This is a genomic window from Shouchella shacheensis, from assembly GCF_001484965.1.
GTDB classification, from domain to species: domain Bacteria; phylum Bacillota; class Bacilli; order Bacillales; family Bacillaceae_D; genus Shouchella; species Shouchella shacheensis.
Window position 1 is genome coordinate 228991 of sequence record NZ_KQ947393.1, and the last position, 115343, is coordinate 344333.

The 115343-nt window shown below is 47.2% G+C and carries 107 protein-coding genes, 1 other RNA gene, 3 pseudogenes, 2 riboswitches and 2 other annotated features (2 of these 115 only partly in view); of the genes and pseudogenes, 26 read left to right on the forward strand and 85 right to left on the reverse strand.

Annotated features, from left to right (window positions below):
• Both AVZ68_RS01050 and AVZ68_RS01055 read right to left on the reverse strand, forming a co-directional pair.
• Nucleotides 1-389 carry the 5' portion of a ComE operon protein 2 gene (locus AVZ68_RS01050; RefSeq protein WP_059102682.1) on the reverse strand. 190 nt of this gene lie to the left of the window's left edge, so only the first 389 of its 579 coding nucleotides appear in the window; the start codon lies at nt 387-389; its stop codon lies off the left edge, out of view.
• 66 nt (nt 390-455) lie between these two features.
• Complete coding sequence (locus AVZ68_RS01055) at nt 456-1073, reverse strand: helix-hairpin-helix domain-containing protein (protein ID WP_059102683.1); 618 nt, start codon at nt 1071-1073, stop codon at nt 456-458.
• A 174-nt stretch (nt 1074-1247) separates the two neighbouring features.
• Between AVZ68_RS01055 and comER the strand changes: the two genes are divergently transcribed.
• Nucleotides 1248-2072 carry a late competence protein ComER gene (gene comER / locus AVZ68_RS01060; RefSeq protein ID WP_059102684.1) on the forward strand — a complete coding sequence of 275 codons (825 nt, stop codon included), beginning with the start codon at nt 1248-1250 and terminating at the stop codon, nt 2070-2072.
• Nucleotides 2073-2147: 75 nt separating this feature from the next.
• On the opposite strand, the gene AVZ68_RS01065 is transcribed toward comER, so the two are convergent.
• From AVZ68_RS01065 to AVZ68_RS01105, 9 genes are read right to left on the reverse strand one after another with little or no spacing between them, the layout of a single operon-like run.
• A complete protein-coding gene (locus AVZ68_RS01065; protein ID WP_059102685.1) occupies nt 2148-2891 on the reverse strand; it encodes a class I SAM-dependent DNA methyltransferase in 744 nt (247 codons plus the stop codon).
• Nucleotides 2888-3745, reverse strand: coding sequence for a CvfB family protein (locus AVZ68_RS01070; RefSeq protein ID WP_059102686.1), 858 nt, complete (start codon nt 3743-3745; stop codon nt 2888-2890). Before AVZ68_RS01070 ends, AVZ68_RS01065 begins: the two co-directional genes overlap by 4 nt.
• The gene (gene rsfS / locus AVZ68_RS01075; RefSeq protein WP_157404544.1) at nt 3745-4095 is read right to left on the reverse strand and encodes a ribosome silencing factor; all 351 of its coding nucleotides are present in this window, start codon (nt 4093-4095) and stop codon (nt 3745-3747) included. The genes AVZ68_RS01070 and rsfS overlap by 1 nt, the downstream gene beginning before the upstream one ends.
• Complete coding sequence (gene yqeK / locus AVZ68_RS01080) at nt 4085-4663, reverse strand: bis(5'-nucleosyl)-tetraphosphatase (symmetrical) YqeK (protein ID WP_059102687.1); 579 nt, start codon at nt 4661-4663, stop codon at nt 4085-4087. Before yqeK ends, rsfS begins: the two co-directional genes overlap by 11 nt.
• Complete coding sequence (locus AVZ68_RS01085; protein WP_245628032.1) at nt 4660-5268, reverse strand: nicotinate-nucleotide adenylyltransferase; 609 nt, start codon at nt 5266-5268, stop codon at nt 4660-4662. The genes yqeK and AVZ68_RS01085 overlap by 4 nt, the downstream gene beginning before the upstream one ends.
• Entirely contained in the window at nt 5249-5545 is a 297-nt protein-coding gene (gene yhbY, locus AVZ68_RS01090) for a ribosome assembly RNA-binding protein YhbY (RefSeq protein WP_059102688.1), read from the reverse strand. Before yhbY ends, AVZ68_RS01085 begins: the two co-directional genes overlap by 20 nt.
• A 15-nt stretch (nt 5546-5560) precedes the next feature.
• Nucleotides 5561-6391, reverse strand: a complete 831-nt coding sequence (aroE, locus tag AVZ68_RS01095; RefSeq protein ID WP_059102689.1) for a shikimate dehydrogenase — start codon at nt 6389-6391, stop codon at nt 5561-5563.
• A gap of 16 nt (nt 6392-6407) precedes the next feature.
• Complete coding sequence (gene yqeH, locus AVZ68_RS01100) at nt 6408-7520, reverse strand: ribosome biogenesis GTPase YqeH (RefSeq protein WP_059102690.1); 1113 nt, start codon at nt 7518-7520, stop codon at nt 6408-6410.
• Nucleotides 7521-7522: 2 nt separating this feature from the next.
• Nucleotides 7523-8038, reverse strand: a complete 516-nt coding sequence (locus AVZ68_RS01105; protein ID WP_059102691.1) for a YqeG family HAD IIIA-type phosphatase — start codon at nt 8036-8038, stop codon at nt 7523-7525.
• Nucleotides 8039-8434: 396 nt separating this feature from the next.
• On the opposite strand from AVZ68_RS01105, the gene AVZ68_RS01110 reads away from it, so the two are divergent.
• Nucleotides 8435-8575 (forward strand): sporulation histidine kinase inhibitor Sda, encoded by a 141-nt coding sequence (locus AVZ68_RS01110; RefSeq protein ID WP_059102692.1) that lies wholly within the window; start codon nt 8435-8437, stop codon nt 8573-8575.
• Between the two features lie 51 nt (nt 8576-8626).
• Here AVZ68_RS01110 and AVZ68_RS01115 read toward each other — a convergent pair whose 3' ends face one another.
• Nucleotides 8627-8773, reverse strand: a complete 147-nt coding sequence (locus tag AVZ68_RS01115; RefSeq protein WP_157404545.1) for a hypothetical protein — start codon at nt 8771-8773, stop codon at nt 8627-8629.
• A gap of 326 nt (nt 8774-9099) precedes the next feature.
• Between AVZ68_RS01115 and AVZ68_RS01120 the strand changes: the two genes are divergently transcribed.
• Genes AVZ68_RS01120 through mnhG form a run of 7 tightly spaced genes read left to right on the forward strand, consistent with a single transcriptional unit; the run spans nt 9100 to nt 14876 of the window.
• Complete coding sequence (locus tag AVZ68_RS01120; RefSeq protein ID WP_059102694.1) at nt 9100-11514, forward strand: Na+/H+ antiporter subunit A; 2415 nt, start codon at nt 9100-9102, stop codon at nt 11512-11514.
• Nucleotides 11511-11945 carry an MnhB domain-containing protein gene (locus AVZ68_RS01125; RefSeq protein ID WP_059102695.1) on the forward strand — a complete coding sequence of 145 codons (435 nt, stop codon included), beginning with the start codon at nt 11511-11513 and terminating at the stop codon, nt 11943-11945. The genes AVZ68_RS01120 and AVZ68_RS01125 overlap by 4 nt, the downstream gene beginning before the upstream one ends.
• Nucleotides 11945-12283 (forward strand): Na(+)/H(+) antiporter subunit C, encoded by a 339-nt coding sequence (locus AVZ68_RS01130; protein WP_059102696.1) that lies wholly within the window; start codon nt 11945-11947, stop codon nt 12281-12283. The genes AVZ68_RS01125 and AVZ68_RS01130 overlap by 1 nt, the downstream gene beginning before the upstream one ends.
• The gene (locus AVZ68_RS01135) at nt 12276-13757 is read left to right on the forward strand and encodes a Na+/H+ antiporter subunit D (protein ID WP_059102697.1); all 1482 of its coding nucleotides are present in this window, start codon (nt 12276-12278) and stop codon (nt 13755-13757) included. The genes AVZ68_RS01130 and AVZ68_RS01135 overlap by 8 nt, the downstream gene beginning before the upstream one ends.
• Nucleotides 13758-13761: 4 nt before the next feature.
• The gene (locus AVZ68_RS01140; RefSeq protein ID WP_059102698.1) at nt 13762-14247 is read left to right on the forward strand and encodes a Na+/H+ antiporter subunit E; all 486 of its coding nucleotides are present in this window, start codon (nt 13762-13764) and stop codon (nt 14245-14247) included.
• Entirely contained in the window at nt 14240-14515 is a 276-nt protein-coding gene (locus tag AVZ68_RS01145) for a Na(+)/H(+) antiporter subunit F1 (protein WP_059102699.1), read from the forward strand. Before AVZ68_RS01140 ends, AVZ68_RS01145 begins: the two co-directional genes overlap by 8 nt.
• Nucleotides 14502-14876, forward strand: coding sequence for a monovalent cation/H(+) antiporter subunit G (gene mnhG, locus AVZ68_RS01150; protein WP_059102700.1), 375 nt, complete (start codon nt 14502-14504; stop codon nt 14874-14876). Before AVZ68_RS01145 ends, mnhG begins: the two co-directional genes overlap by 14 nt.
• Before the next feature lie 173 nt (nt 14877-15049).
• Here the strand turns inward: mnhG and AVZ68_RS01155 are convergent, their stop codons facing one another.
• Nucleotides 15050-15841 (reverse strand): phosphatidylserine decarboxylase, encoded by a 792-nt coding sequence (locus tag AVZ68_RS01155; RefSeq protein ID WP_180316652.1) that lies wholly within the window; start codon nt 15839-15841, stop codon nt 15050-15052.
• A 115-nt stretch (nt 15842-15956) separates the two neighbouring features.
• Here AVZ68_RS01155 and pssA point away from each other — a divergent pair, with 115 nt between their 5' ends.
• From pssA to tenA, 5 genes are all read left to right on the forward strand, one after another.
• On the forward strand, nt 15957-16493 hold the full coding sequence (gene pssA / locus AVZ68_RS01160; RefSeq protein WP_059102702.1) for a CDP-diacylglycerol--serine O-phosphatidyltransferase: 537 nt from the start codon (nt 15957-15959) through the stop codon (nt 16491-16493).
• Between the two features lie 276 nt (nt 16494-16769).
• Nucleotides 16770-17045: an HU family DNA-binding protein gene (locus AVZ68_RS01165; protein WP_059102703.1), complete on the forward strand. Its 276-nt coding sequence runs from the start codon at nt 16770-16772 to the stop codon at nt 17043-17045.
• 24 nt (nt 17046-17069) lie between these two features.
• Nucleotides 17070-17175: riboswitch (TPP riboswitch) on the forward strand.
• An 87-nt stretch (nt 17176-17262) separates the two neighbouring features.
• Nucleotides 17263-18537: an acetylornithine deacetylase gene (locus AVZ68_RS01170; protein ID WP_059102914.1), complete on the forward strand. Its 1275-nt coding sequence runs from the start codon at nt 17263-17265 to the stop codon at nt 18535-18537.
• Between the two features lie 33 nt (nt 18538-18570).
• The gene (gene thiD / locus AVZ68_RS01175) at nt 18571-19401 is read left to right on the forward strand and encodes a bifunctional hydroxymethylpyrimidine kinase/phosphomethylpyrimidine kinase (RefSeq protein WP_059102704.1); all 831 of its coding nucleotides are present in this window, start codon (nt 18571-18573) and stop codon (nt 19399-19401) included.
• Nucleotides 19402-19405: 4 nt separating this feature from the next.
• Complete coding sequence (tenA, locus tag AVZ68_RS01180) at nt 19406-20089, forward strand: thiaminase II (protein ID WP_059102705.1); 684 nt, start codon at nt 19406-19408, stop codon at nt 20087-20089.
• A 632-nt stretch (nt 20090-20721) separates the two neighbouring features.
• Here the strand turns inward: tenA and sigK are convergent.
• Nucleotides 20722-21432, reverse strand: a complete 711-nt coding sequence (sigK, locus tag AVZ68_RS01185; RefSeq protein WP_059102706.1) for an RNA polymerase sporulation sigma factor SigK — start codon at nt 21430-21432, stop codon at nt 20722-20724.
• A gap of 367 nt (nt 21433-21799) precedes the next feature.
• Between sigK and AVZ68_RS01190 the strand changes: the two genes are divergently transcribed.
• Nucleotides 21800-22108: a PadR family transcriptional regulator gene (locus AVZ68_RS01190; protein WP_059102707.1), complete on the forward strand. Its 309-nt coding sequence runs from the start codon at nt 21800-21802 to the stop codon at nt 22106-22108.
• Between the two features lie 17 nt (nt 22109-22125).
• Nucleotides 22126-23301, forward strand: a complete 1176-nt coding sequence (locus AVZ68_RS01195; protein ID WP_059102708.1) for a chromate transporter — start codon at nt 22126-22128, stop codon at nt 23299-23301.
• Between the two features lie 161 nt (nt 23302-23462).
• On the opposite strand, the gene AVZ68_RS01200 is transcribed toward AVZ68_RS01195, so the two are convergent.
• Nucleotides 23463-24119, reverse strand: a complete 657-nt coding sequence (locus AVZ68_RS01200; protein ID WP_059102709.1) for a potassium channel family protein — start codon at nt 24117-24119, stop codon at nt 23463-23465.
• A gap of 529 nt (nt 24120-24648) precedes the next feature.
• Here AVZ68_RS01200 and AVZ68_RS01205 point away from each other — a divergent pair.
• Nucleotides 24649-25995, forward strand: a complete 1347-nt coding sequence (locus AVZ68_RS01205; protein ID WP_059102710.1) for a TrkH family potassium uptake protein — start codon at nt 24649-24651, stop codon at nt 25993-25995.
• A gap of 295 nt (nt 25996-26290) precedes the next feature.
• Here AVZ68_RS01205 and ytvI read toward each other — a convergent pair whose 3' ends face one another.
• Nucleotides 26291-27346: a sporulation integral membrane protein YtvI gene (ytvI, locus tag AVZ68_RS01210; protein WP_059102711.1), complete on the reverse strand. Its 1056-nt coding sequence runs from the start codon at nt 27344-27346 to the stop codon at nt 26291-26293.
• A gap of 273 nt (nt 27347-27619) precedes the next feature.
• Between ytvI and lplA the strand changes: the two genes are divergently transcribed.
• Entirely contained in the window at nt 27620-28615 is a 996-nt protein-coding gene (gene lplA, locus AVZ68_RS01215) for a lipoate--protein ligase (RefSeq protein WP_059102712.1), read from the forward strand.
• Between the two features lie 434 nt (nt 28616-29049).
• Here the strand turns inward: lplA and AVZ68_RS20085 are convergent.
• The 3 genes and pseudogenes from AVZ68_RS20085 to AVZ68_RS01225 all read right to left on the reverse strand — a co-directional run.
• A pseudogene (locus AVZ68_RS20085) lies at nt 29050-29170 on the reverse strand (transposase); the annotation flags it as partial.
• Nucleotides 29171-29828: 658 nt separating this feature from the next.
• The gene (gene araD / locus AVZ68_RS01220; RefSeq protein WP_059102713.1) at nt 29829-30527 is read right to left on the reverse strand and encodes an L-ribulose-5-phosphate 4-epimerase; all 699 of its coding nucleotides are present in this window, start codon (nt 30525-30527) and stop codon (nt 29829-29831) included.
• A gap of 27 nt (nt 30528-30554) precedes the next feature.
• Entirely contained in the window at nt 30555-32252 is a 1698-nt protein-coding gene (locus AVZ68_RS01225; RefSeq protein WP_059102714.1) for a ribulokinase, read from the reverse strand.
• 329 nt (nt 32253-32581) lie between these two features.
• Here AVZ68_RS01225 and AVZ68_RS01230 point away from each other — a divergent pair.
• Nucleotides 32582-32944 (forward strand): annotated as a pseudogene (locus tag AVZ68_RS01230) (IS110 family transposase); the annotation flags it as partial.
• A gap of 43 nt (nt 32945-32987) precedes the next feature.
• Here the strand turns inward: AVZ68_RS01230 and AVZ68_RS01235 are convergent.
• The 6 genes from AVZ68_RS01235 to AVZ68_RS01260 form a co-directional block, all read right to left on the reverse strand.
• Nucleotides 32988-33854, reverse strand: a complete 867-nt coding sequence (locus AVZ68_RS01235) for a phosphogluconate dehydrogenase C-terminal domain-containing protein (protein WP_059102716.1) — start codon at nt 33852-33854, stop codon at nt 32988-32990.
• Nucleotides 33851-34666 carry a sugar phosphate isomerase/epimerase family protein gene (locus AVZ68_RS01240; protein ID WP_059102717.1) on the reverse strand — a complete coding sequence of 272 codons (816 nt, stop codon included), beginning with the start codon at nt 34664-34666 and terminating at the stop codon, nt 33851-33853. The genes AVZ68_RS01235 and AVZ68_RS01240 overlap by 4 nt, the downstream gene beginning before the upstream one ends.
• Nucleotides 34667-34703: 37 nt before the next feature.
• A complete protein-coding gene (locus AVZ68_RS01245) occupies nt 34704-35978 on the reverse strand; it encodes a TRAP transporter large permease (protein WP_059102718.1) in 1275 nt (424 codons plus the stop codon).
• Nucleotides 35975-36475 carry a TRAP transporter small permease gene (locus AVZ68_RS01250; protein WP_059102719.1) on the reverse strand — a complete coding sequence of 167 codons (501 nt, stop codon included), beginning with the start codon at nt 36473-36475 and terminating at the stop codon, nt 35975-35977. Before AVZ68_RS01250 ends, AVZ68_RS01245 begins: the two co-directional genes overlap by 4 nt.
• Nucleotides 36476-36551: 76 nt before the next feature.
• Nucleotides 36552-37607: a DctP family TRAP transporter solute-binding subunit gene (locus tag AVZ68_RS01255; RefSeq protein WP_059102720.1), complete on the reverse strand. Its 1056-nt coding sequence runs from the start codon at nt 37605-37607 to the stop codon at nt 36552-36554.
• Between the two features lie 64 nt (nt 37608-37671).
• On the reverse strand, nt 37672-38715 hold the full coding sequence (locus AVZ68_RS01260) for a LacI family DNA-binding transcriptional regulator (protein ID WP_059102721.1): 1044 nt from the start codon (nt 38713-38715) through the stop codon (nt 37672-37674).
• A gap of 667 nt (nt 38716-39382) precedes the next feature.
• Here AVZ68_RS01260 and AVZ68_RS01265 point away from each other — a divergent pair.
• Nucleotides 39383-40012: an NUDIX hydrolase gene (locus AVZ68_RS01265; protein WP_059102722.1), complete on the forward strand. Its 630-nt coding sequence runs from the start codon at nt 39383-39385 to the stop codon at nt 40010-40012.
• On the opposite strand, the gene AVZ68_RS01270 is transcribed toward AVZ68_RS01265, so the two are convergent.
• The 4 genes from AVZ68_RS01270 to ku all read right to left on the reverse strand — a co-directional run bounded on the left by AVZ68_RS01270 (nt 39993) and on the right by ku (nt 43712).
• Nucleotides 39993-41480 (reverse strand): MDR family MFS transporter, encoded by a 1488-nt coding sequence (locus AVZ68_RS01270; RefSeq protein WP_059102723.1) that lies wholly within the window; start codon nt 41478-41480, stop codon nt 39993-39995. The two genes, AVZ68_RS01265 and AVZ68_RS01270, sit on opposite strands and share 20 nt — an antisense overlap.
• Before the next feature lie 134 nt (nt 41481-41614).
• Nucleotides 41615-41860, reverse strand: coding sequence for a YrhC family protein (locus AVZ68_RS01275; protein WP_059102724.1), 246 nt, complete (start codon nt 41858-41860; stop codon nt 41615-41617).
• A 121-nt stretch (nt 41861-41981) separates the two neighbouring features.
• Nucleotides 41982-42677 (reverse strand): 5'-methylthioadenosine/S-adenosylhomocysteine nucleosidase, encoded by a 696-nt coding sequence (gene mtnN, locus AVZ68_RS01280; RefSeq protein ID WP_059102725.1) that lies wholly within the window; start codon nt 42675-42677, stop codon nt 41982-41984.
• A 195-nt stretch (nt 42678-42872) separates the two neighbouring features.
• The gene (gene ku / locus AVZ68_RS01285) at nt 42873-43712 is read right to left on the reverse strand and encodes a non-homologous end joining protein Ku (RefSeq protein ID WP_059102726.1); all 840 of its coding nucleotides are present in this window, start codon (nt 43710-43712) and stop codon (nt 42873-42875) included.
• Between the two features lie 89 nt (nt 43713-43801).
• Between ku and ligD the strand changes: the two genes are divergently transcribed.
• On the forward strand, nt 43802-45592 hold the full coding sequence (gene ligD, locus AVZ68_RS01290) for a DNA ligase D (RefSeq protein ID WP_180316653.1): 1791 nt from the start codon (nt 43802-43804) through the stop codon (nt 45590-45592).
• A gap of 28 nt (nt 45593-45620) precedes the next feature.
• Here ligD and AVZ68_RS01295 read toward each other — a convergent pair whose 3' ends face one another.
• The 19 genes from AVZ68_RS01295 to AVZ68_RS01385 all read right to left on the reverse strand — a co-directional run bounded on the left by AVZ68_RS01295 (nt 45621) and on the right by AVZ68_RS01385 (nt 62481).
• On the reverse strand, nt 45621-46289 hold the full coding sequence (locus AVZ68_RS01295) for a YrrS family protein (protein WP_059102728.1): 669 nt from the start codon (nt 46287-46289) through the stop codon (nt 45621-45623).
• A 213-nt stretch (nt 46290-46502) separates the two neighbouring features.
• Nucleotides 46503-46979 (reverse strand): transcription elongation factor GreA, encoded by a 477-nt coding sequence (gene greA, locus AVZ68_RS01300; RefSeq protein ID WP_059102729.1) that lies wholly within the window; start codon nt 46977-46979, stop codon nt 46503-46505.
• Between the two features lie 44 nt (nt 46980-47023).
• Complete coding sequence (gene udk, locus AVZ68_RS01305) at nt 47024-47671, reverse strand: uridine kinase (RefSeq protein WP_059102730.1); 648 nt, start codon at nt 47669-47671, stop codon at nt 47024-47026.
• A gap of 21 nt (nt 47672-47692) precedes the next feature.
• Entirely contained in the window at nt 47693-48343 is a 651-nt protein-coding gene (locus AVZ68_RS01310; RefSeq protein ID WP_059102731.1) for an O-methyltransferase, read from the reverse strand.
• 24 nt (nt 48344-48367) lie between these two features.
• Complete coding sequence (mltG, locus tag AVZ68_RS01315) at nt 48368-49501, reverse strand: endolytic transglycosylase MltG (protein WP_059102732.1); 1134 nt, start codon at nt 49499-49501, stop codon at nt 48368-48370.
• A gap of 233 nt (nt 49502-49734) precedes the next feature.
• The gene (locus AVZ68_RS01320) at nt 49735-50019 is read right to left on the reverse strand and encodes a DUF1292 domain-containing protein (RefSeq protein ID WP_059102733.1); all 285 of its coding nucleotides are present in this window, start codon (nt 50017-50019) and stop codon (nt 49735-49737) included.
• A 23-nt stretch (nt 50020-50042) separates the two neighbouring features.
• A complete protein-coding gene (gene ruvX, locus AVZ68_RS01325) occupies nt 50043-50471 on the reverse strand; it encodes a Holliday junction resolvase RuvX (protein WP_059102734.1) in 429 nt (142 codons plus the stop codon).
• A complete protein-coding gene (locus tag AVZ68_RS01330) occupies nt 50468-50740 on the reverse strand; it encodes an IreB family regulatory phosphoprotein (RefSeq protein ID WP_059102915.1) in 273 nt (90 codons plus the stop codon). Before AVZ68_RS01330 ends, ruvX begins: the two co-directional genes overlap by 4 nt.
• A 76-nt stretch (nt 50741-50816) precedes the next feature.
• Nucleotides 50817-53456 (reverse strand): alanine--tRNA ligase, encoded by a 2640-nt coding sequence (gene alaS, locus AVZ68_RS01335; RefSeq protein ID WP_059102735.1) that lies wholly within the window; start codon nt 53454-53456, stop codon nt 50817-50819.
• Nucleotides 53457-53510: 54 nt separating this feature from the next.
• Nucleotides 53511-53716, reverse strand: a binding site (T-box leader).
• Between the two features lie 45 nt (nt 53717-53761).
• Nucleotides 53762-54826: an AI-2E family transporter gene (locus AVZ68_RS01340; protein ID WP_059102736.1), complete on the reverse strand. Its 1065-nt coding sequence runs from the start codon at nt 54824-54826 to the stop codon at nt 53762-53764.
• Nucleotides 54827-55041: 215 nt separating this feature from the next.
• A complete protein-coding gene (locus tag AVZ68_RS01345) occupies nt 55042-55230 on the reverse strand; it encodes a DUF3918 family protein (protein ID WP_059102737.1) in 189 nt (62 codons plus the stop codon).
• Nucleotides 55231-55256: 26 nt separating this feature from the next.
• Complete coding sequence (locus AVZ68_RS01350; RefSeq protein WP_059102738.1) at nt 55257-55445, reverse strand: YrzR-like zinc ribbon domain; 189 nt, start codon at nt 55443-55445, stop codon at nt 55257-55259.
• A 19-nt stretch (nt 55446-55464) separates the two neighbouring features.
• On the reverse strand, nt 55465-55935 hold the full coding sequence (locus AVZ68_RS01355; protein ID WP_059102739.1) for a PRC-barrel domain-containing protein: 471 nt from the start codon (nt 55933-55935) through the stop codon (nt 55465-55467).
• A gap of 56 nt (nt 55936-55991) precedes the next feature.
• The gene (gene recD2 / locus AVZ68_RS01360) at nt 55992-58280 is read right to left on the reverse strand and encodes an SF1B family DNA helicase RecD2 (protein WP_245628033.1); all 2289 of its coding nucleotides are present in this window, start codon (nt 58278-58280) and stop codon (nt 55992-55994) included.
• A gap of 20 nt (nt 58281-58300) precedes the next feature.
• On the reverse strand, nt 58301-58966 hold the full coding sequence (locus AVZ68_RS01365) for a tetratricopeptide repeat protein (protein WP_059102741.1): 666 nt from the start codon (nt 58964-58966) through the stop codon (nt 58301-58303).
• A 120-nt stretch (nt 58967-59086) separates the two neighbouring features.
• Complete coding sequence (mnmA, locus tag AVZ68_RS01370) at nt 59087-60190, reverse strand: tRNA 2-thiouridine(34) synthase MnmA (RefSeq protein ID WP_059102742.1); 1104 nt, start codon at nt 60188-60190, stop codon at nt 59087-59089.
• A 29-nt stretch (nt 60191-60219) separates the two neighbouring features.
• Complete coding sequence (locus AVZ68_RS01375; protein WP_059102743.1) at nt 60220-61377, reverse strand: cysteine desulfurase family protein; 1158 nt, start codon at nt 61375-61377, stop codon at nt 60220-60222.
• 20 nt (nt 61378-61397) lie between these two features.
• Nucleotides 61398-61817, reverse strand: coding sequence for a cysteine metabolism transcriptional regulator CymR (cymR, locus tag AVZ68_RS01380; protein WP_059102744.1), 420 nt, complete (start codon nt 61815-61817; stop codon nt 61398-61400).
• Nucleotides 61762-62481: a YczE/YyaS/YitT family protein gene (locus AVZ68_RS01385; protein ID WP_059102745.1), complete on the reverse strand. Its 720-nt coding sequence runs from the start codon at nt 62479-62481 to the stop codon at nt 61762-61764. Before AVZ68_RS01385 ends, cymR begins: the two co-directional genes overlap by 56 nt.
• A gap of 465 nt (nt 62482-62946) precedes the next feature.
• Here AVZ68_RS01385 and AVZ68_RS01390 point away from each other — a divergent pair, with 465 nt between their 5' ends.
• Both AVZ68_RS01390 and AVZ68_RS01395 read left to right on the forward strand, forming a co-directional pair.
• Nucleotides 62947-64185 (forward strand): replication-associated recombination protein A, encoded by a 1239-nt coding sequence (locus tag AVZ68_RS01390; RefSeq protein WP_059102916.1) that lies wholly within the window; start codon nt 62947-62949, stop codon nt 64183-64185.
• Nucleotides 64186-64347: 162 nt separating this feature from the next.
• Nucleotides 64348-64974 carry an RsfA family transcriptional regulator gene (locus tag AVZ68_RS01395; protein WP_059102746.1) on the forward strand — a complete coding sequence of 209 codons (627 nt, stop codon included), beginning with the start codon at nt 64348-64350 and terminating at the stop codon, nt 64972-64974.
• 266 nt (nt 64975-65240) lie between these two features.
• Here AVZ68_RS01395 and ssrS read toward each other — a convergent pair.
• A non-coding RNA gene (gene ssrS / locus AVZ68_RS19550) (6S RNA) lies at nt 65241-65419 on the reverse strand.
• 169 nt (nt 65420-65588) lie between these two features.
• Between ssrS and AVZ68_RS01400 the strand changes: the two genes are divergently transcribed.
• Nucleotides 65589-65894: a hypothetical protein gene (locus AVZ68_RS01400; RefSeq protein WP_059102747.1), complete on the forward strand. Its 306-nt coding sequence runs from the start codon at nt 65589-65591 to the stop codon at nt 65892-65894.
• A gap of 4 nt (nt 65895-65898) precedes the next feature.
• Here the strand turns inward: AVZ68_RS01400 and AVZ68_RS01405 are convergent, their stop codons facing one another.
• The 15 genes from AVZ68_RS01405 to AVZ68_RS01465 all read right to left on the reverse strand — a co-directional run bounded on the left by AVZ68_RS01405 (nt 65899) and on the right by AVZ68_RS01465 (nt 82846).
• The gene (locus AVZ68_RS01405; RefSeq protein ID WP_059102748.1) at nt 65899-67107 is read right to left on the reverse strand and encodes a homoserine dehydrogenase; all 1209 of its coding nucleotides are present in this window, start codon (nt 67105-67107) and stop codon (nt 65899-65901) included.
• 102 nt (nt 67108-67209) lie between these two features.
• Nucleotides 67210-67321, reverse strand: a riboswitch (SAM riboswitch).
• A gap of 42 nt (nt 67322-67363) precedes the next feature.
• The gene (gene aspS, locus AVZ68_RS01410; RefSeq protein ID WP_059102749.1) at nt 67364-69136 is read right to left on the reverse strand and encodes an aspartate--tRNA ligase; all 1773 of its coding nucleotides are present in this window, start codon (nt 69134-69136) and stop codon (nt 67364-67366) included.
• Nucleotides 69133-70419 carry a histidine--tRNA ligase gene (gene hisS / locus AVZ68_RS01415; RefSeq protein ID WP_059102917.1) on the reverse strand — a complete coding sequence of 429 codons (1287 nt, stop codon included), beginning with the start codon at nt 70417-70419 and terminating at the stop codon, nt 69133-69135. The genes aspS and hisS overlap by 4 nt, the downstream gene beginning before the upstream one ends.
• 89 nt (nt 70420-70508) lie before the next feature.
• Nucleotides 70509-70735, reverse strand: a binding site (T-box leader).
• A gap of 72 nt (nt 70736-70807) precedes the next feature.
• The gene (locus AVZ68_RS20090) at nt 70808-70969 is read right to left on the reverse strand and encodes a hypothetical protein (protein ID WP_157404546.1); all 162 of its coding nucleotides are present in this window, start codon (nt 70967-70969) and stop codon (nt 70808-70810) included.
• A 148-nt stretch (nt 70970-71117) separates the two neighbouring features.
• Nucleotides 71118-72137 carry a Gfo/Idh/MocA family protein gene (locus AVZ68_RS01420; protein ID WP_059102750.1) on the reverse strand — a complete coding sequence of 340 codons (1020 nt, stop codon included), beginning with the start codon at nt 72135-72137 and terminating at the stop codon, nt 71118-71120.
• Nucleotides 72138-72149: 12 nt separating this feature from the next.
• Nucleotides 72150-72869: a ThuA domain-containing protein gene (locus AVZ68_RS01425; RefSeq protein WP_059102751.1), complete on the reverse strand. Its 720-nt coding sequence runs from the start codon at nt 72867-72869 to the stop codon at nt 72150-72152.
• A 92-nt stretch (nt 72870-72961) separates the two neighbouring features.
• Nucleotides 72962-73954 carry a LacI family DNA-binding transcriptional regulator gene (locus AVZ68_RS01430; RefSeq protein WP_059102752.1) on the reverse strand — a complete coding sequence of 331 codons (993 nt, stop codon included), beginning with the start codon at nt 73952-73954 and terminating at the stop codon, nt 72962-72964.
• Between the two features lie 178 nt (nt 73955-74132).
• Complete coding sequence (gene dtd, locus AVZ68_RS01435; RefSeq protein WP_059102753.1) at nt 74133-74573, reverse strand: D-aminoacyl-tRNA deacylase; 441 nt, start codon at nt 74571-74573, stop codon at nt 74133-74135.
• Nucleotides 74574-74593: 20 nt separating this feature from the next.
• The gene (locus AVZ68_RS01440; protein WP_059102754.1) at nt 74594-76783 is read right to left on the reverse strand and encodes a RelA/SpoT family protein; all 2190 of its coding nucleotides are present in this window, start codon (nt 76781-76783) and stop codon (nt 74594-74596) included.
• 129 nt (nt 76784-76912) lie between these two features.
• Nucleotides 76913-77428, reverse strand: coding sequence for an adenine phosphoribosyltransferase (locus AVZ68_RS01445; RefSeq protein WP_059102755.1), 516 nt, complete (start codon nt 77426-77428; stop codon nt 76913-76915).
• Between the two features lie 19 nt (nt 77429-77447).
• On the reverse strand, nt 77448-79790 hold the full coding sequence (recJ, locus tag AVZ68_RS01450; protein ID WP_059102756.1) for a single-stranded-DNA-specific exonuclease RecJ: 2343 nt from the start codon (nt 79788-79790) through the stop codon (nt 77448-77450).
• 63 nt (nt 79791-79853) lie between these two features.
• Nucleotides 79854-80177 (reverse strand): LapA family protein, encoded by a 324-nt coding sequence (locus AVZ68_RS01455; RefSeq protein WP_059102757.1) that lies wholly within the window; start codon nt 80175-80177, stop codon nt 79854-79856.
• Between the two features lie 109 nt (nt 80178-80286).
• Entirely contained in the window at nt 80287-81225 is a 939-nt protein-coding gene (gene secF / locus AVZ68_RS19555) for a protein translocase subunit SecF (RefSeq protein WP_082676234.1), read from the reverse strand.
• A complete protein-coding gene (secD, locus tag AVZ68_RS19560; RefSeq protein WP_082676235.1) occupies nt 81215-82528 on the reverse strand; it encodes a protein translocase subunit SecD in 1314 nt (437 codons plus the stop codon). Before secD ends, secF begins: the two co-directional genes overlap by 11 nt.
• A 27-nt stretch (nt 82529-82555) precedes the next feature.
• Nucleotides 82556-82846, reverse strand: a complete 291-nt coding sequence (locus AVZ68_RS01465) for a post-transcriptional regulator (RefSeq protein WP_059102758.1) — start codon at nt 82844-82846, stop codon at nt 82556-82558.
• Between the two features lie 166 nt (nt 82847-83012).
• Here AVZ68_RS01465 and spoVB point away from each other — a divergent pair, with 166 nt between their 5' ends.
• Nucleotides 83013-84581 carry a stage V sporulation protein B gene (gene spoVB, locus AVZ68_RS01470; protein WP_059102759.1) on the forward strand — a complete coding sequence of 523 codons (1569 nt, stop codon included), beginning with the start codon at nt 83013-83015 and terminating at the stop codon, nt 84579-84581.
• 260 nt (nt 84582-84841) lie between these two features.
• Here the strand turns inward: spoVB and AVZ68_RS01475 are convergent, their stop codons facing one another.
• The 17 genes from AVZ68_RS01475 to galU form a co-directional block, all read right to left on the reverse strand.
• A complete protein-coding gene (locus AVZ68_RS01475) occupies nt 84842-86128 on the reverse strand; it encodes a YheC/YheD family protein (RefSeq protein ID WP_245628034.1) in 1287 nt (428 codons plus the stop codon).
• Nucleotides 86129-86360: 232 nt separating this feature from the next.
• Nucleotides 86361-88064, reverse strand: coding sequence for a beta-L-arabinofuranosidase domain-containing protein (locus AVZ68_RS01480; RefSeq protein WP_059102761.1), 1704 nt, complete (start codon nt 88062-88064; stop codon nt 86361-86363).
• A gap of 120 nt (nt 88065-88184) precedes the next feature.
• Nucleotides 88185-90362 (reverse strand): CapA family protein, encoded by a 2178-nt coding sequence (locus AVZ68_RS01485; protein ID WP_059102762.1) that lies wholly within the window; start codon nt 90360-90362, stop codon nt 88185-88187.
• Nucleotides 90363-90428: 66 nt separating this feature from the next.
• The gene (locus AVZ68_RS01490) at nt 90429-92054 is read right to left on the reverse strand and encodes an acylphosphatase (protein ID WP_157404547.1); all 1626 of its coding nucleotides are present in this window, start codon (nt 92052-92054) and stop codon (nt 90429-90431) included.
• Between the two features lie 95 nt (nt 92055-92149).
• Entirely contained in the window at nt 92150-93715 is a 1566-nt protein-coding gene (locus AVZ68_RS01495; protein WP_059102764.1) for an acylphosphatase, read from the reverse strand.
• A 343-nt stretch (nt 93716-94058) separates the two neighbouring features.
• Nucleotides 94059-95675 carry an ATP-binding protein gene (locus AVZ68_RS01500; RefSeq protein ID WP_059102765.1) on the reverse strand — a complete coding sequence of 539 codons (1617 nt, stop codon included), beginning with the start codon at nt 95673-95675 and terminating at the stop codon, nt 94059-94061.
• A gap of 153 nt (nt 95676-95828) precedes the next feature.
• Nucleotides 95829-97454: an ATP-grasp domain-containing protein gene (locus AVZ68_RS01505; protein ID WP_059102766.1), complete on the reverse strand. Its 1626-nt coding sequence runs from the start codon at nt 97452-97454 to the stop codon at nt 95829-95831.
• A gap of 100 nt (nt 97455-97554) precedes the next feature.
• Nucleotides 97555-98988, reverse strand: a complete 1434-nt coding sequence (locus AVZ68_RS01510) for an ATP-grasp fold amidoligase family protein (protein WP_245628035.1) — start codon at nt 98986-98988, stop codon at nt 97555-97557.
• Between the two features lie 82 nt (nt 98989-99070).
• Entirely contained in the window at nt 99071-101131 is a 2061-nt protein-coding gene (locus AVZ68_RS01515; RefSeq protein ID WP_059102768.1) for a glycosyltransferase family 2 protein, read from the reverse strand.
• Nucleotides 101128-103035, reverse strand: a complete 1908-nt coding sequence (locus AVZ68_RS01520; RefSeq protein WP_059102769.1) for a glycosyltransferase family 2 protein — start codon at nt 103033-103035, stop codon at nt 101128-101130. The genes AVZ68_RS01515 and AVZ68_RS01520 overlap by 4 nt, the downstream gene beginning before the upstream one ends.
• A 27-nt stretch (nt 103036-103062) precedes the next feature.
• A complete protein-coding gene (locus tag AVZ68_RS01525) occupies nt 103063-104634 on the reverse strand; it encodes an ABC transporter ATP-binding protein (protein WP_059102918.1) in 1572 nt (523 codons plus the stop codon).
• A 50-nt stretch (nt 104635-104684) separates the two neighbouring features.
• Nucleotides 104685-105461: an ABC transporter permease gene (locus tag AVZ68_RS01530; RefSeq protein ID WP_059102919.1), complete on the reverse strand. Its 777-nt coding sequence runs from the start codon at nt 105459-105461 to the stop codon at nt 104685-104687.
• 77 nt (nt 105462-105538) lie between these two features.
• Entirely contained in the window at nt 105539-106312 is a 774-nt protein-coding gene (locus AVZ68_RS01535) for a glycosyltransferase family 2 protein (protein WP_059102770.1), read from the reverse strand.
• Between the two features lie 9 nt (nt 106313-106321).
• Entirely contained in the window at nt 106322-107470 is a 1149-nt protein-coding gene (locus AVZ68_RS01540) for a glycosyltransferase (RefSeq protein WP_059102771.1), read from the reverse strand.
• 6 nt (nt 107471-107476) lie between these two features.
• Nucleotides 107477-108628 carry a glycosyltransferase gene (locus AVZ68_RS01545; RefSeq protein ID WP_367576319.1) on the reverse strand — a complete coding sequence of 384 codons (1152 nt, stop codon included), beginning with the start codon at nt 108626-108628 and terminating at the stop codon, nt 107477-107479.
• 309 nt (nt 108629-108937) lie between these two features.
• On the reverse strand, nt 108938-110245 hold the full coding sequence (locus AVZ68_RS01550) for a UDP-glucose dehydrogenase family protein (protein ID WP_059102772.1): 1308 nt from the start codon (nt 110243-110245) through the stop codon (nt 108938-108940).
• Between the two features lie 14 nt (nt 110246-110259).
• Nucleotides 110260-111147 (reverse strand): UTP--glucose-1-phosphate uridylyltransferase GalU, encoded by an 888-nt coding sequence (galU, locus tag AVZ68_RS01555; protein ID WP_059102921.1) that lies wholly within the window; start codon nt 111145-111147, stop codon nt 110260-110262.
• A gap of 234 nt (nt 111148-111381) precedes the next feature.
• Between galU and AVZ68_RS01560 the strand changes: the two genes are divergently transcribed.
• Nucleotides 111382-112695: a nucleotide sugar dehydrogenase gene (locus AVZ68_RS01560; protein WP_059102773.1), complete on the forward strand. Its 1314-nt coding sequence runs from the start codon at nt 111382-111384 to the stop codon at nt 112693-112695.
• A 182-nt stretch (nt 112696-112877) separates the two neighbouring features.
• On the opposite strand, the gene AVZ68_RS01565 is transcribed toward AVZ68_RS01560, so the two are convergent.
• The 4 genes and pseudogenes from AVZ68_RS01565 to AVZ68_RS01575 all read right to left on the reverse strand — a co-directional run.
• The gene (locus tag AVZ68_RS01565) at nt 112878-114338 is read right to left on the reverse strand and encodes an APC family permease (protein ID WP_059102774.1); all 1461 of its coding nucleotides are present in this window, start codon (nt 114336-114338) and stop codon (nt 112878-112880) included.
• A gap of 76 nt (nt 114339-114414) precedes the next feature.
• Nucleotides 114415-114560: pseudogene (locus tag AVZ68_RS20630) on the reverse strand (IS200/IS605 family element RNA-guided endonuclease TnpB); the annotation flags it as partial.
• Between the two features lie 267 nt (nt 114561-114827).
• Nucleotides 114828-115109 (reverse strand): hypothetical protein, encoded by a 282-nt coding sequence (locus AVZ68_RS01570; protein ID WP_059102775.1) that lies wholly within the window; start codon nt 115107-115109, stop codon nt 114828-114830.
• An 89-nt stretch (nt 115110-115198) separates the two neighbouring features.
• On the reverse strand, nt 115199-115343 hold the final stretch of the coding sequence (locus tag AVZ68_RS01575; RefSeq protein ID WP_059102776.1) for a DUF421 domain-containing protein. Its footprint extends 509 nt past the window's final position; 145 of the gene's 654 nt are visible here — the last part of the coding sequence; its start codon lies beyond the right edge, outside the window; it ends in the stop codon at nt 115199-115201.

A 115343-nucleotide genomic window follows, 5' to 3' on the forward strand; every position in this document is an offset into this window, starting at 1 on the left:
GCAAAAAGCTCCTCAGCGTACGGATGATTTTTGTACTCTTTGGCGTAGAACACTTTCTGGATGCCGGCCTGAATGAGCGACTTGCTGCAGTGTACACAGGGAAAATGCGTCACGTAGATTTCCGCTCCGTCGGTCGGTACACCAAATTTAGAGCATTGCAAGAGCGCATTGATCTCCGCGTGAACGGTGCGAATGCAGTGGTTGTCCACGATATAGCATCCTTGATCCAAGCAGTGGGGTTCACCGGACACCGAGCCGTTGTACCCGCCCGCAATAATTCGTTTATCTCTCACAATCGTTGCCCCTACTTTCAGCCTGGGACAGGTGCTCCTTAAGGAAAGCAAGTGGCTTTGCGCCATAAAATATTGATCCCATGATATGCGCTCCAAACGAAACGACCCCCTTTCTTTTCGCAACTAAAGTGTAGAAAACAAGCGGACAATCGTCAAGCTAGGTTATTTTACCGTGATTAGTTCACTTAACTGTTGAAAAGACTTTTCGCCGATTCCGTTCACCTGTACCAGATCTTCAGGAGCCTCAAAGGGACCGTGTTCCTCACGGTAAGAAAGAATCGCACTCGCTTTCGCTGGCCCAATACCAGGAAGCGTTAGCAGTTCCGCCTCCTCTGCTGTATTAATATTAACAAGCGCAGCGTCAGAACCATTTGTGTTCGTGCTGCCTGCAGCCGGAATATCCTCCTCTCCCTCCTCCGGTACATAGAGAAGCATTTCATCCGTAAGGACGACCGCAAGATTCAGCGCCCGCTCCTCTGCGTTTTCCGCCAGTCCTCCTGCCATGAGGATCGCCTCATGCACCCGGCTCCCTGCATCAAGCTCATAGACACCCGGTGCGTGGACAGCTCCTTTCACGTCAACAATGACACTTGAGGCCTTCTCCTCACTTTCTAAAGAAGCACTGCTGTCCTCTTCTTCTGCGGCCTCCATGATCCACTCATCAGAGCCCTCTTGTCCGCTGCCGCTCTCTCCCCTTGTGACGATCAGAAAAACGAACAGCACAGCCGCAATGAGACTAGCGATGTAAAAATGAATCTGTGTTGGTTTCCACTTTTTCACGAGTCGTTCGCCTCCTTTCCATGCTTTTTTAACACATATGGACATCAGACGCTGCATACGCATAAGAAAAGCGCGAGCGCCTATAACTGAATGCGCGTGTGGCGCTTGCACTAAACAATGCAGATAGGACACTTCTAGAAAGACGGAGTTAGCTGGATGAAGGAGGGATGGGTAGTGAAAGTTGGGTTTATTGGAACAGGTAGTATGGGAACGATGCTGATTGAGTCTTTGCTGGATTCGAAGGCCCTTTTGCAGGAAGACATTCGCATCATCAATCGTACGCCCTCAAAGGCAGAAGCGCTAAAGAATGAGTATCCCGCGATTGCCATAGCAAGTTCAATAGAAGAAGTAGCGCGCACGAGTGAGGTTCTGTTTTTGTGCGTCAAACCCCCGGAGATGCCAGAGGTGCTTAAAGAGTTGGCTCCGCTTCTGGAACCAACGCAAACAGTGATCTCTATTACAAGCCCGGTATCCGTGGAGGCGCTCGACTCTGAACTTCCTTGCAAAACGGCGCGCATTATCCCTAGCATCCTCAACCGAGCGAGTTCAGGTTCCACGCTGATCAGTTATGGAAGGCGGTGTAAGAAGGCCGACAAAGAAAGGTTACGTGAGCTTGTGGCATTTATCTCTGAACCGCTTGAGATTGAGGAAAATATCACGCGTGTCTCATCAGACATTGTCAGCTGCGGACCGGCATTTTTTAGCTACCTCGCTCAGCGCTTTATTGACGGGGCTGTCAACGAGACAGAGATCACAAGAGAAGATGCGACGACGCTTGCAACCTCCATGCTGATTGGGCTGGGGAAACTCTTGGAAGAAGGGCATTATACGCTGCCTGCGCTGCAACAAAGGGTGTGTGTGCCTGGTGGGATTACAGGCGTAGGCATTGCTGTGCTTGAGGAAGAACTTGGGGACGGGTTTGATGAACTTTTCAAGAAAACCCACGAAAAGTTTGCTGCTGAAAAGAAGAAGCTCACATGTGAATTTACGTACGGTTAACAACTCATTTTCACTTAAAAACACAAGGAGCGCTCCTTGTGTTTTTTTTATTCGACATCAAGCGAAGCATTCCTGCTACTTTTTTATCCCTTGGAAAAAAATTCGCTCGCTCCTCTCCGTCGGCTTCTGTTCGGTAAAGTCAGCCGTTATACGAATGTCCTTGAAACCGGTCTCCGTTAACAAACGCTCATACGTCTCAACCTCAAACGTACGCTCCTTATGGAGTTCATCAAGTCGTTGATAGCTCCCATTTGGTTGCTTCACAAAAAAACTAAGCTCATGTAAGACGCTATGCGGATGCTCACCTGCAAAAGAGTGCCAGATGTAAGAAACGTCCTCTCCTGCTTCGGCAAAGGTAGCGCCCGCAAACTGAGTCATTTTATGAACCGAATGCACATCAAACAGAAGCAGGCCGCCCTGCTTAAGCTTGCGGAAGCAGCCTTTGAAGGTTTCCCTGACACTCTCCTCATCGTCCAAATAATTAAGCGAGTCACAGAAGATCGTCATCACATCAAACGAACCGACTTGTGGCAAGTCGCTCATATCCGCTTCGAGTAATAGCGGACAAAACCCAGCTTCGGTGAGCTTTGCGTGTGCGGTGGCAAGCATATCTGCAGAGGCATCAAGCCCTTGTGCCTCCCACCCTTTTTCTAACATGCCCAGAAGCAGCTCGCCTGTGCCGCAGCCAATATCAAGAACAGAGGGAGACCCGCCTTCAAGAGGGGCCACGGCTTTTTCAGCAACTTTTAACCATTTGTCGTATGGGGCATGGCTCATTAATTCATCGTACCAGTTAGCGAAAAATGTGTAGCTGCTCATTCTTTCCCCAACTCGTAGGTCCAGCCATCTTTTTGTTCGACTTTGCCTTCCTTCATCAGCTTCCCAAGCGCTCGTTTAAAGGCGGCTTTGCTCAGCCCAAAGCGCTCTTCAATGTCATTAGGCGTTGACTTGTCGCTATATGGCATGGCTCCTTTGCGCTTTTGCAGGAATTCCAGAATGTTTTCGGCGTCTGTCTTTTGCTGCTCGGTGCGAACGAGTCGCTGCGTCATATTGACCCTTCCGTCTTCGCGCACAAACTGAACGCGCCCTTGCACCGATTCTCCGAGGCGGGGAATCGCTTTTGCTTCGTCCATATGAAGCAAGGCAATTGGCCCCTCTTCCACAAGAAGCACCGCGCCTTCGTCAAGAAAATGATAGACGGTCCCATGCACCTCCCTATTCAGCCATGACGCATCCGCTGGCTTTGCCTGCTCGGTTACTGGTGCCCCGTGAACGAGCTTGCCCATCAAGCGCCCCTTTTTATCCCACGTTAAAGAAACAAAGAGGTGATCTCCAGCAGCTGGCCAAGCCGAGCGCTCCGTCGGCAGCTCATCCATGGAAACAAAGAGATCTCGGGAAACCCCGTTGTCTAGAAAAACGCCATGTCCTCGTTTGACCGAAACCACTTTTAGCCAGCCCATCTCCTCATTTTTCACAATCGGCATTTCCATTGTTGCCGATAGGCGGTTTTGGTGATCATGATATAAGAACACGTCCATGATCTCACCGACCTCCACCTCTCGCGTGCACTCGCGATTGTGCAATAAAATGTCGTTTGTTCCATCACTCAAAAAGTAACCAAACGCTGCCTTTCGCACAACTTCTAGCTTTTTAGAAATTCCAGGCGCGAGCATTAGCTGAGCACCTCGTTTAAATCGACATGTTCAGCGTCGCCCCAAAGTTTTTCTAAATTATAGTACAAGCGCTCGTCCTTATGAAAAACGTGGACCACAACGTCTCCGATGTCGATCAAAACCCACCGTGCTCTGTCGTAGCCCTCGAGACGTTTGATCTCCAGCCCGGCCTCCTGAACCACTTTTTTCAATTCATGAGCGATCGCCTGTACTTGCTTTTCTGAGTTGCCGTGGCACATAACAAAATAATCCGCAACAGGAGATACCCCCTGCATGTCAAGAGCGACAATTTGCTGTGCACGCTTATCATCAATCGCTTCAACCGCAAGCTTTAACCGTTCATTCAGCATGTACGTCTCCTTTCTGGTTTACAAGGTATTGGTACGCTTCCTCCGTTTGTGGGTGAACCGGGAAGCCTTTTTTTCGCAAATAATCTTTCGTCTGTTCGAGCGCAAAGAGGCAAGCCTGATCCAAATCTTCCTTGGCTAGCTCCCTCGCTTTATCAACACCTAGAAAGGTGCGGGTCGGCTCAATATAATCAGCAACAAAAACGACTTTCTCAAGCAGCGACATCCCGGCTCTCCCTGTCGTATGGGAGCGAATTGCCATCAAAATGTCTTTATCCCCAATTCCTAGCTCCGTCTCGACATAATAAGCTCCACAAGGGGCGTGCAGCAGTTCAACACCGTATTCCGCCCAGTGCGGCTCGCGCAAATCACGGACGACAGTTTGCTTCATTTTCGTGATGTCATGGTATTTGCAAATGTCATGCAAAATCGCCGCCGTCTCTGCCTTTTGCACGTCAGCACCATATGCCTTCGCCAATGCAGAGCTCGTTTCGTATACCCCAATCGTGTGCCGGTAGCGAGTCTCTGTTAAATGCGGCCGGACCACTTCCAGTGCTTTTTCATTGTTCACCGATACAGCCCCCTTTCTTTAATTAGCTGCTCGACTTGGGCGGGGACAAAATAGCGAATCGGTTTTCCTTCTTTGACGCGCTCTCTAATAGCGGTGGAGGAGAGGTTAAGCTCTATGAAATCCAAATACTTGAGCCGGTGTTTGTAAGGCGATGTGGCCGCATGCCCAGACCCAGGTCTATTAAAGGCGATAAACGTCACCAACTCCATCAATTCTTCAATCTTGTACCAATCCGGGAGCATATCGACCATATCTCCGCCAATGAGAAAAAAGAACTCCTCCGCCGGATAAGCGGATGTGAGCGCCTTGACTGTATCAATGGTGTAGGACGTTCCAGCACGTGCTAGTTCAATCTCACACACCGAGATACGCTCCTCTTGGTCAAGGACAGCCTCAAGCATGGCCTTGCGCTCTTCTCCCGTCGCGAGCCCTTCCCTCTTTTTGTGAGGAGGCGTCGCTACAGGGATGAACCAAATTTCATCAAGCCCTGCGCTTACAAGTGCTTCTTGCGCCATTAAGAAATGACCCATGTGCGGGGGATCAAAGGTTCCTCCAAATAAGCCAATCCGTCTCATGCCCGTTGACTCACGATCTCGGTAATTCAAATTTAGGCTTCTCGTTAGATGGTTTGTAGAGAATAATGACATTGCCAATTGACTGAACGAGTTCAGCCCCCGTGCCAGCAACCAGGCTTTCTGCCACTTCATCTTTGTCTTCAAGACAGTTTTGCAAGACGCTTACCTTTAACAGTTCTCTCGCCCCGAGCGCTTCATTCACTTGCTTGATCATATTTTCATTTACGCCGCCTTTTCCTACTTGAAAAATGGGCTGCTCCTTATGAGACTCTGCACGTAAAAAACGCTTTTGTTTGTTTGTTAACATACATCCTCCAATACACTATAAAAAATGTCGAACCGCTTCTTCCATCGCTGCTCGGTTGGGCTTTTGCTCGGTCCAGTATTCAAACGAAAGCGCTCCTTGATTAACGAACATGCCGATGCCGTTCAAAGTCCTGTTGCCGCGAGCCTTGGCTTCCTTTAACAACAAGGTCTCATCCGGATTGTAAATCAAATCACTGACAAATGCACGAGCACTAAGCAAGTCAAGGGAGAGCGGCGTCTGCCTTACGTTTGGGCTCATCCCCACAGATGTCGTATTAATGACAAGATCAAATGCGGCGAGTTCCTTCTCGGCCTGCTCTATTGACATCGCCAGAACATCGCTCTCATAGCGGGAAAAAAGTCCGGCAAGAACTTCCGCTTTTGCAAGCGTTCGGTTCGCGATGACGATGCGCATTGCCCGGTTCCGGCAAAGCGTCGAAACCACTGCTCTCGCCGCCCCCCCTGCCCCGATGACAAGAACCCTATGGTCCTCAATTCCAGCGGGCAGAACCGGCGTAAGGGACTGAAGATAACCGCTTCCGTCCGTATTCCTACCGATGAGTCTTCCGTTTTTGTTGACAATCGTATTGACAGCCCCAATCTCCTGAGCTTCCTCATCGACTTCATCCAGATAGTCCATCACTGATACTTTATGGGGAATGGTGACATTGCACCCAGCCACGTTCAGAGCTTTAAGACCGGCGATCGCTTCTTTTAACGCCGTCGGTTCGACATTAAAGGCATGGTAGGTTGCGTCCAAGCCAAGATCGTCGTAGATCGCCTGGTGCATAAGTGGACTGAGAGAATGCCCGACCGGGTAGCCAATTAATGCAAATAGCTGCTTCATCTCTTGTCTCCTCTCCTTATGACGTAATGGACGGACGCATTGATACCCCTACACCTTCTGGGGCATACGCACAAACCGTGGACCCATCGCCAGAGATTGTTATCCAGCCAAGACCGGAAAAAACAACGTCCGTTTTTTGTGCTGGAATTTTGAACGTATGTTTTTTTAAATGGAGGACTTCCTCGCCCTCTTCTGAAAACGGCGGCTGCAAGAGCGTACCTGCGTGACTTTCGTACAAATCGTCCGCTTTTTCGAGCTTCGTTCTATGAATGCCGACCTCGTTGGCGATGTGCACAATAAAAGAAGCAGGGTTTCCTTTTAAGAAATCTAGACGTGCCAGCCCTCCTAGGAAAAGGGTTTGCTCGGCTTTTAGTTGAAAGACCACAGGCTTGATCTCTTTTTTCGGGGTGATGGCTCTAAGCGATTTAGAAGAGGTCACATGCGCCATTTGATGATGGTTGATTAGGCCCGGTGTATCAATAAGGGCACGTCCGTCATCGAGAGGAACATCAATCAAGTCAAGCGTCGTGCCCGGGAAATGAGAAGTCGTAATGAGTGTATCGGCGTCCCCGAAGAAATCCTTGATAATGCGATTGAGAAACGAAGATTTCCCGACATTGGTACAGCCAACCACATAGACATCTCTGCCGTTCCTTAGCCGGTCAATCCCCTCTGCCACTTCGCCGATTCCCTCTCCCGATTTCGCGCTCATCAGCTTCACTTCCCTTGGCTTCAACCCCCACTCGCTCGCAGACTTCTTGATCCAGTTTATAAGCTTGTTGCGGTTGGTAGATTTCGGAAGCAAGTCCACTTTATTGGCTACAAGCATCACTTGGTTGTTGCCCACGAAGCGATGAACACCTGAAATCCAACTGCCGTTAAAGTCAAAAATATCGACAACTTTAACAATCAGCGCCTCTTTGTGATGAAGCGATTGAAACAACTTCAGAAAATCGTCGTCACTCATCTCTACGTCCTGCACTTCATTATAATGCTTCAGGCGGTAACATCGTTTGCACACAATAACGTCTCGGCTCAGGGCGGATTTCGGAGCAAAACCAAGCTTTTCTGGCTCCTCCGTTTGAATGGCTATCCCACATCCTGAGCAGTGAATCGTCTCTTCCGACATACTTAGTCCTCCCACTGAATATACCCCTTTTTCCTCATCCATGTTAACACAATCCGCTCCATTCTACGGTTCGCGCGCGTCATCCATCCATCCGTCGCTGCTACAGGGACGACGAGAATGGTGTGCAAACCGGCTCGGTTTCCGCCAAGCACATCGGTAAATAGTTGGTCGCCGACAACGACCGTTTCTTCCTTTTTTACATTCATTCGCTGGCAGGCTTGCCTGAACGCCCGACGCATTGGCTTACGGGCACTATGAATAAAAACAATCTGTTCCGGGTCAGAAAAGGCCTTGACCCGCTTCTCATTATTATTGGACACAATCGTCACATTCATTTCAATTTCTTGCAGCTTCTCGAACCATTCTTTCACTTCAGGTGTTGCTTCCGGTCGATCCCACTCCACCAACGTATTATCCAAGTCCGTGATGACCGCACGAATGCCACGATCGCGAAGGGCAAACAAGTCAATATCATAAATGCTCTTAACGTACTGATTTGGGAGCAAGTTCTTAATCACCAAGCACCTCTCTTTTGTCTACAACAAAGACAAGTAATCAAAAGTCAACTATACCTTTTGCAACGGTTTTAATCAATGAAATGTAGATAGTTCGTGACAACCCGGTGGCTGTTATGACTAATACTTTTCGACAATTTCAGCATTCATCCTCAGTTGTGGATAAGGTTATTCACCTCATTTAACCGCGCTACAAAAAAGATGAAGACCAATCACGCACAAGATACTCACAAGTTTTCCACGAAGTCGTGTGGATAAACGAACGATTGTTCTATCTCGTGAACCATGGTAGGATATCAGTAACTTACAAAGAATGGTCTTACAACTTGAGGTACGAAGACAAGGTTGCTCGGGCGATCTTCTATTAAGGAGGTGAACCTGCCGATACCGGCAGAAACCATGTATAATTTATCCGATGAGCTTCTTATTGAAACTTACCATAAGGCGGTAGAGCTTGAACTGGGTCAGGACTTTATTGATTTAATTGTAGCAGAATTGAGCCGTCGCTCATTAGCCGACGACATTCGCCTCACCTCCTAACTGCAGTGAAGAAAGATCAACCTTCCTATATAGACAACAAAGAGGAGATCGCTACTCGCGATCTCCTCTTTGTTGTCGTTCTTCATTTTTAGGGATAATCTTAATGTACTCACGAGGCTGGAATACCTCTGGTTGATCGTTCGATTGGATGGACGGGCCGCTTCTTGTTGCCTGAGTGGGGCCATCTTCATCATGCAAGAGCCACCCTCCTGCCATTAGTGCCATGAATATCCCTGCGCATATAACTGATTTGGACCGTGTACGCATCAATGGGCCGCTCCTTTTTTTCTACGGTTTCTTCATAGGATGGCAATCTTTGGTGTACACTATACGTATCTTTTGTGACTTTCCTTTGAAGGAAAAATTTTTTTGGAGCAATTTCTTCATATTAAATAACTTCTGAAGTAACGAACGACCAGTCTCCTCAAGGATGCACGCCTGTTTAATTTAAGATATAATGACGTAGGCTTAGCAAAAAGGTGTCCGGTCAACACAGGTTGCAAAAACGTAAAAGGAGGTCAAAAATGTCCAGTCTTCATGTAGCGATTATGGCTCCATTCTTACTGGCAATTCTCATTCCAGTTGTCTATCTCTACACAAAAAAAATACATACCGGTTGGTTTGTGCTTCTATTGCCTTCTCTCCTATTCGCTTACTTTCTATCGTACCTGCCCAACACTTCTGGTGGTGATACTATCACTAGTACCATGTCTTGGGTCCCCTCTCTTGGGATTAATTTTACAGCGTATGTGGACGGGCTAAGTTTGCTTTTTGCCCTGCTTATTACGGGGATTGGGGCACTCGTTGTCCTTTACTCCATCTTCTATTTGGATAAGGGCAAGGAGCGGTTGCATAACTTCTATGTATACCTCTTAATGTTTATGGGGGCGATGCTTGGGGTTGTTCTTTCCGACAACTTAATTGTTCTCTACATTTTTTGGGAGCTGACAAGCCTTGCTTCCTCTCTTCTAATTAGTTACTGGTTCCATCGCAAGGGGTCGATCTACGGAGCGCAGAAATCAATGCTTATCACTGTCTTTGGCGGCTTTGCGATGCTAGCAGGCTTCTGCTTAATCTACGGCGTCACCGGGACGTTCAGCATCCGTGGAATCATTGACCAAGCAGAGGTGTTGGCGGGAAGTGCAATCTTTTTGCCAGCGATGATCTTGATCCTGCTCGGGGCCTTTACAAAATCGGCGCAGTTCCCCTTTCACATCTGGCTTCCTGATGCGATGGAAGCACCAACGCCTGTTAGTGCCTATTTGCACTCGGCGACGATGGTGAAAGCAGGAATCTATTTAGTCGCACGTCTAACGCCTGTCTTTGGCGGTGCTAGCGAGTGGTTCTGGATCATCTCCATTGTCGGGCTCGTGACGCTCTTCTACGGTTCGATTACCGCGGTGCGGCAAAAGGATTTAAAAGGCATCCTTGCGTATTCGACCATTAGTCAACTCGGCTTGATTATGAGCTTGCTCGGGGTTGGTTCAGCGGCGCTTTACTTTGGAGATGCCGACCAACAGGCGCTCTACGCGGCTGCGGTTGTGACGGCGATCTTTCATTTAATTAACCACGCAACCTTTAAAGGCAGTCTATTTATGACCGCAGGGATTATTGACCATGAAACCGGCACACGTGACATTCGCCAGCTTGGCGGGTTAATGACGATTCTGCCGATTACCTTTACGGTCTCAGCCGTAGGGCTTGCCGCAATGGCTGGGCTTCCTCCGTTCAACGGCTTTATCAGTAAAGAAATGTTCTTTACAGAGATGCTGACGGCTGCGGAGATGGACATTTTTAGCGTTGGCACATGGGGGCTATTATTCCCAGTGGTTGCCTGGGTCGCGAGCATCTTCACATTTCTATACTGCTCCATCCTGTTCTTTAAAACATTCACGGGTCGGTTTAAGTCTGAGAACTTTAGCCACAAGATTCATGAAGCACCGATCGGCATGCTCATTAGCCCAGTTATCCTTGGCTCGCTTGTGGTGGTCTTTGGCTTGTTTCCGAATATCTTATCGCAATCGATCATTGTCCCTGCCGTCTCCGGTGTTCTCGAAGTAGTGCCCGTTAGCGCGGTTGAGGGGATAAACTTGACTTTGTGGCATGGGCTCAACACCGAATTGATGATGTCCCTAGGAGTTATCGCCTTTGGTAGCCTGCTCTTCCTGCGAATGAAAAAATGGGAAACACTCGAGATTTACAAGCGAGAGCGCGATCCGCTTCACTGGTTTTATGACCGTGGGCTTGATGGGCTGATTAGCAGTTCACAGGCGATCACTCGTGCGCAGATGACCGGACGCCTGAGAGATTACTTTGTCTACATGAGTGCTTTCCTTATTCTCCTTGTAGGCTTTACCTTCTGGTATTCCAATGCCTGGCTGCTCGATACAAGCAACCTTGCCGAGGTTCCGATCTTCATGTATATGTTGACACTTGTTTTTATTGCAGCAACGCTCATGATTCCATTTATTAGGAACCGAATGACGCTCATCATTGTTGCCGGAATTGTCGGCTACTTAATGGCGCTTTTCTTTGCGATTTTGCGCGCGCCAGACTTAGCCTTAACGCAGCTTCTCATTGAGACAGTCACAGTTGTATTGCTGATGCTTGCATTTAGACACCTACCGGAAATGACGAAAGAAGTCACCAAGGCAAGCACAAAAATGATAAATGTCCTCATCTCCTCACTCGTGGGGGTTGTTGTGACAGTGGTTGCTATCAGTGCCTATTCTTTAGGGACCAACGCGAACTTTACGTCCATTTCCCAGTTCTTCATTGATAATACGTACGAACTTGGCGGCGGTACAAATATGGTGAACGTCATTCTCGTCGATTTCCGTTCGCTTGATACGATTCTCGAAGTCCTCGTGCTGGCAGTTGTCTCGCTAGCCGTGATCATGCTTGTTAAACACCGCTTTAAAGGAGGAGAAGATGTATGAAGTATTCCAAGTCCCATGACGTGTTGCAGCGCAACCTAATTACGATTACGATCTATTTCCTCCTCGGATTTTCTTTCTACCTGTTCTTTGCGGGCCATAACAATCCCGGTGGAGGGTTCATTGGTGGGCTCATGACTGCCTGTTCACTGATGCTCCTCTATGTCATTTTTGATCGCCCTCGGGCCAACGACATTATTCGCTATTCATTTGTGACGATGATCGCCGTAGGCCTTCTTATTGGGATAGGCGTTGGCTTTCTAGGCGTCATTTTCGGTTCCGCTTATTTAGAGCAGTTCTTTGACTACTTCGAGTTTCCATTCTTTGGCGAACTCGAGCTGACCACTGCCCTTCCATTTGACCTCGGCATTTACCTAGTCGTTGTTGGAATGGGCCTTGTCATTACACTAACCGTTGCGGAGGACGAGAGCTAATGGAAATACTACTATTTATTGCTGTCGGGGCGCTCTTTGCAGTAGGAACCTATATGCTCTTAACTCGTAGCATACTGAAAGTCATTGTTGGCATTTTGTTTCTCTCCCATGGAGCACATCTGTTAATTTTATCAATGTCTGGTCTCAATGCCGACAGTCCCCCCCTTGAGCATATGGGGGATGGAAACTTTTCGGACCCCCTTCCGCAAGCCTTGATTTTAACTGCAATTGTGATCAGCTTCGGTCTTACGGCGTTTCTTGTCGTGATTGGCTATCGAACGTACAAAGAGCATCAAACCGATGATCTTGAAAAGTTAAGGGGTTCTGCCGATGAGTAATTTGATTGTCTTGCCGGTGATTCTACCCTTTGCCGTCGGAACCGTGCTGATTCTTTTTGCAAAATATCATACCACCCAGCGTGTCATTAGTGCGATTACGTCCATTGTCATGCTGGCGCTGGCCATCTATTTAGCGATTCATTCGTACGTAGAGGGAACGCTGACACTCGAACTTGGAAACTGGGACGCCCCCTTTGGGATTGTACTAGTTGCCGATTTGTTCGCGACCTTTATGGTCACACTCTCAGCCCTTGTTGGCGTTGTCTGTTTGTTCTTTGCGTTTGGGACGATTCATCCGAAGCGTGAGAAATTCTATTTTTACCCGTTCTATTTTTTCCTGCTAACAGGAGTGAACGGAGCCTTTTTAACGGGAGACATCTTCAACCTCTTCGTTTTCTTCGAGGTGATGCTGATCTCTTCGTACGCCCTCATTGTCATAGGAGGGACGAAGTACCAGCTACGCGAATCCTTTAAGTATGCCGTGATCAACGTCTTCGCCTCGATCCTGTTCTTAGTGGGCATCGCCTATCTCTACGGCATTACAGGGACGCTCAATATGGCTCATATAGCGGTACGTGTGGCTGAGCTTGAGCAAACAGGTGCGTTGCAAATTACGGCGATGATCTTCTTCACTGTGTTTGCCATGAAGGGTGCGCTCTTTCCACTTTACTTCTGGTTGCCACGTTCGTATTACGGTCCACCAGCAGCGATTGCTGCCTTGTTTGGCGGACTGCTAACGAAGGTGGGGATTTATGCGATTATCCGCACCTTCACACTGATCTTCACCCATGATCCAGGATTCACTCACACATTGATTCTCTGGGTGGCGGGTGCTACGATGTTCTTCGGTGTTCTTGGAGCGGTGTCTCAATTTGACTTTAAGCGCATCCTCTCCTATCACATCATTAGCCAGGTCGGGTACATGGTAATGGGACTTGGGCTCTATACGCGCGTGGCAATTGCCGGTGCGGTCTTCTATATCGCCCACCACATTATCGTCAAAACCTCACTGTTTCTCTTTGCTGGAGCCACGCAAAAAGTGACAGGGACGACCGACCTGAAGAAAATGGGAGGCCTGCTTAAAACGCATCCCGCTCTTGCTTGGCTGTTCTTAATCGCTGCCCTGTCTCTAGCCGGCATCCCGCCATTAAGTGGATTCTTCAGTAAGTTTCCGCTGATACTGGAAAGCTTAACCATTGAGAGTTACGGGATTGCTTTCGTGGCCTTGCTTGTTGGTTTGCTCACATTGTTTTCAATGATTAAGATTTTTGTTTACGCCTTCTGGGGCGAGCAAAAACACACCGCCGAACAAGCGAACATCTCAGTAAAAGGGCTTCTGTTGCCGATTGCCCCACTGATTCTTTTAACAATTGTTTTAGGGTTTGGCGCTGAGCCGGCTTTCAGCTACTCGCTTGATGTAGCCGATCAGCTACTAAACCCAGAGAGCTATATCAATTCTGTCCTAGGAGGATGAGAACATGGCGTTTCAACTGCTTGTCAACTTTATCATTGCCATTTTGTGGATGCTTTTTCAGAACAGCTTCACGTCCGTTGACTTTGTCATGGGTTACCTCATCGGGATGGCCGTCGTATTAGTTTTAATTCGCCTTAAGGGACACTATTTTTACATGCATCGCGTCTGGTCCTTCTTTAAGCTCATGGTCGTGTTCACAAAAGAGCTCACGATCGCCAACATTAATGTAGCGAAAATCGTTCTCAGCCCAAAGGTTAGGATCTCACCCGGGATCATTGCTGTGCCGACCGAGCTTGAAACAGACGCTGAAAAAACGCTGTTTGCCGTCATGATGACACTCACTCCGGGAACGCTCTCCATTGAGTTTTCTGAGGATGGCCATTATATCTTCGTGCACTGTCTCAACGCTGAAGACAAGGAAGGCATGGTCAATGACGTGAAAGGAACCTTTGAAACGGGGATTTTGGAGGTGACACGCCGCCATGTTTGACACGATTTTATCAATCGTTCTCTTGATGATGAGCATCTCCTGCCTGCTTTGCTTTATACGCGCCGTCCTCGGTCCAACGATGCACGATCGGATTGCTGCCCTCGACACGCTTGGTCTTCTTTTGATTGGCTTCGTTGGCGTCCTGATGTTAATGCAAAACACGCAAGCCTATACGGAAGTTGTCCTTGTTGTCGGTATTCTAGCTTTTATTGGCTCGATCGCTATGGCCAAGTTTCTTGAAAGGGGCGAGCTCTTTGACAGCGATTGAATGGATAGTCAGCATTTTTGTGATCGTCGGCGGGTTCTTTAGTTTGCTTGCTGGGATTGGCCTCATCCGGCTGCCAGACGTGTACGCACGGCTTCACGCAACAGGAAAAAACTCCACCTTTGGTGTAGTGACGATTATGCTCGGGACATTCCTATATTTCCTGATCGAAAACGAGATGTTCATTGGCAAGCTGCTGCTCACGATCTTGTTTGTTTTTATCACAGCGCCTGTAGCAGCACTGATGATTTCACGTTCCGCCTACCGAACCGGAGTTCCGCTCCACCCAACCTCCGTGAGAGATGAGATGAAGCCCTTTTACGAGGAGGAAAGGAAGCGAACGGGGGGGCAAAATTCCGAGTAAATTCGCAAAGCGAAAATACCGAAAAGCGCGGGCGGGTTGCACAGAAGCGAGGTTTTTGGAAGGCCTGCTCGAGAAATCCCGAGCTTCTACCCGCGCAGCTAGACAAAAAGAAGCGAACTCTGTGCTAGAGTTCGCTTCTTTTGTACAAGGAGAAACTATATGAACATAGGAAGTTACGACGTGGTTTGACTGACAAGCGTTGCAATCGTCTGCCCCATTTTTACATTCGTTCCAGGCTCAATAACAGGAGCAGCGATTCCGGCCTCCAGCACTAAAATCACCGTGGAGCCAAAGGAGAAATACGCCACTTCCTCCCCCTTTCTCCATACAGACTCATGCTTCGTCTTGACGATGCTATTAATATTGACAGCGCCGATGCTGATAAGGGCAAGCCTCTCCCCTTTCGCCCCCTTCAGGACAGAAACGAGACGCTTGTTTCGGGACAGCGGTTTCCTTCCGTACCTTAACCCCCATTCATTGACCGGATAGGAACGCCCGCCGAGCATCCATTCATCGGTACATGTAGCGTGCAACGGGCTATGAATACGGTGGTAATCTCGAGGGCTTAAATAGAGGATGAAATAGGTGCCTTTCGCGTACGTCTTCGCCATCTCTTCACTCCCGAGCATTTCTGCAAAGCTGTAGCGCTGCCCTTTCACCTCGAATTGAACATCGTTTGAGAGCGTACCGACCTCTGCACATCTTCCATCCACAGGCGAGATAAGATTCCTTGGAGACGCAGAAATCGAGCGCACGTCCTCTCGCAATTCGCGCGTAAACAGCTCGTGCAAACTCTGAAAGGAATCTACAGAGTCTTTGGCTTCAGCCATCTCTAAGCGAAACGTCTTGCAAAAAGACGGGATCAGCGGCCTTGACAGCCTTGACTTGGCAAAACGTTGCAATAGACTTGAGAATAACTTATGATTATGCAGTTCTATACAGGCTCGAAAGAATCCTTGTTTCAAGTAACTCACCTTTTCAGCGTCTATTTGGATGGTAGAAGCAGACGTTATCATTGATTTGTGCTATAATTTACCTTTAAGATCAAGGGCATTCTACAGCCCTAAAGGAGTGAAGCGAATGGACCTACTCAGTCAGCTTGACAATACGTTGAAAAAGCTGAAAGGTCAAGTAGCGAACTTGCTGACGCTGATCAATCTAAGTTTTGGAGCTCTTGCTATTATCTATATTCTTCAAGGAATGACCCGAACAGGGCTACTGCTTATCCTGATTGCCGCTATCTTTGACCGGCTTGATGGCCTTGTCGCTCGTAAGTTAAAAATTGAATCTGAGCTCGGCAAACAGCTTGATTCAATGAGTGACATGGTCTCATTCGGCATTGCCCCTGCGCTGTTGATCTATCAAGCAGAACTATCATCGCTAGGGATGACCGGAATGTTGCCTGTCGTTGTCTATATGTCTTGCGGGGCTCTTCGGCTAGCACGCTTTAACATCAGCGACACTGGTTCTGAATTTGTCGGTCTGCCGATCACCGCCGCAGGCTGTATTCTTGCCCTGCTATTATTGTTTTCCCCCCTCTCCAGTTCAGCCTTTGCGATCGTTACGCTACTTCTCTCATTGCTCATGATTAGCGTCTTTCGTATAAAAAAAATCTAGCGATTCTCTTCGTATCTTCGCAAGATTAGCAGAAAATCAATCGTCTGCTTTCTTTTCATTCGCTGTTTACCTAGAGAAATCTCAAAAAGCATGAAAAATACGGGTAGACATGCGTTAATTTCCGTCTAAAGGCTTGACACCACTGGCGTAGATGAGTAAATTAAGGGCAGGCGTTCATCCTGTCGATCTTTGCAAGATTGGATCGACATCTTCATCACGAAAGACTGATCATGGAATGATGGTTTTTACTAAAGATACGAAAGGGAGTTATCAAAAATGAACAAAACAGATCTAATCAATGCAGTAAGTGAACAAGCAGACATTTCTAAGAAAGATGCATCGAAAGCGGTTGACGCCGTATTTGACGGTATCACTGAATCTCTTGTAAAAGGGGATAAAATTCAACTTGTTGGTTTTGGGAGCTTTGAAGTTCGTGAGCGTTCTTCCCGTAAAGGCCGCAACCCACAAACAGGAGAGGAAATTGAAATTCCGGCTACAAAGAACCCGGCGTTCAAGCCAGGCAAACAGCTTAAAGACGCTGTGAATGAATAATAGACTGACCAAAAATCCATACACTGTCACCACTAGGGGGGCTGGCGAACGCTAGCTGAGAGAGGTACGGCCTTGACCCTATGGACCTGATCTAGGTAACACTAGCGGAGGGAAGTGGGGCACGAGCGCTACGGGAAATTTCGTCCCGTGCCCTCAAAACAGCCCCTTCCCAACGTCGGTGAGAAGGGGCTGTTTTTTGTTGGACAAGGAAAGAGGAATGGACACATTCCAGCTACACGAAGCAATCGACCGCCGCCAAGACGAGCTGCTTGAACTGGTGCAAACATTAATTCAGTTTGAAACGCCAAGCCCACCTGCGAGAAATACGGCAGACGCCCAGCAGTATATTGCGTCATATCTAGCTAACTACGGCTTTAGCATTGACACATGGGATGTCTACCCAGGTGACCCGAATGTCGTCGCCACCAAACACGGCTCAAAAAGTGAGAGTTACCAAAGTCTGCTGTTGAATGGCCACATTGACGTCGCCGCCGTAGAAGAGGACGAGCCTTGGACGACTCCTCCCTTCTCCGCTTCCATCCGTCACGGTTATCTGTACGGACGTGGAGCTGCCGATATGAAGGGTGGGCTTGGCACTAGCTTGTTCCTCTTGAAGCTATTCGATGAACTTAACATCAAGCTTGGCGGGGATCTCCTACTGCACTCCGTGGTAGGTGAAGAAGTAGGTGAAGCCGGGACAAAGCAGTGCCTTGAACGAGGCCATACCGCCGATTTTGCCATTGTTTGTGACACGAGCGACTGCCACATGCAAGGGCAAGGCGGAGTAATCACCGGGTGGATTACGGTAAAAAGCCCGACCACTCATCATGATGGCACGCGCCGACAAATGATTCATGCTGGCGGCGGAGTCCACGGAGCAAGCGCAATTGAAAAAATGATGACCCTTATTGAAAGTTTGCAAGTTTTGGAACGACACTGGGCCGTTACAAAATCTCACCCTGGTTTTCCAGCTGGTACAACAACGATTAATCCTGCCGTCATTGAAGGTGGACGTCATCCAGCCTTTATCGCCGATGAATGTTCGCTGTGGATCACTGTGCACTACTACCCGAATGAATCCCATGAAACGGTTACTGCTGAAATTGAAGAAGCCGTGCTCGCTCGTGCCCAAAGCGATCCGTGGTTAAAAGAACACCCACCAACCTTCCGCTGGGGCGGCACGTCGATGATCGAGGACCGCGGCGAGATTTTTCCCGCTCTGCCAATTGATCCTCATTGGGAAGCCCTCCCTCCTCTGCGAGACGCGCACAGACAAGCGTTTGGCACGGCACTCAAGGAGGGGATGTCGACAAGCGTCACCGACGGCGGTTGGCTCGCAGAAGGAGGTGTGCCTGCCGTCATTTATGGCCCAGGACAAATGAAGCATGCGCACAGTGTAGACGAACGCATTCGTATTGATGACTTACTGACGTACACGAAGTCACTGGCGACCTTTATTTTGACCTGGTGCAACACCAAGAAAGAAACCTGATCACTAGACGACTTTTGGAAAGGAATATGTACAATGGCTACCATTTATCGCGCGCTCACCATCGCTGGCACGGACCCGACAGGCGGTGCCGGCATTCAAGCCGATCTGAAGACATTCCAAGAGCGGGAAGTGTACGGCATGAGCGTCGTGACTTCGCTTGTGGCGCAGAACACCACGGGGGTTCAAGACATCCACCACCTGCCGCTTGATTTTATTGAGGCTCAGTTTCAATCGGTGATTACGGATATCTATCCGAACGCTGTTAAAACCGGGATGATTGCCACCCCCGAGATGATGTCGCTACTTAAAGAAAAAATCTCGGACCTTAGCCATACTCACTACGTCTGCGACCCGGTCATGATGGCGAAAAACGGAGATGCCCTCCTCTCTGAAGAAGTTCGTGCTCATTTACGCCACACGCTCGTCCCACTGGCTTCGATTGTCACACCCAATATCGCGGAAGCTGAAGACTTGGTGGAAATGACCATTGACACTAGAAAAGATATGCAGCAGGCAGCCACGCGCATTGTCAAAGAGCTTGGCGCTCATTCAGCCGTTGTCAAAGGGGGCAGTCTAGCTGGAGAGGCGGTCGATGTCTTTGTCGACCAGGCTGGCGCGGTTTTAGAGCTCGATGTTCCGCGGACAGAGACAAGGAACAACCACGGGACAGGGTGTACGTTTTCCGCGGCCATTTGCGCAGAACTGGCCAAGGGAAGCGAACTTTCAGACGCCGTGCAAACGGCAAAAATTTTCATATCAGATGCGATTGCCTACCAGCTCAATCTCGGACACGGCCACGGGCCGACCAATCACTGGGGCCATCGCTTACAAGGCTTACCCCACCCACAAACCAACGAGGAGTGAGACGATGACGTTTTCAAAACGATTGCGTGAGACCGCCGATGAGATTTGGGCTCAAAGCCATAAACACCCTTTTGTGCAAGGCATTGGCGACGGGTCTTTGGATATCGAATCCTTTAAGTTTTTCATGAAGCAAGACTATGTGTATTTGATCGATTACGCCCGTGTTTTTGCCGTTGGCAGTCTCAAAGCCACCCGTCTCGAGACAATGGCCGCCTTTGCTAAACATCTCGATGCAACGCTGAATGTGGAAATGGGCTTGCATCGCTCGTATGCCGCTCGCCTTGGCATCACCCGAGAAGAGCTCGAAGCGACAAAACCAGCACCAACGACGCTCGCCTACAGTAGCTACATGCTCGCTATCGGCCAGCGCGGCTCCCTTGCTGAACTGATTGCCGCGGTTCTCCCCTGCGCCTGGAGCTATTATGAAATTGGCAAAGAGCTTGCCAAGCGTCCAGGCGCAACGGAAGAGGAAACATACGGAGAGTGGATATCGATGTATGCATCCGACGAATTCGGGGAGATCGCCCAGTGGTTGATCGATTTGTTGGACGAACTGGCCACAGGGCGTTCGGAAGAGGAACTCCAAGAGCTCGAGAAGATTTTCTTAAACACGAGCCGGTTTGAATACATGTTCTGGGAGATGTCTTACCAACAAGCGACGTGGCCGCTGGCGGAAACGGCGGAGTAGCAGTACAACGCTTTTCGCTTCTTAAGAATTTACTGAAGCGAAAAGCGCTAGTTAACCTCTTCCTCGTTAAGTGCTCGAGCGTCACTCTCCGAAAATAGCGTTGTAACGGCAATATCAAAATCAAAGACTGTAACCTCGACTTCTTCAAACTAAATCTTCCTCGTTTAGATTACGAATATGGTACACTTAATAAGTACTCGAATTGTAACAATGAAACATACGAGGTGATTTTTTTGTTCACTGTTTTGCTGGGTTTGATGTCTCTTTTGCTCGTTTCTCTTCTTAAAAACTCCCTTTTATTTCAAATTATTGGTCTTGTAGTAGCTATTTTTAACCTTTTCTATATTAGCAAAAACAAAGATTTGACTTCATCTGTGAAAATTAGCGGGACAATCCTCTCCTTGTTAGTGATCATAATATTTGTAATAGTTTCAATGTGGATGGGAACATCGAATTAAACACGGCACAACAGGTTGGATAACTAACTACTTGGCTTTTTATCACTCTTCGTCAATAACCAGGAGGGGTCGCTTCGCTTTTACCTGTGTATGCATCAAGTTTCGAAAAATTTCCTCTTGACCGCGCTGCTAAGCTCACACAAAAGCCCCCCCAATGTGACTGCTTTGCCCTTTCTAACTCCTTCTTCCTTGACTATCCTTATAGAACTCATGAAACAGCTTCATCAGTGCACGTTTCTCAATTCGCGACACATAGCTTCTAGAGATGTTCAGCGCTTTGGCGATCTCACGCTGAGTACGTTCTTCTTCCAAGTTTAAGCCAAAACGCCCGACAATGACTTCTTTCTCACGCTCATCTAAGACGTGAATGTATTTGTAGATCTGTTTCTTTTCCATTTCCGTTTGAATGACGTCAACAATGTCATCGCCCTCTTCTTGAAGAATGTCGATGAGGGAAATTTCATTGCCTTCCTTATCCGTGCCGATTGGATCCTGCAGGGAAACATCTTTTTTGACTTTTTTCAAGGCGCGAAGATGCATGAGGATTTCATTTTCAATACAACGGGCCGCGTACGTAGCCAGCTTCGTTCCTTTTCCTTCCGAATAGCTTTCAATGGCCTTGATTAAGCCAATCGTTCCAATGGATATCAAGTCCTCCGTATCCTCGCGTGTGTTCTCAAATTTCTTAACAATGTGTGCCACTAGCCGCAAGTTATGTTCAATAAGCAAATTGCGTGCTTCACTGTCTCCTTCAGCCATGCGCGCTAAGTATTTTTTTTCGTCCTCCTTTGAGAGCGGTTGCGGGAATGCGTTGTTCTTGACATAGGAGACAAACACAATGACTTCCTTCACAAAGTACGTAATGGCTGCAATGATTCCGGACATACCCTCACCTCCAGGTTGCTACTTCATAGCTATGCAAAGTTGGGCTTGGGTGTGTCTGTACGAATGAATTTTGCCTTGGAGGCGTCTGTAACTGCTAAACTAAAGTAGACCGTTTCCGCTAGATAAAAATGAACACTTTTTTTCCAGGGGGTAACGGGGTGGCAGCACTCCTTTCGCTTTTTCCTCCCTCCCCCATCTGAAGAGACAATTATTCCTGCTACTGTTTAAGCCTACGCACAGAGCGGCAAGTGAAACCTTGCTGCTGATACGCTTGAAAATGAGCCGAATACGTTGTAGACTATAATTATTCTTTTCGATATCGAGGTTCTATATTGTTTTTCGATAATGTGAGGATGGAGGTGAATGCATGGAAGATAAACTGTTTCGGAGGTTATTTTTAGGATTTATTCAAATACATATCCTACACCACGCGAAAGAAGCTCCAATCTATGGGGTCTGGATGCTTGAAGAATTGAAGGAACATGGCTATACGATTAGCTCAGGTACGCTCTATCCGATCTTACACACTATGGAGGCTGATGGACTTCTTACGAAGGAAGAGCGAAATGTAGAAGGGAAAATTAGAAAGTACTATTCAACTACCAACAAAGGAAACACGGTTTTGATTGAAGCTAGAAAAAAAGCCTATGAGCTTTTTAAAGAGATTAAAGACTAGCAAAAGGGAGTTGTACGATGAACCGATTAAAACAACTAGTTGAAATTCTTATGGTCTCAACCAGGCTAGGTTTAACGTCATTTGGAGGACCTGTCGCTCACTTAGGGTATTTTCATGACGAATATGTGCGAAGAAGAAAATGGCTGGATGAACGTAGTTATGCTGATTTGGTCGCCCTTTGTCAGTTCTTACCGGGTCCAGCCAGTAGTCAAGTGGGAATAGGCATCGGGGTGATGCGAGCAGGAATACTGGGTGGTTTGATATCTTTTGTTGGATTCACACTGCCTTCCGTTCTTGTGCTCATCGTTTTTGCTTTATTTGCTCAAAATTTTGGCATTGGAGAAGCGGGATTTATACAGGGGCTGAAAATCGTCGCTGTCGCCGTTGTCGCCCATGCCATTCTAGGGATGGCCCAAAAGTTAACCCCTGATTTAAAACGAAAAGCGATCGCACTTTTCGCTTTAGTCGGTACATTGTTATGGCCGACTGCGTTTACTCAAGTGGGCGTGATTGTCATCGCCGGTTTCGTGGGGTATTGGATGTATAAACAAACCCAAAGCGATGAGGAATCAACCGCACCATTCCCTATTTCCCGTCGCTTTGCGAGTCTGTGCCTGACTGTATTCTTTGGGCTGCTCCTTGGTTTGCCCCTTTTGAGTAGTGTTACTTCCATGAGCTGGATCACCATGTTTGACAGTTTTTATCGAGCCGGTTCGTTAGTATTCGGGGGCGGGCATGTGGTATTACCCTTGTTGGAACGTGAATTCGTTCCTACTGGATGGATTAGTGAAGAAGCATTTCTCGCAGGATACGGCGCAGCTCAGGCAGTCCCAGGACCGCTATTTACATTCGCAGCCTATATCGGTGCAGTCATGAATGGATGGTCTGGCGGAATACTAGCAACAATTGCCATCTTCTTGCCAGCATTCCTTCTTATTGTCGGTGTTTTGCCGTTTTGGAACACCTTACGTCGGAATTCTACCATTAAGGGAGCGTTAATGGGGGTCAATGCGGCAGTCGTTGGGATTTTAATTTCTGCCTTTTATCATCCAATCTGGACGAGTTCGATCTTAGCTCCACTTGATTTTGCCTTTGCTGCGATCTTGTTTAGCATGCTTGTCTATTGGAAATTGCCTCCATGGATCATCGTTTTAACGGGTGCCATCGGCGGATCGCTTCTAGCCCTCTTATGAGGAGGAAAATTCCTTCTCCTCGAGCTTCGAGCTCTTATTCTTGGGTCAGCTCAAGTCTCCTTTAAAAGCACAAGAGGCGCATCAGGTAAACTTGATGCGCCTCTTAGCATTGGCCGCCCGTACGGATCGATTCGCCAAGATTTGTCTCCCACCTCCCGCTTTTAAATTCCGTCTTTTTCAAAGCGTTTTAAGTCTTTGTTCTCACCAACAACAATTAAAACATCGTTCTCGCTGATCTCGTCATCGGGCATCGGCGAAATATTCAACTTATCTCCAGTCTTAATGCCTAAGATCGTGCATCCATATTTCTTTCGGATGTTCAGCCCGGCAAGGGTTTTGCCGGAAATTTTCTTTGAAGCTTTCAATTCGACAATGCTGTGATCCATTGACAGCTCGATGTAATCAATGACTTTTTCAGAATCGAGGCTATGGGCAATTCTAATTCCCATGTCATGCTCTGGGTGAATAATGCGGTCGGCCCCAATCTTCTCAAGCACCCGGTGATGGTGATGATTGCGGGCTTTGACCCATACATTCTCAACCTCAAATTCTTTTAAAATGAGGGTGGTTAAAATACTTGCCTGTATATGATCACCGATCGCGACGATAACATAGCTGAAATTGTTGATGCCAATCGACTGCAATGCTTTTTCATCTGTAGATTCTGCAATGATGGCTCGTGTCGAGAAAGCAATGGCGTCCTCGACTTTTTTCTCATTACGGTCCACAGCCAGCACTTCATGGCCAAGTTTATAAAGCTCACTGCAGACACTCGTGCCAAATCGTCCCAGTCCAATAACGGCAAATTGTTTTCGCATGACACTGGCCTCCTTATTGTTCCCCATACTTTTTCACAGACCCACTCATTCAATTTAAGAACGGGTCCCCCTCGTTTATCCCTCACTAAGGCTGTATCTCTACGCACAAACGTGTTAAATTCAATTGAATACTACTCCTCTAAAATTTAAATGTCAAACACCATTCTCGCCTCGTCTAAAAGCCCGTTCTTATTCACTCAACTTTCGGAGTTAGAAAACACAGTGGAATCCCTATTGCTTGTTAGTAGGAGAGAACCCCGGGGTTGTTGCTTCTCCTGTCCGATTGAAGCTCGCTCCTGTCCGTATGAGCACTCCTCTTGTCCGATTGAGGCTCCTCTTGTCGGTATGAGGATCGTTCCTATCGAGAATAGCTGCACCTAATTCATTATACCAGTGGATGAGGTGCACTTTCCGTGGCCGAAAGTTGAATTATTCAACTAAAGAGGGGCAAGGAACCGCCCTTAATAAAGTGGCAAAGTTCATCTGAGACTGATATACTAAGCCCATTAAAGGGAGGCATGATGGGAAAATGAAAGGGAAAACATGGAATCCGTTCCAACTTATTTTGCTTGTCTATCTGGCAGCGATGCTGCTTTTTAGCGCACTTCTATACATTCCTGCTTTCCATGAGCCTGGCATCACTCTTTCTTATCGCGACGCCCTGTTCACGTCCGTCAGCGCCGTTAGTGTCACTGGGCTGGTGACCATTGATGTCATTGAGACGTTTAACTGGGCAGGAGTCTTCGTGCTTGCTCTCGCGATTCAGGTGGGCGGGATTGGAATCATGACACTCGGGACGTTTGCCTGGCTAGTTCTAGGTAGAAAAATTAACCTTGCTCAGCGACTTTTAATTATGGTCGATCAAAACCGAGTGCAAAATCAATTGGCTGGCCTTGTAAAACTAATGCGTAACTTACTATTTGTGGCCTTACTATTTGAAGGGATTGGCGCAATCATACTAGGAATGTACTACCTTCGCTTCTTTGATAGCACGATGGAGGCATATATTCAAGGAGCGTTTGCCGCCCTTAGCGCATTTACGAACGCAGGGTTTGATTTAACCGGTCAGTCCCTCATTCCTTTTGCAGGAGATTACTTTGTTCAACTCATCACCATATTACTCATTTTTGCCGGCTCGATCGGATTCCCTGTATTGCTGGAGTGCATCGAATACATAAAGCAGCGTGGCCACAACTTTCGGTTTAGCCTGTTTACTAAGCTTACAACATCCACATATTTCATCGTATTTGTAATTGGCGTGGCTGGCATATGGTTCCTGGAAAAAGATTTTGCGTTTGCGGGAATGAATTGGCATGAACAGCTTTCCCAATCCATTTTTAATTCCGCGACAACGAGAAGTGCGGGCCTAACTACGATGGACATCAGTCAACTTCAAATTCCTGCTCTTTTGTTTATGTCGAGTCTGATGGTGATTGGCGCCAGTCCCTCAAGTGTAGGAGGCGGCATCCGAACAACGACACTCGCGGTGATGTTCTTAACGCTACGAAGCTTTGCCTTAGGAAAACGTGATGTAAAAGTTTTTGGAAGACAAATTCATAGAGACGATCAACAAAAGTCGTTCATTGTGCTATCCATCTTTACAGCGATGTTATTTGCTGCCCTCATTTTGGTAATGGCTTTTGAACAAGGTCGCGGCATTCCTCTGATTGCGGTCTTTTTCGAAATCGCCTCTGCATTCGGAACCTGTGGGCTTTCAGTCGGCATCACACCAGATTTAACCTTTCCAAGCCAGGTGGTATTGATGGTTCTCATGTTCGTTGGTCGCGTTGGCATCGTCGCTGTCCTTTTCTCCTTTCGTGCGAAAGAGCAGCATAGTCATTACAAATACCCGACCGAGCGGATCATTATTGGGTAATTGGCGTATTCCATCGGCCTGCTCCTTTTCCTAAAGGGGCAGGCGCTATAGTTGACACCCCTCTCCCTCTCGTTAAAAAGACAGAGGTCGTACGCTTTGGCTAGTAGTGTGCCCATCCCTTCAAACACTGGCCCCTCAAGTTTCCTCGCTGTAATTTACTAGTTAGACTCAACTATGTCAAGGATCGTCCTCACCCTGCTTGCTCGTTTTATTCCTCAAAAGAAAAGGCCCAGCCCTCTATCGAGAACTGGACCTTTAACCCTAAAGGATCGGCGCCATTTTCACTGGGCCCGCCTCAAATCTTAAAATTCATCTTAATAATCCCGGCTTCTCTCGCAGAAGTAAATGCAATGAGAATTAATGGCCCTACCACAAACCCAATAACACCAAATAACATAAGCCCTAAATACATAGAGATCAGGGTCGCTAACGGGGACAATCCTATATGGGTCCCCATCACCTTTGGCTCAACCGTTCGTCTTATCACTAACAGCACCCCTGCTAATATCAACAACTGAGTGCCTGTGGAGGCATCGCCTGCAATGAATTGAAAAATCGCCCATGGGGCTAGCACCGCAATGGATCCAATGATGGGAACAAAATCAATAATCCAAATGATAAGAGACATTAATAGGGCTACTTCAGGTGCTATAAACAACAATCCAATCAGCGACACCAAAAAAATGAAAATGCTCACGATAAATTGAGCTTTTAAAAACCCGAATACCACATAGGACAAACGTGCTGTCATAAAATTAACCTGTTCCTTTGTTTTTTCCGTAAAATATGAGAACAGGATGGTTTTTAAACGTGGCATTTCCAACAGAAACAAGAACAAGGCGATTACGTAAACAAGAAATGACACTAAATAGCCTGGAATGCTTGATATGACCGATGCCGCTCGAGAGATTACATTTAAATCAGCGATGCTTGTGCCGATATTATTTAAGGTTCTTGTTACTTCTTGATTGACGGCTCGAACAAAATCTGGAGGAATACTTTCGTTGTTACTAAGGGAGTGCTGAAAACTCAGCCAAGCGCTATTCAAATCATTGATGTACCTTGGTAGATTTTCGGCAAATTGAGTGCCCTGCGTCCCAACGATGATAGCAAGACAGTATGTCACTAATCCGACAACCAACAAAAATAAGCTAAAAACAGCCATCACAGCCAACTGATATGTAAGCTTTATTCGTCTGGTTAGAAGCTTAACACCAGGTAACAACAAGAGCGAAGTCACGAAGGCTGCTATCAGGGGAATGGAGACAGGTAAAATAAAATAACCTAGCACCACAAGAACGAAAAGAAAAATCAATAATTTTACATTTTTTCTGGTGAATACGTTCGTCACATTTCAACCTCTTTCTCTACCCGACTTTTCTTATACCCATTATAATATAGGTATCGCATAAACAGACATAGAAATTTTACTATAAAACGAAGCTTATGCCCTGAAAAGTGCTGGAAAAGACGCGGGAGCAGGAGAACATCATGGTAGTCTGATTCTGTAATCGTTCGCATAACTCATTTCCACTCCTTTTTCTTATCGTACCATCCACCTAACTCGACGTCACTACTGGAAATGGCTATACTAAGGGAGACATGCTTATGAAAGGGGTTTACGATGAAATTTATAGATAATGCAAACATCACGGATCCACGGATTAATTTGGCGATTGAAGAATGGGCCTTAAAGAATCTAGACCCCGAGGAAACGTATTTGCTGTTTTATATAAACGAACCGTCAATCATTATTGGCAAAAACCAAAATACGTTTGAGGAAATCAACCTCGACTACGTGAACGAGAACCACATTCATGTTGTCCGCCGTCTTTCCGGTGGGGGTGCGGTCTACCATGATCTTGGGAACCTTAATTTCAGTTTTATTACCAAGGACGACGGGGACTCGTTCCACAACTTCCAAAAGTTCACAGAGCCGGTGGTACAAGCGCTTAAGAAACTTGGAGTGGACGCGGAGCTGAGTGGCCGAAACGATTTGCAGGTTGGCGAGCGAAAGATTTCTGGAAATGCCCAGTTCACGACTAAGGGACGGATGTTTTCCCACGGCACGCTCATGCTTGATTCAGAAGTCGAGAATGTTGTCTCTGCGCTTAAAGTCAAAGACGACAAAATTAAGTCCAAAGGCATTAAGTCGATTCGCAGCCGAGTCGCCAATATTTCGGAGTTTCTTGAGCCAACGATGTCGATGGAGGAATTTAAGCAGCTTTTGCTTCGCTACATCTTTGATATCGAGGAAAGCAGCGATGTTCCAACATATGCACTAACAGAGGAGAACTGGAAAGAGATTCATGCTTTGTCCGAAGAACGTTATCGCAACTGGGATTGGAACTTCGGCAAGTCTCCAGCGTTTGATTTCCAGCGTTCGCACCGCTTTCCAGTCGGCAATATTGATTTGCGCATGAACGTCGAAAAAGGCGTGATTGAAGAAGTGAAAATCTACGGCGATTTCTTTGGGGTCGAGGATGTTCGCACACTTGAAGAGACGCTTGTTGGTACACGCTATGAGTCAGAAGCGATTCGGCAGGTACTCGCAAATGTGGATTTAAAAAAGTACTTTGGCAATATTGAAAACCAAGATTTCCTTTCGCTCATATACTAATTGGACAGGAGACTGACAGGGCGTTGGTCTTCTTTTCTAAAACCGAAATGCGCAGGCGAATTCCAATGTGATGGTGCACCTCATCATAACTATCAGTACCGTTGTTGGTCCTCCACAAACTGATCGATTCGTTTGATTTTTAAATACGCGCGGTCTTCGACAAGAATAAAACCCGAAAATGCGGTCTATAACCAACTTTTCGCGGCTCTTATTGCCTATGTGCTGTTGAACTGGGTCTACGCGAAAACAGCGAAAGGGCGCGTGTTTAAACGCCTCTCCTTCACATCGTTTCAGCGCCAATTGATCGCTCGCACATTATCCACAGTATCCATCGACTGGTTTTCGGAACTGATGGTTTCCTGGAAAAGTTCCGACATTTACAAGGGAGAGGTCTTCCTAATTATGGATAATCAACACGCATGCTTTGGATTCTTGTTTTTAGGAGGGCGACCCAGCTTGGGACCTGTGAGACGAATGCCACGCTTCTTGCAGTCGTTTCGGTTTCTCGCGTGTGAGATAAACCTTGTCCGCCAACACCGCTTCCGGATAGGTTCCGGGTTTTGGTTCTTGTGGAACGGCTAAAATAGAGTATATATTACGATCAAATTTTGCCTCTGTTTGACGTTGATTTGTATGTAGCCGCGATCGACTAAAGGTTTACGCCATTTGAAATTGAATGGCTGCATCCATAAAAAATCCTCCTAGTTTACCCACTTTTACCAAGGGACTTTAGGAGGGCAAATCCAACTTTTAAGGTTTGGCATGCTTCCTGAAAGGTTTTGCTAATATATTGTGGCCCATTGTCTGTGCGGATGATAGGCTTTGAATCTGCTTCATGTAGAGAGCGCTTTAACAGGCTCTGTTGCAAGCAAAGCTTGTACGGCATGCTTGCCTTCACATGTAAGTCCGCTGTAGTAACCCACGACACCGCAGTCAGCGGTGAGCTACGATGGCTGCGTTACCTGTGTCCAAGGATTCTTTGATGATTTGATGGTTAAATTCAGGTGTATATTGCTTTCGTTTCAGTTTCATAGTTGTATTCCCCCTGACATCCTTAATTATTATTGTAGTAAATGAGTGTGCAGAGTTATTTCAGAAAAATAATCACATAATGGAAGACCACTTTGTTTGGCACATAGGTTCAACCACCAAACGCCTCCGTTTACCAAAACCGAGGGGATCTACATTGTGATCCCTCGGTTGCAACCGTTCCTTATTGGTTTTGTCCGTAATAGGCGTCCGTCCCATGTTTTCTTAGAAAGTGTTTTTCCAGGATCGATGGTGAAATGGCGTTAACCGAAGCATTGAGTTGCACGGTGTGATAGGCCATCTTGGCGACTTCTTCCATGACGACGGCATTGTGGAGGGCTTCTCCAGCATCTTTGCCCCAACAGAACGGGGCATGGTTGTTCACTAACACACCAGGCATCTGGTTGGGGTCCAACTCATGACTACGAAAAGTCTCATCAATCACATGGCCGGTCTGCAGCTCATAATCTCCTTCAATTTCTGCGGTTTTCATTTTTCTCGTACACGGAATGTCCCCGTAGAAATAGTCTGCGTGGGTTGTGCCTAGAGCAGGCACCGGTAATCCGGCCTGAGCCCAGGTGGTCGCCCACGGGGAATGAGTATGAACGATACCACCTATCGTGGGGAAGGCCTGGTACAGTGCCACATGGGTCGGTGTATCTGAGGAGGGCTTTAGTTTGCCTTCCACCTTGTTGCCTTGCAGATCAACAACGACGAGATCATCCTTCTGTAACACATCATAACCTACACCGCTTGGTTTGATTACGACGAGCCCCTGTTCCCGGTCAATCCCACTCACATTCCCCCATGTGAAGGTAACCAGCTCATACTCCGGAAGTTGCAGGTTCGCGTCTAGCACTTTCTGCTTTAATTCTTCTAACATCGTATCACCTTCTCTTTGCATCACTTTTCATTCATTGTATTTCTTAATGTTGAGGTCGGTGGCTTCTTCTTTGATCGTTTTTAATCGTTTCATGACATCGTTGGTGCCCCGTCCGAAATAATCGTGAAGCCTCCGATACTCTTGATATAAGTCATCGTATATACGCACGTGTTCAGGGTTAGGATGATACGTTTCCTCTTTCAGATGAGCCATCTTGGTAGCGGCTTCCACAATACTGCTATGACCTCCTTTTTTTTCACCGGCAGCAACAGCGGCAAACATGGCTGCCCCCAAGGCAGGGGTCTCCGTAGAAGCGGCGATTTTTATAGGACGGTTCGTAATATCGGCATAGAGTTGCATGAGCAAGTGGTTCTTCTGAGGCAAGCCACCACAGGCAACGAGCTCTTGAACAGAGATGTCGTGCGCCTCAAAGGCTTCAATAATGGTCCGTGTCCCAAATGCGGTCGCTTCCAGTAAGGCACGGTAGATTTCTTGGGGTTGGGTTACTAGTGTGAGGCCGAGGATCATACCCGTTACGTTTGTATCCACCAACACGGAGCGATTCCCATTCCACCAATCCAACGCGAGTAATCCGGTTTCCCCCGGCGCATATTGACTCGCTTGCTCCTCTAACCATTCATGCACACTGACGCCTTGTTTGTGCGCCTTCTCTTGCACATAGGAGGGCAGCGCTTTTTCTACATACCAGGCAAAAATGTCTCCAACTGCAGATTGCCCCGCCTCGTAGCCATAGTATCCCGGGATAATCCCGTCTTCGACGACGCCACACATGCCCTCTACGAACTTTTCCTCTTCTCCGAGCAGCGTATGGCAAATGGACGTACCCATAGCCATGACCATGGTTCCCGGGGAAACGACACCACTGGCCGGCACGGCAGCATGAGCATCGACGTTCCCAACAGCGACGGCGGTTTGTGGCGTTAAGCCCATCATGTCGGCCATGTCCCACTTAAGGTCTCCGGCTTTGGTTCCCAAGGGGACCACCTCTCCACGCAGCTTCGTGTGGGCAATGCTTTGTAGACGAGGATCCAACGCCTTGAAAAAAGAAGGCTCCGGATAACCGTCTTGTTTGTGCCAGATCGCTTTGTATCCGGCGGTGCAACTGTTACGCAGAATGTGCCCGGTCATTTGGGAGATGACCCAGTCCGTCGCTTCCAGGAAACGATCCGTGGCCTCGTATACGTCAGGCGCTTCATTCAAAATTTGCCATACTTTTGGCAGCATCCATTCTGAGGATATTTTACCGCCATATCTTTTTAAAAAGGATTCTCCTTTTTGCTCGGCCACTGCGTTCAAACGATCGGCTTCATCCTGCGCCGCGTGGTGCTTCCATTTTTTGACCCAGCTGTGAGGATGTACGGACCATTCTTCTGTTAGACAAAGGGGGACTCCTTTGTCATTGACCGGAAGCATCGTACAAGCTGTGAAGTCAATTCCGATACCGATAATGTGTTGCGGATCCACCCCGGACTCCCTGATCACTTCCGGCACAGAATGGCGTAAGACGTCGATATAATCGCCTGGATGTTGCAGGGCCCAGTCCATGCCAAGTGCTTCTCCGCCAGAAGGCAGTTGGTTGTCGATCACACCGTGTGGATATACCGTTGTATGCGTGGCTAGCTCTTCTCCACTGAACACGTCAACCAATATGGCGCGACCGGATAGCGTACCGTAATCTACACCAATGGTATAGGTCTTGTTCATGTTCGTTCCTCCTCGTATAGTATGTTTAGGCCTAGAAATCCCAGGCCCTTTATTCCTTCTTGCGGACGTATTCCAAGGGTTTCTTCTTGGGCGTCTCTAGATATTTCTAGATAATGGTCTTAGGATCATTTGGGACAATTCGTTCCCTCCTTGTAGCTCGCTACACGAAAAGACTGTTTCTCAGTTTACATGCGGCACTTCCTACTCGCAGGCTGAGCCCTCGGCCTCTCGAACTAAGAATCTAGTAGCCCCGGCGGCTTTCGATGCCGAAGGAGTTCTGATACACGAGGTTGATGATCGGAGTTCACACTAGAGATTTCTCGAGGCGTCACGCGATGATGGAACTCTTTTTAGAAAAATATAGCCTGGAAGAGCTGGCCCAGCTGCCACTTGAGGAACTGACCGCCTTTTTGCAGGAAAAAGGCAAAAACCGGTTCCCGGATCCCGAAGCCGTCGCCGCCTCGATCCAACGCGCGTTGCGCTCTTCGTACCGTTGGACAAGGTGGTTGAGAATTTCATTGAACGTCCTTCTCGGGACATCCATTGAACTGATCCGCTCCTTTCAACGCCAGATCAAAGAGATTGATAAGACGATTACACGCCTCATTGATGGGATCACGCAGACCTTGGCATCCGTTCCAGGCATTGGGCCCGTCTTTACGGCAGGCATCATCGCTGAAATCGGACAGGTGCTTGACATACTACCACAGGTCTTTCAAGTTCATCGGCGAGCGATTACTTTTCTTTCTCGGCTAGCATTTTGTGAATGACCTCATCGAGCGATTCTTTTGTAAATACATCTTTCCAATCCTCTTTGAATATCTTTTCATAGCCGTAATCAATGGCCACCTTAGCCGCATCGGAGAATGGATTCACGTTGTTGAAGGCGATGGCCAGTGGTATTTGAATGTGACCTAACATGAAGGAGCGTGCAGCTTCAGGCGGAATGCCCATCTCAATCACTTGATCTGTCGCTTCTTTCATGATGCAAGCGGCAGAGGCTGCCACGACTTCGGCCGCGGCCGGTTCTAAGAGGGCCATCTGCTCTACGGTAATGCGATAGCAGTTCACCACGGGGGCAAACATATCTATACAGATTTGCCTCGCTCTGTTAAAATTTTCTTCCTTTCCTTGTTGTAAGGCAATAACAATGTCTTGTTTGGCTGCAATGCCGCCAAACATATCTTGACGCGCTTCAGGGGTATCTTGCTCCCCAAAAAGCTGCGGGTGACACGGGTGGGTCACTACGAAAGTGCAATCATCCCTTAAGGTGACATGATCCGCATAGGCGGCTGCAGGATCCAGCAGGATGAGCGTGGCGTTCGCTTTCATTTGCGGCACGACGCTCTTTGATATGGGGCCGATTAAGGTGTCAGGTACAGCCATAATAATGACATCGGCTTGTGGTAGCGCTTCTTCTCCAACAGCAGTTGCAAGGCCACGCTCCTGCAGGCTGGCGATGCCTTCTTCTCCTTTTTCTATGAGAGACAGCTTGCTCTCGCCTTTGATTAGGTTATCTGTGATGCGACAACCCATCTTCCCCCCGGCGCCAATGATGGCGATGTTGGTTGATTTGGTTTGTTGTTGGACTATGTGGCTCATGACAATCTCTCCTTCAAAAATGTAATACTACGATTTGCCCATTCCTCTTCCACCTCTAACGTCTGCTCGATGGAATCTTCAAAGGGCGTCCATAATTCCAGAATGACATTCGGTTCGCGACCCAACAGGGAGAGCCGTTCTAAGACCTGATCAATGTCTAACATCCCTTCCCCGGCCGCACACCCGACGACCGAGAATCCCATCTGCGATTGCACCCGGTCCACGGTAAAATCCTTAATATGCACATTCAACGTGTAAGGGGCTAATTGCTGCACTACATAGTCCGGCGCTTCCAGCGCGCCAAATGAGTTTACGGTATCCAGGCATATCCCCACTCTCGAACTGCCTACAGCTTCAATGATTTCAATGAGTTCATCCACCGTATGGCGGTCATGATTCTCAATGGCAAGATCGACACCCGCTTTCTCATAAGCTGGCATGATTTTTTGCAGTAGAGTGATGGTTTCCTGGGTGGATGGCGTTCCATCCTGCATATGAATAATGGTTCTGACAAAGGGCGATCCAAGTGTCTTGGCGATGTCCAAATAAGTTAGCAAAAGATCCGCTTCAATTCCTCTTGTGCCCACCTCTAAGTGGATGCCCGCTTGATCGGCGTATTTTTTGCAATGCTGAAGCTCTCTTTCCGTAAGCTGGTGCAGGGGCAGGTTATCTGCAATTTGGACAACCTTCACCTCTTGCTCTATGGCTTTATCTATCAATCCTGGCACGGTGAGAGGGGTTTCGGGTACTGGAAATCCCGGCACTTCAACCGCCCAGGTATACGTATAGGAACTGATACCAAGCTGCATCATGTCCTTCACTCCTCTTCTACTTCATTAGATCGATGCATTAAGGCATAATTTCTCGTGGTATATACAAGGACAACTCAGGGATGAATATAACCAGCATTAACACAAAAAGAATACCTATTATAAAGGGCAGTGTGGCTTTCGCTCCCTCCCACAAACTGGCCTCTGCAATCTCTGTTGATAAGAACAAGCAGGCACCGACGGGTGGAGTAATCAATCCGACAGCGAGAGCTATGACAGTAACAATGCCAAAGTGAACAGGATCAATGCCAAAAGCAGTGGATACAGGGAACAAGACAGGAACAAACAAAATGATGGCCGCTCCCAAATCAATAAACATACCGGCAATGATATAAATCAACACACACAGCAGGAGAATGATCGCAGGACTGGTCGTTACTGTGCTCAAAGAATCAGCCAACATTTGTGGGATGCGCTGATTTGTAATAATCCATCCGTACAGATAAGCACCCGTAATCATAAACATTACAATCGCCGTCGTCACTGCAGATTCATAGAAGATTCCCGGTAACATCCTGATATTCAATTGCTTATAGACAAAGAAACCGATGATGAGCGCATAAGCAATTGCAATCACGGCTGCTTCTGTGGGTGTCACAATGCCTAATAGAATACCGCCAATAATGATAATCGGCATGAGCAGAGCAAACACACTTTGCTTGAAATTCATGAAGAAGTTGGCAACACTGAACTTCTGCATATTGCCATAACCATATTTTTTGGAGAAATAATAAGCAATTCCCATTTGAAACAGACCGATCAATATCCCCGGAATGATGCCTGCCAGAAACAGTTGCCCGACAGAAGCCCCTGTGACTACACCATAGATCACAAACGGAATGCTGGGCGGGATAATCACCCCAATCACAGAAGAACTGGCCGTGACCGCAGCAGCAAATCCGCTCGGATATTTCTCCTCTTTCATGGCCGGAATAATCACCGAACCGACCGCACTCGTATCTGCAACAGCCGCCCCGGAAATTCCTGAGAAAAGCATGCTTGTCGTAATATTGGCGTGAGCCAGTCCTCCCCGTATGAAGCCTACGGTACTATTGGCAAAGCGGATAATCATCTTGGAAATACCGCCCCCGGACATCAAATTCCCGGCCAGTATGAAAAAGGGGATGGCCAGCAACACAAAGGAATCTGCGGCACTAATCGCTCTTTGTATCACAGCGGTGAGAGGAAATCCTCCATAGATCATTGCTGCCAGTGAGGCGATGAACAAGCTAAAAGCGATGGGAATCTTCAACAATATGAGTACAAAAAACGTAATAAATAAGATCAGTGTCATGCAGCATAACCCCTCCTCCCGGATTCCCGTGCCCAATACAATAAAACCCGAAACACTTGCTCCACCAACATTAAAGCGAGCGATGCGGGAAAGGCGAGGTATACCCATCCCATGGATATAGATAATGTTGGGGAGGTTTGCCTGAATGTGATCTCCATAATCTCCGGTGTAATATACAGAACGAAACAAAGGAAAGTTAAGATCAATAACTGCCCGAAGATATAGATGATTCTGCGCAACACGTGGGGAAACAAGTCTACAAGCATATCAACCTGTAGATGTTTGTTCTCTCGGTAAGCGATACTTGCTGATAGAAATACCATCCATATGAAAATATAGCGGGATAGTTCCGCTGACCACTGGATGGGATTTCCCATAACATACCGATTAAATACAGACAAGATCACCACACCCACCAGCACAGCCAAAAGTGTGATAACGATGATATTAATACCTTTATCCAAAGGATTTTTCACCTTTAAAATGATAGATTCCATCATGTCCCTCCTTTTTCATGAAGGTTGTGAGAGAAGAGGAAGCAAGACCCTCTCCTCTTCCTCCCTTGATCAGGTCTTATTCACCCATATCGAGAATCTGCTGTATTAAGTCAGCGCCAAATTCGTCTTCATATTCTTCATATACAGACTGAGTGGCTTCCTGAAACGCATCACGATCCACGTCATACACTTCCATGCCTTCTTCTTCCAACAGTTCAAGCTGTTCTTCTTCCATCTCGGCAATCAGCTCTCTTTGATATTGGGTCACTTCCTCCGCAGCCTCCCAGATCACTTGTTTTTGTTCCTCGGTTAATTCATCCATAGAGGCTTCACTCATAGCGAACACATAAGGAGAATAAAAATGACCGGTAAGTGCGTAATAGTCTTGCACTTCCCAGAGATTATTCGTATAAACGATCGGTACCGGATTCTCTTGTCCATCAATCGTGCCCTGCTGTAACCCGGTATAGACCTCGCCCCATTCCATCGGTACAGGGGAAGCACCCATCGCTTCAAAGGCAGCCATGTGCACCTGATTTTCCATCGTTCTAATATTTAAGCCGCTTAAATCTTCGGGACCGGTAATTTGGTTATCTACACTCAGGTGTCTCCAACCGTTCTCCATGAAGGACAGTCCCACAATACCTGAATCCTCTAATTGTCCCAGAAGATCTTGCCCAATCTCTCCATCCAGGACTTCATGAGCGTGCTCAGATGATGAGAATAGAAAGGGTAAGTTCACAACACCCAACTCAGAAGCAAACCCAGTCACCGGAGCGGTATCCACAATCGTTAAGTCCACCGTACCCAGTTGCAAGCCTTCAATCATTTCTCTTTCTTCGCCCAATTGTGTATTACCATAGACATCAACCTGAACAGCACCATCGGTTTCTTCAGCAACAATGTCGGCAAACTCCTCAGAGGCATCTTGTAAAGGATGGGACTCTTGTGCTCCGTGACCCAGTTGCAGAACAATGCTGTCATCAGAATCTTCACTATCTCCAGTACCTTCCTCTTGCCCCGAGCTTTCTGAATCCCCACAAGCAGCGAGAGCCACCGTAAGAGCCAGCAACAGTGTGAGTAATACACTTGAACGTTTTTTCATATTCAATGATTGTCTCCCCTTTTTCATGAATAATCTCCCCTTTGTTATAATAATGGTGACCGACAGATGAGTATGGAACGAACCAACCTCATCAACCACCCCCTTCAAGCATAGATTTGTGGCCAAGCGTAGATGCCCGTGCCTGAAACGTCATTTGAACCGTGAGATTCACAACGTTTGCACTCATGCGAGTAGCATTCTTGTTCGTCATTCGGTTGTGCAAGATTTGAACCGCATTCTGAGCCAGTTCAGCAGTCGGGTGTATATTCGCCGTAATCTTAGGGTCAATCACGAAGTCGATATCCGAATCCTCAAAGCCATCAAATGAAGCCAGTGCCACATCCTCAGGAATGCGCAGATTCGAATCTCGAAGCGCTTTCATTACACCCAAAGCAGTCATATGATTGGCCGCAAATATGGCACTCGGTTTTTCCTCATTCCTCAACAACTCTTGAGCCTTATGAAATCCGCTCCTTATGGTAAAATCCGCTTCCTTGATATAGCTCGCGGGTAATGTAACGGAGTGCTCGGTCAAAGCGTGCTGCACCCCTTCCCAGCGCTTGATACCTGTAGAGAGAAACAGCGGCCCATTAATTACGCCTATCTTGCGATGACCTTGCTCTAACAGATGATTCATAACAGTACGGCTTCCCCCATAATTATTCACTTCCACGCTACTGACACTCAGCTTATCTGTCGTTCTGCCCGCCAAGACACAGGGTGTGCTTTGAAGCGCTTTCTTGAAATGCCCGAAAGACTTCCCGACAGGAGTGACAATAATGCCATCCACCCTACGTTCCGTTAATGTCTTCAAACTAGCCTTCTCAATATCGGCATCTTCCTTCGTGTGAGCGAGAAGCACATTGTAACCTAATTCTCGTGCAGCTTCCTCTACCCCAACCGCAAGACCCGCAAAAAAGGGACTGTCAATATGTGGAATTAGTAGACCCAGCGTATTGCTTTGCTTGGTAACCATGCTGCGCGCAATCGAACTCGGCTGATAATTGAGCTGCTTAATAGCATCAAGAACACTCTTCTTCGCCTTCTCACTCACGTAACCGCTCTCATTAATAACTCTCGATACGGTTGAGACGGATACACCTGCCTGTTTGGCAATATCTTTGATAGAAGCCATCTCACAAACTCCTCACATGAAAAATTTAGATTATGAAATATTTGTGGTAACGTTACCACAAAATATGAAAATAAAAACCCTTTTATTAAAGGGCTATTCTGTATAAAAATAGTACTGCGTGATACTAATTGTAGTATCGTTTACATTTTTCATTATAATGACTTATCTTCTTTGTGTCAATACATAATCCTCTCCAATCAGAGGCCCGCACCTATCTACCGCTCGCGCAACTCTCTGCCCTCGTTACCATCGTGATTCTGTATATTGCTACCGGCTACGGAGTCGTGTCGACTGAAGATCCCTTGGCTATCGCGCAGATTGTTTTTATGCTAGACTTGAGATTCCATACAATCGACCAGAGGCGACAAGTTCTGGAGCTCTCTCAAAAGAAATCCCGATCTTGGATTTCGTTGAGAGAGCGAAGAAACCTCGAGCCTCTACCCGCCGGAGCTAGACAATACCGAAATGCGCAGGCGGGTCGGTCAGGAACGAGACAAAAAAGAGGCGGCCACTATGGACCGCCTTTCAACCGGGAGAGAAACAAGAAAGAACAAGTTGGAAGCAAGGGTTGCATGCTTTCCTTAAATCCCACTTTACGAGATTTGGAGCATGGATGCACCCTTCTTGTTATATCTCCTGACAAACTTTTTAAAAAGGAGCGATTGTTTTGCTGTCGCTGAACGAAATTGAAGCACGGATAAAAAGCGGACCTCACAAACACACGGCCTCTAAAGAAGGTCCTCGTGATGCTGCGGTGATTTTACCACTCGTTGAAAAAAGGGATGGCTTACACGTCCTTTTTGAAGTGCGTGCGATGACGCTCACTGCCCAGCCCGGCGAGACATGCTTTCCTGGCGGGCGTATTGATGCCACCGACAGAAGTGCAGAAGCTGCGGCCGTTCGCGAGCTATGTGAGGAGCTCGGAGCTAGAACAGATGATGTGCGTGTGATGGCTGATCTTCCTGCCATCATCACTCCTCAGCGCGGGACGATTCACCCCTTCATCGCTCACTTGCAACAAACCAAGCAGCTTTCGGTGAACAAATCAGAGGTCGAAGAGTGGTTCAGCGTTCCACTCGCCCATTTGCTTGCCTCCCCTCCAAAACAAGCTTCCATGAAGTTGACATTTGAACCCGGTGACGATTTTCCGATCGAGCGCATTCCAAATAGAAAAGCTTATGAAACGCGCTCGTTCTTAGTCCCTGAGTATTTTTACGAGTACGAGGATCGAATCATCTGGGGCCTAACAGCTCGAATGCTTAAACAGTTTCTCGAACTTATTGACGCTCGCGAGTAGTGGCGTCTTCCCCTTTAGGGACGCAAGCGTTAACAATCAGGGTGATGAGGGCAAGGGCGAGAATCGCGATAAAGACAACCAAGAGCCCTTGAGAGAGGCTTTCTGAAAGCAGCTGTTGCTCTCTACCTGTCAGCTCCGCGCCCCCCTCAAGAAGTCGATTCACCGACTCAAGCGACGGCACAAAAGACAGTTCCTCTGCGTCCTCGGATAGCTGGCGCGAAAGCTGACTGTTAAGAAGTCCACCGAGAAAGGCCACACCAACAGCGCCTCCAAGCTGCCGGGAGAACATATTCATCGCCGTCGCTTCGCCCCGCATTTTCCAGGATACTTCGGACTGCAAAGAGACTATGTACGTCGTAGAGGTAAAGCCCATCCCAATTCCGGTCACTAAAGATGCAAGCGCCGCGAGCCACGGGAGACCGGTAATATACATAAGGAGATAGAGCATCGTTCCAATTGTAAGAGAGACCCCTCCAATAATTGCTGTTTTCTTAAACCCTGTCTTGAGCAGCATTTTTCCCGCCACAACCGCAGAGATCGGCCAGCCAATCGACATCGTGGTGAGCGACAAACCTGCAATGAGCGCTGTCTGATTAAGGACTCCCTGCACATAGGTAGGCAAAAAGCTTGAAACCGCGAGCGTGATCGCGCCCGTCGTAAGAGCACCGACATTGGCCGTCCACACCGCTTTCTTTTTCCAAAGCGAGAAGGTCACGAGTGGCTCGCGAGCGTTCCGTTCATGTTGGACGAAGGCAAAGAACGCACTGATGCTAAGTCCGAGCAACGCCCACGTCCAGAGAGAAGTCCATAGGAGCGTCTGTCCCCCTTGCACCAGAATTACCATGAATGGCACCATCCCTACGAGTAAGAGGACCGACCCACTATAGTCAACATGCCGGCTTTCCTCCCTTGCTGGCTCCTTCAAGAAAAGAACGACGCCGAGTACAGCAATCACACCAAGGGGGATATTCACCCAGAACACCCACGCCCAGTGAATGTACTCGACAAACAAGGAACCCAGAAAGGGGCCCGCCACAGCTGAAATGCCCCACACACTTGAGAGGTAGCCCTGAATCTGCGCCCGCTCTTCCTTCGTATACATATCCCCAACAATCGTCGTGGCCATCGGCTGCACCGCTCCTGCACCGAGCCCCTGAATGAATCGAAAAACGATGAGCCATTCCATTCCGCTGGCAAAGCCGCAGAGCAGAGAGCCGATCAGAAAGATCGTTACCCCAATCGTGAACACGAGTTTTCGTCCGTATATGTCCGCCAGCTTTCCATAAATCGGTATTGTTACGACCTGCATCAGTAAATAGGAGGAAAACACCCAGCTAAATAATGCAAACCCTCCAAGGTCGCCAACAATACGGGGCATCACCGTGGCGACAATCGTCGCTTCAACGGCAGCCATGAACATGGCCAGTAAGATGGCTGCAAGAACCACTGGACGGTTGGTTTCCTTCATCGATCGTTCCTCCAAATCTCATTGCTTCCTTACTATGAAAGCGCTTTGTTCCGAAAACAAGAGAAAGCACTTAAGATTGCGGACAATCTCCAGTGCTTACAAGCGCTCCAGTCTTTCTTTTTCTTTTCTAGAATCTATAACATTTCATGTTTTATCAAAATATGCTTGGCTTTCGCTCCTACAAAATGAAACACCACCGACAGGAGCACGCACGCAGAAACAATTGCGGCGAGCACAGGTACATTTCGCGCTCCGGATTCTGTCGTATCCGGAAGCAAACAGCCGATGTAGAGAAACGCACTCAGTGTCAGAAAAATAAAGCTAAACCGGCGGTAATCCTGCCATTTGTCACGTAGTTTCTTTGCTGTTTTCTCATCCACGCTACCGCCTCCTCTTCTTTGTTACCCCCATATTAACATGGACGCATCTCCTCGAAGCGGCTAAATTGTTTCTATTAGAGGAAACTTATGTTACCTAGGATAAGAGGGAGGCTTTTTCCCTTCACACGGCTAACGCTTCAATCATATGCAGCACTTGCTTCGCAGAACCTACCGCTGATTTTTCCAAGAACGCATCATACGACAGTTTCATGTCGCCACCAGCAACGTCGGAAAGGGCACGAATGATGACAAAGCGTCTGTTAAACTGATAACATACGTGTGCAATCGCGCCTGCTTCCATTTCTACACAAAAAGCGGCTGGAAAAAGAGAGTTGATTTCTTGAATGCGATTATCTTCACTAACGAAGGAGTCCCCGCTAACAATCAGACCCTGTTCGCTTTGAAAGCCAACTTTGGTTGCTGCTTTTTCGGCAATCTCAATTAAGGACGCGTCTGGCAAAAAGGCTGGCACCATTCCAGGAACTTGGCCCGGCTCGTAGCCAAAAACGGTGCCGTCAACGTCGTGATAGCGTACTTCCGTTGAAATAACGAGATCGCCAACGGACATCGCCGCGTTCAGTCCCCCGGCTACGCCAGTATTGATGATCGTATCCGGTTCAAACCGCTCAATAAGAAGCGTTGTGGCAACCGCCGCGTTGACTTTGCCAATGCCAGATCGTGTGAGGACCACCGGTGTAACTCCGATCACTCCCTCTGTAAATTCGCATCCGGCTATGCCCGTCACAACCGGGTTTGTGATTTTGCTACGAAGAAGCTCAACTTCTTCCTCCATGGCACCAATGATTCCGATTTTCAAAGCACTCTTCCTTTCTCTATTTACAATGACTCTGCCCTCTAGTATACACATCGCACCAGCGAATTTCACGGGAATTCTATTGAACCGAAGAATGTTCGGGTGTATAACTGGGACACGTTCTCCGGTTTCAGGTTCGTAACGAAAAGAGCAGCTCAGCAGCTGCTCTCCGTTTTGCTAAAACCTATGTTCCCGCCCCTACGCATTCTTCTTTGCTGTACTCCCTCTCTTCTTTTTCGCCGCTGCTTTTTTCCGTTTGGGCTTTGTTCTCTCAAGGGAGGCTTCAAGCGCAGACATAAGATCGGTATTGTTTGCGGCAGGTTCGTCGGTTTTCGGGCTTGTCGTGACCGTCTCTTCCCCGTTTTTCTTGTTCTCGATCAGTTCCAGTAAATCCTTGCGATACTCGTCTGTGTACTTATCCGCGTCAAATTCGGTGGTGAGCTGATCGACAAGCAAGAGCGCCGTCTTCAGCTCTTTTTCATCGACGTTAGGCTCTTCCGGCAAGCTTGGCACGTCCTGAACATTTCGCACTTCATCGGGAAAATAAATCGTTTCCATCATTAGCGCCTGTTTGTACGTGCGAACGATGGCCAGATGCTCCTTGGAGCGTATGATGATCTTGGCGACACCAATCTTGTCGGAGTCGGAGAGTGCCTTCTGCAGGAGCGCGTAAGCTTTGGCGCCTCCTTCTCCTGGAGCAAGAAAATACGAGCGATCAAAATAAATTGGGTCAATTTCCGCGAGCTGAACGAAGTCAAGAATTTGTACAGCCTTGTCCTCGTTATCTTTCTTTAACTGCTTAAGCTCTTCTTCCTCAAGAACGACAAATTGATCTTTGGCGTATTCATAGGCTTTAATAATATCGTCTTTTTCCACCGTCTCTTCGCAATGGGAACATGTTTTCTGATACGAAATGGGCGTGTGGCATTTCTTGTGTAGTTGCCTAAGCTTAATGTCTTTATTTTCTACGGCTGTGTGTAGCTTGATCGGAATGTGAACGAGCCCGAACTGAATGCTGCCTTTCCAGACTGTGTGCATGTTTTTTCACCTCTCCTTACTATCATCAGGCAAACGAAGTGGAAATATGTATGGCATCGTTCGGAAATGATAAGGGGGGAGGTGAAAGTGTGACATTCATAAAACTAACCGAAGTCGAAGCGTGGCCGAAATCGAGAGGCTGGATGTTTGAACCAAAGTTTGACGGCTACCGCGCGAGCGTTACGCTAACCAAAGAAAGCCTCTCTCTTGTGACAAGAGGAGGCCATGACGTCAGTGCAAAGTTCCCTGAAGTTGTTACTGCCTGCAAAGAATTGGCAAGAGCAGAAAGAGATCGCCTCCCCCTCGTCCTAGACGGTGAGCTGGTCTTTTTGACAAGCCCGTACGCGAGTGACTTTCCCACCGTACAAAAACGGAGTCGCATGAGTCAGCAAGCACGTATTTGCCATGAGGCGGAAAACAAGCCATGCCAATTTGTCGCCTTCGACCTCCTCCGCGAAAACGGGGAGACGCTCATGCAGCTGCCTTTCTCTACTCGCCGAACAAGACTAACACAATTGTTTGCGAAACCGTTGCCCTCATCGCTCCTGCTCGCGCCTCATTCTGGCGATGCCAAGGGTTTATTCGAGCGCATCCAGTACTACGGAGGAGAGGGCATTGTTTGTAAAAAAAAGAACAGCCTCTACGTGCCAAACATGCGCTCAAACGATTGGCTTAAGGTCAAGCACCGCCGCTTTGTGCGGGTGATCGTGAACTTGTTCGATGAAAAGAACGGCTATTTTCATGGTTCTGTTTACGACGAGGAGGGTTCACTCATCGTTGTCGCCATCTTCCGTCACGGGGTAGAAGAGGAGGCCTACCGCACCTTAAAAACATTTTTTCAAACGAACGGCAGCCAAACAAACGAAGGCTTATCGTTGCCCCCTTCGGTGTGTGTAGAGCTTTCCTGTATTGGAATGACAGGGGGTCAACTGCGGGAAGTGGCTTTTTCTCGCTTTCAACTTGAGCAGGCCCCTACTGAAGTCACCCTTTCTCGGCTGAGGGAAGATTTACACCCCCTACCGCCGGACGTAAAGGTGACAAGCCTTGATAAGCCGCTCTGGGAAGGGATTGACAAACAGACGTATTTGCATTACCTTCAGGCCGTGGCGCCCTATATGCTTCCCTTTCTTAAAGAGCGGGCGCTGACGGTCATTCGCTATCCCCACGGGGCCGTTGGTGGGGAGCGCTTTTATCAGAAGAACTGTCCGGACTATGCGCCGTCGTATGTGGAGACCGTTCGTCTGGAGGGGATTGACTACATTGTGTGCAGTGATCCAAGGACCCTCACCTGGCTGGGCAACCAGCTTGCCCTTGAGCTGCATATCCCTTTTCAAGAAGCAAAGGACACGAAACCATCGGAGCTTGTCTTTGATCTTGATCCGCCGACGGAGGCGTCCTTTGAGCTAGCCATAGAGGCTGCCTCCCTCTTAAGAGAAACCTTGCAGCACTTCTCGCTTCCGTCCTTTGTAAAGACAACGGGCGGGAAGGGGCTACAGCTTCACGTTCCGCTTAAAAGAAATGCATTCTCGTATGAGGAGACACACACATTCATGGCCTTTGTTGCTCGATTTTTGTGTGAGCAATCCTCCGCTCACTTCACGACAGAGCGACTTAAGAAGAAGCGCGGATCGCGGCTGTACGTGGACTACCTTCAGCATGGCCATGGCAAAACGGTGATCGCCCCGTACTCTATGCGTGAGAGTGGGTATGTAGCGACACCCATCTCTTGGGAGGAGCTCTCTTCAGGAATTCGACCGGAGGATTTTCCGTTATCCGCCGTTCTCGAGCGTATACGCAAGACGTTCGACCCGTTTTTTTATTACGAGGAGGCCCGTGCAAACGAGACGTTCGCGCACGCCTTGGAACGAATGAAAGCCTGATGCACGGAATGCGTGCATCAGGCTTATTTTAATTATAGTACGGGCTAGGGTTGCTCGATAGCTGTTCAACAGACACCGGTTGCCAGCCTTCGCCATCCACCCATTCCAGATAGACCTCGTAGGGGGTGGATTGATTCACTTGATCGCTAATAATTCCTCGAGCCGTTGTCTGTGAGCCGCCGTTGCCAAGCTCCCACACAATCGAATCCCCTTCACTTAGTCCTGTGGCATAGTAAAGAGCTTGTTCCATTTCTGCCCAGTTTTGCGAGTCTTGATTAAAATCGTTTGGCGTAGGGTTCTCCTGCTCTGTTTCGATTGGGTCCCACTCGCCGTCTTCTGGCCGTTCTTCTTCAGACTCTGCTTCCTCGTCATCCTCATCGTCTTCATCCCGATTCGCATCATTCTCGCCGTCCGCTTCATCCTCTTCTTCTTCCTCCCGGTTGGCGTCATCCTCACCGTTCGCCTCCTCCTCTTCCTCCGGAGGAGTCGCTTCTTCCTCCTCAGGGGTCTCTTCTTCCACCCCTTCATTTTCGGCTGTTGGCTCCTCGTTTCCTCCGCCGTCCGCTTGGTCAGATTGCATCATGCTCCAAACCAAGTTCCCGCCTAAAAATAAAATAAGTACGGATACAACAATGATAGCTATGTTCAATAAGCGATTGACTCGCTTCTTTTTTCTGTCATAGCGCCTGTTCGCCATAGTGTTTTCACGTCCTTTCTTTCACTTCTTCTAGTCCCATTATATCGCCTTTAAGGGCAAGATCAACCATCTATTTGCGTGATAATGTCAAATCTTGTTGAGCGATCGTCTTCTCACACGAAGGAAATGCGCAGGCGGATTGCTTAGAAGCGAGAATTTTGGAGACCTGATAAAAGAAAGGCCGCCCACCTGGGACCGCCTCTCTTTCAATCATTACCTTATCTCTAAAATTTCGACTTGCATTTCTCCAGCTGGCGTGTTGACAATGGCCTTATCATTGACGGTTTTGCCGATGAGGCTTTGGGCCATTGGAGAGTCATTTGAAATTTTTCCTTCGAGCGGATCAGATTCTGCTGTTCCGACAATGGTGTACTCTTCTTCTTCTCCGTCCGGAAGTTCAATGAGGCGCACCGTCTTTCCAAGGGATACGACATTGCCATCTACGGTTTCGTTTTCGATCATCACCGCATTACGAATCATCCCCTCAAGCTGAGCAATGCGCCCCTCAACAAACGCTTGATCCTCTTTGGCAGAGTCGTACTCAGAGTTCTCGGATAAGTCTCCAAAGCTGCGAGCCACCTTTATACGTTCAACGACTTCTTTTCGTCGTGTCGTAATGAGATACTGAAGCTCCTCTTCTAGCTTCTTCTTTCCATCTTCAGTCATATAGTGCTTTTTTTCTTCTGACATGACGTTCACTCCTTCTTATCCTCTAGCTGCTCGCATGATGTCCTTCATTTTGAAGGCATAAGTCCTCGTTCTTCAATAATCGTTCGGATTTTCGTTGCCATTAAATCAATCGCGACTTTGTTTTGCCCGCCTTCTGGAATAATCACATCGGCATACCGCTTGGTGGGCTCAACAAACTGCAAATGCATGGGACGTACAACCGACGTATATTGATCGATCACAGAATCGATGGAGCGTCCGCGTTCTTTGATGTCACGAGCAAGGCGACGAATAATACGCAGATCCGCATCTGTATCAACAAACACTTTAATATCCATCATGCTCCGTAAATGTTCGTCCTCAAGAATCAAAATTCCTTCAAGAATGATCACTTCTTTTGGCTCAATTGGAACCACCGTTTCTGAACGTGTATGCCTCGCGTAGTCGTATAAAGGCTTCTTAATGGGCTGTTTCTCACGGAGCATTTGTAAGTGCTCATATAACAGCTCATTGTCAAAGGCAAACGGATGATCATAGTTGGTTTCAAGCCTCTCTTCGAACTCCAAGTGATCCTGATTTTTATAATACGCATCTTGTTCAATTAATACGATGGATGAATCCGAAAATTGCTTAAAAATCTCTTTGGCGACCGTCGTCTTGCCTGAGCCGGTTCCGCCCGCCACGCCTATAACAATCGGACGCTTTGGCTTCATCAAACAAACCTCACCTTCATCTTAGGTGTTACTCTTTTTTATGCTCACCGAGAGTCCGTCTCCAATAGGGAGAATGCGCGTCTCGAACTGCGGGTGGTTGGCAAGCCATTCATTATAGCGGCGGATTTTCTTGGCGATCGACTGTAGACGCTTGCTCATTCCTACGTTTTTTTCTTCAGCAACAAGCCCCCGAAAGAGGACGTTGTCGCTTAGGACGACTCCCCCTGTTCTTAGTAACGGCGTGTACAGTTTAAAAAATGACTGGTACTGCCCTTTGGCGGCATCAATAAATAATACATCAAACGGTGCGTATTGTTCAACCCCGCTCACTGCCGCTTTCGCGTCGGCATTGAGAACCGTAATCCGTTCCTGCAAGCCCGCTTCACGAACATAGTCGCACGCTTGCATGTATCTGTCTTCGTCTCGCTCAATCGTCACGATTTCTGCCCTTGGCACCGTGTGCGCCATGCGAATCGCCGAATACCCTATCGCCGTCCCTATTTCTAAGATGCGCCCCGGATCAAAAAGGGACAGTTGCACAAGCATCGATTCTATCCCTACAAGATCCATAATCGGCACATTCGATCGCACCGCAAACGCCTCCATCTCTTCAACGAGAGGAGGGCGAGGGGGCACGAGCGATGCAACATAGTCGTTCACCCTGTTGTTCATGTTCTCACCTCATGCGCCTGAACCTTAATCTTCGGCGGCTTCTTCCCATTCATGACGATATTCCTGCCGCGTGGCGTCGTGCTCTTCATAGGTTTCGTTGTAGATCACTTCACCGTTGTAGCGCGCGTAAAAGTATTTGTCGTCCGTATCGTTTGGGGTTACTGCGGCCTCAATTGACTCCTCACGCATGCTAGAAATCGGCCCCGGTGGCAATCCCGTGTTTCTGTACGTATTATATGGGGACTCAATCTCAAGCTGGTCATACGTGGTCATGTAAATATGCTCGCCGTGGGCATAGGCAATCGTTGGATCCACTTGCAGGGGCATACGTTCATCCATGCGGTTATGAAGCACACCCGATATAGTAAAGCGATCTTCTGATGTTTGTGCTTCTCGCTCGATGATGGAGGCAAGCGTGAGAATTTGGTGGAGCGAATAGTCACTCGACTCGATTTCTTCCCCGTGTGTATCCACAACGCTTTGCATACGGTCAAGCATCGCCTCTACAATCTCTTCAATCGATGGGTCTTCTTCGGCAAAATCATAACGTGCCGGGAATAGATACCCTTCAAGCGGATGTGTAATTTCCTCGTCCAAGACAACCTCTGAGAGCATCGAATAGCGATCGATCAGTGATTCTACATACTCTTCACTATCGAGTAGCTCGATGACCTCCTCTGCTGTATGATCCGTGTTTTCTTCAATCAACGCGGCCATATCGGTGAGCCAGAGCCCTTCCGGAATCGTAATCGAAAGAGCGACATCGGGCTCCATTGAACCGTCTTTTAGTTCAACCAGGATGTCATCCACGGCCATCTCAGTGGAAAGCGTATAGTCGCCAGCTTGGAAGCCGGACTCATTTTTATAACGGGTGTAATAACGGAAAATCGTAGCGTTTGTAATCAAGCCTTCTTCTTCGAGAACTTGCCCAATGTCCTGGGCAGACGAACCTACAGGGATGGAGACTTCCACCTCTTCGCCTTCCCCTTCTTCCGCTATGGGTTCTAACGCATTTGATAGATAAAGATACCCTATAAGAATTGATAAGACCAGGGCAACCATTAGGACAGTTACGCAAATCACTACAATTTTACGAACGGTTTCGGCTTGCAAAGCGCGCTCTGCTTGCCGGTCTTTTCCATGTTCGTTTTTAGGCATTGGTCTCCCCCTTCAACGTCCCATTATACTATATTTCCCGCAAAGTCAGCAAAACTTGACGAAATTCGCGAAGAAAACAAAAGCTGTCGAGACCGCAAGCATAACAAAGGGAGCCCGATCCAACAGGGAAAAAGAGCTTAAGTTCTTCGTTTTCGTATGCAGAGACAAACGGGAACCCGCGCTCAAGTGTGGCACGGGTTCTAGGATATGTCGTTTTGATCTCGGTTCCGTGTTTATTCCTGTTCTTCCGAGAAAGTATTCAGCATTTCTTCGATCATTGCCCACTCTTCGTCTGTTTCCACTGGAAATAACGAGACGTCGTTTTCTTCGTCTTCCTTTTCTTCATAACGGAAAGCGAACACTTCCACTTCTTCTTCTGAATCTTCCTCTTCTGCCGGGACGAGGAGGAGATACGCGTTTCCTGTGGTATCCACGGTAAAGCGAAACAGCTCATCAAAAAGGTGTTCGTTGCCATCCTCGTCCGGTATCACAAATCGCTCTTTTTCTTCTTCAGCCATAATCAATCCCTCTTTCTCTTCGTTTAGGATCGTGCATGTCCTTGTCGATCCAAATAGCCTTGCAAAATCAGCGTGGCTGCCATTTTATCAACCACTTGCTTGCGCTTTTTGCGACTAACATCGGCGTCCACAAGAACTCTTTGAGCGGCAACAGTGGTGAGACGCTCGTCCCACATGACGATCTTCGCGTCAGAACGAGAGCGAAGGGCCTCGGCAAATTGTTCGCTCCGCTCACCGCTCTCTCCGACGGAGCCATTCATGTTTCTTGGTAACCCAACCACTACTGTGGTGACGTCGTTCTCTTCAATGAGGGTAACGACAGCCGTATAGTCGGCATCCTCACTCGTCTCGTCTCGGCGAATCGTCGTTAATCCCTGAGCGGTCCAGCCAAAGGCGTCGCTTAAGGCAACGCCAATTGTTTTCGTTCCTAGATCGAGGCCGAGCGCTTTCATTCCTTCTCCTTGCCATGCTGGCGTAAATAGGATTTAACAAGCGATTCAATGAGCTCGTCCCGCTCTAGTTTCCGGATTAGCGTTCGAGCCTCCTTATGACGCGGGATGTACGCAGGATCTCCCGACAACAAATAGCCGACGATTTGATTAATCGGGTTGTAGCCTTTCTCCTCAAGTGCATCAAAGACAGACAGGAGAACCTCCTGCACATCAGCGTCTAGGGAGTCATCGTTAAAATTAAAGTGCATCGTTTTGTCCATAGAGCTCAAATTGCACTCACCTCTTTTTCCGTTTTCCGTACTTGCTAAACCAGATTTATCCCCATTGTACATCATCTTCGTTCGTTTAGGAAACGGATTTGACATATTCGCTCACATAGGCAAGCGCGTGATCAAGCTTTGCAGGGTCCTTCCCGCCTGCTTGTGCCATGTCCGGGCGACCACCGCCTCCACCGCCTGTCCGGGAAGCGACTTCCTTGATCAATTGTCCGGCATGGAACCCTTTATCCATCGCCGATTTTGTCACTCCGGCAACGAGGGAGACTTTTTCTCCGGTCACGGCACCAAGCACAATGACCGCATCCGCATAATTCCCTTTCAATGTATCGACGATCGTCCGGATGCCGTCCATGTCTTTCGCTTGGACGCGCTTGGCAATCACCGTTGTGCCACCAATTACTTCCGCATCATCTCCGAGGCTACCAGCTTCCAAATGGCCAAGCTTTGCTGTGAGCGACTCGTTTTCACGGGTCACGCTTCTGAGTTCCTGCTGCAAGCTCTCCACTCTCAATGGCACATCTTTTGGCTGCTTCGCTTTCAGTCGTTCCGCTGCGTCGTGAAGCACATCAAGCTGTTCATTCATAAATTCGTATGCGCCTTTTGCCGTTACTGCTTCAATTCTGCGGACGCCTGCGCCAATGCCGGATTCCGCTACAATTTTAAAGAGACCGATTTCTGACGTGTTGCGAACATGACAGCCGCCACATAGCTCAAGGCTATAGTCGCCGACCTCCACCACGCGCACATTATCTCCGTATTTCTCGCCAAACAGCGCCATCGCCCCCATCGCCTTCGCTTCATCGAGTTTCTTCACCGACATTTGTACAGGGAGCGCAGCCCACACCTTTTCATTGACAATTCCCTCAATCTGGGCCAATTCATTTGGTGTCACTTGACCAAAGTGAGAAAAGTCAAAGCGTAGACGATCTGCTTTTACAAGAGAACCAGATTGGTTGACGTGAACGCCGAGTACGTCCTTAAGTGCCTGATGCAAAAGGTGGGTGGCCGTATGATTTTTAATCACGTCTAGACGCTCGCGCACTTCTACTTGCGCATCCACGTTCTCACCAACAGCAATGTGACCGCTTTTTACCGTTATCGAATGGAGATGTTGACCGTTGGGCGCCTTTTTCACATCTGTTACTTCAGCTTCGCCGGAGTTGGTTCGAATCATACCTCCATCAGCAACTTGGCCCCCACTTTCGGCATAGAACGGCGTCTCATCAAGCAGAACCTGCACTTCCTTTCCTGCTTCCGCCGAATTCAGTAGCTCTTTGCCAGAAATGATCGTCTCGACCTTCGCTGATGTCTCCAACTTCTCGTACCCGACGAAGATGCTTGGTGTTTTGAGCTCACCGAGCAGATCGTCTTGCACACTCATGGAGGAGCTTTCCTGTCTCGCCGCACGGGCACGGGCACGCTGTTCATCCATTTCCCGTTCAAAGCCGTCGCGATCCACGCGAAGTCCAGCCTCTTCGACATATTCCTCGGTCAAATCAATGGGAAACCCGTACGTGTCATAAAGACGGAAGGCATCCGCTCCGCTAATGAACGACTGATGGGTGGCTTTTGCTTTTTGGATGAGATCAGAAAGGATGGAAAGGCCGTCATTCAGCGTCTCATGAAAGCGTTCCTCCTCGGTTTTAATGACTTTTTGCACAAACTCCTGTTTTTCGACGACATCTGGGTAGAAGTCTTGCATAATTTCACCAACGACCGGAACGAGCTCGTACATAAATGGACGCTCAATCCCAATCACTTTTGCATAGCGTACCGCGCGTCTAAGGAGACGGCGCAATACATAGCCTCTCCCTTCATTTGAAGGGATGGCACCATCAGCCACCGCAAAGGCGACAGTGCGAATATGATCGGCAACGACTTTGAAGGAAACATCCGCCGCTTCCTTCTCACCGTATATGTCTTGCGTCAAGTTTTCCACCTTGCGAATGATCGGGAGAAACAGATCCGTTTCAAAATTCGTCGGCACATCTTGAATGACAGAAACCATCCGCTCAAGCCCCATGCCGGTATCAATGTTTTTCTTTGGCAGCGGCGTGTACGTGCCGTCGGCGTTATGGTTAAATTGGGAGAACACGAGGTTCCAAATCTCCAAGTAGCGCTCATTCTCTCCCCCTGGGTAGAGCTCTGGATCGTTTTCATCGGCCCCGTAAGCAGGCCCGCGATCATAGAAAATCTCCGAGTTCGGTCCACTTGGCCCTTCGCCAATATCCCAGAAGTTGCCCTCAAGACGAATGATTCGCTCTTCGGGAATGCCAATCGCTTTGTGCCAGTAGTTGTACGCCTCATCGTCTTCCGGATGGACAGTCACCGAAAGTTTGTCTGCGCTAAAACCCATCCACTTCTCACTTGTTAGGAACTCCCAGGCCCACTCAATCGCTTCTTCTTTAAAATACTCCCCAATCGAAAAATTGCCGAGCATTTCAAAGAACGTGTGGTGCCGAGCAGTCTTCCCGACATTTTCAATATCGTTGGTACGTATGGACTTCTGCGCATTGACAATGCGTGGGTTTTCCGGGATCACACGGCCGTCGAAGTATTTTTTTAAGGTGGCCACGCCGCTATTGATCCACAGTAGCGTTGGATCCTCGAACGGCACGAGTGATGCACTCGGCTCAACGTCATGGTCTTTCTCCTGAAAGAAGTCCAGGAACATCTGTCTGACCTCTGCAGAACGTAATGGTTTCAAGACGATCAACTCCCTCTCTCTCGCTTTTTAAAAAACAAAAAAACTCCTCCCTAGGAAAGGGACGAGATCTCTTTTCACGCGGTACCACCCTCATTGTGAACAATCGTCTGTTCACCAGCTCAGGCCCTTAACGCAGGCATACGGCTTCAATGCTACTCCAGATTAGCGTTCTGTAGCCCTTCGTTTAACGCCTCTTTCAGCCAAGGAAACGTCTCTCTGAAAACAGTCTGCTACATACTTCGATCCTTCACAGTAGTTCTACATTTACGAACTCAGCATGATTATAGCTTTCTGCTTAGTCACTGTCAATGTTTGCGTAGATACGTGCGAAGATGAAGCAGCGTCACCTTTGCCACAGCGACAAAAGGGACCGCAACAAGAAGGCCGAGGACTCCGGCGACATCTACGCCTACGAGAAGGGCAAGAATAATGACAATCGGGTGGAGATGCAATGTCCGACCAACAATGACCGGGGACAGAAGATTGCCTTCGATTTGCTGGATGACAAAGATCGCGATGACCGTGTACACAGCAAGACTTGGTGAATCCAGAAGTGCTGTCGTCACTGCCGGTACAGCGCCAATAAAAGCACCAAAGTAAGGAATCAAGTCGGTCGCTCCAATAAACAAACCAAGCACGACCGGATAAGGAACACCCAGAAGCCAAAGAGCAATCGTCGAAATGGTGCCAACACACAGCGCGACGAGTAGCTGTCCGCGTATATAGGAACCGAATGTCTTATCCACATCCTGGATGTAGCGTCTCAGACCTTTCCGCCATTTTCTTGGCGTGAGGTAATAAGCCACACGCTGAAGCAGTGTGTAATCCTTAAGCAAATAAAAAACGAGAAATGGAATGACCACCCATATAAAGGCTGCCTGCGCGAAGCGAACGATCGCCGCCTCCACTTGATCAAGTGCCTGTTCGGCGAGCTTCTCCGCCTGGATGCCCCATTCATTCATATGGACCGCGAGCGGATCCGGGAGAGAACGGGCCGACTTCTGCAAATCAACCAGCATCCCTTTCATCTCCTCTAACTGCGCCGGGAGTACCTCCATTGCTTCTTTCACTTGCTCCATCAAAAGCGGTATTCCAATGACTAACGCCAGTGCTAATAGAGCGAGGAGAGACAGAAAGATAAGCAAAACCGCTAGCGTACGGCTCATTCCCGCACGAACCAAGCGCTCCACTAGAGGGTGAAGCAAATAAGCCATTAACCCTGCGATAGCAATTGGAACGAGAAGCATACCAATCACCCGCCAGAGTGGAGCCAACATGGGGATAAATTGAATAAGGATGTAGAGCAAAATGGCGATGATCAGCCACTTTGTTAGCTTCAACACTTCCGTTTGAAGTCGTTCTCGCTTCATAGATGCCCCTCCACCTTGATTAACTACGCCTGTTGTATAGGATGACCTAAATGAGGAAAATAACTCAGCGCAAACACCAAAATAGAGGGAATGATTTTGCTTCACACGTTCGAGGCAACGAGGAGAACATCATGGGCTCTGCGCCTCCCGTGTACTTACCATTTAGAACAAAAAACCTGGACCCAAGGTTCCCCTCAAATCCAGGATGCTCTGCGCTACGCAAACATCTTGCGTGCGCGTTTCTTCGCCTTTTTCCACGTGCGAGCATTCATGAGCTTCATATCCGCTTCCACGATCGGTTCGATAAACTGTTGAACCTTTTTCTTTGTCTTTCGATCGCTCATGGAGTACCACGTCGCGCCAGCAGCTCCGATTAACATAAGTGGTGCAATAGTCTTCTTCAAAACGCTCACCCCCACTTCATTTGGCACTAAAGATTCATTCGCAGCTGGTCTTCTTCAAACAAGTCGTCAAGAGAGCTAAGTGAGCCATCCTCTTCCACTTGATGAAGAGAAAGCTGCCCTCCGACAAGGCTCATTTCAATAAAACAATTCCAGCAATAGTACTGGTTGGTTCCGATTTTCCCGATGTCTTTGGTTTGGCAATTGGGACAGCGCATCGCAAAGCCTCCTTTACAGTTACAGAGACAGAATGGCCCGTTCCTTGCCGATCACAAGATCTGTGCCGCGGACAATCTTTCGACCCTCGGTAATATCAGCAAGCAGTCCATCTGTTAGTTCATACCCTACGATCGTGCCCACCTCGACATTAAAATATACGTCCTCCACCAAACCAAGCGTCTCCCCCTCAAGCGTCAGGAGCGGCTTGCCACGGAATCGCTTCTTGCCAACCAGGACTGGATGCAGCTGCCGTTGTTCCCGGCTGTACGTCCCAAGCACATGACGATCAGCGATCATAACGGCCTCTTTGCCAAGGCACGCTACTTCTTGAAGATCGAGGAACGCATGATGCGAAAACATCCCGGTCTTATTGACGATGAGGCCGGTAATGCGTTCATGTTCAATCAGTCCATCCATTACTCGTCCACATTCAGCCCCCGTACATGTTTCAATCACAGGAAGCCCGACCAATGCTTGAACGGTTCGCAAGAGGAGTGCCACCTACCTTTCCGAACAGTTCTTAGTATTCGCTAGCCTTCTCTCGTTTATTTCCGTGGAACATTTCCAGTACTGGCGAGCAAAAGGGAAAGTCGTTCTTTTAACTTGGATTGACGAATAAGATCATTTTCGGTCGTAATCGTCGTGCGGATGGTCGAAAGATCCCCGCACAACAACAGGAATTGTTTAGCTCGTGTGATACCTGTATAGAGTAGGTTTCGGCGAAGCATACGGCTGTAGTTGCGGATCACGGGCATGACGACAATTGGAAATTCACTTCCCTGCGCCTTATGAATCGACGAACAATATGCGTGGGTGAGTTGCGTGAGATCTTTTTTATCGTAGATCACTTCGATGCCGTCAAAAGAAATCACAAGCTGGTCTTTCTTCTCCTCGTTTTCTTTCGCAAAAAAAATGGCGACAATCTCACCGCGGTCCCCGTTGTAGATTCCTTCTTCCGGATTATTCATCAGCTGCAATACCACATCGCCCGTCCGGTAAGTGACCTCACCGAAGCGAATCTCCCGTCGCCCCTCTTTTTGCGGATTAAACAGCCGCTGGAGCATGACATTCAACTCTGTAATGCCTGCAGGCCCTTTATACATGGGAGCGAGTACTTGAATTTCTCGTGCGCTGTAGCCTTTTTTCATCGCATTTTCACAAATTTGCCAGACAGCCTCTTGTACCTGTTCCCCCTTGCACGGAAAAAAGCGACGGTCCGGCTTCGGTTCTGGAAAATCAGTGGGCATGACGCCCTCCTTCATGGCGTGGGCAAGCTCAATAATCGAAGAGCCTTCTGCTTGCCGATAAATATCGGTTAGGCGTACAGTCGGGATTTCCCCACTGACCAACAAATCACGCAACACCTGCCCGGGTCCAACAGAAGGAAGCTGATCTTCATCGCCAACAAGCACCACCTGCATTCCCTTTGGCACGGCTTTGAATAGTTGATTGGCCACCCAGGCGTCCACCATCGACATTTCATCAACAATCAAAAGCTCTCCTTCAATTGGCTCATGATCGTCCTTTTCAAAGCCTGTGGCGCTCCCTTTCCAGCCGAGCATGCTGTGAATCGTCGCTGCTGGAAGCTCTGTCGCTTCAGCCATACGCTTGGAGGCACGACCGGTCGGTGCACTTAGCTTAATCGGAAAAGGGCTCGATTTCGGGTAAGATTTAGGCTCGAGGGAAAGGCCGTGTAGCCTGGCATACGCTTCCACAATGCCTTTGATCACCGTCGTCTTTCCTGTTCCGGGCCCTCCTGTCAACAGAAGCAGTGGAGAGGTGAGAGCCGTTTCAATCGCTTGCTTTTGCGACGGTGCGAAAGTGATGGAAGATGTCTCCTCAATCGCGCCAAGCGCTTTTTCGACTTCAGCTTCCGGAAACGCTTGCTTCACTTCTTGCGTAAGAAGCCGACGAACATTGGAAGCAATCCCCTTTTCGGCAAAGAACAGTGAGTTGATATAGACACGCTCTTCTTCGGTGACAAGCAGGCTCTCTTCGTTCATTTCCACAAGCGTTTCGCGAAGCTCTTCGACTGAAATCGCTGTATCGGGCGAAGAGAGCAGGATACTCGCTTGGCGCACAAGTTCATGCTCCTCCATATACATATGGCCGCTCTGCAAGCAGAGCTCGCCAGCAAGATAGAGAAGGCCGGCCCGCAGTCGTTCGGGATGGTTTCCTGTTAATCCTATGGCTGCACCAAGCTGATCCGCTCGACGAAAGCCAATGCCCTCAACGTCTTGGATCAGCCGATACGGATTGGTTTGAATGATATCAAGCGCCTGGTGTTTGTACGCGCGGTAGACGCTCATGGACAGCTCGGTCCCGAAGCCGTATTGCGAGAGCTGGATGATGACTTGTTCAGCGCCCTGCTGTTCAAGCAGCTCATTGTAGAGCTTATCCGCCGTCTCCTTCTTCAGCTTTGGAATCTCTTTCAACACGTTTCGATCCTCAACGATACGCGAAATCGCACGCTCACCAAGTTTCTCGACAATCGCTTCTGCTGTTTTCTTTCCGACGCCGGGAAAGCGATCGCTCGCCAGAAAACGGCTAATCCCACTTTTGGTCTGCGGCAGATCTCGGCGGAGCGCGTCAACCTTATATTGAACACCAAAGCGTGGATGGTCGGTCACTTGGCCAAAGAAGAGATACGTTTCCTCCTGCTCAAGCTCCGGCAAATGACCAACAATCGTCATTTTCTTAGTCTCCACATCCTCATTCGTCTTAAGTACTCGCAAAAGAGCAACCGTGTAATCATTCTCTTCGTTGCGAAAGACAACATGAAGGACCTCGCCTTTAATATAACCCTGCTCCGCATTTTGTTCTTCTGTTTCCACAAGCTCCCTCTCCATGAGCCTCACCCTTTGTTAAGCGCATCTTCAAGCAACCGTTTCCCGTTCCCGGCGAGCAGATGATCTGGCTGAAGCCGAAGAGCGTGGGTAAACGATTCCAGTGCCTCTTCTACCTTTTCCGCGGCGACAAGGGCAACACCCAAGTTATAATGGGCATCCGCATGGCCTTCGTCCAGCCCAATGGTCTTTTCAAAAAGGACTCGCGCCTCCTCCAACTCCTCAAGCTGCGCTAACGCAAGTCCGTACTGAAAGCAGGCGTCCACATCGCTTTCGTTCATTTCATGAGCGCGGCCAAGGTTTGCAGCTGCATGACCAAGCGAGCCGAGCTGGTAGTAGCTCATCCCGAGCATAAAGTAAAGATCCGCTTCATCCAGCTGATGGGTAAGCGCGAGCTTGAACATTTTTGTCGCTTCCTCGTAGCGTTCTTCTTCGTAGTATACGGTTCCTGCTCCGTAGTAAGCCGCTCCAGCTCCCTCATCGAGCTCGATCGCTCGATCAAAAAAAACAAGCGCCCGCTCCCGGTCCCCGAGTACACTGAGCAAATTCGCCATATTAATATAGCCCGTGGCGTCCTTCGGGTTCTCTTCAATGGCTTCTGTAAAAGCCTGTGCCGCTTCCTCATATTTCCCTTCACGCATAAAGGAAATGCCTTCTGCCTGCCGGTTTGACATTACTTCTCCTCCTCACAGTTCATACGAAAAAAACGCCGCGGTCGATCTGAAGCGAAGAATTTCGCCCTTCCCAAAACGGCACGTCTTGGCGCCTGCGACTCGACAAAAGGGAAAACACCCTCAGGTATTTTCCCAACTTTTAACCACTTCATCGATCGTCCCTCCGCCGATACAGCGTTCGCCTTCATAAAAGACAACGGCTTGCCCCGGCGTGATGGCACGCTGAGGTTCACGAAACGTTACAAGTGCCTGGCCGTCCTCTGCGGGATGGACGGTTACCGCTTGGTCTGGCTGGCGATAGCGGAACTTCGCTGTGCACGCAAAGGGCGCTGTCCGCTCTTTGCGAGAAAGCCAATTGACATTTGTCGCTTTCAGCCCTTCTGAATAAAGGCCTTCATGGTCGAACCCTTGGCCCACGATAAGCACATTACGTTCAAGGTCCTTATCCACAACGAACCAAGGCTCTCCGGCTCCGCCAATCCCAAGCCCCTGCCGTTGCCCGAGCGTGTAATACATTAACCCGTCATGGGTTCCTTTCACTTCACCAGAGACAGTCTCCATGTTTCCAGGTTGCGCCGGAAAGAAGTTCTGCAGGAATTCTTTAAAGTCGCGTTCGCCAATGAAGCAAATTCCTGTGCTATCTTTCTTCGTGGCTGTTGCTAGATTGGCCTCGGCCGCTTTTTTACGAACTTCAGATTTCGGCAAATGGCCAAGCGGGAACATCACTTTCGAGAGTTGCTTCTGGCTGAGCGCATTTAAAAAATAAGTCTGGTCCTTATTATCGTCCGCACCGCGAAGAAGCTGATACTCCCCCTCCTCCTCACGAAGCTTTGCATAATGACCTGTGGCCACATAGTCCGCACCGAGAGAGATGGCGTGGTTCAAAAACGCTTTGAACTTGATTTCTTTGTTACACATGACATCCGGGTTCGGCGTTCGGCCCGCCTGGTATTCTTCGAGAAAATAGGTGAAAACCTTCTCCCAATACTGTTTTTCAAAATTCACCGCGTAATACGGGATCTCAAGCTGGTTGCAGACACGGACAACATCCTCATAATCCTCGGTCGCTGAACAAAATCCGGAATCATTGCTGTCATCCCAGTTTTTCATAAAGATGCCTATGACATCGTAGCCTTGCTCCTTTAAAAGCAGTGCCGTTACGGATGAATCAACGCCTCCGGACATTCCAACAACAATGCGGATATCCTCTGGTCGTTTCTTCATGTTTATCACCTTCCTAGCAAGCAATAGCCCTAATCAATAAAGGCCGTGGACTCTTGGCTTCCCTTCACGATTTGTGCCACGCGACGAAACGCCGCCTCGACATCGTCCAACGTATTTGTATACCCAAAGCTAAAGCGAACCGCCGTCTGAACCCGCTCGTCCTCTCCCGTCATCGCTTGGATCACATGGGAAGGTTTGAGTGTCCCGGCCGTACAAGCAGACCCGCCTGAGGCAGCGATCCCCTCAAGGTCAAGCTGCATCAAAAGGGTCTCGGTGCTTACTCCAGGAAAACTCACATTGAGAATGTGAGAGAGACGGTTCGACGCATCGCCGTTTAAGACAAATTCAACGTCCGCCTCCTTCATGACGCTGACAAACGTTTCGTAAAAAAGCTGATAGCGAGCGCTGCGCTCCTCCCGCTCTTCGCTAGCTAGACGGAAGGCCTTGGCAAAACCAACGACCCCCGGCACATTTTCAGTTCCAGCTCGTCTTTTTCTCTCCTGTTCACCGCCAAAATGTAAAGGGGCAAGGGAGAGCCCTTCACGAATGTAGAGACAGCCGACCCCTTTGGGTCCGTTCAGCTTATGACTGGCAATGGACATGAGGTCAACGCCAAGCTCTCTCGCGACAAGTGGCTGTGTTCCAGCCGCTTGAACCGCGTCGGTATGAAGCACCGCTTGATGCGTGCTAAGAAGAGCAGCAACCTCATCCAGTGGCTGTATGGTACCAACTTCGTTGTTCCCATACATAATGGACACGAGAATCGTTTCCTTTGTTAACGCCGCTTCGAGATCCTTAGGTCGAATCCGTCCTGTGCCATCGACCGGCAGACGTGTAACGCGAAATCCTTGGTGCTCCAGCTCGTCCATCGTGTGGAGGACCGCGTGGTGTTCAACCTCCGTCGTGATAAGATGAGTGCCCATCTCTTGATTGGCAAGCGCATATCCTATGAGCGCTATGTTATTCGCCTCTGTTCCGCCGCTCGTAAACACGATCTCAGAAGGCTTGACCTTCATGAGATCGGCCACGTCTGCACGCGCCTGCTCAAGGACCGCTCTTGCTTTTCGACCATAGCTGTGCACGCTAGACGCGTTGCCAAAGACCTCCGTAAAGTAAGGCAGCATCTCATCGAGAGCTGCTGAGTGAAGCGGAGAAGTCGCTGCGTGATCCAAATAAATGGTCGGCATGACTGGCCTCCAATCTAACGTTAAATATAAAACATATAATATTCTTGCTCGCCCTCTGCTTTAAACGTCGCAAGGTCTTCGAGCGTCGTTTCATCGAGCACATTTTTCACCGCGTCGCGAATTTTAATCCACAGATCTCGCTTGGCGGGCTCTTCATCTTCAAGCACCTCAACCGGGCTAATCGGGCCTTCAAGGACGCGAATAATATCACCTGCCGTGATCTCCGCCGCTTCTTTGGCAAGCATGTACCCCCCATAAGCGCCACGTACGCTCTTAACGAGCATTGCGTTACGAAGCGGGGCAATCAACTGCTCTAAGTAATGCTCAGATAGATTGTATTCCTTTGCGATGGACTTTAGCGAGACGGGACCCTCTCCCGTCTTTTTAGCGAGTGCCATCATGATGGTGAGGCCGTAACGGCCCTTCGTTGAAATTTTCATTCGCTCTCCTTCTTTCTACCGTAAGTAGTCGCGCCTGAATCACTGCATCGACAAGTCGTTTGCAGGAAGGAACCGTCATTCCGACCACGTAGCCAATCCCGAATACAAAAAGCAGGGTACCAACGCTTACTGGTCCTCCGAGCAACCAGCCAATCAGAAGGACAATCGCCTCCATACCGCTACGCACCCAGCGCAGACTCCAGCCTGTTTTTTGTTGGAGGCCAATCATCAAACTATCGCGTGGACCTGCGCCAAGCTGTGGAGCAATGTAGATCCCAATACCGATGCCGATGATGACGAAGCTTAGGAGCAAATAGAACCATTGCCCCATTAGCGTTCCCGGGATTGGAACAAGAAATAAAAACAAATCGAGAAACAGGCCAACTAAGAGCATGTTAAGAAAGGCCCCCAGCTGCGGTACTCGTTTTAAGAGAAGACCGGATAGTCCGAGCACGACAATTCCTGCTAAAATCGACCATGTCCCCACCGTAAGGCCAAACTTCAAGGTCAGCCCAATATGCAGGACGTCCCAGGGCGCACCCCCTAAGTCGGCACGAATCATCACAGCAATCCCAAAAGCCAATAGTGAAATTCCGCCGACGAAAAACGCCCAGCGGATCATTTGCACAGACCCATTTCTCTCGCCTTGTATCAAATTAACCATCACTCTCTCTTTTTGATCACCTGACATTATAGCATGAATACAGCTAGGATTGATAGGAGGTACGCTTCTATTTTCAGCAGAAGGAATGGAATGGGTCAGATTCAAATTCGCAACGACTCTCTCACACTCAAATGAATACGAACCAACGTTTTCACAAAAAGACCATAACCTTAACATCTACTGCCTTCCCTTTGGACAAGCCCCGCGTCGTGCGCTACACTTATGCTACGTTTAGATGACTCAACTTTCGGAGTTGAAAATACAGTGGATTCCCTGTTGCTCGTTGGTTGGAGAAGACCCTGGGGATTGTTGCGTCTCCTGTCGGAATGAGGCTCGATCCTATCGAGAATAGCTGCACCTAATTCCCTTATACCAGTGGGTGAGGTGCACTTTTCGTGTCCGAAAGTTGAATTAGATGAAAGAAAGCGAGGGTTTCAGGTGAAAAAACAGCCTCTTGCCTACCGCATGCGGCCAACAAACATTGATGATGTCATTGGGCAGCAAGACCTCTTGGGAGAAGGACAGCTGCTTCGCCGAATGATTGAAGCAAATCAGCTTTCTTCGATGGTTCTCTACGGCCCTCCCGGCACCGGTAAGACGTCCATTGCCCGTGCGATTGCTGGGACAAGCAATATTCACTTCCGCATGCTTAATGCGACCGTTCACAACAAGAAGGATATGGAAGTCGTTGTTGAAGAAGCAAAGATGTACGGAACGCTGATCCTGATTCTGGATGAGGTGCACCGCCTCGACAAAGCGAAGCAGGATTTTCTCTTGCCTCACCTCGAAAGCGGACTCCTTCTTTTAATTGGGGCCACAACCGCTAACCCGTACCACTCGATCAATCCAGCGATTCGCAGTCGCTGCCATATTTTTGAACTGGAACAGCTTCAAGCTCTCGATATTGAGAAGGCTTTGTTTCGAGCGCTGAAGGATAAAGAAAACGGGATTGGAACAGAAACGGTTGAAATCGAAGACAAAGCGATTCGCCACTTGTCGCTCGCTTGCGGCGGCGATGTTCGAGCTGCGCTAAACGCCCTTGAGCTTGCTGTCCTCTCAACGCCAAAAACGACCGACAACGTGCGCAAGGTCTCATTAAAAACGGCGGAGCAGAGCATTCAAAAGAAAAGCATTCAGCACGATAAAAGCGGAGATGCTCACTACGATGTGCTCTCCGCTTTCCAGAAGTCGATTCGTGGCAGTGACGTCAACGCCGCTCTTCACTACTTGGCCCGCTTGCTGGAAGCAGGGGATCTCGTCAGCATCCATCGTCGATTGCTTGTGATCGCCTATGAAGATATTGGTCTGGCCAATCCCCAGGCCGGCACACGCACACTCAGCGCCATCGAAGCAGCGGAACGTCTCGGCCTACCTGAGGCGCGCATCCCATTAGCGAACGCCGTCGTAGAGCTTGCCCTTTCCCCTAAGTCAAACAGTGCCTACGCGGGCATTAATGCAGCCATTGAAGCACTGCAAAGCGGGGGGACCGGCGACGTACCTGTTCATTTAAAAGATGCCCACTACAAAGGCGCAAAAAATCTTGGGCGTGGAGTTACTTATAAATACCCGCATGACTATGAAAACGGCTGGGTGCGGCAGCAGTATTTGCCTGACGCGATCATGGACCATGTTTATTTTAAACCAAAGCCGTCTGGGAAGTTCGAGATGGCGCTCGCGGACATTTACAAAAAAATACAAAATTAGCGGTGACAAGGATGGAAAAGAAGAAAATTTTTCCATCCTTTTGCATAGGCGAGCAGCTTCGCAAACGTCGAATCGAGGCTCGTTCAGGAAATTAGTATAATTTCCATCCTCTTTGGCAAAAGTAGAAACAAGACTTCAAGAAAGTAAAAGGGGATGTATTCCATGAAAATTAGACAAGACGCGTGGTCTCACGAAGATGATGTGTTGCTTGCTGAAACCGTCTTAAACCATATTAAAGAAGGAAGCACCCAGCTTCGTGCCTTTGATGAAGTAGGGGATGCTCTTAACCGAACATCAGCGGCGTGTGGCTTTCGCTGGAACGCCGTCGTTCGTCAAAAGCATATCCATGTTATAGCGGAAGCAAAACGTGAGCGCAAAGAGCGCAAGCGAGCGGCTTCCTATCCTTACTATACGAGAAACGTAGCATCACCAACGCTCGAAGCCTCTCCGGTTGTTGAGTACGAAAGGGACACAGCGTCCTCGCCAACGCTGGCTTCGATCATATCACAGCTTCAGCAATACGCCGCTCATGACCGTCAGACATCGGCAATTGAGATCGAAAACAAAGAGCTTAAAGCAGAGCTGAACCTGCTTCAGCGCAGGCTAAAAGAACTGGAAACCGCAATGCAAAAAAACAAGCAAGATCATAGCATGATAGAGGAAGATTACCAGTCATTGATTCAAATTATGAACCGAGCACGTCGTCTCGCGATCCTTGAAGAGGAAGAGGGCGAAAACGCGACCTTTAAAATGGATAAAAACGGCAACCTTGAAAAAGTGGCTAAGTAATTCGAAAAGCAAAGACGCTTCTACACGCTGCAGTTAGACAACGGACAGCCTGTCCCTTGGGGAATGGCTGTCCGTAGTTATGTGTAGCGATGGATCGTCATCCCTTTAAGAAACTTAGTCATTCCATGTGCAGCCATAATCAAACCAAATACGGATGGGACGTAAAAGCGGGAGCTTGACCTTGCAATCAAGACTTGCTCGGCGGAGATTATTGGATAAACGAACATCAAAGCACAAAAAAAGCACCGTCTCGGTACTTTAAGAATAGCTATCCCGACTATGCCGTAGGTAAGTAAAGCTTTGAACCTGCGAGGCAGGTGGGTGCTTAGCGTTGATCTTTTTACGTCCTCAGCTTCCGAGGCGTGCAAGCCAATCAACAACGGCAAGCTCCCTTTTTTAAAGTGTTGGCTCAAACGTTAACGCCCTACGAACATTTCAGGATAGCGATTGATTACAATGATTATAGCATCGTTTCTTCTGAGTAGCAAGCGCTTCCTTGTCAAAATAGTTTTTTAGTTTAACTGTCCCCTTTTCGCTGAACTCCCGAAATCCCTCTCGGTCGCAATCGTTCCGTCAATATGGTACATTGGCTCTAGAAAAAGGAGGGCGGTAGTATGGCTGAACGAGCAACACAGCGCTGCATTGAAGTACGCCAAGAAATTGGCTGGATTGAAAAACGAGTCGTTGAAACATCTTTTGACATGAAGCTTTTTGACGACCGAATTGAAGTGAAAAACGATGCCTTTCCCATTGATTCTGTGTTTGACATTTCCTACCGCATGCAAAGCGGCGACAACAATATCGGTTTTATGTACCTGCATACGAGCCAGGGCGTGCGTACATACAACATCAAAATAGAACCACACCATTTTATTGATGAATTTAAAAAGATCGTTCCTCCAACTACATTCAACGATTAATGAGCTAGTGTGTGTGCTCCATCTGCTTCTCGAATTCCCCGTAAATGCGATAGAGAGGATAAGGTAAGTGCGACGTCCGTTCGGCTTCAATAACGAACAAGGCTCCTTCTTCGTATGAACGGGCGACATGAATAGTAATTCCTCTCTCTCCCAAGGAATGCTTCACTGCGGATACATCCTCTCTACTCGAAAAGACCGCGTATTGCTGCTTGGCTTCTCGCTCGCTCCAAGGAGTCGCGCGCGGGGACCTCCGCAAATAACTGGCTCGTTCGTGAAGCACAAAATCCTCGACAACACTGTTGGCCGTTGCCGCTCCCCCTGCACCTGGACCCGTGAACAGTAGCTCACCAATGTCTTCTCCTTCCACAAGCACACCATTCGTTACACCGCTCACGCTGTAAAAGGGGTGTGAGCGATGCACAAGAGCAACGCCCACACGCCCAACCGGCTTGCCGTTCGTGTCGCATTCCGCCTCCGCCACAAGCTTCATCGAGAATCCATGCTCCCTCGCAATCTGGACCTGCCAATGATGGAGCGATTCAAGTCCTGTGCGGCCAATGGCTTCTTCCTGTGGCCACGAGCCAAAAGCCAACTTGCTGAGGATCCGAATTTTATACCACGCATCATATCCGCTCACATCAGCGGTTGGGTCTTCTTCCGCATAGCCGAGCTGCTGCGCTTCTTTGAGAACCTCGCTATAGCTTCTTCCGTGCTCCGTCATTTCCGTCAACATATAGTTTGTCGAACCATTTAAAATCCCGGAGATTCGCGCCACGTCGGTCGTGGCGAGCGTTGATTTTAATGCGCTCACAATTGGAATTGCTCCAGCAACGCAAGCGTCATAGCTGTAATACGTCCCGTGCATTTGCGCTAGTTCTTCGAGTTCCTCCCCGTGCTCGGAGACTAGCTTTTTATTGGCAGTCACCACCGCTGTCCCCCGCGTAAGAAGCGCTTTGGTGTAGGTATAGGCAGGGTCTACACCGTTCATCGCTTCGAAGACCACATCATAGGTACACGCCTCTGAAAACAACTCCCAGTCGGTCGTTGTTAGAAGCTCCCCTTTGCCTTTTCTACCTTTGTCTCGATCCTTGACGAGAATACAAACCACGTCTAGGCGTGCTTTCAAGAGACGTTGCATCTCCTCTTTTGATTCTTCAATACGCTTAAAGACACTGCTCCCCACAGTGCCAAGTCCAATCATCCCCAGGTTCATTTCTGCACTCCCTCATCAACGTCTATACGTTCAATTGATCTGACATCCTACCCACCGCACCTAGACAAAAACCCTTCTCGATAAGAAAAGGGTTTCACGCCTCACTCATCTTCCAGAGCCTAAGCTCTGCTGAACGTAGCACCTTTGTTTGCTTGGCACACAAACCGGTTGCCGGGCGTCATGGGGTCAGTCCCTCAGCCACTCTTGATAAGTTTATTGTTGGTTTTGCTCATTGTAAGGCAGCTGGTGGTGTCTGTCAACTGCGCTTTCCAATAATCGATACATTCAGTTCAATCAACTGATCCAAACTCACTTCGTTCGGAGCATTCGTTAACAGATCACTCGCACTTGCTGTTTTCGGGAAGGCAATGACCTCACGCAAGTTCGTGCGACCGGCAAGCAACATCACAATCCGGTCAAGGCCAAGGGCAATCCCGCCATGAGGGGGCGTCCCGTATTCAAACGCTTCAAGCAAGAACCCAAATTCCTTCTTCGCCGCTTCTTCTGATAAACCAAGTAGCTGGAACATATTCATTTGAAGCTCCTGCTCATATATACGCTGTGATCCGCCGCCAAGCTCGTAGCCATTAAGCACAAGATCATAGGCCTCCGCCCGTACGTTCTCCGGCTCTGTGTCCATAAGTTCAATGTCTTCAGTTTTCGGACGTGTGAACGGGTGATGCAGCGCTACATACCGCTTGGCCTCAGCGTCATATTCCACGAGTGGAAAATCCGTTACCCATAAGAAGTTAAATTTGCTCTCATCAATCAAGTGAAACTCCTTGCCAAACTTTAAACGGAGGGCGCCAAGAGCGTCATAAACGACGTTTGCCTTATCTGCACCGAAGAAGAGCAAATCTCCGTCCTCAGCAGCCATCGCCTCAAACAACGCCTCGGTCTGAGCTTCATTGAAAAACTTGGCAATGGGCCCTTTGAGTCCGTCGCCCTCCACCTTCAGCCACGCAAGCCCTTTCGCTCCATATTGCTTAACGAAGTCGGTGAGCGCATCAATCTCCTTGCGTGAGAGCTTATCCGCCCCGCCTTTAAGGTTCAACCCGTTGACGATCCCACCGCTTGCAAGCGCGCCCTGAAACACGTTGAACGTTGTATCCTTCAAAACGTCGGATAGCTCCACAAGCTCCATCCCAAAACGTGTATCCGGCTTATCTGAACCGTAGCGGCTCATCGCTTCCGCATACGTCATGCGCGGAAACGGGGCGGCAACGTCTAGGCCGTGCGTATCGAGCATAATCGCACTCATCATCCGCTCGGTCATCGCAAGTACGTCTTCAGTCTCAAGGAAGCTTGTTTCAATATCAATCTGTGTAAATTCAGGCTGACGGTCCGCGCGCAAGTCTTCATCCCGGAAGCAGCGAACAATCTGAAAGTATTTCTCAAACCCTGAAACCATGAGCAATTGTTTGAAGATTTGCGGCGACTGCGGCAGCGCATAGAACTGGCCATGGTGTACGCGGCTTGGTACAAGATAGTCACGCGCTCCTTCAGGGGTGCTCTTCGTCAGCATCGGCGTCTCAATTTCAAGGTAACCGTCGCTATCAAGAAAATCACGGATTTGCTTCGTCACACGATGCCGGAGGGCAAACGTTTCCTGCATATCCGGACGCCGCAAGTCTAAATAGCGATATTTCAAGCGCACGTCTTCGGAGGCGTCTGTGTTCGCAGAAATTTGGAATGGCAACGACTTTGAACTGTTTAATAGCTCGAGCTCATGCACATGTACTTCAATGGCCCCGGTAGCGAGCTTATCGTTTACTGCTTTGGCATCGCGCTCAACCACGATTCCCTTTAGGGCAAGAACGTACTCATTCCGAATGCCGTCGGCGACCTCCAGTGTCTGCGGGTTGATCTCCGGGCTGAAAACGACTTGCACGATGCCGGAACGATCGCGTACATCAAGAAAGATCACCTGACCTAGATCCCGTCTGCGTTGGACCCATCCTTTCAACTCAACTTCTTGACCAGCAAGCTCAATGCCGAGCTCGCCGCAGCCATGTGTCCTTGTGATCATTGCTTCCTCTCCTTTTGTAATCCTCTTAAAATAGTAGGAATAAGATCTGTTAGCGCCACTTGATCTTGCTCCCCCGTTTCCATTTGTTTCACATTGGCCACCCCAGCTTCCAGCTCATCGTCGCCCAAAATGACCGTGAACTTAGCTTCATGGCGATCCGCTGCTTTGAGCTGTGCCTTCATCTTTTTGTCAAGATAATCTTTATCGGCACGTATTCCCGCCTGGCGCAAATCATGGAGCACCTTTACCGACTGTGTTTTCGCCTGCTCGCCAAGTGTCACAAGGTAACAATCGAGCGCTGGCTTCGTTGGCGTGTAAGCTCCTTCCGCCTTCATTGCCATGATGATGCGCTCAATCGAAAACGCAAAGCCGATCCCGGGGGTATCTGGCCCGCCAAATTCTTCTACAAGACCGTTGTAGCGCCCCCCACCACATAGCGTTGTAATCGCCCCAAAGCCTTCACCTGTGCTCATCAATTCAAAAGCGGTGTGATTGTAATAATCAAGCCCACGCACGAGCGTCGGGTCGACAACATACGGTATGCCAAGCACGTCAAGTGCCGCCTTTAACTCGTTAAAATACGTTTTTGACTTTTCGTTCAGATAGTCGAGAATCGACGGAGCTGTCCCCATAAGAGGGTGATCCTTGTCTTTCTTACAGTCAAGAATACGCAGTGGGTTCTTTTCCAACCGCTGTTGACAATCCGAACAAAATTCACCAATGCGTGGCTTAAAGTGAGCGATCAGTGCCTCGCGGTGGGCGGTACGACTTTCCAGATCACCAAGGGAATTGACCACAAGCGATAAGTGATGGAGCCCAAGCTCCTGGCAAATGTCAACCAATAGTGCAAGCACTTCGGCATCGAGCTGTGGACTCGCACTCCCAAGCGCCTCAACCCCAAACTGAACAAATTGCCGCATGCGTCCAGCCTGCGGGCGCTCATAGCGAAACATCGGTCCTGTATAGTACAGCTTTGTTGGCTGATTCGCCGAGCCGTAGAGCTTATGGTTAACATAGGCCCGAGTCACAGAGGCCGTGCCCTCTGGGCGGAGCGTAAGGCTGCGATCACCACGGTCCGTGAATGTGTACATCTCTTTTTGTACAATATCGGTCGTATCCCCCACTCCGCGCGTGAACACTTCCGTATGTTCAAAAATGGGCGTACGAATTTCTTCAAAATTATAGGCGCGGCATTTCTCTGCGGCGACCTTTTCAATATACTGCCAAACTTCTACATCTCCTGGTAAAATGTCTTGCGTGCCCCGCGGCAGCTGCATGTTCATTTCCTTCTCTCCTTTTAGCGGCGTTGTCACCGCGCTCTTCCTTCTCCCTGGGCGCATTAAAAAACTCCCGCCCCTGATGAATGCTTATCATCAGGGACGAGAGTATCTCCCGTGGTGCCACCCAAATTGAGGCCAAAGCCTCCACTTTTTGGCTGTTAACGCCAGCGTACGTTTTCTTCTACTGCGCAGTGTGGTTCAAAGAAAAATCCTCGAAGGTGTTCGTTCATTAAGACAGACGTGAGGGCTCTCAGCCACGGCCCCTCATCTCTGATTCATCTGATTGTTCTTAACTACTGTGCCTTGTCATCGGTACGTTTTCATACATCATCATGTAGGATCTAGTAAGGTTGCTTTTAATCATACGAATTGGAGCGCTCGCTGTCAATAGTTAATTGCGATTTTGCTGCTGTTTGTAGGCGAGCACGTCGCGCGGGGACAGGCCCGTCTCATGAAGATACTCCCAAGCTTTGTCAACGATGTCGATTTCCGTGAATTCAATCTCCTGTTTCACGCTACTCATATGAGATTCATGCTTGTTATTCAGCCGCATGGCCCCGCTCCCCTTTAACGATGTGGTTCTAGATAGGATAGCCAAGATATAGGCTTTCTAAACACGTTCCAACACAGTTTGCAAGGAGACGTTCCATCAGCATGCGAAGAACACTTAAGGGCTCCCTTAAGTGTTCACTCGTATTCCTTCATGTTTTCTTCGTATCGGCATAGATCTGCTCAATGATCGAAGTGACCACTCTGCCCTCGCTTGCTTTGACGAGCGACTCTTCATGTCCGAGGCAGCTCGCAGCAAAATTGCGGGCCTGAGCGAGACCCGGGTCTCCTTCTCCATCTAGCCATTGGGCTTCTGAGGTCGTCAGCATCCCATTCGATGCTTTATTAAGGGAAAGCGGATAGACGTCAATGCCCCCCTTTGTACCGGAGATGCTCAAGGATTCTTTATCGGAACGAATATTCGCTGCCCACGATGTTTCAAAAAGCATTGTAGCACCGTTCTTCAACCGTATATAGGCAGTGGCGTGATCCTCGACATCAATGGTTGCTGGGTCATATACACCCCATTCGTTCACTTGATCAGCGTCGCGACTAAGCTTTTCATACGTTTGGCCGTAGACCTCTTCAACCTCTGGAAAATCATTAAGCCACAATGCGAGGTCAAGCAAGTGGCAACCGTAATCCATGAGGCAGCCGCCACCCTGCAACGATTTGTTCGTAAAGACACCCCAGCCAGGGACTTTACGACGGCGCAAGCCCTCCGCTCGTATGACGAGTGGGTCGCCAATTTCACCAGAGGCAATCAAGCGTTTGGCTGCCTGTGCTTCTTTCCCAAATCGATAGTGGTAGCCAATTTGTAAAACCGCGCCTGACTCCTTGGCTGCCGCCTCCATTTCCAGACATGCGACTGTTGTTATCGCCATTGGCTTTTCACAAAGAACATGCTTGCCAGCTTCCAACGCACGAACAGCCATTTCCTGATGGTAGACGTTCGGCGTGCAAATCACGACCGCATCCACGAATTCGAACAGGTTCTCCAGCGTTTTCGCCACGTGTGGAATTTGAAACTGCTTCGCGACACGTGTCGCTCGCTCTTGGTTGACATCAAACACAGCGGTGATTTCTACGTTTTCAAGTGTTTGGAAGGCTGGAATATGACGCCCCGTGGCAATTCCTCCGACGCCGATCAACCCTAGTTGTAATGTTGACATCTTCTCCTCCTGTTACTTGCTTGAAATTTGTTCTAGCGGTTTGGCATTTCCGTACGTTGGATAGGCTCGCTTGCTTGGAGCCGCCCACTCAACCGCGTTGCGAATTACGCGTTGAATCTCCTTGTTTTCGTACGTCGGGTAAGATTCGTGTCCAGGACGGAAATAAAAGATCTTGCCGCTGCCGCGATTGAACGTGCAACCACTACGGAAAACCTCGCCACCCTCGAACCAGCTCATGAAGACAAGTTCATCAGGGGTAGGAATGTCAAAGTGTTCGCCGTACATTTCTTCTTCCTCAAGCTCAATGTACTCTCCGACCCCTTCAGCAATCGGATGAGACGGGCTTACGACCCAGAGACGCTCCTTCTCATCCGCTTCACGCCATTTTAAATCGCAGGAGGTACCCATCAGCTTCTTGAACACTTTTGAGAAATGCCCTGAATGAAGCACGATCAGCCCCATCCCCTCGAGCACACGTTTATGAACACGATCAACCACCTCATCGGCGACTTCCTCATGCGCTTTATGCCCCCACCAAACAAGCACATCGGTTTCGTTCAGCACTTCGTCTGTGAGCCCATGTTCAGGCTCATCAAGTGTAGCGGTTTTAAGCGTGTGTCCATCTTCCCTCAGGAAGGAGGCAATCGCTTCGTGGATCCCCTTTGGATAGATCTTTGCGACAACTCCGCTTTCTTGTTCATGACGAAACTCATTCCATACTGTTACGTTCATACTTATCACCTCTACGTAAATGTTTGTTCTAAAAACGTGTAAGCCCTAGTTCATCTCACCAATTGCCCACGAAACCGGTAACAGGCTATGTATCAGGTGGATTGTCTCTGTATTAACGGCGCGGAAAAATAGTACGTCCCAACCTCCATTTCACCGGTGGTCACAATGGAAAGGATCAGCTCCATTGTCTTTCGCCCTAATTCCTCGGTTGGTTGTCGAATGGTGGTTATCTGCGGTTCGAGAAGGCTCGCAACCGCCTGGTCATCAAAACCAACGACAGCCAAATCCCCTGGCACTGAGAGACCCTCCATCTTCGACTGTGCGATAACCCCGGCTGCTACTTCATCGCTCCCTGTTAAGATGGCTGTAGGTTTTTCGGCAAGTGCCAGCATCTCACTAACAATCTTCCTCCCTGATTCGATGGAATGCCCTTTAAAGTTCCACGTCTTCTTCATTGGCAAACGATGTTCATTCATCGCTTGTACAAACCCTTTTCTCCGATCTTCGGATAAAGCCGAGGCACTATGCCCTATCACGTTACAATAGGAGATTGCTGTGTGTCCTTTTTCTATTAAGTGCGTAGTCGCCGCGTACATAGCTTTTGTTTGATTAATTGTAACCACAGTAACGCTTTTGTTCTCAGGCGGATACTCATTACACACGACGATCGGTCCATAAGCGACATATGGTTCAATGACCGACCAATCATTTTCAAGAGAAGCCAGCACCACGCCATCCACCTGCTTTGTGCGAAGCAGCTGAAGATAGTGCAGTTCTTGTTTCTTTGAATTTCTTGTGTTGCATAGAATGAGACGATAGGAATGAGCATTAGCTACCTCGTCCATCGCATCAACAATGGCACTAAAGAAAGGGTTCATGATACGTGCGACGAGCACGGCAATCGTCCTCGTTTGTGTACCGCGAAGTCTTTGAGCGGAGGAATTAGGAAGGTACCCCAACTCTTTCATAGAGTTCTTCACGGATCGTCTCTTTTCTTCATCCACATAAGGATGGTTATTCAACACCCGTGAAACCGTAGAACGTGACACCCCAGCATGTTTGGCTACGTCTTTAATGGTAGGCATTTCTTGTCTCCTCTCGGGGTTATGAGAACGTTCCCACAGCATCTGCCCTTTATTTTAACCGCTTTCACAAAAAAGTCAATGGGGAATGAAGGATTTCACTTTTGTCTCTGACCAGCTGTTTGTCGCCTCTACCAGCAAAAAACGCCTCTAGCCAAACTAGACGCGTTCCTCCTAAGTGCTAAGCACTTTCCACCACTAATGTTACCGGCCCATCGTTCACGAGTTCAACGTCCATCATCTCACCAAATTGACCGGTCTCCACACGTATGCTCTTCTCTCGAAGCTTTGCATTGAACTGTTCATACAGCTTCTCGGCGACGTCTGGCTTTGCTGCCTGCATAAAGTTGGGCCGACGACCTTTCTTACAATCCCCGTAAAGGGTGAATTGCGACACCGATAGAACCGCTCCTCCTGTATGAAGGAGCGAGTGATTCATTTTCCCGGCTTCGTCTTCAAAAATACGCAGGTTGGCAATTTTATCCACGCAGAAATCAACATCTTTTTCGGTGTCCTCGTGGGTGAAGCCAACAAGTAGAACAAGGCCGGCAGTGATCTCGCCGACCGTTTGCTCATTAACCAACACCCGCCCACGTTTGGCCCGTTGTACGACAATACGCATCGTTATCTCCCTCCGGAATGCTAGTGCGTCACGCGGCGTACGGCATAAATGTCTTGAAGCTGCTTAATTTTCTCGACGACTTTCTGCAAATGCCCTACATTTGAAATGGCAATGCTCATTTCAATCGTAGCGACCTTGTGTCGTTGATCCGAGCGACCCGAGACGGTATTGATTTGCGTCCTCGTTTCCGTCATCGTTTGAAGCACTTCATTCAAAAATCCGTTGCGGTCATAACCCGTAATTTCAATATCAACATTGTACGATTTGGATTGCTGGCCTGACCCTTCCCATTCCACAGGAAGAAGGCGGGTCTCGACCTCTTCTATGTTCACATTCGGGCAATCCGTGCGATGGATGGAGACCCCACGGCCCTTTGTAATATAGCCAACGATGTCGTCCCCAGGGACCGGTGTACAGCAGCGAGCAAGACGAATCAGTAAGTTATCGACACCTTTCACGCTGACACCAATCGAGTTGGTTCTCTTTGGAGGAGCAAACGATTGAATCTCATTTAACGCCTGATCAAGCGAACGCTCTTCTTTTTCCTGGTCTTTGGCTCGTCGTACTTTTTCCGTGAGACGGTTCACAATTTGCTTCGCACTGATGCCACCATAGCCAACTGCTGCATACATATCCTCTTCGCCAGCAAAGCTAAACTTATTGGCCGCCTCCGAGATATTTTCCGGTGTCAGAACTTCTTTCACATCAAATTCTAAGGCGCGAATTTCCTTTTCAATGACTTCTCGCCCTTTGATGACGTTCTCTTCCCGTTTTTCTTTTTTAAACCACTGCTTGATTTTGTTCTTGGCATGCGACGATTTCGTTAGTTTCAGCCAGTCATGACTTGGCCCATACGAATGCTTCGACGTCATGACCTCAATAATGTCCCCTGTTCTCAGCTCATGGTCAAGCGGAACCATCTTGCTGTTCACCTTCGCCCCAATGCAGCGGTTGCCTACCTCGCTATGAATCCGGTAAGCAAAATCAAGGGGAACAGAGCCTCTTGGAAGCTCAATAACGTCTCCTTTTGGAGAGAAGACAAAGACCATATCGGAAAACAAGTCCATTTTCATCGATTCCATAAATTCCTGGGCGTCATTCGTGTCCGGCTGCGATTCAATGACGTCACGAAACCATGTAAGCTTGTCCTCAAACGAATAGCGATTGCTTGAGATCGTTCTGCCCTCTTTGTACGCCCAGTGTGCCGCTACCCCGTATTCAGCCACGCGGTGCATTTCATCTGTGCGTATTTGCACTTCGAGCGGATCCCCGTTTGGACCGACGACGGTCATATGCAGCGATTGATACATATTCGCTTTCGGCATCGCTATATAGTCCTTGAAACGACCTGGCATCGGCCGCCAGCACGTGTGAATCACCCCAAGAACAGCGTAGCAGTCCTTAATATTCTTAACAATAATTCGCACGGCAAGTAAGTCGTAGATTTCATTAAATTGTTTGTGCTGGTGCACCATTTTACGATAGATACTGTAAATATGCTTAGGTCTGCCAGAGAGCTCCGCGTGAACGTTTACTTCATCCAGCTGGTCTTCAATCGTTTCCACCACGTCCGAAAGAAAATCCTCACGCTCGGCTCGCTTGCGTTTCATCAAATTAACGATACGGTAATACTGCTGCGGGTCCAGATAGCGAAGCGCCGTGTCTTCAAGCTCCCACTTGATGGTTGAAATCCCGAGCCGATGGGCAAGAGGAGCAAAGATTTCCAATGTCTCATTGGACGTGATGCGCTGCTTTTCTGGAGGCATAAATTTTAGCGTGCGCATATTGTGCAGGCGGTCCGCAAGCTTGATCAGCAGAACGCGAATGTCCCGCGCCATCGCCATCAACATTTTGCGATGATTTTCCGCCTGCTGCTCTTCTTTCGATTTATACTTAAACTTCTTTAGTTTGGTCACGCCGTCCACGAGCATGGCCACTTCTTCGTTAAAGGCTTCTTCCACTTCCTCCACAGTCACTTCTGTATCTTCGACGACATCGTGCAAGAACGCCGCAGCAACCGTATTTGGATCAAGCTCAAGGCCCACGATAATACCGGCAACTTGAACCGGGTGAAGGATAAAAGGCTCGCCCGATTTGCGGTACTGGCCACTGTGAGCTTGCTCAGCATACTCGTACGCCTTTTGGAGAAAATCTAGATCCTCTCCGTGCAAATACCCGCTTGCTGCCTCTAGCACTTGATCAATGGTCATTCAATCACCTTACTTACCAGACAAAGTTTTCTTTCTATTATCTCTTGTGAAGGGGTTATTTGTAAAGGGACTTGATTATGGAAAAATAGAAGGCTCTCATCGCGAAAGGCGAGAGAGCCCTATCCGTCCTTAGTTATACGTCATGAGCGAGAATAAATCGTAGGTCCCCAGCTTCTTACGACCGTCTAAGTAGGCAAGTTCAATCAGAAAAGCAATGCCGACCACAACGCCACCAAGCTCTTCGACAAGTTTGGTTGTCGCCTCAATCGTTCCACCCGTCGCAAGCAAATCATCGGTAATCAACACTCGCTGCCCTTCCTTGATCGCATCCTTATGCATAGTCAGGCAATCCTTGCCATACTCCAGTCCGTAGTCGCATTCAATCACTTCTCGCGGCAATTTGCCTTTTTTACGAACGGGAACAAAACCAATCTCAAGCTTTGTAGAAATGGGACAGCCTACGACGAAGCCTCTCGCTTCGGGACCGACAATCACATCGGCATTCTGCGCTTTCGCATACGTCGCCAATTCATCAATGGCCGCTTTGTACGCAGGACCATTTTGCATAAGCGTCGTGATATCCTTGAAGCGCACACCTTCCTGCGGCCAATCTTCGACAATGGTAATATAGTCTTTAAAATTCATCCTCAATTCCCCTTCTTATTCATACATAGGTCGTTGTCGCTTCCTTTGCAAACATACCGTCAAACCATTCCCTCAGCTGCTGGTAGGAAGCGTAGACAAACTCATTTTCCAAGTACGTCTGTTCTTGCTTTTTATGGAAGGTCGCTGACGCCTCAAGCGCTGTCTTCGCAGGGTTTGGGTTCACTTCCACATAACCATTCTTAAGTGACACGAACTCAAGCTCGACAAAAACATCGGTCATAAAGCCCACTGTCTCGCTCGTCCAGCCTTTGTGCTGCTCCAACTTTTTACCGAGCGCATCAAGGTGAAAACGCCCCTGCTTACGGAGGAAGGCATAGTACCATTTGAACTGCTCACGATTTGGATTGGTGCGAAAGAACGTCTCTTCTTCTTGAGAAAAAACGGCGTAGACTCGACTCGGCCTCTCTTCTCCTGTAAATAGCTCTCCCAGTTCCGCCCGGTCATTAGGCAAGTCGAGCAGGACGCAATAGGTATCGTTGATATGGATGTTTGCAGAGCGTGGATCCACCACCTCGCAGGTCAAACCGAGCCTCTCCTTCGTCTCTTTTTGAAAAGCGAAGACGAGTCGTTTGTCTTCAGGAAGAGTAAGCAGCCGCTCTCTCAAGCGGTGAGGTTGAATGCTGCGCCAATCAAAAAGCTGCCAGTGATCGATCGCCACATCCTCAATCATCAGCTGCGCTTTCACACGCCCATTCCACTCGTTTAAGGAGAGCGTGCCCACGGCCGAAAGCTTCGCCTGCGGCGTCATTTCCTCATAGAGGTGACCAAAGCGAAACGCAATCCCATCAAGGGGTGCACCAGCCCCAGCGAACTGAATTTTCAAATGAGACGAATCGCTTCCAATACGCCGCACCTCGGTGACACATGTCTCTTTCAGCAGAACGCTAGGCTTTCGATTGCCCACGCCAAACGGGGCAAGCTCTGCTACCTCCTCAATCAATCCAACGGTCACATCCTCCACCTGAGCGATTACATCAATCTCAGAAACAGGGATGAAATCCTCTGAGGTGAGGTGTTCATAGGCCTGTTGGTTTAACCGTTCCCTAAGCAGCCCGATATCGGCTTCCTTCATCGTTAAGCCCGCTGCCATCGGGTGCCCTCCAAAGTGAGGCAAAATGTCACGGCTTACGGAGAGCTCCTGGAACATATCAAAGCCTTCAATGCTTCGCGCGGACCCTTTGGCCAGCCCGTTTTCTTTATCAATACTCATAACGATTGTCGGTCGGTAATAACGCTCCACGAGCCTTGAGGCAACAATTCCGATTACCCCAGCATTCCACCCTTCCTTAGCGACAATAAGTGCATGAGAAGAGCTATGTTCTTCCTGCTCGCCCGCAAGCGCAATCGCTTCCTCGGTGATTTTGTTCACGATGCCCTGTCTCTCTTTATTCAGCTCGTCAATGGCGGCTGCGAGCTCTTTTGCCGTTTGCTCATCTTCCGCAAGCAAAAGCTCCACCGCCGGTCCAGCTGAATCCAAGCGCCCCGCCGCATTTAAACGTGGTCCCATGCCGAAACCGACGTGATCCGACTCCAGCGACTGAGCCCCAATTCCGCACACATCTTTAAGCGCACGCAGCCCCGGACGCGCCGTTTGCTCCAACGCCTTTAATCCCCTTTTTGCAAGGAGACGGTTTTCATCGATCAGCGGAACAAGGTCAGCAATCGTTCCAATTACTGCATAGTCAAGCAGCTCCTCTGGCACGCGCTCGAGCAAAGCGTGAGCGACTTTGAAAGCAACTCCGACTCCCGCCAGGCTATCGAACGGGTATGTACAACCCGGTTGCTTCGGATTGATAATGGCATAAGCCTCGGGAAGCTCTGGGGGAGGTTCATGGTGATCGGTTACGATGAAATCAAGCCCTGCCTCTTTGGCATAGGCTGCTGGCTCAAGGGCAGCAATCCCTGTATCCACAGTAACGATGAGGGAGTACCCCTCTTCCTTCGCTTGCTTCAGGGCCGGGATATTGGGCCCGTACCCTTCTGTGAAGCGATTAGGGATATAGTAGTCGCAATCAGCGCCAACCATTCTTAAGGCAGTGAGTAGGACCGATATCGAGCTCACGCCATCTGCGTCATAATCGCCAAACACAAGAATTCGTTCTTCTCGCCTAACGGCTTCATGTATACGCGCAACGGTTTCTTTCATTCCTTTAAGCAAATACGGGTCATAGAATTCTGGTTTATCCTTATGCAAAAAACGCCTGGCCACTTCTTTGGAGCCGAACCCTCGCTGCACAAGAAGACGAGCGACGAGCCTTGAGACCCCGAGCTCGTCCGCTAGCTCCTCTGCGAGCGATTCATTCTGCTCAAGAACGCGCCATCGTGCTTTCGATTGTAACATACGTAAAAAACACCCCTTGACCCATCCATTATACAGGAGGGAAAAAGGGGTGACAATGTTTCTCTATGACGACTGCCCGGGATCTTTTTCCGATGGGCGCTTGCCTGATTCCGGTGATGGTTTCTCCTCGGTGGCTTGCGTATCGTTAGCAGGATCGAGGGTGCGCAACTTTTTCAACTCTACTTGAAGTTGACGAATCCTCATGATAGATAACGCCCCAGCAACTGCCGCCCCTAGGAAAACTGATCCTAAAATCACAAGAATGAGCGGCCAGTTCGCCGTTCCGAACAAGTAGTTCACAGGCACGGACTCAACGTTCATAACAGCAAAGACAGCGATGATGATGGCGGCAATAAGTCCAATAATAAAGGCCGTTTGTGCTTTCATTACATTCACTCCCCACGGGTTTCTACTTCTTACTATACCCAGAATGAGCAAACTCTCAACATCGTATTTGAAAAAAACCTATGCCTTACAAAAAAGGCATAGGCTTCTCCTAGACAGTCGGCTCATCCGCTGGCTCCTGCGGCTTGTCCTTTAGCTTCTTCTGACGACGGTTTTCCCAGACGAGCCACATCTGTGCACAAAGGAACATCGATGAATACGTGCCCGCCATTAACCCGATCACAAGGGCAAGCGAAAACGATCGAATCGCTTCGCCCCCAAATAAAAGCAAAGCAATGGAGGCAAAAAGCACCGTTAGGACGGTATTGATCGAACGTGTTAACACTTGAAGCAAACTCTTGTTGACAATTCTCGCCAGGTGCTCAAAGCCTTGAATCTCTTTCTCTCGTCTTACATTTTCTCGCATTCGGTCGAACGTCACAATCGTGTCATTGATCGAATAGCCGACCACCGTTAATACGGCGGCAATGAAGGGCACATTCACCTCCACTTGCAGCAAGCTAAAGACAGCAATAATCAAGAACGCGTCGTGCAACAGCCCGATGATCGCTGCGATTCCATAGAGGTAGTGAAAGCGAACGGCCACATAGAGGACGATTCCGACAGACGCAATGAGAACCGACAGAATCGCATTGCGGGCAAGCTCATGCCCAACAATTGGCGAAACCGTGCTGATGTTCGGTGTCGTATCGTACTCCTCTGCGAAATACGACTGCACGAGGGCAATCTCTTCTTGAGAGAGTACTTCATTGAAACGAGCATTCGCCGACGTATTTCCTTCTCCACCCAACGTAATCGTTGGTTCGTAGGATTCATCAATCCTTGAAAAATCTTCCATCAACTGGTCCTCTGTCAGCGTATCGTCCGTTTGAATTTCCACATTGGAACCACTTTCAAAGTCTACCCCAAGGTTCAATCCAAACGTCGCAAGCGACACAATCCCAATGATCACCGTTAAGATCGCACCAATAAAAAACGTTTTGCGATGCTTGGTTAAATTGACATTCCAATTTTCCGGATTAAAGCTCATCAATGTCACCTTCTTTCACACCAAACCAGCGTGGCCGCTTGTTCAAAAACTTGCTTTCCACCCAAAGGGCTAAAAGAATTCTTGAGCCATAGACCGCCGTGACGAAGCTGACCAGAATGCTAATGATTAACATGACCGCAAACCCTTGCACGGAGCTTGTCCCAAAGTAGAACATCACACCCGCCGCAATCAGCGTCGTGATATTGGCATCAAAAATCGTCGTAAATGAACGCCTGCTTCCGGCCTTGAAGGCAGATTTCATTGATTTTCCTGCCCTTAGTTCTTCTTTGATTCGCTCATACGTTAGAATATTGGCATCGACGGCCATCCCGATCCCGAGAATCAGTGCGGCAATCCCTGGCAGCGTCAGGACAGCATTCATGGCGTTAAAGACGACAAGCACGAGGAATGTATAGATCGAGAGCGTGATCACAGCAATCAGACCCGGGAATCGATAAGACAAGAGCATATAGGCAAAGATCAACGCAATTCCGATGAGCCCCGCGTACACGGTCTGCACCATCGCCTGCTCCCCAAGCGAAGCACCCACCGATGTGGAATACAGTTCGTCAAGCTGAACCGGCAGCGAACCCGCATTCAATATTTCTGCAAGATGCCTCGTTTCTTCTGTGGTAAAATTCCCTTCGATCATGACATTGGTGGAATGAATCGGCTCCTGTACTCTAGCCGCCGAGAGAAACTGGGGCTCTTCCCCTTGCATCTGTTTCTGCGCTTCTTCAAAGTAGCTGTCCCCTTCTTCATAATCAAGCCAAATGACGAGCATATTCTCGCCTTCAGGGCGCTGCGAAATGTCCGTTGTGATCTCCCCAAACTCGCTTGCGTCATTCAAGGTCAAGGTAACAATCGGCGCGTTGGATTGCTCGTGAAACTGAGCACTCGCTCCATTTTGTGCGAGGTCACTTCCATCAAGCAACACATTGTCATCGACATCCCGAAACGTCAGCTCAGCCTCTGTGGAGAGAAGCTCCCTTGCCGTTTCCTGATCTTCCACGCCAGCCAGCTGAACGCGAATTCGGTCATCTCCTTCGATTTGAATCACCGGCTCTGAGACACCAATGACATTGACACGCTCATTCAACGCGGTGGTCGTTGCAATCATCGCGTCTTCATCAATCACGTCGCCCTCATTGCTCGGACTGACTTCGTACAGAACCTCAAACCCTCCCTGCAAGTCGAGACCGAGATTCACGTCGTTCAGTACAGGCTTTGCCCAATACGAGATCCCCGCCGCAAAAATCGCGACGATGAGAAAGAAAATGGCCATCCGTCCTTTTTTCACCATGCTATGTATGTCCTCCCTACCTGTCCATCAACGTTTCGCAGTGGCTTCCTCAAAATCCTTAAACCAGTCTGTGGGTTCCTTGTAGGTATTCACCGTGATCCAGGTCATATAGTCCTGCGGCTGAACGGACAAGATGAAATCCACAAACGCATAAAGCGGTATGTAATGCTTTTTCTTTTTTAACTTATCGATCGTAAAGGCCCATAAATCATCCAGCGTCACACGGTCGTAACCAAAGTCATGAAATTCATCACGCTTGCTCACCAAAACGGGCCAGACATCCTCACGCCATGCTTCAAACTGCTGCCTCTCTTCCACAGTATAACCTCCACTCAAATAGCGTCACACCCTTCATTCTATAACAATCAAATTAAAAAGGAAACAAGGGAGTGAGCAATATCCCCTTTCTCCTGTCATGAGTTGTCCACTCACGCATACACATAGACAAACATGTTCATTTCTTTCTAAGAAAGCAGGGGCGATCATGACAAAGCAAACGTTTCTTAAAGGGACATTGATTTTAATCATAGCGGGGTTGATCACGAAAGCGCTCGGGTTCATTAACCGCATTGTGATGGCGCGAATTATGGGTGCGGAAGGAGTCGGGCTTTACATGATGGCCGTGCCATCGCTATTACTGATCCTGACGCTTACACAAATGGGCCTCCCCGTCGCGATTGCCAAACTCGTCGCAGAAGCCGAAGCACGGGGGCAACACAAGCAAATTAAGCGCATTCTCGTCGTCTCTTTAGCGATTACCGGCGTGCTTAGCGTCGTCTTCACAACGGCAATGATTGGACTGGCTCCGCTTGTCTCACAGGCGCTACTCACAGATGAGCGTGCATTTTTGCCACTTGTAGCGATCGCACCGATCGTTCCCATCGTCGCAATATCAGCCGTGCTCCGTGGCTATTTTCAAGGCAAGCAAAACATGAAGCCGACCGCCTATTCACAGGTGATCGAACAAGTCGTTCGGATTACGCTTGTCGCCGTTCTCTCTACTGCCTTCTTGCCACTAGGCATCGAATATGCCGCGGCCGGTGCGATGCTCTCAGTTGTCGCTGGCGAGCTCGCTTCCCTGCTCTATATGATATTTTTATTTAAAACACGCAAGTCCTTCCGGATTCGCCGCCGTTTCTTTCCTGTCGTTAAAGAAGGAAAAGAAACGTTTCGCAGCTTGCTTGGCATTGCCCTGCCCACTACAGGCGGTCGGTTGATCGGAACAACATCGCTTTTCCTAGAGCCCATCGTTGTCGCCCAAAGTTTAGCGATTGCCGGCGTCACCACGGCGGTCGCAACGCAGCAGTACGGGCTCCTTGCCGGCTACGTAGTACCGCTATTAACGCTGCCAACATTCATCACCTATTCTCTATCCGTCTCCCTTGTCCCCAGTCTAAGCGAAGCCGCAGCCAAAGAAGAGTCCGGGCTGATTCATCAGCGGCTCGATCAGGCCCTGCGTATGGCTCTTCTCTCCGGGGGCATTTGCGTGGTCGTGCTTTACATTTTTGCCACCGAGCTCATGACGCTCATGTACGACGCCCCACATGCAGCGGGACTGTTGAAGACAATGGCTCCTTTCGCTTTGTTCTTATACATCCAAGGACCTCTGCAAGCAGCCTTGCAAGCCTTAAACTACGCGAAAGTGTCTATGATGAATAGCTTATTTGGGGCCATCATCAAAACCATTGCCATCTTCGCCCTCGCCACAAGACCTGAATTCGGCGTCATGGGCGCAGCACTTGCCATCGTCGCTGGCTTCATTCTCGTGACACTGCTCCACTTTGCCTCCATTGCAAAGACAACCGGCTTTACGATTGACATGCGTACGATTGCAAAGCTGGCTCTCCTGATTGTCGCGACAGGCATGGTCGGCACCTTTGTACAAAAGCACTCGTTTTTCACGCTTCCTTATTTGCAAGATGCCCTGCTTAGCATCGCCATCACCTCCGTCGTCTACATTGGCGGAATGTTCATGCTGGGACTTATTAAAAAATCAGAGCTTCAGCATTTTCCACTTATCGGTAGATGGGTGATGACTCTTGGGAGAAAGTAAGGAAAAGCCGGTTCGCTTTTGGGGCGAACCGGTTTTTTGGGGGATTGTTTTAAATAACTACTAGGCGAGCCTTCTCACAAGACTCCACACAATCAAAAGCAACATTCTATAATTCATGGTTCAATATATTGTAATAGGCAATAAAGCTAGAAATGTTATGCTGATTGTAATCATTGCGCAGTTCATGATTTTTAACTCCTGATACGCTGCTCCAAGGCAAAGTTTTTGGTTTTCATATTACAAGGGATATTTGCGTCACTCTATTGTCTCTTGAATAATGAACGGACCTTACGAACTGGGATTGTCAGTCGCCAGCTTTTGCTTTGCTTTATGTCATCGTATTTTCTTTTGAACTGGTCCCTCTCTTTAAGTATTGCTTGCTTTTCATCCTGAAGCCGTTTTATTTTTCTTTCCCATTTTACTACTTGATCTCTCCGAGCTCTCTGGGCTCTCTGACGTTTCGTATTCTTTATTTCCTTAATATGCGCCTTCAGATGCGGGTGAACCTTCTGTAAATATTGATAATACTCTACACGAAGCATTGCTGACTCCGCCAAGAGGGGAGCAGTGGCAGCCCCATTGTTCGATTCAAATAAATACAATTCCCCGTCCCTATCAATAGCCACATCGAAGCCTAAGTCCATCGTTGGTGTTCTTTTGAGCTCCTCTATCTTATAAGGAAGCGTAACAGCCAATTCCTCCAACTTCTGATTTATTTCTTCCCACCTTTCTCCAAAATTGGATTTTAAGAAGGGCTCGGGGTCGCTGATGCCGCCTCCCTGATGGACATTGGACATTACTTTTTGACCGAGGCCCATTCTGACAAAAATCTTAGCTATTTCCCACTTCCCTTTCCGATTTTTCTGTACATGGACACGGCAATCAAATGGGTCACCAAACTTTGTTTTTGACTCGATATATTTTTGTAAGAGATAACGTTCATCCTTTAAATACTCTTCATAATGTGTTATGAGTTCGTCGCGATTTAAAATTTTCTCCTCTTCTCGATAACCTAGAATATATTTATTCCCTTGCTTTCTTAGAATGTATAGGCCTCTGCCGCGGTTGCCATAAAGAGGCTTCATAATAATGGCGGAGTAATTAGCAAGAAAGTTTTCCAGCGTATGAAAATCGTCCAACGTCTGTGTCGGTATTACTAAGTGGGAAAACTGTGGATCCTTTAAAAGCTCTTCCTGCAGTTTTTTCTTGTTCGGTGTATTTTTTGGATCAAAAGTCAATACAGTATTTTCTCTGAGATAAGACATGATTTCCCTATTTTCCTTCTTGAAACATTGGGCAACTGCATCTATTAACCCCGGCAACTTCTTTTCCACAGAGACCCATTTATTCTTTCGATACACCTTTCCTTTAACCGTCCCATGTTCTAGATTCACATCCCGAGGTCGTAAATAGATAAGTTCCATCCCATAGTTTTTGCACATCAATGCAGTTGCCTTAGCCAATTTTGAGGGTTTAGCAGACCGTTGCATAAAGCCTACAAGCATATCAGTTTCACTTGTTATTTCCTGCACTTCAATATTTTCCATTTTCTGTGTTCCTTTCTTGGTGTGTAGGAAGGTACTTTTTCGCATTACTCTTCCTGTACACACCTTCCAATATTCCTATTCAACCAGCTGATAGACCCATGTTGCTCCGTTGAAATTGGGTTCAAGAAATAAAACTTAGCGACAAAAGCCGGTTCGCTTTTGCTTCAAACCGGCTTTTATGAGTTCGTTTTAAGTGATTACCAGCGAGCTCTATGCAATAAAAAGTGGCATTCTATGATTCATGGGTCAAAATATTGTAATAGGCAATAAAGCTAGAGATGTTGTGCTGAGTATAATCATTGCGCAGTTCATGATTTTTTAACCCCTGATGTACTGCTCCAAGGCAAAGCTTTTTGTTTTCATAATACATCGTCGTTTCCGGCCTGAGCTGCATTTGTAGCTGAAATTTAATGCCTTCATGAAGAGCTTTTTTCATTTGTTCTGCCTCTTGAGAATAACCATAGTCAACAGCCAGCTTATAAGCAGCACTGAGTCCCTCGCTTCGACAGGCGACAGGAGTAGACACCGGTTTAGAATGCGTATTGTACGCACCTTTCCATTCTGGGTCCACGTCGTCATTCAGAATTTGAGTTTGCATAATCGCTCGAGCGATAAATAAAGCATGGTCTAGATACAATCTTTCAGATCGCTCTCTATAGAGCTCATTCAAACCATAGAGAAGCCAGTGATCATGAGCAATAGTTTCTCTTGTTGCCTCCTTATCTCTAATCGTTATTAAATACTTTGCTTCATTCTCTGCCACATCCAACCATTCTTCATTGCCGTCTACCTGGTAGAGACGAACCAACGCAAGTATTGCTTCACCAGGGTAATAGTGGGATACAAAGTCAGTGGCTTCACCTGTTGAGTATCTTTGTTTATGAAAAGAAAATCGGCCTGTGTCATCCTGTAATTCCCGCATCCAGGTTGCCATACTTTGCATCATAGGGATAAATTGCTCGTCCTTTGTTACCTGCGTATATTTAGCAAGTGCAATGACTGCAAGGGCGTTTCCCCCAAGCTTAATATGGTCCTTTTCTACAATTACTTTTACTGAATGTCCATTTATCTCCAATTCCTTTGCTTTTTTCAATAGAAACTTGATGGCCCGCATTACAGGTTTTAGCAACAACTCATCTGAAAACAGCTCATACGTTTCCAACATCGAATAGGTTGTCCCTGCATGTCGTAATATATTATATTTATCTTGGCTTCTATTCTCTTGAGGAAGGTAAGAATAGATAAATTTCCCATTCGCGTTGACCACGTATTTAAAGTAATTGTTTTTAGTCAACTCTATGGCATTCAGTAGGTCCTGCTTTGTTAAATCCGAATAGATACGATGCCCATTATAAAGCGGTGTGAAACCGTTTTGATCAATGTAGTAAGATTTCGTTTTAAATTTATATAAATCTAGTGTTTGAGAACCGAGCAACTTTTTAATCAATTGACTTTCAGTCAGTAAGCAATGTTTTTCGAAAGCATTAAAAATATTTTCAGGCTTAACTTTTTTGTCAACAATCATCCGATAAGCCTCGACTTCTTCTGGAAGAAAGGCCGCATCAAAAGAAGGACCAATCGTAAGTCCGTCCTCTCCGCGGTCATAACGTAATGTGTCTTTTTTAATATTAATTTTGCTCTCGGATGTTTGAATAAGACTTAATTCAGTCACGATGTCCAATTTTATAGAAATAGGGCTAAAATTAGTGGGTGTATTTTGTTTACATTGACTAAGTGCTGATTCAAGCGCGACCTTAAATGTTGTATCTTTTCCTATACCAACAAAAGCACGAGAATAAGCATCCGCTACGGATATAAACAAGACAATCTCGTTATCCTTTGTCCGAAAGCTTGTATCGACTCCTTCTGGAATTTCTCCTAAAGTTTTCTTTTTGTTGATGACCGCGTCGTAAATTTGTTCTAATGTATGTTTCAATCATATCCAACCTTTCGTTTGTTTAGCTTGTTAAATTCCCGCATTATATTGTCAATACTAGTACAAATCAAACCTTTGTCTATTTAAATCATATTCACCTTTATGGAAATGCTAGGTCCCTTAGATCTTGAAATGCTTGGTAAAAGCCTCAAATTTTTTCCCGCGTAGAAGATCTCGCAACAAGCGAGCTTCCGCTTCTTTGTAGGCCTGTCCAAGCTTCCGGTCATATTCTTTGTTAAATAAATGAAATCCGCCTGGTCTTGGCGTGGCTTCTCCAAATACCAGACCATCATGACCTTTCAGCATGTCAAATCGCACGAAAGGACTTGGGATTTCTAAGCTGGCTTTCTTTGCGATTTCAGCATCCTCTTGAGAAAATCCAACGCCAGGTCGCACATTCTCATCTTTCCAGCCCGTTTTTATGAAATTTCCCTCTGCGTCCCAGGTGCTGAATTGAGAAGAATCCTCACGGTTCGCTTCCAAGACAAATAATAGTTCTCCGTAAAAACAATAAAATTTAAAATCCAGTGGCGGTTCTGTGCTATTCGGAGACTTCATGATAAGCTCTTCTACAAACCACTCATCTTTTAATAATTGCTTTTTATTAGAGCTTCCCTGTTTAACCGCCTCAAGATCTCCTCTCATTTCGGCTTCTATTTCACCCCAATTTGACAAATATTTTCCGTTGAAAGCAGATAATATTGTATCATTATTGAAGATCAAATATACGCCTTTTGAACCTGTGGAATGCACAGGCTTAACCACAATAGGTCCTTCTGTTCCCTTTATCTCATCAAAACGGTAAATCGTATGGTCAGATTTCGGCCTGCGTAAACCAATACTATCTGCGAAAATCTGGGCTTTTGTCTTGCGGTCAATGGACCAGGCATAATCTCGGTAGCCCAGTTTTCTCATCGCTGACCTTTCGACCATGATATCTTGAAAGGACAACGAGTTTGTCACAGGAATCTTTTTACGCTCAAACTTTTTTAAGAAGTTATGGCTCATGTGTCGTTTTTCGACAACATCAGCAAGTAATCTTAATTTCTCTTTATCTTGGGAGACGGACTTATTTTTATTGAACTTTTGATAGTAATGGAACAAATAATTGTCAATTTTGTTTTGGATTTGTTCAAGTTGATGAACTTCTTCTTTAAAAGCCTCTAGGTCCTGGTCATCTGTTTTAGAATTGAAAGATGGAGCTGGTAAAAGCTGATTGATTTCATCTGATGGTTTCGCTTGATGAATATCAAAATAATATCGGTCTCCATCGTTTTTTATAATATCTTTTTTAGTTCCTAGGTATTGCTTTTCATTTAGTATTTCGAACAGCTCTACAGCCTCGTCACGAGTAGTAAAGCGGGTTCGGAAGCCTGTTTTTTTATTGTCGGTAACAATAGGGTAAAAAGCAGGTTGAATATCCCAACCGTTTTCTGATTCCGAGAACATAAGGTTAACAATGAAGCTATAAGGAGGAGCCTGCATTTTTTTGTAACGTCCAGGAGAATTAAAAACAAAATTTCCTATAGAGTATGCAATAATTCCTGACTTGTATTTTTCAATATGGTTTGCCATGTGTGTACCGTGAGCTAGTACAAAATCCGCTCCTGCTTCAACGAATGTCCGAGAGCGAAATTCCTCGGTTTCTTTCACCCATTTATAGTCCTTTCCTTGCCAATGAGGACAAACGATGACAATAGAGTCAGGGTCTTTTTCTTTTATAGATGAAATTTTTCGAACCAGCCGATCCTCTTTCAAATAATGAACTCCAGCCTTTTTATCTGTGGCCATGAAATTATAGTCTACTCGGTATCGGCGAGAAGCTTTCATACCAGTCAGTACATAGACATTTTTTGTTTGAGACTTTCCCTGTACTTTTATTTGAGCGGGCATTATCGCTTCCTTACGAGACTGGCCAGCGCCAAAGTACGTAATTCCCGCATCCTTTAATTCCTTGATTGTATTTAATAGAGTTGCTGCACCAAAATCCATCGTATGATTATTAGCTAAGCTCACAGCATCCACATTCATTTTCTTTAGCATATCAATTGTTCGTTGAGGTGAATCCCAGTTGGGGTACTGCTTGCCTTCTAAGAAACCAGAAGGATTCACAGCAAGCACGGTCTCCAAGTTTAAAATGAAGTAGTCACTTTTTTCCACCAAAGTTGCTACTTCTTGAATAAATGAGTAAGGATCTTTTTCTAATCTTTCTTTCTCTTTCTTTTGCTTAGGTTTATTTAAATACCAATCCCCAAGACTGGTGTCTCCAGCAAGCGTTATCGTAAATGGCTTGTTCATGTTCCAGCACCTCTTTATCAAAATTCCTCTTGAAAAGTTTAGCAACGTCTTATAACAGCAAGCAGATCAGGACCGTTTATTGGAGCTACCAATGTTTCTTAGTAGTCTTGTGTAACGCCACAATCGACTATTTCGAAGCTTCATATACTCTTGTTTTATGCTTTCAAGGTCTTTCATTTTCTGCTGATCGACACTTCTCTCTTGTTCAAACTTTATCTTTTCCTGCTCCACTAGCTCTTTAGCAATCTCTACCTGCCGCAGTTGACTTTCCAGCTCTTTAAGGCGCCTCGTTTTTGACTCTTTTCTTATTTCAAAACCAATCTTCACAGGCTTATTCCAGTCTTTCCCTTTCACTTTCTCTACCCGTGCATTCTCTGGGCCCAAGTAGCATATATCTTTGAACTCGTGAATGTCATCTGGATTGAATCCTGCTACGCTCACTACAACTTTTCCGTCTTTCGTATTCTTTGCATACCCATGCAATTGATGCTGCAATGCTTGCTTTCGGATCCATTTCCTATAGCCCACACCTTGAACGCGTCCGGACACAATGTATTTCTTTGCATACAGCTTTCCTAATGGGGGAGGGCTGACCTCAATCATATTGGTGGACCTGTTTTGTAAAGGTGCCAATACGCTATCAAAATCAAAATAAAGGCTTGATTTCTCTGTGTCCAATGTTTCAGGGAAATAATGGTCAATAATCGCATGAGGTACATCCTGGGCTACACCTTTTACCGGAAACAAATGAAGACCCAACATAGGCCTTGTATTTACTTCAATAACGACACCCGAATCATTTCCCTGGTCGATAATCATATCTAACCCACATAAGTCCAAGCCGGGTATTGCCTCGTACGCGCGTATAGCAAGATCTTTCATATTAGAGGTCAATTGATCCGTCACATCAATCGGATCCCCTCCCATAGATACACTACTTTTGTTTCTTAAGAAAATACGCTTACCTGCCTCAGGGATACTATTTAATGTATAGTTCTTGGATTGCAGCGTACTGAGCACTTCTTTGTCAATAGCAATTGGACTTTTAAATAACGTAGGATTTTCTTTCTTTGTCTTATTTTTTAATTCTATTAACTTGCCAATAGAATGAATTCCATCCCCCACTATATTGGCTGGAACTCGATTTACAGCACCGATTACTTGATTGCCAACAATGAAGATGCGAAATTCCTCTCCTTGCACTTGTTCTTCTACAATGACATCACGATAATTTAATTCTTGGCGGACATGTACCAAAGCTTCTCTCATCTTTTCTGCATTCCGAATATTAGCTAGAACGCCTTTTCCGGCATTTTCACTGATCGGCTTTAGAACGACAGGGTAACCGAGTGTGTTCGCATAATCCACGATTTCCTCATCAACCACTTCTGCCTTAAATCTTTTTCCGTCTGGAACAGGGAGGCCAACCTTTGAAAGGTATTGTTTTGTGAGATCTTTATTATCACAAATTTCATAGGCCGTATCCGTTAGTTTATCACCCTTGGAAGATTCGAATTTATACTCTCTGCCCTGGTAATTCAGAGAATACCTAATGCGCCCTTTGTTTTTCGGGTCATCAAGTCTGTAGAATTTTACCGTTACACCACGTCTCCAAGCTTCCAAGGCAATGAGGTACATACTCAGTTTCTTACCATATGCCGACTTCGGGACTGCATTTTCAAGGTGCGGCAACCATTCACTCGTATTAGCTATTATAAGATCACCCCCAAAAATTGAGAAGCTTGTACTTTAACTTTTAACTTCTTCTTAATATTGTTACCAAAAAGTTATCGTTTTATAATACGTTTAAGTACATCTAATGAATAGCGGACGGGATAAGTGGCGCGCCAAGCTCGACTATTTTTTATCTTATTGTATTCTTTAGATAGATGCTTGTATTCCTTGTGTACATCTTTAAACTGTTTTTTTGTATAACTTTTCCTTAGTTGAAAACCCATCTTTAACGGCTTGTCCCAATCCTCTTCACTGATTTCTTCGACCGTGATGTTCTCCTTGCCATCGATTAACATTTGCTTGAATTTATCAACAGCTCCCTTTTTTTTGCCCGCTACAACAACTTCCAGATTTCCGTTTGCCAGCAATTTCGCATAACCATGCATTTTTCGTCTCAATGCTTGCTTTTTTATCCATTGTCTGTACTGACCATTTTTCACATCACCGGAGATAACATATTTTTTCCCATATAACTTGCCTGCTGGTGGCAAGGGCAATTCAACAGATTCGGCTGAATGACTTTTTAAAGGGTCCAATATTTTATTGAAATTAAAATATAGGTTAGATCTCTCAATATCCTTTGTTTCAGGAAAATAATAATCTATAATTTCCTTAGCGAAGTCGCGAGGTTCGCCTTCCATCGGAAATAAATGACCACCGAAACCAGGCCTGGCATTCACTTCCAGGATCACCCCTGTATTTTTTTCGGGATCAACAATCATATCTATTCCGTAATGGGGCAGACCAGGAATTGCCTTGCCTGCTTTAATCGCAATCTCTTTTAATTCAGGGGTTAGTTCTTCTGTAACATCAATCGCTTCCCCGCCAGAAGAAAGATTACTTTTTTGTCTAATAAACACCCGTTCCCCATCTTTTGGTACAGATTCTAACGTATATCCAGCTCGATCGATAAGATCTAGTATTTCATTATCAATTTTAATCAAACGACTTGTAAGGTGAGGGTTCTTTTTACGCTCTGTATTTTTTAAATAGATGAGCTTTTTAATGGTGTGGACTCCATCTCCCACAACATTTGCTGGTCTTCTATTCATGGCGCCTAATACCCTATCTTCAATCACACAAATGCGAAATTCCTCACCTGGCATATATTGTTCAACAAGTATTTCAGCATAATTCAGTTCTTGGCGTACATGTAGCAACGCTTCCTTCAATCTATCTTCAGACAAAATGTTAGCAAAGACACCTTTCCCTGCATTGCCATTTGTCGGTTTAACGACAAGAGGGAAACCGATTGTCATCGCATAATTGATGATCTCCTCATCCTCAACGTCAGGCCCGAATTTCTTCCCTTTGGGTACAGGAACACCTGCTTCGGCAAGATACTTTTTGGTCAGATCCTTATTATCACAAATTTCGAAAGCCTGATCAGTTATTTTATCTCCCATTGATAACGAATAATGATGTTCTTTTCCGTTATAGCTTAAAGAGTATCTGATCTTCAGATGATCTTCTTCATCAAACACTCTGTAAAATTTTAACGTGATTCCTCTTCTCCATCCTTCTAAGGCAAGCGTATATGTGCTTATACGCTTGCCTTGACCGGCGCTGGGCACAGCATCGACAAGGTGCGGAAACCACTTGTTTCTAATATCTTGCATTCTCCAGTCCTCCCATATAAGTAAAAACTACACTATTTTTATAATCGTTTCATTGCAATGTTATCCCGATCACTATAACTATAATAATCCTTTTGTACACTCAAGGATAGTAACGCTATTTGGAAACTCTTAACTAAGTCCTTAAACTCCTAAGTGCTTTTGAGTGTGAAAATCTAATTCCATTTAACCATTTTAAATCAATCTTTTATTTAGTCAAGGTAGGAATACTCCTTCTTTGAAACGTTAGGCGAGATGGAGTGTTTTCCGCATAGATGGTGGACATAAAACCCTGCAATTGCCTAAAGCTACTCCGGCAGCATGAGTATGTCTGTGATGACTATCATCAGTCTGTTGTTTTCCTTAGCTTTCTTATTCTATTACCAACATTACGTAATGGAAGGGTAGCTTTCCATATACTGCTGTTAGTTATTCTGTTTATATATTGCTCCAATCGCTTCTTCTCTTTCTCGATTAAAAAGAGCTGTTTTTTTGTATCCTGTACTGCAGTTTCTAGCTCCCTAAGACTCATGGAATGTGACCCGTCAACAAGCTGAAAACCTAACATAATTGGAAGCTTCCATTCTTGTTCCAAAATATTGGAAATCAAAGACTTTAGTGAACCATGCTTTAATATCTCATAGAATTGATCTAGAGCTTGTTGTGACTGCCCTGCTATTACTATCTCTATATTGTCTTTGTCCACTCTTGCTATAAAACCGTTTAACTCCTGTTCAAACACTTTTTTTTGGAGCCACTTATAATACCCGGCAGGGTCCAATTCACTTGAGATACTAAATCTCTTAGCTACAAGATGATTTTTGACTGGTTTTTCTACCTCTATCTCCTTTACAGTTCTCCCCTCAAGGGCATCCAGGATCGTTTTAAAATCGAAGTATACATTCGCTTTCTCAGTAGATATCTTGCTTGTTTCAGGAAAATAGAAGTCAATAATCTTTTTGGGAATATCTTTAGCTTGTCCTTCTATTGGAAATAAATGTGACCCCAAACCAGCTCTCGTGTTGATTTCAAGAATAAATCCTTTGTTCGATTCTTTATCAATGATCATATCAATGCCACAGTGGGACAGTCCCGAAATTGATTTTACTGCATTAATTGCAGTGTTTTTTTGTGCACTTGTTAATTGCTGGGTCACTTCAATAGGATCTCCACCTGTTGAAATATTGCTGGTCATTCTAACAAAAACTCTTTTCCCTGTTTTAAGCACACTGTCAAGCGAAAATCCCGATTTTTTCAGCGTTCTTTTAACCTCTGCGTCTATTTTGATCGGCCGAAAGTGTAAATGAGGGACACTTTTTCTTTTATGATTTTTGTCATCTACTAATTGCCTAATGGTCCTTTCTCCATCCCCTACTACATTTGCGGGCATCCTTTGTGTAACCCCCAACACCTTGTCTTCCAATACGAAGACACGTACCTCTTCCCCTGCGACAAACTGTTCGACAATGATATCAGCGTATCCGAGCTTAGTACGAGTATGAATTAAGGCTTCTTTTAGTTCCATTTCATCTTGAAGATTGACAAAGACACCTTTTCCTCCACTTCCGTCTGTAGGCTTTAACACAACCGGAAATTTAATGGAGTGTGAAAAGCGGACTATCTCTTCTTCCGAGGACTCCTTATTAAACCTTTTTCCTCGGGGAACAGATAAACCCGCTTCCATTAAGTGTTGCTTTGTTAATTCTTTATCATCGCATAAAGATACAGCTTCTGCCGTATTTAAGTCCCCGCCAGAGCCTATAAATTGGTGCTCTTTTTCCTTGTTGCTTAAGGAGTACTTAATATCCATCTTACCTCTATTATTATAACTAAGGAATTTTAAGGTGAGACCTCTTCTCCATCCTTCCAGTGCAATTGTATACATGCTGATCCTATTTCTTTGCGCCTCGTAAGGAATGGCTTCCACAAGATGCGATAACCAATGATTTTGATTTTGGACCATCCATTTTCTTCCTTCCAATTTAATCCTTACAAAAATAGGGACTTCCTATCTAGACGCCCCTGAATTTTTTACAACGTTACGAAAGACCCATCTATCCCCAACTCTTACTCTGTTCTATATCCAGCTTTTGAATTGACTGAGCCAGTTTAAAAGCTAACTTTTGATTTTCTTCTTAACAAAACTGGATAACTTCCTTAGAGGGCCTGTAACTCTCCATATACGGCTGTTAAGCATTTTTCTATATTGCTTTTCTAAAATTTTCTTCTCTCTTTTTGATTGCGCTAAGTCCTTTTGCATTGCTTGCAGTGTGGTTAACATTTCATCCATATCGCCATGAATGTGAAATCCTAACTTTACAGGTTGCTCCCAGGTTTCCTCTCTCACATCTAACCGTTCTGATGAATAAATGTCATTAACAACATCCTTGAAATGGTCTACATGTACTTCATCAAACCCAGCTATTACAACCTCTGTCTTGTTGTCCTTAATTTTATATATAGATCCCGATAAATCTCTATCTAGAGCCGCTTTTCTAAGACGGAAATAATCGTGATCAACTTCTCCAATAATTGTACATTTCTTTCCGTATAACTGACTTGGTACTATAGAAGCCACTTCTGTAATACGTGCTGTCTTATTTGATAATGGTGTTAACACTTCTTGTAAACCAAAGTATATGTTAGGTTTCCGATGCCCGTCGGTTTTTGTTTCCGGAAAATAATAGTCAATAATTTCTCCCGGAATGTCCCTAGCTTTTCCTTGAATTGGATACAAAAGACCACCTATTTGAGCGGTAGGGTTAAGTTCTAATACCACCCCGGCTTCTGCCAAAGCTCTATCTGGATGAATAATTAGATCTACAGCGCCATGCTCCAGCCCCTGAACTGCTTTTAATGCTTTAACTGCGGTAGTTTTAATTTCATCAGGCAACTCATCTAAAACGTCAACGGGGTCTCCTCCCGTCGAAACATTGCTTTTTTCATTCAGAAAGATGCGCTCGCCTTTTTCAAGTATACTGGCCAGGGAATAGCCCTTTCTGTCGATGAATGTTTCAAGTTCTTGATTAATGGTGATCGGACAACTGATAAGGCGTGGATTTTTCGCTCTTTCTTTATTTTTTTTATTTATCAACGTATGAAGGGAGTTCTTCCCGTCTCCTATAACATTTGGAGGGATCCTGTTTATAGCCCCAACTACCCGATCTCCTACAACATAAATACGATATTCCCTACCAGGGATATATTGTTCAACCACGACATCTTTATAACTTAATTCAGCACGCACGTAAATTAAGGCATCTTCTAATTCTTCGTTGTTTCTTATATTAGTGATTACCCCTCGCCCAAAACTTCCATTCGTTGGTTTTAACACGACCGGATAACCGATCAAATGAACGTAATTGAATATTGACTCATCTGATTGATCTTTATCAAAGTGTTTTCCACTAGGAACCGCGATGCCCTGGTTTTGAATTACTTGTTTGGTTTTTTCCTTGTTTTTTCCAATTTCCACTGCGTGATTTGTTACCTTATCCCCTCTGGTTCTGAAGAAATAATGTGTTCTCTCTTTGGAAGTAAGAGAAAATAGCTGTCCTGGCCTGTCAACATACCAAGTTGTCATCTCACTGAACATTTCAGAGTCCTTCACATGCCATCTTAATGTTAGTCCTCGTCTCCACCCTTCGAGAGAAACTGCATAAGCATCCAGTAAGTTTCCCTCTACATGTGAAACGACTTCTTTCGATAAATGTGGAAGCCACCCTGCGCGATTCTCCTCCATAAAAGTGCCTCCTAAACCCTATAACTCGTCTACGAAGTCTCTTCGTGAGAGTATAATAAAATGCAAGAAGGAAGGTAACGGTTAAAAAGCCTTGTTTTGATTACTTGGGGTGTTCCACAATTTCCTTTAATTTTCTATAACCACTAAAAGACTTTCCATTCATCAAATCCTCATAGAGACGTCCCTGCGCCTCCAGAAAACAATCTCCCAACCACTGGTCTACCGGTTGATCAAATTCATCATAGTTCCCGGGCTTAGGTGTAAATTCGCCAAATACAAGACCATCTTCGGACCTTAGAAAATCAATCCGCATAAACGGTGCTGGTATTTCCGCACTTATGAAAGACGCCATCTCTATTTCGCTTTGTGAGACGCCTCTCCCCTTATATGGATTTTCTTCATATTTCCCTGTGTGTAGTCGTTCGCCCGCAGCTGTCCACCAGCAGTAGTTGAGTTCGGGAAAGCGACTGATTTCCAGGATGAGGCCAACGTTGCCGTAAAAGCAATAGAATTTCAGATCACTGGCGGGTGTTTTTTCCGCTTTATTTTCTAAGATAAGTTCTTCCATATACCACTGGTCTTCCGCTACCCAGCCGGATTCCAAGTCTTTTTCCATGCTTGCTTTTAATCGGTCCCAGCTGTCGAGTTTTGTTGACCTTTTAACATCTATTATATCATTAAAATTATAAACGAGATATACGCCGCGTGAACCCGCACTGTCGACTGGTTTAATGACTACCTCTTCATTCTTGGGGATAGTTGTATGTGTGTAATTCTCATCGGATGTCCACGGCTTTCTTATATTCAGGTTAGTAATGAAATGGTAGGCATCTTTTTTATTGTCCAAGAGCCATTCCGGTAATGGGCCTGCAAGCTGATTTTGCCGTATCCTCATGTTCAGGCTGCCTCGGAATGAAGCTGCTTGTTTTAAGGCGACGGGCGGCTCCGTTAAGCCTTCTCTTATCACGAATTCTGGAATCTCGTCTATGTTGAGACCTTCCAGCACTTTGGTATAAGCCAGCTGTTTATATTCCAATGGCTCATTCATAACGATTCTTGCCGCATAGCGCAAGGCTTCATTATAATTGGCCTGATGCAGCTTCTTTTGCTGCACAGCCTGCTGAATGTAATCAATTAGCTTTCCTTCCTCCGCCTGATCCCTGATTGCGGCAAGAAGCTTGGTACTGTTTAAGTTCCGGTCATCAAGCATGGCTTCATGCAGCTCTTCCCGAGTGCTATACAGTTCTTTCCGGCTGGTTTTCAACTCCGCTTGCAATGCACGGATTTGCTGTGCCTGCTTCTGTTTTTTTGAGGGAAAAAGGATCGCTAGTTTCCGGAAGGGCGCCGTCCATTTCCACGTCTTGCTCTTTTCTATATGGTTGATTTGTTTTTCATTAGCTTGAATTTCTTTTTCCGTCCTATGTAATTGAGCACTTTTCTTCATAAGCTGCTTAATCAGTTCCTGCTCCTGTTCAGATAGCGAGGGATGCTGCAACTCGTTACGCTCTTTGCTTTGATTCGTATCGTCATTCATTGTCATCATCCCCTCGCTTCAGTTGGTGGGAACGTTACGTGGTCGCAGCCCTTTTGCCTGAACAGGCCCACGGTTCGCGCTCTTACACCAGCCAGTCCTCCAGGCGGGAGGTGTACGGCTTCTCGTCCTGCCAGTTCTCACTGGTGAGTTTAATGGATTTCCATTCCGCTTGATGGTTCTCCAGCATATCTCGGATAGTGCCGTTCATTGGATACCACTTTGCCTGTTTACCAAAATAGACCGTTGCATTTCTGGAACATGGTCTAACGTTTTTTGGCAGTTCGTCCACAACGATCCGTACGGTATTTGCCTTGATATCTGGAATATATTTCTGCTTTTCCTGCAGCACGGGCGGGTGTTTGATCAGAAGGACATCACATCTGATTTTCTCACCATATACCAGCATTTGTACGTGATTGCCGTCCATGATTTCCCTGATGGAGGGGTCGATTTCTTTTTTCATTTGAAAGTCATAGCGAGCCATCTGCACTAGGCCTGTCCGGAGTCCCATTTCATTATGGGCGCGGATTTCCTCCAGTGTACGGTGATGGTTGTTCTTAGGCAAACGAAAATCGGACACAATCACGACATCAAAGTGGCGGATTCCCCCAGGCTTTTCCTCCCGCTTCGGCCACATTGGCTCCGGCAAGGGGTAAGGCCTTGTTTCCTGTGGGAAGGGATAATACACAGAATTCGCCTTTTGATGATGAAGCCGGTGAACTTCTGCATATTCCTTCCTCACTCCCATTAAAAACCCTTTATATCCAAAAGCGGAGCTGCCTGTCAAGGAACCGGAAGCCTGCCTGGGGAACGATAAAGGCCCGGTTTTCAGATCGACAATGCTTTTTGAACCGAAAGCCGCAGACATCCGTCTTTTATATTCGCTGTCTGCCGCGAACCGGGCGCTGTCCCAGTAGCCGATTTCCTCGATTACCGGTTCACGCCGGAACATGAGCGAAGACATATTGGAGAAAATATAGGTGCCGGGTGTTCCTCTCCGGTGCAGTTTCAATTCATCCGTTAGTCGGGCGTGTTCGGATGTATTAGCAATCACCGATGGACGTTCTCTCAGGTACTGAGCCTGTGTCTCGATTTTTTCAGCGTGGGACCAGTCGTCCGCGTCATTGATCGTCACATACTCTCCGGTCGCCTCTCCCAGTGCGATGTTTCGCGCGACATACGGTCCGCTATTTTCTGGGGTGGAAAGAAGCTTAATCCGGCTGTCTTTTTCTGCATAGCTTTTCGCTACGTCCACTGTGTTGTCGGGACTGCCGTCATCGACGATGAGCAATTCTATGTTTTTCCATGTCTGGGAAAGGATCGATTCGATCGCTGTTCCTATGCCCGTCGCTGCTTTATAGGCGGGCATAATTACCGAGACTTTGGGTCCGTCTTCTACTGATTCTTTGCTCGGCACCGTTGTTAAATCCTCATAGGTAGATCCGGAAAATGTAATGGGTGCAAGCTCATACAGCTGCATTGCCTGGTTAACCCGTTTCACGCGCTCCTCCAGCAATACTTCCAGATTGGCGGAGGCCAGGTAAAGATCCGGATGTGGGGTGGAGTTGATTCTCCCCTGGATGAGCTGCTTTGCCTTATCGGTTTCACCCAGTCTGTCCAGGCATTCCGCTGCAATCATGACCGCTTTTCTTAAAAAGTCAGCATCCTGCTCGCCACGGATCGTCATAGACAGGTACTCCAGTGCCTGTCTTGCCCCGTCTTGAGTATATTTATTGCTATGCCAAAGGGCAAGTTCCCAGGCGATGGCTTTCTTCAGATAGCGGTCGTCCGTTCCTTCGTAAAGCCGCTCCAAGTCGGACAGTGCTTTTTCAGTAAAACCGAGAGTATATAAATGATATTTATAGTTCTTAAGCTGGTTCTCAGCGTTTTTTCGTTTATAAGCTTTGCTGTATAGCTGTTTCGGATTTCGTCTTCCTAGAAGATAAGCGCCTGTCGTCCGGACAAATTTCTTTGCGTTCCTTGGGATGTTCGATGCCTTTTCCACCTTGGCTCGAGCGGCGTTAAACGCCAGTTCCAGTTCTTCCTTTTTTCGTACGATTTTCTCCTTCTGGTCTTTCTTTTCCTCTAGCTTCTTGGCGAGCCGTTTTAATTCATTTTCATATGTCTGCTTCCTGGTTATCATTGACTCACCCAATTTTCTTCAGCGAGTGGCAACACAGCATCTGCATGTTGTTTTAACAGCATGTCCCGAGTTTGTTGATCCAATGGGTACCAGCTTCCAGCAGTACCGAAATAGTCTCTTAAATGCTGTAAACACTGTTCCGGATTCCTTAAATTGCTCACAATAACGTTGACCTCTTCCGCTTTTACGTCCGGCCTGTACCTTTGCCAGTCTTCAAGGATGGCTGGCTCGATGACCAATAGTTGGTCTGCAGTGATTTTCTCTCCGTAAACAAGCATCTGCACCCTGTTGCCGTCAAGAACGCGACGCACTTCCGGATGGATAGCCTCCTGTGTGTTTAAATCATACTGGTACAGTTGGATCAGGCCGAGGCGAAGATGTGTTGATTTACGCTTCATGATCTCCTTCAATGCGATATCCGTCTGCTGGCGGAAATCAGCAGCGATCACAACGTCAAACGTTCTTCGTCCCTCTTGCTTTTCCTCCCGCTCCGGCCACATCGGCTCCGGCACTGGGAATGGCCTTATGTCTTGGGGATAAGGATAATAGAATGTCTTCGCCTGCTTATGATGGTACTCTAGGCTTTCCACATATTCTTTTCGAACACCCATGAAAAATCCATTGTAGCCAAACGCGGAGCTTCCCGTTAGAGAGGAGACGGACTGCCTTGGCAGAGACAAGGGACCGGTTTGTAGGTCCACATAGGCATTTCTCCCAAAAACCTTAAGGAGCCGGCGTTTAAATTCGCCATCTGCAGCAAAGCGAACACTATCCCAGAAGCCGACTTTTTCAAGCACAGGTTCGCGCCTGAACATGATGGAGGACATGTTTGGAAAGATATACCTCCCTGGTGTCCCCCGGCGGTACAGCTGAAGGTCTTCCGTTAGCCTGGCATGCGCGGATGTATTCGCCATAACGTCCTTATGTTCCATCAGATGCTTGACCTGTGTTTCAATTTTCTCCGCATGGGACCAGTCGTCTGCATCATTAATCGTTACAAACTCACCCGTAGCTTCTTTCATCGCAACATTGCGCGCAACATATGGCCCGCTGTTCATCGGCGTGGAAAGAAGCTTCACTCTGGCGTCTTGCTGCACATACTCGTTAACCGTTTTCACGGTGTTATCGGGACTGCAGTCATCCACCACAATGAGTTCAAGGTTCTTCCAGGTCTGAGCAAGGATGGATTCAATGGCCGTTCGTACCCCGAATTCCGCTTGAAAAGCAGGAAGGATGACCGACACTTTCGGACCCTCTTCGATTTTTTTAGGTAGCGGGTTTGTGATCAAATCATCATAAGTAGCCATGGTTCCTTTAACTGCGAAAGAAACGCGCTGAAGATGGTATCGGTCGAATACTTTGTTGATCCATTCTACCCGAGCGTCCACCGTTTCTTCGAGATTGGCGGCTGCGAGATACAAATCTTCATGCGCTTCTTTTTCCAACATTTCCGCGATGATTTTCTTGCCACTCTCTCTTTCGCCAAGAAGCTCGTAGCATTCCGCCTGTATAATCGCGATCCTTCTAAGCTGATCTGAGCTCCGTTCATTATGAGCAGCAAGTGGAAGGTAGTGCAGAGCTTTTTGAGCGCCCTCTGGTGTAGATTGATTGGCGTGCCAGAGGGTCAGTTCCCATGCCGTTAGTCTCTTGAGTTCCTCCTTATTTTGCTCCTCGAGGAATGCGTCCATTTCCGCAAGCGCTCTATCTGTAAATCCGAGATTATAGAGATGGTGTTTGATTTGCTTCAGCTGCTGTCGTTGCATGAACGTTTTTCCGTTGATCACCTGTTTCAGCTTATCCTTCTGTTCCTTAGATAGCAGATCCCCAATTTTTTTTCGCTGCTTTTCACCGAGAAGGGTGTACAGAGCCCAGTCCATTGGCGCAGATATCATTTTCTTGAGCATACGAAGTCACCATCACCTTTTTTACATTTACGTTTCAGCTTTTGCGGTCGGCCGATTAGTTCTTGCATTGTTTTTCTTTGGTTGTTTTCCCTCGGTTTTGTTAGTTCCTTGTTTCATAACCCCTTGAGATTCGCGGTATTGCTTTACTGCTTCTTCAACCTCTCCGTCAAAGCGGATTCGGCCCTTGTCCATCCAGATGCCGCGGGTGCAGATTTGCTCGATGAACGTGAGGCTGTGGGATACAATGATGACGGCTTTCGCGCGTTCCATCATGTCCTGAATCCTCTCGCTTGCTTTTTGTTTAAAGGCTAGATCCCCGGTGGATAGTGCTTCGTCGATAATGAAGATATCCGGTTTGAGGATGGCAGCGATGCTGAACCCAAGCCGTGCTTTCATTCCGCTGGAGAGGTCCTTCACCGGCTTTTCTACTTTCTCCCCGAGTCCGGAAAACTCGATAATCTCCTCATATTTCTCGTCCACCCGTTTCTTCGGGATGCCCAGCAGCATCGCGTTCAGGTAAATATTGTCTGTCCCGCTCAAATGCGCGTTAAAGCCGGTTCCGTAGCCGAGCAATGCGGACGTTTCCCCGCGTAGTTCCAAGTTTCCTTCGTCTGGGGAAAGGATCTTAGTCAGCACTTTACAGAGAGTGCTTTTGCCCGCACCATTATGACCGATAATCCCGACAACTTCCCCTTCTTTAATTTCAAAATTAATGTCTTTCAATGCCCAGAATGTGCCGGTATTAAACTTGAAGGACACGCCCACATCTTCGGCCTTGATGATGGCCTTCTCGGTAATCGTCGTTCTTGTTTTTTTCAATTGAAGGTTGCGGTGCCGCCTAGGCGGTCTTGGCGGAACCGTTGCTTTATAATGGGCGATGACTTCCTTGGGATCGCCAACTTCCCGCACTTGACCCCCATCGATCCACATTAGCCTGTCACAGTTGCGCTGAGCATAGCCAAGGCTGTGGGTAACGACGATGACCATTTTGGCCTGTTTGACCAGTTCCTTCATTTTTTCTGCCGCTCTTTTGGAGAATTTTGCATCGCCGGTATTCAACGCTTCATCCAAAATGAGAATTTCAGGCTGGAGATGGGCCGCGACACTGAAGCCGAGCCGTGCTTTCATCCCACTTGAATAGTATTTCATCGGCTGATGGAAAAAGTCTCCAAGGTCGGAAAATTCATGGATATCGCCAATATAGCGGTGAATCAAACTTTTCTCGACCCCGAGCATCATTCCATTAAGGTAGACATTTTCCTCGCCTGTTAATTCCTTGTTGAAGCCCATGCCAAAGGAAAACAGGGCCGTCACTTTGCCATTCACCTCGATGTCCCCATGATCTTCCTGGAGGATGCCGGCAATGATTTTACTGAGCGTCGTTTTCCCCGCCCCGTTGGAGCCGATAATCCCAAGAATCTCTCCTTGGTTCCCTTCAAAGTTGATATCTTCGAGCGGCCATACCATCGTTGCTTTCGGCACTTTCCATTCCTTAAGGAAACGGAGAACGCGCGATTTGAAATCATCCTTGTGGTTTCCGGCGTAGAAAGAGACACCGATTTTTTTCGCCTTTATGACTTTGTCGTGATTACTATTCATTTTTGAATTCTCATTAGTCAATTCAAAAACCCTCTTTTTTAATGGTAGCTTTACAATGCTTTAATGATTTTATGTTCGTTCCTACTATAGTACCATAGCATAAATAAAACGGTCGCAGCTGATAGAACGAAAATGACGGCAAGGCCACTGAAATTCGGAGTCGTCTGATACATTAAGATATCCCGGTAGGATTCCACAATAATGGCTACCGGATTGTAGTCAACCGCCCAGCTGTATTCAGGCGGCAGTCTACCGCCTTCCCAGATAATCGGGGAGGCGTAGAAGAAAACCCGCGTCACATGCTGCAGCACATTATCGATGTCCCGTACAAAAACGGTCACATACCCGAGAATCATGCCTATGGCTAGTAAAAACATCGTCTGGATGACAATGAGTAGCGGCAGGTAGACAACCTCCCACCCCGGCATGACGCCAAAAAATGCAAGGAAGATTCCGATGACAACCAACCCAAAGGCAAAGTTAAAGAGCTGAGTAAACGTAAAAGAAAGCGGAAAAATCGACTTGGGCAAATACACTTGATTGACGATCGAGCTGTACCGCATGATCGACTTTGCAGATGAATTGATCGTTGTACTAATGCAGCGCCACACCACCAACCCAATCACAAGAAACAGCGGGTAGTTCTCGCCACCTCTCTCTAAAATGATGACGACTAGAAAATAAAAGACCAACACACTGAGCAGTGGATCGAGTAACCACCAAAAATAACCCAGATAGCTGTTTCGATGTTCAGCCTTTAATCCGGATTTAACAAGATATATCAATAAATCCTTTCGTTTCAGCACTTCCTGTAAATAAGTTTTCATAAGTACCATTGACACCGCCTAGTTTCTAACTGTGAAACTGTGTTTTATATCATCTTTTGTTAGGTAGATTAAACTACTTATGAAGCCATTTTATATTTAATCATATCTCGAATGGATAGCACAGCATAATGAGAAAAATACCACATGCTCTTCCATACGCTTTGTTTCTCGATATGGCGAAACACATACCAATTTCGTTTGGCCGCTTTCCATTTATTACTGGAGATCGAATTTTCCACCACACGGTATTTTGCCAGCACTTCAGGGATTCCGTAAGCCAGAAACCCTCTTTTGGTTAGGTTCAGCCAAAGCGCGTAATCCTGCCGAGTACGGATGTTCACCATTTCTACATGGCCAATTTTTTCACGATCCAGCATAACGGTCAGGCATCCAATGACGGATCGTTTCATCAAGTCCTCGTAACCGACCGTCGCCGGGGCGTTGGTGACAGCATTCGTTTCTGTGCCGTCTTCAAGCGTCCGGACATACTTGGTGAAAGAGAAGGCAACATCTCTCTCCTGCATGAATACTAGCTGCCTCTCTAGCTTTTCCGGCATCCAACGGTCGTCACTGTCCAAGAACGCCAGGTACCTGCCTTTCGCGTTCTCCATAGCCGTGTTGCGGGCAACGGCCGACCCTGAATTCTCCTTTAGTTCGACCAGTCTGATTCGGGTGTCCTTTTCCTGCATCCTTTTTACCACTTCGATCGTACCGTCTGTAGACTGATCATCGACAATCATCATTTCCCAGTGAGGATAGGTCTGAGCCAAAACCGAGTGAATGGTCTCTCCAATAAATGTTTCGGCATTGTACGCAGGCGTGATGATTGAAATTACAGGATTCTGTTTCAATGTATCGCACTAACCTTCCATACTGGCCCTTCCACGCTGATTTAACAACTTGTTATACCATGCAATCAGCTTTTGTTCTTCTGTACGCCAGTTTAATTCTTCCAAAACGGCCTTCTTTCCGTTTTCACCCATTCGCCTAGCTTCGTCTGGATTCTTCCTTATATAGTCTATCGCTTCCTGAATAGCCTTGTCATTATACGGATCAACGGCGATGCCACACTCATATGTATCCATAAAGTTTTTCCATACAGGGAAGTTCGAGCAAATAATCGGAAGACCTGCATTCATATACTCAAAGAACTTGGTAAGCTCTTTCTTCATGTAATGCTCAGTCGGTGGAAAGATAGCAATCCCTGCTAACCAGTTGCGGCTAAGATACCGTTGATCTATCTCTTCTTTTTTAACAAACGAGTCGATTCCCTCGATGACCAAATTGTCCTTTTCATTGCCGGAAACAGCGTACATTTCCGCTGCCAGGTCACTTGGACATTTGCCAACAAGATGTACAGATATGGACGTATCGATGGAAGGCAGCCTCGCATGAAACAGCGCACCTCTCACCAAGGAGACATTGCCCGTATACAATAACTTGTTCTCTGCTGGCCCCACACGTACGTGAGTTATAAATGTTTCATTCACCATAGGGTAGTTTAAAATACATTTCCCTCGTGGGTACATCTCTTTATAATATTTTTCCGCCAAACAAAGCTCAAGGTTGCGAGAGAAAAAGTTCTCCATAAACTTATAGATGGTGGCCACGACTTTTTTAAGGGGGGTCTTCAAATAATCTTTCTGCATGATCCCCGTGATATAATCTTCATGTATGTCATAGATGACCACATTATCCTTCTTTTTCAGAAGCCACGCAGTAGGCAATAACTCTGGATCATGAATATGATAAACATCGGCCTTTAATTTTCTCGCTTTTTTGTAAGCCTCAAAGGTGCCGAAGATGATTCGTTTGAATCGGCTTGAGTATTGTTTCACCGGGATATGGTGAATCGGGTTGGCTTTCTGTGGTTCTTTCTCATCTTCCTGCGCAATGAGTGTCACTTCATAGCCTGCATTTTGGAGTGATTGGCATTCTTTATGATAAATCCGCGGATCATACGGATGATGCACCGTCGTCATGTGCACCACCTGTTTTGGAGTATCCATGCTCCCTCAGCCCCTATCCACTTCTTTATTGCTCTGGATCAATGTCTGCGTAAACATCTCTTCATATTGTTTCACAATCGCTTTCGCATGAAAATCATTGGCCCGCTTTCTCCCTTTTTGGATGACTGCGGCACGTCTCTCTTCATCCATTGTCAATAACTCCATCATTTTCGTAGCCATCTCCGAAGCATTTCCTATCTCGCACAATGTGCCGAACTCTCCGTGGTTCAAGACCTCTTGGGCACCGGGCCGGCAATTGGTCGAAAGGACTGGCGTGCCTGCGGCGAGCGCTTCTGTCAATACATGACCGAACCCTTCACGAGTGGATGATAACACAAACAGATCTGCCTGTTTAAAATAAATGTAGGGATTGCGCTGGAAGCCAAGGAAATGCACGCTGTCCTGAATACCGAGTTCATGCGCCTGTTCCTTTAAATCGTCCTCCAGTTCCCCCTCACCAAGGATCACCAATGTACTTTTCATTTGACTGTTTACTTTGGCAAAGGCCTGGATCAATGTGCGATGATCTTTATCGCTCACCAGCCTCCCTGCTGCAATAATTACTTTCTGGTCTTTAGAAAAAATGGCTTGGTGTTCATCCGTCATTTTTTCTGTTCCAATCATTTGCTGGATGTTTTCCACATCAACGGGGTTATAGATCACTTGAATGTTTGCAGGGTTTACTTTATAGCGCTTGACGATGTTTTCTTTTACACCCTTGGATAAGGCAATCACCTTACTGGATCGTCTATACAGCAATCCATAGGCCACTAATTTTACATTCGTTGAAAAATCACCGCCGAGATAGGCTGCCTCCCGAACGACATTCTTTGCCCGTGTGAACGAAAGCAAATTTCCAAGGATCGCGATCGTATTGTAATTTGGAATCGTACTGAAGACGATATCAACTTTCTCTTCCTTGATGACTTTAGCTAAAGGAAAGACGGCGGACCTTAAGCGCTTTGTTTCTAATTTAATCAATTTCACATCTGGATGTACGTATTCTTCATAACTTCCATTATAATTTAATGTCACCAAAACAGGAGTGAATGTCGTTCTATCGATATTGTTTATGATGTTTAACAGCGTCCTGGCAGCTCCACCAGCCCCCATTTGGTAGATAAAAAACAGCACTTTTGTCTTTTCCACAGAAATCATGGTCCTTCCCCTTTGCGACGCAACCCTTTGCATCTAAACGGCATTTAACTCAACGCATTATACCATAGTTCTAGTGAACAAATAAATTGTCGGAATGATGAAAAGAGGGGCTGAACCTGTCGCTTACCTCTGGCACCCCATCAATACCGAAAAGCGCAGGCGGGTCGAACAGAAGCGCGGATTTTGGAAGGCCTGACAAAAGAAATCCGATCTTAGATTTCGTTGTCAGGACTGAAAAATCCCGAGCTTCTACCCGCCGGAGCTAGAAAAAAAAAGAAAGCCAGCACCGCGCCAACTTCCTTTTCACTCTTACGTGTAAATAGACGGACGTCCGATGGAATGGTATTCGATGCCGCTGTTTCTCACGTCTTCAAGCGGAAAGCAATTCCTCCCGTCGAACAGGACTGGCTCCGCCATATGTTCTTCATATTTTTCAAACGGAAATTCTTTAATTCCCTTCCATTCCGTAAGAATGATCGCAATATCTGCCCCATCAACGGCTTCCTCTATACTGGCAGCATAGTTTATGGTAGTGGGTAAAACCGTTGTCGCATTCCGGCTTGCAGCAGGGTCGTAGGCTTTTATACTAGCCCCCTCCTCCAAAAGCTTTTCAATAACGGAAATGGAAGGAGCTTCTCGCATATCATCTGTATTTGGTTTAAACGCCAGTCCCAATACAGCCACTGTTTTTTCTTTGACCGTGTCGAAGCGCCGCAGAATTTTATCTACAATCACCCCTTTTTGTCGCTCATTTGCATCCACTACATTTTCTAATATCGGCATATCATAAGCTGCTTGTTTGCCAATCGAAATGACAGCTCTTGTATCTTTCGGGAAACAGGAACCGCCGTAGCCAATGCCTGCATTCAAAAAGGTAGAGCCAATTCGTTTATCCATACCCATCCCTTTTGCGACATGATCAATGTTTGCGCCGATTTTTTCCGACAAATTCGCCATTTCATTGATAAAGCTGATTTTTGTCGCTAAAAATGCATTGGAGGCATATTTGATCATTTCAGCACTTCTGAGATCTGTTTTTACGATCGGAAGGTGAAAGTCAGCATTGATTTTTCCCAGTACTTCAAGGGCTTGTTCATCATCTGATCCGATCACGATTCGATCCCCATGAAACGTGTCATGAACCGCTGAGCCTTGGCGCAAGAACTCAGGGTTTGACGCTATTTTAATGGTCACCTCGTTCGTTAGATAAGATTGGATGGTATCTTTTATCTGTTCGTTTGTTCCGACCGGGACCGTACTTTTCGTGACAATGATGACGTCATTTTCAAGATTCTTTGCGATCGATTCGCACGCAGCGTGAATAAAGGTTAAATCTGCAGACCCGTCCTCCCCTTGGGGCGTACCAACGGCGATATAAATGACCTGTTTTCCAACAAGCCCTTCTTTATAATCCGTGGTAAAGTTCAAATGGCCTTTTTCTATATTTTTTTGGAGCAGCTCCGGCAATCCTTCTTCATAAATGGGGCTCGTTCCTTTTTTTAATGTAGACACCTTTTCTTCATCGATGTCAATACATGTCACTTGATTGCCAAGATCGGATAAACAGACACCTGTTACGAGCCCTACATATCCAGTTCCAATAACGGCTATTTCCATTTGGGGGTTCACTCCTAATTCTTACTCAAGGCGTCTAGCTTTTTTGTCATATAATTCTTGATGTCATCATGCAAGTCCTCACGGTTTAATGCAAAATCAATCGTGGCCTGCACAAATCCCAATGTTCCTCCGATATCATAACGCTTGCCCGTGAAATGATAGGCCAATACCTGTTCCTTTTCGTTCAGTTTTTCAATGGCATCGGTTAATTGAATTTCCCCGTCTTTTCCAGGTTCCTGATTTTCTAGAGTATCAAAAATCTCCGGGGAAAGCACGTACCTCCCCATAATGGCCAGGTTTGAAGGTGCCTTTTCTTTTTCCGGCTTCTCTACTAACGTATCGATGGCTCTAATGGAAGGACCATAATTGTTCGTTGTGAGTGGTTGAATGATGCCATACTTCGATACCTCTTCCATCGGGACAGCATGAACTCCGATCACAGAAGAAGCGTGTTCATTATATACTCGGATGAGTTGGCTTAAGCATGGCTCTTCCGCTTCCACGATGTCGTCGCCCAGAAGAACAGCAAACGGCTCCTTGCCGATGAAGCTATGTGCACATGCAATGGCATGCCCAAGTCCCTTCGGTTCCTTTTGCCTGATGTAATGAATGTTCGCCAGATTGGATATCGACCTGACCACCTCAAGCATTTCTTTATTCCCTTTTCTTTCGAGTTTTTCTTCTAGCTCATAGGAAGTATCAAAATGGTCTTCGATGGCCCGCTTCCCTCTTCCCGATATGATGATAATATCTTCGATTCCTGAAGCGACGGCTTCTTCGACAATATATTGAATCGTTGGCTTATCTACGATTGGAAGCATTTCCTTTGGCTGTGCTTTGGTTGCAGGTAGAAACCGTGTGCCAAGTCCAGCCGCTGGGATGATCGCTTTTTTTATGTTCATTAGGGGTAGCTCCTTCATGGCCTCATAGATAACGTGCAAAACCATTTTGGTAAATTCTCTTTATAAGTTTATCATGCCCCAGATCTTTACCCCAATTTTGTCTTTAGAAAGAAATGCAATACATCTATGAAAGCTGTATAATGGGAGTACTAGACGGGGTAAAGATATATCCGTACAGTCATTTCTGACATTCATTAACTTAAAATTATGTGCACAAAGGAAGGCATGGATGCTATGAATTTATTTGATAAACTGCAGTCAAAAGAAGAAAAAATCGCTGTCATTGGTTTGGGTTATGTTGGACTGCCGCTTGCTGTCGAGTTTGCTAAGAAATATGATGTCGTCGGTTTTGATGTGAACAAAAATAAATTGGATCAATATTTAAGTGGTGTGGATGTCACCGATGAAGTTGGCGATGACATGGTTCAAACGACCACGATGACTTTTACAAGTGATGAGGATGAACTGAACCGTTGTAAATTCCATGTCGTTGCCGTGCCGACGCCAATAAATACGGACAAAACCCCTAATTTAAATCCTGTGATTGGTGCGAGTGAAACCGTCGGGAGGAACTTAACAAAAGGTTCCATTGTTGTCTATGAATCAACGGTGTATCCGGGTACTACGGAAGAAATCTGTATCCCGATCCTTGAAAAAGAATCGGGTTTAACATTTGGAACGGATTTTAAAGTGGGGTATTCTCCGGAACGAATTAACCCTGGTGATCGAGAGAACACATTAACACGCATTGTCAAAATTGTCTCCGGCTCAGATGAGGAGGCATTAGAGGAAATTTCCAGTGTGTATAACTCTATTATTGAAGCTGGCGTGCATGAAGCCGAGTCTATTAAGGTCGCAGAAGCTGCCAAAGTTATTGAGAACTCCCAAAGGGACATTAATATCGCATTTATGAATGAGCTTTCAATGGTATTTAATAAAATGGATATTAATACAAAGGCCGTCTTGGAAGCAGCAGGAACGAAATGGAACTTCCTAAACTTTACTCCAGGTTTGGTCGGTGGCCATTGTATTGGGGTTGACCCTTACTATTTTACGTATAAAGCAGAACAATTAGGATATCATTCCCAAATTATTCTTTCTGGACGAAAAATTAATGACGACATGGGGAAATATATCGCGAGCAATATCATTAAAAAAATGATTAAAGCCAAGCAGGGAATTGACGGAGCAAGAGTGGCCGTTCTAGGATTGACGTTTAAAGAGAATGTGGCAGATGTACGCAATACGAAAATTATTGATATTATTACGGAGTTGCAAGAATATGGCGTAGACGTGTTGGTCCATGATCCAGTTGCTGATGAGGGGGCCGTTTATAATGAATTTCATATGCAACTGGTCAATAAAGAACAGTTAACTGAACTGGATTGCGTGGTACTGGCCGTCCCTCACAAAGAATACAAGGAAGCGTATGATTTAGATGTGTTGGACGGTTTATATAAGAACGACAAGAAAGTATTAGTTGATGTGAAGAGTGTCTTGGACAGAAAAGCGTGTGAATCCAGAGGGTATTTTTATTGGAGCCTGTAGGAGTGTCTACACAAAAAACAATTACTAAAAACCCGTTAGGCAGCAACTATACTGCCTAACGGGTTTTTTAAGGGAGAAGAGAGATAGGCTGCAAATCTGCTCAGACGCACAGCCGTACCCTCGCGATGCCTCGGGCGCAATTTATACATCGCTAACCGGAGGCTTCCGACCCTTTTTTATCCTCAAGTCCGGTTCTTCGTCTTAATTTCCTTATCCCCTAAAATTAAATAATTCAGCTCTTCCTTAGGGATCTTGTTAAATTCTGTACGCTTCACAAGATAGAAGATAACTCCTAACAAGATCCACGCGTATAACGCAACTCTGGATTCGATTCCTAGAAATGCTGGGGAGCTCGGGATTAACAAGAGAGCCAGGAATGTCAAGCTTGCTAGCATTCCAAATCCAGCCATCGCCTTCTTAGCTGGCGATATGACATGTTTGTCCGGGTTGAAGGTGCCGTCCTTTTTCATCTTAAATAACGAGAAGGCGGTATAACATGTATAGAAATAAGCGATAGTTACTCCAATCGCTGACATGTCAACGACCCATAAGAGCGCCTCTCGTCCAAACCAAGGCGCGAGCATCGACACAACGACTACGAAAATGATGCCGGCATATGGTGTTTTATATTTCGGGTGCAGCTTGGAAAATGCTTTTGGTATTATTTTGGCACGTGACATTGCAAACAAAAGGCGGCTCGTTGAAATAATGAAACCGTTCAGACCTGTGAAAATCCCCATGGTCAGTGCTGTTACTAAAATAACCAGCCCCATAGTACCAAGTAATTCCTCCACGGCCGCTCCAGTCCCCCATGCATGCTGTTCAGCAACTAACTCTTGCCAAGGACCTGTCATGGCTGTGGCAATGATCATAAGACTGTATAATATAGCTGCGAATAATATGGCGAGAATAATTAATGAGAATGCTTTTTTTGATGAAAAACGAAATTCCTCTGCCGCCTGTGGAACATTATCAAAACCAACAAATGCCCAAGGGGCAATGGCTACAATCGAAATCACTGCTGCAAATGCCGTTGTTTCTGTTGGGAATAATGGCCCGATATTAGATAGTCCTGCCCCGGGCTGCGCGCCTACCATAAATGTGAGCGCTACTGTACTAAGGATCATAATGCAGCAAAATATAAACTGTGTGCGACCAGTCATTCTCGCCCCTCGTATATTTAAGTAGCCGAATACACCGAGCAGAACCGATGCGATAATAACTTCCATTCCAAAAACATCCCACCCTGCTATTTGATAGAGAGGCAAATTTTCTATCAGTGCCGGGAAAACAAATTTGATCATCAAGGCAAATGCCGATGCATTGAGAGCCACGATACATATGTATCCTAATGTTAAAAACCATCCGCTGATAAACGCGTGCGTGCGGCCCAAGCTGATAAATGCATAGGCGAACTCCCCACCGGATACAGGAAAACTTTTGATGAGAAATCCGTAGCTAACCGCAATTAGCATCATGAGGAGTGCCCCTATCCCAAATCCAACAATGACACCTAGAGGGCCTGCTGTGGACATCCATGTTGTCGGCTGTACGAATGCTCCCCAACCGATCGAGGATCCTAAGGCAATGGCCCAGACCCAGTGAGGCTTAAGTGATTTTTTAAGCGTCGTTCGCTTCTCCATGCTTCTTCTCCTTTTATGTACCAATTCATTCGGCTAAAGTGCGGTGGATTCCCTCGCCCAATTTTTTCTACACTTTCGAAACAACGTATGTCCCTGTAGCGCTACGTCGAACGGTGGCGCTTAACATATACGGCCTTCCACCTCGCGACTTTTCGCAAAGCACACCAATCCAAGCTTGAGCAACTTGAGTTTGTTGCCAACAATTGCACTATTGCCGTTGGTAGCCACAACACAGGAACCTGCGTTCCTTCATTTAATTATACCAACGTTCGAAAGAGAAGCAAAGCCTTTAGGCTCGCACCTAACCGACATTCTTCTCCCCCTTATCGCTGGGCTCCGCCCTACACGCGCTTGAAGAGGGAGTCTTCTTTCGGAAACCGATAAAAAGCGTTTTTATAATACAACAGGACTTCTTATAATTTTCTCCCTCCTATCTTTGTTTTCACCTCACCAAAAAACGCCCTCCCTTTTGGAAGGACGCTCCTCTTCTTACCAGAAAAACGCGCTGGCAAGAGCAAAACCGCCAATGGCCCCAAGAGCTACAGGCCACACGCGGCCGCCGCCATAGCCCCAGCCGCCATAACCACCGTAGCCACCCCAGCCGCCGCCCCAGCCGTAGCTGAAACCACTTCCACCGCGACTGTCCGTTAGATAGACGTGTCTGTCATCAACATCCACAATCCGTCCGTAATGTCGACGTCCACAGTGCTCGGTAATATGAACACATTTGCCCACATTTGCCTTACACATATTGTGATAGTTTCCGCTCATCATTATGCCTCCTCGTGTTAGTCGTACACTGTAGCATATGTGATGGTGATTCTACCGTGTCCACATTCACCCGGTTTCTCCCACCCAATTTAGGGCCGATCATCTTTAGCGTCCACAAAGAAAGAATGTTCTCCCTTCATGGAGCAGTAGGAGATCTTTTTTATATCTCGGTACCCAAGATGGCGCATCTGCTGACGAAGCCAAAACTCATTTTGCTTGAGCTGCTCGAGGTGT

What these genes read in the sequence shown, in the direction of transcription:
- AVZ68_RS01065 (WP_059102685.1), bottom strand. Translation starts at nt 2,891, where the DNA reads ATGAGCAGCTACACATTTTTCGCTAACTGGTACGATGAATTAATGAGC.
- AVZ68_RS01070 (WP_059102686.1), bottom strand. Translation starts at nt 3,745, where the DNA reads ATGCTCGCGCCTGGAATTTCTAAAAAGCTAGAAGTTGTGCGAAAGGCA.
- rsfS (WP_157404544.1), bottom strand. Translation starts at nt 4,095, where the DNA reads ATGCTGAATGAACGGTTAAAGCTTGCGGTTGAAGCGATTGATGATAAG.
- yhbY (WP_059102688.1), bottom strand. Translation starts at nt 5,545, where the DNA reads ATGTTAACAAACAAACAAAAGCGTTTTTTACGTGCAGAGTCTCATAAG.
- aroE (WP_059102689.1), bottom strand. Translation starts at nt 6,391, where the DNA reads ATGAAGCAGCTATTTGCATTAATTGGCTACCCGGTCGGGCATTCTCTC.
- yqeH (WP_059102690.1), bottom strand. Translation starts at nt 7,520, where the DNA reads ATGTCGGAAGAGACGATTCACTGCTCAGGATGTGGGATAGCCATTCAA.
- AVZ68_RS01110 (WP_059102692.1), top strand. Translation starts at nt 8,435, where the DNA reads ATGTATAATTTATCCGATGAGCTTCTTATTGAAACTTACCATAAGGCG.
- AVZ68_RS01120 (WP_059102694.1), top strand. Translation starts at nt 9,100, where the DNA reads ATGTCCAGTCTTCATGTAGCGATTATGGCTCCATTCTTACTGGCAATT.
- AVZ68_RS01125 (WP_059102695.1), top strand. Translation starts at nt 11,511, where the DNA reads ATGAAGTATTCCAAGTCCCATGACGTGTTGCAGCGCAACCTAATTACG.
- AVZ68_RS01130 (WP_059102696.1), top strand. Translation starts at nt 11,945, where the DNA reads ATGGAAATACTACTATTTATTGCTGTCGGGGCGCTCTTTGCAGTAGGA.
- AVZ68_RS01135 (WP_059102697.1), top strand. Translation starts at nt 12,276, where the DNA reads ATGAGTAATTTGATTGTCTTGCCGGTGATTCTACCCTTTGCCGTCGGA.
- AVZ68_RS01140 (WP_059102698.1), top strand. Translation starts at nt 13,762, where the DNA reads ATGGCGTTTCAACTGCTTGTCAACTTTATCATTGCCATTTTGTGGATG.
- AVZ68_RS01145 (WP_059102699.1), top strand. Translation starts at nt 14,240, where the DNA reads ATGTTTGACACGATTTTATCAATCGTTCTCTTGATGATGAGCATCTCC.
- pssA (WP_059102702.1), top strand. Translation starts at nt 15,957, where the DNA reads ATGGACCTACTCAGTCAGCTTGACAATACGTTGAAAAAGCTGAAAGGT.
- AVZ68_RS01165 (WP_059102703.1), top strand. Translation starts at nt 16,770, where the DNA reads ATGAACAAAACAGATCTAATCAATGCAGTAAGTGAACAAGCAGACATT.
- AVZ68_RS01170 (WP_059102914.1), top strand. Translation starts at nt 17,263, where the DNA reads ATGGACACATTCCAGCTACACGAAGCAATCGACCGCCGCCAAGACGAG.
- thiD (WP_059102704.1), top strand. Translation starts at nt 18,571, where the DNA reads ATGGCTACCATTTATCGCGCGCTCACCATCGCTGGCACGGACCCGACA.
- tenA (WP_059102705.1), top strand. Translation starts at nt 19,406, where the DNA reads ATGACGTTTTCAAAACGATTGCGTGAGACCGCCGATGAGATTTGGGCT.
- sigK (WP_059102706.1), bottom strand. Translation starts at nt 21,432, where the DNA reads ATGTCCGGAATCATTGCAGCCATTACGTACTTTGTGAAGGAAGTCATT.
- AVZ68_RS01190 (WP_059102707.1), top strand. Translation starts at nt 21,800, where the DNA reads ATGGAAGATAAACTGTTTCGGAGGTTATTTTTAGGATTTATTCAAATA.
- AVZ68_RS01195 (WP_059102708.1), top strand. Translation starts at nt 22,126, where the DNA reads ATGAACCGATTAAAACAACTAGTTGAAATTCTTATGGTCTCAACCAGG.
- AVZ68_RS01200 (WP_059102709.1), bottom strand. Translation starts at nt 24,119, where the DNA reads ATGCGAAAACAATTTGCCGTTATTGGACTGGGACGATTTGGCACGAGT.
- AVZ68_RS01205 (WP_059102710.1), top strand. Translation starts at nt 24,649, where the DNA reads ATGAAAGGGAAAACATGGAATCCGTTCCAACTTATTTTGCTTGTCTAT.
- lplA (WP_059102712.1), top strand. Translation starts at nt 27,620, where the DNA reads ATGAAATTTATAGATAATGCAAACATCACGGATCCACGGATTAATTTG.
- araD (WP_059102713.1), bottom strand. Translation starts at nt 30,527, where the DNA reads ATGTTAGAAGAATTAAAGCAGAAAGTGCTAGACGCGAACCTGCAACTT.
- AVZ68_RS01225 (WP_059102714.1), bottom strand. Translation starts at nt 32,252, where the DNA reads ATGAACAAGACCTATACCATTGGTGTAGATTACGGTACGCTATCCGGT.
- AVZ68_RS01235 (WP_059102716.1), bottom strand. Translation starts at nt 33,854, where the DNA reads ATGAGCCACATAGTCCAACAACAAACCAAATCAACCAACATCGCCATC.
- AVZ68_RS01240 (WP_059102717.1), bottom strand. Translation starts at nt 34,666, where the DNA reads ATGATGCAGCTTGGTATCAGTTCCTATACGTATACCTGGGCGGTTGAA.
- AVZ68_RS01245 (WP_059102718.1), bottom strand. Translation starts at nt 35,978, where the DNA reads ATGACACTGATCTTATTTATTACGTTTTTTGTACTCATATTGTTGAAG.
- AVZ68_RS01250 (WP_059102719.1), bottom strand. Translation starts at nt 36,475, where the DNA reads ATGGAATCTATCATTTTAAAGGTGAAAAATCCTTTGGATAAAGGTATT.
- AVZ68_RS01255 (WP_059102720.1), bottom strand. Translation starts at nt 37,607, where the DNA reads ATGAAAAAGGGGAGACAATCATTGAATATGAAAAAACGTTCAAGTGTA.
- AVZ68_RS01260 (WP_059102721.1), bottom strand. Translation starts at nt 38,715, where the DNA reads ATGGCTTCTATCAAAGATATTGCCAAACAGGCAGGTGTATCCGTCTCA.
- AVZ68_RS01270 (WP_059102723.1), bottom strand. Translation starts at nt 41,480, where the DNA reads ATGAAGGAAACCAACCGTCCAGTGGTTCTTGCAGCCATCTTACTGGCC.
- ku (WP_059102726.1), bottom strand. Translation starts at nt 43,712, where the DNA reads ATGCACACAGTCTGGAAAGGCAGCATTCAGTTCGGGCTCGTTCACATT.
- AVZ68_RS01295 (WP_059102728.1), bottom strand. Translation starts at nt 46,289, where the DNA reads ATGGCGAACAGGCGCTATGACAGAAAAAAGAAGCGAGTCAATCGCTTA.
- greA (WP_059102729.1), bottom strand. Translation starts at nt 46,979, where the DNA reads ATGTCAGAAGAAAAAAAGCACTATATGACTGAAGATGGAAAGAAGAAG.
- udk (WP_059102730.1), bottom strand. Translation starts at nt 47,671, where the DNA reads ATGAAGCCAAAGCGTCCGATTGTTATAGGCGTGGCGGGCGGAACCGGC.
- AVZ68_RS01310 (WP_059102731.1), bottom strand. Translation starts at nt 48,343, where the DNA reads ATGAACAACAGGGTGAACGACTATGTTGCATCGCTCGTGCCCCCTCGC.
- mltG (WP_059102732.1), bottom strand. Translation starts at nt 49,501, where the DNA reads ATGCCTAAAAACGAACATGGAAAAGACCGGCAAGCAGAGCGCGCTTTG.
- AVZ68_RS01320 (WP_059102733.1), bottom strand. Translation starts at nt 50,019, where the DNA reads ATGGCTGAAGAAGAAAAAGAGCGATTTGTGATACCGGACGAGGATGGC.
- ruvX (WP_059102734.1), bottom strand. Translation starts at nt 50,471, where the DNA reads ATGAAAGCGCTCGGCCTCGATCTAGGAACGAAAACAATTGGCGTTGCC.
- AVZ68_RS01340 (WP_059102736.1), bottom strand. Translation starts at nt 54,826, where the DNA reads ATGAAGCGAGAACGACTTCAAACGGAAGTGTTGAAGCTAACAAAGTGG.
- AVZ68_RS01350 (WP_059102738.1), bottom strand. Translation starts at nt 55,445, where the DNA reads ATGCGCTGTCCCAATTGCCAAACCAAAGACATCGGGAAAATCGGAACC.
- AVZ68_RS01365 (WP_059102741.1), bottom strand. Translation starts at nt 58,966, where the DNA reads ATGTCAAACCGGCAGGCAGAAGGCATTTCCTTTATGCGTGAAGGGAAA.
- mnmA (WP_059102742.1), bottom strand. Translation starts at nt 60,190, where the DNA reads ATGAAGAAACGACCAGAGGATATCCGCATTGTTGTTGGAATGTCCGGA.
- AVZ68_RS01375 (WP_059102743.1), bottom strand. Translation starts at nt 61,377, where the DNA reads ATGCCGACCATTTATTTGGATCACGCAGCGACTTCTCCGCTTCACTCA.
- cymR (WP_059102744.1), bottom strand. Translation starts at nt 61,817, where the DNA reads ATGAAAATTTCAACGAAGGGCCGTTACGGCCTCACCATCATGATGGCA.
- AVZ68_RS01385 (WP_059102745.1), bottom strand. Translation starts at nt 62,481, where the DNA reads ATGGTTAATTTGATACAAGGCGAGAGAAATGGGTCTGTGCAAATGATC.
- AVZ68_RS01390 (WP_059102916.1), top strand. Translation starts at nt 62,947, where the DNA reads ATGCGGCCAACAAACATTGATGATGTCATTGGGCAGCAAGACCTCTTG.
- AVZ68_RS01395 (WP_059102746.1), top strand. Translation starts at nt 64,348, where the DNA reads ATGAAAATTAGACAAGACGCGTGGTCTCACGAAGATGATGTGTTGCTT.
- AVZ68_RS01400 (WP_059102747.1), top strand. Translation starts at nt 65,589, where the DNA reads ATGGCTGAACGAGCAACACAGCGCTGCATTGAAGTACGCCAAGAAATT.
- AVZ68_RS01405 (WP_059102748.1), bottom strand. Translation starts at nt 67,107, where the DNA reads ATGAACCTGGGGATGATTGGACTTGGCACTGTGGGGAGCAGTGTCTTT.
- aspS (WP_059102749.1), bottom strand. Translation starts at nt 69,136, where the DNA reads ATGATCACAAGGACACATGGCTGCGGCGAGCTCGGCATTGAGCTTGCT.
- hisS (WP_059102917.1), bottom strand. Translation starts at nt 70,419, where the DNA reads ATGAACATGCAGCTGCCGCGGGGCACGCAAGACATTTTACCAGGAGAT.
- AVZ68_RS20090 (WP_157404546.1), bottom strand. Translation starts at nt 70,969, where the DNA reads ATGCGGCTGAATAACAAGCATGAATCTCATATGAGTAGCGTGAAACAG.
- AVZ68_RS01420 (WP_059102750.1), bottom strand. Translation starts at nt 72,137, where the DNA reads ATGTCAACATTACAACTAGGGTTGATCGGCGTCGGAGGAATTGCCACG.
- AVZ68_RS01425 (WP_059102751.1), bottom strand. Translation starts at nt 72,869, where the DNA reads ATGAACGTAACAGTATGGAATGAGTTTCGTCATGAACAAGAAAGCGGA.
- AVZ68_RS01430 (WP_059102752.1), bottom strand. Translation starts at nt 73,954, where the DNA reads ATGCCTACCATTAAAGACGTAGCCAAACATGCTGGGGTGTCACGTTCT.
- dtd (WP_059102753.1), bottom strand. Translation starts at nt 74,573, where the DNA reads ATGCGTATTGTCGTACAACGGGCCAAACGTGGGCGGGTGTTGGTTAAT.
- AVZ68_RS01440 (WP_059102754.1), bottom strand. Translation starts at nt 76,783, where the DNA reads ATGACCATTGATCAAGTGCTAGAGGCAGCAAGCGGGTATTTGCACGGA.
- AVZ68_RS01445 (WP_059102755.1), bottom strand. Translation starts at nt 77,428, where the DNA reads ATGAATTTTAAAGACTATATTACCATTGTCGAAGATTGGCCGCAGGAA.
- recJ (WP_059102756.1), bottom strand. Translation starts at nt 79,790, where the DNA reads ATGTTACAATCGAAAGCACGATGGCGCGTTCTTGAGCAGAATGAATCG.
- AVZ68_RS01455 (WP_059102757.1), bottom strand. Translation starts at nt 80,177, where the DNA reads ATGAAAGCACAAACGGCCTTTATTATTGGACTTATTGCCGCCATCATC.
- secF (WP_082676234.1), bottom strand. Translation starts at nt 81,225, where the DNA reads ATGAGCTTTAATCCGGAAAATTGGAATGTCAATTTAACCAAGCATCGC.
- secD (WP_082676235.1), bottom strand. Translation starts at nt 82,528, where the DNA reads ATGGTGAAAAAAGGACGGATGGCCATTTTCTTTCTCATCGTCGCGATT.
- spoVB (WP_059102759.1), top strand. Translation starts at nt 83,013, where the DNA reads ATGACAAAGCAAACGTTTCTTAAAGGGACATTGATTTTAATCATAGCG.
- AVZ68_RS01475 (WP_245628034.1), bottom strand. Translation starts at nt 86,128, where the DNA reads ATGGAAAATATTGAAGTGCAGGAAATAACAAGTGAAACTGATATGCTT.
- AVZ68_RS01485 (WP_059102762.1), bottom strand. Translation starts at nt 90,362, where the DNA reads ATGAACAAGCCATTTACGATAACGCTTGCTGGAGACACCAGTCTTGGG.
- AVZ68_RS01495 (WP_059102764.1), bottom strand. Translation starts at nt 93,715, where the DNA reads ATGCAAGATATTAGAAACAAGTGGTTTCCGCACCTTGTCGATGCTGTG.
- AVZ68_RS01500 (WP_059102765.1), bottom strand. Translation starts at nt 95,675, where the DNA reads ATGGTCCAAAATCAAAATCATTGGTTATCGCATCTTGTGGAAGCCATT.
- AVZ68_RS01505 (WP_059102766.1), bottom strand. Translation starts at nt 97,454, where the DNA reads ATGGAGGAGAATCGCGCAGGGTGGCTTCCACATTTATCGAAAGAAGTC.
- AVZ68_RS01510 (WP_245628035.1), bottom strand. Translation starts at nt 98,988, where the DNA reads ATGAATGACGATACGAATCAAAGCAAAGAGCGTAACGAGTTGCAGCAT.
- AVZ68_RS01515 (WP_059102768.1), bottom strand. Translation starts at nt 101,131, where the DNA reads ATGATAACCAGGAAGCAGACATATGAAAATGAATTAAAACGGCTCGCC.
- AVZ68_RS01520 (WP_059102769.1), bottom strand. Translation starts at nt 103,035, where the DNA reads ATGCTCAAGAAAATGATATCTGCGCCAATGGACTGGGCTCTGTACACC.
- AVZ68_RS01525 (WP_059102918.1), bottom strand. Translation starts at nt 104,634, where the DNA reads ATGAATAGTAATCACGACAAAGTCATAAAGGCGAAAAAAATCGGTGTC.
- AVZ68_RS01530 (WP_059102919.1), bottom strand. Translation starts at nt 105,461, where the DNA reads ATGAAAACTTATTTACAGGAAGTGCTGAAACGAAAGGATTTATTGATA.
- AVZ68_RS01540 (WP_059102771.1), bottom strand. Translation starts at nt 107,470, where the DNA reads ATGGATACTCCAAAACAGGTGGTGCACATGACGACGGTGCATCATCCG.
- AVZ68_RS01545 (WP_367576319.1), bottom strand. Translation starts at nt 108,628, where the DNA reads ATGATTTCTGTGGAAAAGACAAAAGTGCTGTTTTTTATCTACCAAATG.
- AVZ68_RS01550 (WP_059102772.1), bottom strand. Translation starts at nt 110,245, where the DNA reads ATGGAAATAGCCGTTATTGGAACTGGATATGTAGGGCTCGTAACAGGT.
- galU (WP_059102921.1), bottom strand. Translation starts at nt 111,147, where the DNA reads ATGAACATAAAAAAAGCGATCATCCCAGCGGCTGGACTTGGCACACGG.
- AVZ68_RS01560 (WP_059102773.1), top strand. Translation starts at nt 111,382, where the DNA reads ATGAATTTATTTGATAAACTGCAGTCAAAAGAAGAAAAAATCGCTGTC.
- AVZ68_RS01565 (WP_059102774.1), bottom strand. Translation starts at nt 114,338, where the DNA reads ATGGAGAAGCGAACGACGCTTAAAAAATCACTTAAGCCTCACTGGGTC.
- AVZ68_RS01570 (WP_059102775.1), bottom strand. Translation starts at nt 115,109, where the DNA reads ATGAGCGGAAACTATCACAATATGTGTAAGGCAAATGTGGGCAAATGT.